General features: G+C 66.9%; 109 protein-coding genes (2 of these 109 only partly in view). 68 read left to right on the top strand and 41 right to left on the bottom strand.

Features of this window, described 5'->3' with window-relative positions:
• Positions 1-10 carry the 3' end of a DMT family transporter gene (locus U5775_RS15760; RefSeq protein WP_322059039.1) on the top strand. 890 nt of this gene lie to the left of the window's left edge, so only the last 10 of its 900 coding nucleotides appear in the window; the start codon falls outside the window, past its left edge; the stop codon is at positions 8-10.
• A gap of 148 nt (positions 11-158) precedes the next feature.
• A complete protein-coding gene (locus U5775_RS15755; protein ID WP_322059038.1) occupies positions 159-1,460 on the top strand; it encodes a DUF445 domain-containing protein in 1,302 nt (433 codons plus the stop codon).
• 280 nt (positions 1,461-1,740) lie between these two features.
• On the opposite strand, the gene U5775_RS15750 is transcribed toward U5775_RS15755, so the two are convergent.
• The 6 genes from U5775_RS15750 to U5775_RS15725 all read right to left on the bottom strand — a co-directional run bounded on the left by U5775_RS15750 (position 1,741) and on the right by U5775_RS15725 (position 5,947).
• Positions 1,741-2,688, bottom strand: coding sequence for an MBL fold metallo-hydrolase (locus U5775_RS15750; RefSeq protein ID WP_322059037.1), 948 nt, complete (start codon positions 2,686-2,688; stop codon positions 1,741-1,743).
• Positions 2,685-3,152, bottom strand: a complete 468-nt coding sequence (locus tag U5775_RS15745; RefSeq protein ID WP_322059036.1) for a MaoC family dehydratase — start codon at positions 3,150-3,152, stop codon at positions 2,685-2,687. The genes U5775_RS15750 and U5775_RS15745 overlap by 4 nt, the downstream gene beginning before the upstream one ends.
• Positions 3,149-3,421 carry a DUF1289 domain-containing protein gene (locus U5775_RS15740; RefSeq protein WP_322059035.1) on the bottom strand — a complete coding sequence of 91 codons (273 nt, stop codon included), beginning with the start codon at positions 3,419-3,421 and terminating at the stop codon, positions 3,149-3,151. Before U5775_RS15740 ends, U5775_RS15745 begins: the two co-directional genes overlap by 4 nt.
• A complete protein-coding gene (locus U5775_RS15735) occupies positions 3,418-3,939 on the bottom strand; it encodes a YbaK/EbsC family protein (protein WP_322059034.1) in 522 nt (173 codons plus the stop codon). Before U5775_RS15735 ends, U5775_RS15740 begins: the two co-directional genes overlap by 4 nt.
• A gap of 63 nt (positions 3,940-4,002) precedes the next feature.
• Positions 4,003-4,929 (bottom strand): hydroxymethylglutaryl-CoA lyase, encoded by a 927-nt coding sequence (locus tag U5775_RS15730; RefSeq protein ID WP_322059033.1) that lies wholly within the window; start codon positions 4,927-4,929, stop codon positions 4,003-4,005.
• Between the two features lie 67 nt (positions 4,930-4,996).
• Positions 4,997-5,947, bottom strand: a complete 951-nt coding sequence (locus U5775_RS15725; protein ID WP_322059032.1) for a glyoxylate/hydroxypyruvate reductase A — start codon at positions 5,945-5,947, stop codon at positions 4,997-4,999.
• Between the two features lie 221 nt (positions 5,948-6,168).
• Here U5775_RS15725 and U5775_RS15720 point away from each other — a divergent pair, with 221 nt between their 5' ends.
• Positions 6,169-6,819 carry an alpha/beta hydrolase gene (locus tag U5775_RS15720; RefSeq protein WP_322059031.1) on the top strand — a complete coding sequence of 217 codons (651 nt, stop codon included), beginning with the start codon at positions 6,169-6,171 and terminating at the stop codon, positions 6,817-6,819.
• Between the two features lie 80 nt (positions 6,820-6,899).
• Here U5775_RS15720 and U5775_RS15715 read toward each other — a convergent pair whose 3' ends face one another.
• Positions 6,900-8,174, bottom strand: a complete 1,275-nt coding sequence (locus U5775_RS15715; protein WP_322059030.1) for an acetate/propionate family kinase — start codon at positions 8,172-8,174, stop codon at positions 6,900-6,902.
• Positions 8,171-9,112 carry a bifunctional enoyl-CoA hydratase/phosphate acetyltransferase gene (locus U5775_RS15710; protein WP_322059029.1) on the bottom strand — a complete coding sequence of 314 codons (942 nt, stop codon included), beginning with the start codon at positions 9,110-9,112 and terminating at the stop codon, positions 8,171-8,173. Before U5775_RS15710 ends, U5775_RS15715 begins: the two co-directional genes overlap by 4 nt.
• An 811-nt stretch (positions 9,113-9,923) precedes the next feature.
• Here U5775_RS15710 and U5775_RS15705 point away from each other — a divergent pair.
• Positions 9,924-12,557 (top strand): DUF3141 domain-containing protein, encoded by a 2,634-nt coding sequence (locus U5775_RS15705; protein ID WP_415913589.1) that lies wholly within the window; start codon positions 9,924-9,926, stop codon positions 12,555-12,557.
• A gap of 57 nt (positions 12,558-12,614) precedes the next feature.
• Positions 12,615-13,394 carry an enoyl-ACP reductase FabI gene (gene fabI, locus U5775_RS15700; protein ID WP_322059027.1) on the top strand — a complete coding sequence of 260 codons (780 nt, stop codon included), beginning with the start codon at positions 12,615-12,617 and terminating at the stop codon, positions 13,392-13,394.
• Positions 13,395-13,430: 36 nt separating this feature from the next.
• Here fabI and U5775_RS15695 read toward each other — a convergent pair whose 3' ends face one another.
• Positions 13,431-13,712: a hypothetical protein gene (locus U5775_RS15695; RefSeq protein WP_322059026.1), complete on the bottom strand. Its 282-nt coding sequence runs from the start codon at positions 13,710-13,712 to the stop codon at positions 13,431-13,433.
• 397 nt (positions 13,713-14,109) lie between these two features.
• Between U5775_RS15695 and U5775_RS15690 the strand changes: the two genes are divergently transcribed.
• The 4 genes from U5775_RS15690 (at position 14,110) to U5775_RS15675 (ending at position 17,155) form a co-directional block, all read left to right on the top strand.
• On the top strand, positions 14,110-15,234 hold the full coding sequence (locus U5775_RS15690; protein ID WP_322059025.1) for a hypothetical protein: 1,125 nt from the start codon (positions 14,110-14,112) through the stop codon (positions 15,232-15,234).
• A gap of 33 nt (positions 15,235-15,267) precedes the next feature.
• Positions 15,268-16,407 (top strand): hypothetical protein, encoded by a 1,140-nt coding sequence (locus tag U5775_RS15685; protein ID WP_322059024.1) that lies wholly within the window; start codon positions 15,268-15,270, stop codon positions 16,405-16,407.
• Between the two features lie 122 nt (positions 16,408-16,529).
• Positions 16,530-16,763 carry a type II toxin-antitoxin system prevent-host-death family antitoxin gene (locus U5775_RS15680; RefSeq protein WP_322059083.1) on the top strand — a complete coding sequence of 78 codons (234 nt, stop codon included), beginning with the start codon at positions 16,530-16,532 and terminating at the stop codon, positions 16,761-16,763.
• Positions 16,760-17,155, top strand: coding sequence for a type II toxin-antitoxin system VapC family toxin (locus tag U5775_RS15675; protein ID WP_322059023.1), 396 nt, complete (start codon positions 16,760-16,762; stop codon positions 17,153-17,155). Before U5775_RS15680 ends, U5775_RS15675 begins: the two co-directional genes overlap by 4 nt.
• Before the next feature lie 80 nt (positions 17,156-17,235).
• Here U5775_RS15675 and U5775_RS15670 read toward each other — a convergent pair whose 3' ends face one another.
• The 5 genes from U5775_RS15670 to argS all read right to left on the bottom strand — a co-directional run bounded on the left by U5775_RS15670 (position 17,236) and on the right by argS (position 23,436).
• The gene (locus U5775_RS15670; protein WP_322059022.1) at positions 17,236-18,843 is read right to left on the bottom strand and encodes an ABC transporter substrate-binding protein; all 1,608 of its coding nucleotides are present in this window, start codon (positions 18,841-18,843) and stop codon (positions 17,236-17,238) included.
• 234 nt (positions 18,844-19,077) lie between these two features.
• On the bottom strand, positions 19,078-19,863 hold the full coding sequence (locus U5775_RS15665) for an SDR family oxidoreductase (protein ID WP_322059021.1): 786 nt from the start codon (positions 19,861-19,863) through the stop codon (positions 19,078-19,080).
• A gap of 14 nt (positions 19,864-19,877) precedes the next feature.
• Complete coding sequence (locus U5775_RS15660; protein WP_322059020.1) at positions 19,878-20,516, bottom strand: thiol:disulfide interchange protein DsbA/DsbL; 639 nt, start codon at positions 20,514-20,516, stop codon at positions 19,878-19,880.
• 182 nt (positions 20,517-20,698) lie between these two features.
• Positions 20,699-21,553 (bottom strand): SPOR domain-containing protein, encoded by an 855-nt coding sequence (locus U5775_RS15655; protein ID WP_322059019.1) that lies wholly within the window; start codon positions 21,551-21,553, stop codon positions 20,699-20,701.
• A gap of 98 nt (positions 21,554-21,651) precedes the next feature.
• Complete coding sequence (argS, locus tag U5775_RS15650; RefSeq protein WP_322059018.1) at positions 21,652-23,436, bottom strand: arginine--tRNA ligase; 1,785 nt, start codon at positions 23,434-23,436, stop codon at positions 21,652-21,654.
• Between the two features lie 446 nt (positions 23,437-23,882).
• Between argS and U5775_RS15645 the strand changes: the two genes are divergently transcribed.
• Complete coding sequence (locus tag U5775_RS15645) at positions 23,883-24,209, top strand: DUF1840 domain-containing protein (RefSeq protein WP_322059017.1); 327 nt, start codon at positions 23,883-23,885, stop codon at positions 24,207-24,209.
• 179 nt (positions 24,210-24,388) lie between these two features.
• Here U5775_RS15645 and U5775_RS15640 read toward each other — a convergent pair whose 3' ends face one another.
• The 9 genes from U5775_RS15640 to U5775_RS15600 form a co-directional block, all read right to left on the bottom strand.
• Positions 24,389-24,616: an acid-shock protein gene (locus U5775_RS15640; RefSeq protein WP_322059016.1), complete on the bottom strand. Its 228-nt coding sequence runs from the start codon at positions 24,614-24,616 to the stop codon at positions 24,389-24,391.
• Positions 24,617-24,885: 269 nt separating this feature from the next.
• Positions 24,886-27,603 carry a methionine synthase gene (gene metH, locus U5775_RS15635; RefSeq protein ID WP_322059015.1) on the bottom strand — a complete coding sequence of 906 codons (2,718 nt, stop codon included), beginning with the start codon at positions 27,601-27,603 and terminating at the stop codon, positions 24,886-24,888.
• 16 nt (positions 27,604-27,619) lie between these two features.
• On the bottom strand, positions 27,620-27,985 hold the full coding sequence (locus U5775_RS15630) for a DUF4276 family protein (protein WP_322059014.1): 366 nt from the start codon (positions 27,983-27,985) through the stop codon (positions 27,620-27,622).
• Complete coding sequence (locus U5775_RS15625) at positions 27,985-29,109, bottom strand: AAA family ATPase (protein WP_322059013.1); 1,125 nt, start codon at positions 29,107-29,109, stop codon at positions 27,985-27,987. Before U5775_RS15625 ends, U5775_RS15630 begins: the two co-directional genes overlap by 1 nt.
• Before the next feature lie 129 nt (positions 29,110-29,238).
• Positions 29,239-30,321, bottom strand: a complete 1,083-nt coding sequence (locus U5775_RS15620) for a homocysteine S-methyltransferase family protein (protein ID WP_322059012.1) — start codon at positions 30,319-30,321, stop codon at positions 29,239-29,241.
• A gap of 337 nt (positions 30,322-30,658) precedes the next feature.
• Positions 30,659-30,916 carry a DUF3567 domain-containing protein gene (locus U5775_RS15615; protein WP_238467230.1) on the bottom strand — a complete coding sequence of 86 codons (258 nt, stop codon included), beginning with the start codon at positions 30,914-30,916 and terminating at the stop codon, positions 30,659-30,661.
• Between the two features lie 163 nt (positions 30,917-31,079).
• Positions 31,080-31,916 (bottom strand): alpha/beta fold hydrolase, encoded by an 837-nt coding sequence (locus U5775_RS15610; protein WP_322059011.1) that lies wholly within the window; start codon positions 31,914-31,916, stop codon positions 31,080-31,082.
• Positions 31,917-32,307: 391 nt separating this feature from the next.
• A complete protein-coding gene (locus tag U5775_RS15605; protein WP_322059010.1) occupies positions 32,308-33,840 on the bottom strand; it encodes a DUF3108 domain-containing protein in 1,533 nt (510 codons plus the stop codon).
• A gap of 97 nt (positions 33,841-33,937) precedes the next feature.
• A complete protein-coding gene (locus U5775_RS15600; protein WP_415913584.1) occupies positions 33,938-34,864 on the bottom strand; it encodes an IclR family transcriptional regulator in 927 nt (308 codons plus the stop codon).
• A 150-nt stretch (positions 34,865-35,014) separates the two neighbouring features.
• Between U5775_RS15600 and U5775_RS15595 the strand changes: the two genes are divergently transcribed.
• The 7 genes from U5775_RS15595 (at position 35,015) to rfaE2 (ending at position 42,783) form a co-directional block, all read left to right on the top strand.
• A complete protein-coding gene (locus tag U5775_RS15595) occupies positions 35,015-36,007 on the top strand; it encodes a fumarylacetoacetate hydrolase family protein (RefSeq protein ID WP_322059008.1) in 993 nt (330 codons plus the stop codon).
• Between the two features lie 347 nt (positions 36,008-36,354).
• Entirely contained in the window at positions 36,355-37,497 is a 1,143-nt protein-coding gene (locus U5775_RS15590; protein WP_322059082.1) for an ABC transporter substrate-binding protein, read from the top strand.
• A gap of 57 nt (positions 37,498-37,554) precedes the next feature.
• Positions 37,555-38,379, top strand: coding sequence for an enoyl-CoA hydratase/isomerase family protein (locus tag U5775_RS15585; RefSeq protein ID WP_322059007.1), 825 nt, complete (start codon positions 37,555-37,557; stop codon positions 38,377-38,379).
• 253 nt (positions 38,380-38,632) lie between these two features.
• Positions 38,633-39,370 carry a PhaM family polyhydroxyalkanoate granule multifunctional regulatory protein gene (locus U5775_RS15580; protein ID WP_322059006.1) on the top strand — a complete coding sequence of 246 codons (738 nt, stop codon included), beginning with the start codon at positions 38,633-38,635 and terminating at the stop codon, positions 39,368-39,370.
• 124 nt (positions 39,371-39,494) lie between these two features.
• The gene (locus U5775_RS15575) at positions 39,495-40,712 is read left to right on the top strand and encodes a patatin-like phospholipase family protein (RefSeq protein WP_322059005.1); all 1,218 of its coding nucleotides are present in this window, start codon (positions 39,495-39,497) and stop codon (positions 40,710-40,712) included.
• A gap of 499 nt (positions 40,713-41,211) precedes the next feature.
• Positions 41,212-42,072: a ferritin-like domain-containing protein gene (locus U5775_RS15570; RefSeq protein WP_322059081.1), complete on the top strand. Its 861-nt coding sequence runs from the start codon at positions 41,212-41,214 to the stop codon at positions 42,070-42,072.
• Between the two features lie 225 nt (positions 42,073-42,297).
• A complete protein-coding gene (rfaE2, locus tag U5775_RS15565; protein WP_322059004.1) occupies positions 42,298-42,783 on the top strand; it encodes a D-glycero-beta-D-manno-heptose 1-phosphate adenylyltransferase in 486 nt (161 codons plus the stop codon).
• 70 nt (positions 42,784-42,853) lie between these two features.
• Here rfaE2 and U5775_RS15560 read toward each other — a convergent pair whose 3' ends face one another.
• The 3 genes from U5775_RS15560 to U5775_RS15550 form a co-directional block, all read right to left on the bottom strand.
• Positions 42,854-43,093, bottom strand: coding sequence for a hypothetical protein (locus tag U5775_RS15560; protein ID WP_322059003.1), 240 nt, complete (start codon positions 43,091-43,093; stop codon positions 42,854-42,856).
• Positions 43,094-43,169: 76 nt separating this feature from the next.
• The gene (locus U5775_RS15555) at positions 43,170-44,150 is read right to left on the bottom strand and encodes a type III pantothenate kinase (protein WP_322059002.1); all 981 of its coding nucleotides are present in this window, start codon (positions 44,148-44,150) and stop codon (positions 43,170-43,172) included.
• A complete protein-coding gene (locus U5775_RS15550; RefSeq protein WP_322059001.1) occupies positions 44,147-45,058 on the bottom strand; it encodes a biotin--[acetyl-CoA-carboxylase] ligase in 912 nt (303 codons plus the stop codon). The genes U5775_RS15555 and U5775_RS15550 overlap by 4 nt, the downstream gene beginning before the upstream one ends.
• A 393-nt stretch (positions 45,059-45,451) precedes the next feature.
• Between U5775_RS15550 and U5775_RS15545 the strand changes: the two genes are divergently transcribed.
• The 7 genes from U5775_RS15545 to U5775_RS15515 all read left to right on the top strand — a co-directional run bounded on the left by U5775_RS15545 (position 45,452) and on the right by U5775_RS15515 (position 52,137).
• Positions 45,452-46,573, top strand: coding sequence for an MlaE family ABC transporter permease (locus U5775_RS15545; protein WP_415913588.1), 1,122 nt, complete (start codon positions 45,452-45,454; stop codon positions 46,571-46,573).
• Between the two features lie 77 nt (positions 46,574-46,650).
• Positions 46,651-47,532: an ABC transporter ATP-binding protein gene (locus U5775_RS15540; RefSeq protein WP_415913587.1), complete on the top strand. Its 882-nt coding sequence runs from the start codon at positions 46,651-46,653 to the stop codon at positions 47,530-47,532.
• Positions 47,533-47,707: 175 nt separating this feature from the next.
• Positions 47,708-48,673 carry an MlaD family protein gene (locus tag U5775_RS15535; RefSeq protein ID WP_322058999.1) on the top strand — a complete coding sequence of 322 codons (966 nt, stop codon included), beginning with the start codon at positions 47,708-47,710 and terminating at the stop codon, positions 48,671-48,673.
• 160 nt (positions 48,674-48,833) lie between these two features.
• The gene (locus U5775_RS15530; RefSeq protein WP_322058998.1) at positions 48,834-49,466 is read left to right on the top strand and encodes an ABC-type transport auxiliary lipoprotein family protein; all 633 of its coding nucleotides are present in this window, start codon (positions 48,834-48,836) and stop codon (positions 49,464-49,466) included.
• A gap of 49 nt (positions 49,467-49,515) precedes the next feature.
• Entirely contained in the window at positions 49,516-50,856 is a 1,341-nt protein-coding gene (locus tag U5775_RS15525) for a VanZ family protein (protein WP_322058997.1), read from the top strand.
• Between the two features lie 239 nt (positions 50,857-51,095).
• A complete protein-coding gene (locus tag U5775_RS15520; protein ID WP_322058996.1) occupies positions 51,096-51,422 on the top strand; it encodes a (2Fe-2S) ferredoxin domain-containing protein in 327 nt (108 codons plus the stop codon).
• Between the two features lie 82 nt (positions 51,423-51,504).
• The gene (locus U5775_RS15515) at positions 51,505-52,137 is read left to right on the top strand and encodes an alpha/beta hydrolase (RefSeq protein ID WP_322058995.1); all 633 of its coding nucleotides are present in this window, start codon (positions 51,505-51,507) and stop codon (positions 52,135-52,137) included.
• 214 nt (positions 52,138-52,351) lie between these two features.
• On the opposite strand, the gene U5775_RS15510 is transcribed toward U5775_RS15515, so the two are convergent.
• Positions 52,352-52,501, bottom strand: a complete 150-nt coding sequence (locus tag U5775_RS15510; RefSeq protein WP_322058994.1) for a hypothetical protein — start codon at positions 52,499-52,501, stop codon at positions 52,352-52,354.
• A gap of 29 nt (positions 52,502-52,530) precedes the next feature.
• Between U5775_RS15510 and U5775_RS15505 the strand changes: the two genes are divergently transcribed.
• From U5775_RS15505 to U5775_RS15495, 3 genes are read left to right on the top strand one after another with little or no spacing between them, the layout of a single operon-like run.
• Positions 52,531-53,745 (top strand): D-alanyl-D-alanine carboxypeptidase family protein, encoded by a 1,215-nt coding sequence (locus U5775_RS15505; RefSeq protein ID WP_322058993.1) that lies wholly within the window; start codon positions 52,531-52,533, stop codon positions 53,743-53,745.
• Positions 53,746-54,738, top strand: coding sequence for a D-amino acid aminotransferase (locus U5775_RS15500; protein WP_322058992.1), 993 nt, complete (start codon positions 53,746-53,748; stop codon positions 54,736-54,738).
• Between the two features lie 24 nt (positions 54,739-54,762).
• Positions 54,763-55,062: a DUF493 family protein gene (locus U5775_RS15495; protein ID WP_322058991.1), complete on the top strand. Its 300-nt coding sequence runs from the start codon at positions 54,763-54,765 to the stop codon at positions 55,060-55,062.
• A 74-nt stretch (positions 55,063-55,136) separates the two neighbouring features.
• On the opposite strand, the gene U5775_RS15490 is transcribed toward U5775_RS15495, so the two are convergent.
• Entirely contained in the window at positions 55,137-56,114 is a 978-nt protein-coding gene (locus U5775_RS15490) for a transcriptional regulator GcvA (protein WP_322058990.1), read from the bottom strand.
• A gap of 99 nt (positions 56,115-56,213) precedes the next feature.
• Between U5775_RS15490 and U5775_RS15485 the strand changes: the two genes are divergently transcribed.
• The 9 genes from U5775_RS15485 to U5775_RS15445 all read left to right on the top strand — a co-directional run bounded on the left by U5775_RS15485 (position 56,214) and on the right by U5775_RS15445 (position 66,805).
• Positions 56,214-56,540 (top strand): DUF2917 domain-containing protein, encoded by a 327-nt coding sequence (locus U5775_RS15485; RefSeq protein WP_322058989.1) that lies wholly within the window; start codon positions 56,214-56,216, stop codon positions 56,538-56,540.
• A gap of 56 nt (positions 56,541-56,596) precedes the next feature.
• Positions 56,597-57,481, top strand: a complete 885-nt coding sequence (gene lipB / locus U5775_RS15480; protein ID WP_322058988.1) for a lipoyl(octanoyl) transferase LipB — start codon at positions 56,597-56,599, stop codon at positions 57,479-57,481.
• Between the two features lie 14 nt (positions 57,482-57,495).
• The gene (gene lipA, locus U5775_RS15475) at positions 57,496-58,509 is read left to right on the top strand and encodes a lipoyl synthase (protein ID WP_322058987.1); all 1,014 of its coding nucleotides are present in this window, start codon (positions 57,496-57,498) and stop codon (positions 58,507-58,509) included.
• A gap of 197 nt (positions 58,510-58,706) precedes the next feature.
• Positions 58,707-59,804 (top strand): taurine ABC transporter substrate-binding protein, encoded by a 1,098-nt coding sequence (gene tauA / locus U5775_RS15470; RefSeq protein ID WP_415913583.1) that lies wholly within the window; start codon positions 58,707-58,709, stop codon positions 59,802-59,804.
• Between the two features lie 32 nt (positions 59,805-59,836).
• Positions 59,837-60,637 carry an ABC transporter ATP-binding protein gene (locus tag U5775_RS15465; RefSeq protein WP_322058986.1) on the top strand — a complete coding sequence of 267 codons (801 nt, stop codon included), beginning with the start codon at positions 59,837-59,839 and terminating at the stop codon, positions 60,635-60,637.
• A 70-nt stretch (positions 60,638-60,707) separates the two neighbouring features.
• Positions 60,708-61,655, top strand: coding sequence for an ABC transporter permease subunit (locus tag U5775_RS15460; protein WP_415913582.1), 948 nt, complete (start codon positions 60,708-60,710; stop codon positions 61,653-61,655).
• Positions 61,656-62,022: 367 nt separating this feature from the next.
• Complete coding sequence (locus U5775_RS15455) at positions 62,023-63,309, top strand: dicarboxylate/amino acid:cation symporter (RefSeq protein ID WP_322059077.1); 1,287 nt, start codon at positions 62,023-62,025, stop codon at positions 63,307-63,309.
• A gap of 95 nt (positions 63,310-63,404) precedes the next feature.
• Complete coding sequence (locus tag U5775_RS15450) at positions 63,405-65,423, top strand: sensor histidine kinase (RefSeq protein WP_415913586.1); 2,019 nt, start codon at positions 63,405-63,407, stop codon at positions 65,421-65,423.
• A gap of 20 nt (positions 65,424-65,443) precedes the next feature.
• Positions 65,444-66,805, top strand: a complete 1,362-nt coding sequence (locus U5775_RS15445; protein ID WP_322058985.1) for a sigma-54 dependent transcriptional regulator — start codon at positions 65,444-65,446, stop codon at positions 66,803-66,805.
• Positions 66,806-66,913: 108 nt separating this feature from the next.
• On the opposite strand, the gene U5775_RS15440 is transcribed toward U5775_RS15445, so the two are convergent.
• Positions 66,914-67,444, bottom strand: coding sequence for a TlpA disulfide reductase family protein (locus tag U5775_RS15440; protein ID WP_322058984.1), 531 nt, complete (start codon positions 67,442-67,444; stop codon positions 66,914-66,916).
• A gap of 159 nt (positions 67,445-67,603) precedes the next feature.
• Between U5775_RS15440 and U5775_RS15435 the strand changes: the two genes are divergently transcribed.
• The gene (locus U5775_RS15435; RefSeq protein ID WP_322058983.1) at positions 67,604-68,206 is read left to right on the top strand and encodes a hypothetical protein; all 603 of its coding nucleotides are present in this window, start codon (positions 67,604-67,606) and stop codon (positions 68,204-68,206) included.
• A 438-nt stretch (positions 68,207-68,644) separates the two neighbouring features.
• Here U5775_RS15435 and U5775_RS15430 read toward each other — a convergent pair whose 3' ends face one another.
• Together U5775_RS15430 and U5775_RS15425 are read right to left on the bottom strand one after the other, a co-directional pair.
• Positions 68,645-70,273 carry a YifB family Mg chelatase-like AAA ATPase gene (locus U5775_RS15430; RefSeq protein ID WP_322058982.1) on the bottom strand — a complete coding sequence of 543 codons (1,629 nt, stop codon included), beginning with the start codon at positions 70,271-70,273 and terminating at the stop codon, positions 68,645-68,647.
• A 179-nt stretch (positions 70,274-70,452) separates the two neighbouring features.
• The gene (locus tag U5775_RS15425) at positions 70,453-70,710 is read right to left on the bottom strand and encodes an accessory factor UbiK family protein (protein WP_028217123.1); all 258 of its coding nucleotides are present in this window, start codon (positions 70,708-70,710) and stop codon (positions 70,453-70,455) included.
• Between the two features lie 594 nt (positions 70,711-71,304).
• Between U5775_RS15425 and U5775_RS15420 the strand changes: the two genes are divergently transcribed.
• The 7 genes from U5775_RS15420 (at position 71,305) to ptsP (U5775_RS15390) (ending at position 79,516) form a co-directional block, all read left to right on the top strand.
• A complete protein-coding gene (locus U5775_RS15420; protein WP_074285567.1) occupies positions 71,305-71,643 on the top strand; it encodes a P-II family nitrogen regulator in 339 nt (112 codons plus the stop codon).
• Between the two features lie 62 nt (positions 71,644-71,705).
• Positions 71,706-73,226, top strand: coding sequence for an ammonium transporter (locus tag U5775_RS15415; protein ID WP_322058981.1), 1,521 nt, complete (start codon positions 71,706-71,708; stop codon positions 73,224-73,226).
• Positions 73,227-73,614: 388 nt separating this feature from the next.
• Positions 73,615-74,904 carry a glutamate--cysteine ligase gene (gene gshA, locus U5775_RS15410; protein WP_322058980.1) on the top strand — a complete coding sequence of 430 codons (1,290 nt, stop codon included), beginning with the start codon at positions 73,615-73,617 and terminating at the stop codon, positions 74,902-74,904.
• 142 nt (positions 74,905-75,046) lie between these two features.
• Complete coding sequence (gshB, locus tag U5775_RS15405; protein ID WP_322058979.1) at positions 75,047-76,000, top strand: glutathione synthase; 954 nt, start codon at positions 75,047-75,049, stop codon at positions 75,998-76,000.
• 369 nt (positions 76,001-76,369) lie between these two features.
• Positions 76,370-76,912, top strand: coding sequence for a PTS sugar transporter subunit IIB (locus tag U5775_RS15400; RefSeq protein WP_322058978.1), 543 nt, complete (start codon positions 76,370-76,372; stop codon positions 76,910-76,912).
• 216 nt (positions 76,913-77,128) lie between these two features.
• Positions 77,129-77,398: an HPr family phosphocarrier protein gene (locus U5775_RS15395; protein WP_028227727.1), complete on the top strand. Its 270-nt coding sequence runs from the start codon at positions 77,129-77,131 to the stop codon at positions 77,396-77,398.
• Positions 77,399-77,776: 378 nt separating this feature from the next.
• Entirely contained in the window at positions 77,777-79,516 is a 1,740-nt protein-coding gene (gene ptsP, locus U5775_RS15390) for a phosphoenolpyruvate--protein phosphotransferase (RefSeq protein WP_322058977.1), read from the top strand.
• Positions 79,517-79,630: 114 nt separating this feature from the next.
• Here the strand turns inward: ptsP (U5775_RS15390) and U5775_RS15385 are convergent, their stop codons facing one another.
• The 3 genes from U5775_RS15385 to gpmA all read right to left on the bottom strand — a co-directional run bounded on the left by U5775_RS15385 (position 79,631) and on the right by gpmA (position 83,242).
• The gene (locus U5775_RS15385) at positions 79,631-80,386 is read right to left on the bottom strand and encodes a molybdopterin-synthase adenylyltransferase MoeB (RefSeq protein WP_322058976.1); all 756 of its coding nucleotides are present in this window, start codon (positions 80,384-80,386) and stop codon (positions 79,631-79,633) included.
• Positions 80,387-80,521: 135 nt separating this feature from the next.
• The gene (locus tag U5775_RS15380; protein WP_322058975.1) at positions 80,522-82,117 is read right to left on the bottom strand and encodes a S41 family peptidase; all 1,596 of its coding nucleotides are present in this window, start codon (positions 82,115-82,117) and stop codon (positions 80,522-80,524) included.
• Positions 82,118-82,492: 375 nt separating this feature from the next.
• Positions 82,493-83,242: a 2,3-diphosphoglycerate-dependent phosphoglycerate mutase gene (gene gpmA / locus U5775_RS15375; protein ID WP_322058974.1), complete on the bottom strand. Its 750-nt coding sequence runs from the start codon at positions 83,240-83,242 to the stop codon at positions 82,493-82,495.
• A gap of 238 nt (positions 83,243-83,480) precedes the next feature.
• On the opposite strand from gpmA, the gene U5775_RS15370 reads away from it, so the two are divergent.
• The 5 genes from U5775_RS15370 to U5775_RS15350 all read left to right on the top strand — a co-directional run bounded on the left by U5775_RS15370 (position 83,481) and on the right by U5775_RS15350 (position 86,502).
• Positions 83,481-83,903 (top strand): rhodanese-like domain-containing protein, encoded by a 423-nt coding sequence (locus U5775_RS15370; protein WP_322058973.1) that lies wholly within the window; start codon positions 83,481-83,483, stop codon positions 83,901-83,903.
• Complete coding sequence (gene grxC, locus U5775_RS15365) at positions 83,900-84,163, top strand: glutaredoxin 3 (RefSeq protein ID WP_322058972.1); 264 nt, start codon at positions 83,900-83,902, stop codon at positions 84,161-84,163. The genes U5775_RS15370 and grxC overlap by 4 nt, the downstream gene beginning before the upstream one ends.
• A 221-nt stretch (positions 84,164-84,384) precedes the next feature.
• The gene (gene secB, locus U5775_RS15360) at positions 84,385-84,852 is read left to right on the top strand and encodes a protein-export chaperone SecB (protein WP_322058971.1); all 468 of its coding nucleotides are present in this window, start codon (positions 84,385-84,387) and stop codon (positions 84,850-84,852) included.
• A 39-nt stretch (positions 84,853-84,891) separates the two neighbouring features.
• Entirely contained in the window at positions 84,892-85,890 is a 999-nt protein-coding gene (locus U5775_RS15355; protein WP_322058970.1) for an NAD(P)H-dependent glycerol-3-phosphate dehydrogenase, read from the top strand.
• 78 nt (positions 85,891-85,968) lie between these two features.
• Positions 85,969-86,502 (top strand): O-acetyl-ADP-ribose deacetylase, encoded by a 534-nt coding sequence (locus tag U5775_RS15350; protein ID WP_322058969.1) that lies wholly within the window; start codon positions 85,969-85,971, stop codon positions 86,500-86,502.
• Between the two features lie 46 nt (positions 86,503-86,548).
• Here the strand turns inward: U5775_RS15350 and trmL are convergent, their stop codons facing one another.
• Together trmL and U5775_RS15340 are read right to left on the bottom strand one after the other, a co-directional pair.
• Positions 86,549-87,019, bottom strand: coding sequence for a tRNA (uridine(34)/cytosine(34)/5-carboxymethylaminomethyluridine(34)-2'-O)-methyltransferase TrmL (trmL, locus tag U5775_RS15345; protein WP_322058968.1), 471 nt, complete (start codon positions 87,017-87,019; stop codon positions 86,549-86,551).
• A 46-nt stretch (positions 87,020-87,065) separates the two neighbouring features.
• Positions 87,066-87,896 carry a ComF family protein gene (locus U5775_RS15340; RefSeq protein WP_322058967.1) on the bottom strand — a complete coding sequence of 277 codons (831 nt, stop codon included), beginning with the start codon at positions 87,894-87,896 and terminating at the stop codon, positions 87,066-87,068.
• 192 nt (positions 87,897-88,088) lie between these two features.
• On the opposite strand from U5775_RS15340, the gene U5775_RS15335 reads away from it, so the two are divergent.
• The 8 genes from U5775_RS15335 to U5775_RS15300 all read left to right on the top strand — a co-directional run bounded on the left by U5775_RS15335 (position 88,089) and on the right by U5775_RS15300 (position 95,546).
• On the top strand, positions 88,089-89,117 hold the full coding sequence (locus U5775_RS15335; protein ID WP_322058966.1) for a methyltransferase domain-containing protein: 1,029 nt from the start codon (positions 88,089-88,091) through the stop codon (positions 89,115-89,117).
• A gap of 266 nt (positions 89,118-89,383) precedes the next feature.
• Positions 89,384-89,860, top strand: coding sequence for a DUF2244 domain-containing protein (locus tag U5775_RS15330; RefSeq protein WP_322058965.1), 477 nt, complete (start codon positions 89,384-89,386; stop codon positions 89,858-89,860).
• A gap of 104 nt (positions 89,861-89,964) precedes the next feature.
• Positions 89,965-91,620 (top strand): cytochrome c oxidase subunit II, encoded by a 1,656-nt coding sequence (gene coxB, locus U5775_RS15325; protein ID WP_322058964.1) that lies wholly within the window; start codon positions 89,965-89,967, stop codon positions 91,618-91,620.
• Between the two features lie 133 nt (positions 91,621-91,753).
• The gene (ctaD, locus tag U5775_RS15320; RefSeq protein ID WP_322058963.1) at positions 91,754-93,364 is read left to right on the top strand and encodes a cytochrome c oxidase subunit I; all 1,611 of its coding nucleotides are present in this window, start codon (positions 91,754-91,756) and stop codon (positions 93,362-93,364) included.
• 142 nt (positions 93,365-93,506) lie between these two features.
• Positions 93,507-93,653: a cytochrome oxidase small assembly protein gene (locus tag U5775_RS15315; RefSeq protein ID WP_322059076.1), complete on the top strand. Its 147-nt coding sequence runs from the start codon at positions 93,507-93,509 to the stop codon at positions 93,651-93,653.
• A 62-nt stretch (positions 93,654-93,715) separates the two neighbouring features.
• Positions 93,716-94,297 (top strand): cytochrome c oxidase assembly protein, encoded by a 582-nt coding sequence (locus U5775_RS15310; RefSeq protein WP_322058962.1) that lies wholly within the window; start codon positions 93,716-93,718, stop codon positions 94,295-94,297.
• Between the two features lie 49 nt (positions 94,298-94,346).
• Positions 94,347-94,580: a DUF2970 domain-containing protein gene (locus tag U5775_RS15305; RefSeq protein ID WP_415913585.1), complete on the top strand. Its 234-nt coding sequence runs from the start codon at positions 94,347-94,349 to the stop codon at positions 94,578-94,580.
• A gap of 108 nt (positions 94,581-94,688) precedes the next feature.
• On the top strand, positions 94,689-95,546 hold the full coding sequence (locus U5775_RS15300; RefSeq protein WP_322058960.1) for a cytochrome c oxidase subunit 3: 858 nt from the start codon (positions 94,689-94,691) through the stop codon (positions 95,544-95,546).
• A 191-nt stretch (positions 95,547-95,737) separates the two neighbouring features.
• On the opposite strand, the gene U5775_RS15295 is transcribed toward U5775_RS15300, so the two are convergent.
• Complete coding sequence (locus tag U5775_RS15295) at positions 95,738-95,947, bottom strand: twin transmembrane helix small protein (RefSeq protein ID WP_028220007.1); 210 nt, start codon at positions 95,945-95,947, stop codon at positions 95,738-95,740.
• A 105-nt stretch (positions 95,948-96,052) separates the two neighbouring features.
• Between U5775_RS15295 and U5775_RS15290 the strand changes: the two genes are divergently transcribed.
• The 6 genes from U5775_RS15290 (at position 96,053) to U5775_RS15265 (ending at position 101,347) form a co-directional block, all read left to right on the top strand.
• Positions 96,053-96,811: an SURF1 family protein gene (locus U5775_RS15290; protein WP_322058959.1), complete on the top strand. Its 759-nt coding sequence runs from the start codon at positions 96,053-96,055 to the stop codon at positions 96,809-96,811.
• 171 nt (positions 96,812-96,982) lie between these two features.
• Entirely contained in the window at positions 96,983-97,618 is a 636-nt protein-coding gene (locus U5775_RS15285; protein WP_322059075.1) for a cytochrome C oxidase subunit I, read from the top strand.
• 38 nt (positions 97,619-97,656) lie between these two features.
• On the top strand, positions 97,657-98,766 hold the full coding sequence (locus U5775_RS15280; RefSeq protein WP_322058958.1) for a COX15/CtaA family protein: 1,110 nt from the start codon (positions 97,657-97,659) through the stop codon (positions 98,764-98,766).
• A 9-nt stretch (positions 98,767-98,775) separates the two neighbouring features.
• The gene (cyoE, locus tag U5775_RS15275) at positions 98,776-99,681 is read left to right on the top strand and encodes a heme o synthase (protein WP_322058957.1); all 906 of its coding nucleotides are present in this window, start codon (positions 98,776-98,778) and stop codon (positions 99,679-99,681) included.
• Positions 99,682-99,685: 4 nt separating this feature from the next.
• Positions 99,686-100,333, top strand: coding sequence for an SCO family protein (locus tag U5775_RS15270; protein WP_322058956.1), 648 nt, complete (start codon positions 99,686-99,688; stop codon positions 100,331-100,333).
• 201 nt (positions 100,334-100,534) lie between these two features.
• Positions 100,535-101,347, top strand: a complete 813-nt coding sequence (locus U5775_RS15265) for a MetQ/NlpA family ABC transporter substrate-binding protein (protein ID WP_322058955.1) — start codon at positions 100,535-100,537, stop codon at positions 101,345-101,347.
• An 85-nt stretch (positions 101,348-101,432) separates the two neighbouring features.
• Here U5775_RS15265 and U5775_RS15260 read toward each other — a convergent pair whose 3' ends face one another.
• Positions 101,433-101,870: a MarR family winged helix-turn-helix transcriptional regulator gene (locus U5775_RS15260; protein WP_322058954.1), complete on the bottom strand. Its 438-nt coding sequence runs from the start codon at positions 101,868-101,870 to the stop codon at positions 101,433-101,435.
• A gap of 407 nt (positions 101,871-102,277) precedes the next feature.
• On the opposite strand from U5775_RS15260, the gene U5775_RS15255 reads away from it, so the two are divergent.
• The 5 genes from U5775_RS15255 (at position 102,278) to nagE (ending at position 109,834) form a co-directional block, all read left to right on the top strand.
• On the top strand, positions 102,278-103,012 hold the full coding sequence (locus tag U5775_RS15255; RefSeq protein WP_322058953.1) for a GntR family transcriptional regulator: 735 nt from the start codon (positions 102,278-102,280) through the stop codon (positions 103,010-103,012).
• Between the two features lie 118 nt (positions 103,013-103,130).
• Positions 103,131-104,234, top strand: a complete 1,104-nt coding sequence (gene nagA, locus U5775_RS15250; RefSeq protein WP_322058952.1) for an N-acetylglucosamine-6-phosphate deacetylase — start codon at positions 103,131-103,133, stop codon at positions 104,232-104,234.
• Complete coding sequence (locus U5775_RS15245; RefSeq protein ID WP_322059074.1) at positions 104,227-105,234, top strand: SIS domain-containing protein; 1,008 nt, start codon at positions 104,227-104,229, stop codon at positions 105,232-105,234. The genes nagA and U5775_RS15245 overlap by 8 nt, the downstream gene beginning before the upstream one ends.
• A 12-nt stretch (positions 105,235-105,246) precedes the next feature.
• The gene (gene ptsP, locus U5775_RS15240; RefSeq protein ID WP_322058951.1) at positions 105,247-107,892 is read left to right on the top strand and encodes a phosphoenolpyruvate--protein phosphotransferase; all 2,646 of its coding nucleotides are present in this window, start codon (positions 105,247-105,249) and stop codon (positions 107,890-107,892) included.
• Positions 107,893-108,067: 175 nt separating this feature from the next.
• A complete protein-coding gene (nagE, locus tag U5775_RS15235; RefSeq protein ID WP_322058950.1) occupies positions 108,068-109,834 on the top strand; it encodes an N-acetylglucosamine-specific PTS transporter subunit IIBC in 1,767 nt (588 codons plus the stop codon).
• 95 nt (positions 109,835-109,929) lie between these two features.
• Here nagE and cydX read toward each other — a convergent pair whose 3' ends face one another.
• From cydX to U5775_RS15220, 3 genes are all read right to left on the bottom strand, one after another.
• Positions 109,930-110,043, bottom strand: coding sequence for a cytochrome bd-I oxidase subunit CydX (gene cydX, locus U5775_RS15230; RefSeq protein WP_322058949.1), 114 nt, complete (start codon positions 110,041-110,043; stop codon positions 109,930-109,932).
• Between the two features lie 72 nt (positions 110,044-110,115).
• The gene (cydB, locus tag U5775_RS15225) at positions 110,116-111,252 is read right to left on the bottom strand and encodes a cytochrome d ubiquinol oxidase subunit II (protein WP_322058948.1); all 1,137 of its coding nucleotides are present in this window, start codon (positions 111,250-111,252) and stop codon (positions 110,116-110,118) included.
• Between the two features lie 55 nt (positions 111,253-111,307).
• Positions 111,308-111,544, bottom strand: partial view of a cytochrome ubiquinol oxidase subunit I gene (locus tag U5775_RS15220; RefSeq protein ID WP_322058947.1) — the 3' end only. 1,350 nt of this gene lie beyond the right edge of the window; the window shows 237 of its 1,587 coding nt (coding positions 1,351-1,587); its start codon lies beyond the right edge, outside the window; its stop codon occupies positions 111,308-111,310.

Here is a 111,544-nt window from a genome sequence, read left to right as displayed (position 1 = left end):
GTCGGCCTGAACGGCGGCCGCTGCGTTCGCCGCGTCAGGGGATCGCCCACTTGAACGGCGGCAAGGCGGTGGTGTAGCGACACCGCACCCTCCGCGCGCTGGCCGCATAATGTCGCGGTTCCCCGACCACGACGGTGCACCGCGATGCACGAGCGCGCATGACCACGCCAGAAGCCAGCCACGACGAAGCCGAACTTAAGCGCGCCAAGCGCCGCGCGCTCCTCTTGCTGGTGGCGGCGGCGCTCGTGTTCGTCGTCACGGCGCTTTCGCCGCCGGGCGTCGTGATCGACGGCATCAAGGCGGTGAGCGAGGCGGCCATGGTGGGCGCGCTCGCCGACTGGTTCGCCGTGGTCGCGCTGTTCCGGCGCGTGCCGATTCCGTTCATCGCGGCGCGCACGGGCGTGATTCCGCGCAACAAGGACCGCATCGCCGACGAGCTCGCCGTGTTCGTGCACGAGAAGTTTCTCAACGTCGATGCGCTCGTCGGGCTGATCCGCCGCCACGATCCGGTCGAGCGGCTCTCGTCGTGGCTCACGGCGCCGCACAACGCGCCGCGCCTCGGCGACTACGCGGTGCGGCTGATGTCGGGTCTGCTCGGCCTCACCGATGACGCGCGCATCCGCGCCTTCATCCGCGACGGCCTCTATGCCGCGCTCGACAAGGTCGATCTCTCTAAGTCGGCGGGCGCGATTCTCGACACGCTCACGAAAGACGGCCGCCACCAGGAACTGCTCGACCAGATGCTCGACCAGCTCGGCCAGTTGCTCGCCGACGAGAGCACGCGCGCGTTCGTGTCGGCGCGCATCGTCGACGGCCTGAAGGGCGAGTTTCCGTGGACCGAGAAAGTGCTGCCCACGACCTGGATTGGCGAGAGCGGCGCGCGCGTGCTGGAAAGTTCGGTGAACCGTTTGCTGCTGCAGGTGAGCGAGGACCGCGAGCACGAGCTGCGCAAGAAGTTCGACGAGGTGGTGCAAAAGCTCGTGGTGCAGCTCAAGAGCGATCCCGCGTTCCTGCGCAAGGGCGAGGAGCTCAAGGCGAGCCTGCGCGAAGGCAGCGCGCTCAACGACTACACCCACGCGCTATGGGACAGCCTGCGCGCGTGGCTGCGCGACGATCTCGAACGCCCCGATTCGACGCTGCATGCGAAGGTGGCGGCGACCGGCCGCTGGCTCGGCGAGTCGCTGGCCGCCGATGCGGATCTGCGCGCGTCGCTCAACGACCATCTCGAGGACGCCGCGCGCGCGATGGCGCCCGATTTCGCGCGCTACCTCACGCATCACATCCGCGATACGGTGCGCAACTGGGACACGCGCGAGACCGCGCGCCTCATCGAGCTGAAGATCGGCAAGGACCTGCAGGAAATTCGCGTGAACGGCACGGTGATCGGCGGCACGATCGGGCTCGGGCTCTATCTGTGCTCGCATCTGTTCGAATGGTTGCGTCTGCAACTCGGCGGCTGATTCGGCGAGGATGACACATTCGTGAACGTGCGCCATTTGTCATCGTTTGTCATCGATTCGGATCGCGAATCAATTGCTCGCATGGGCGCGTAAACGTGCGGGATTCGCCGCCGGGACGCTGTTGTCAGTTTGTAGGGAAATCACCGATGCGACGCGAATTCGCGCGCGAGTATGATCGCGACAGTTTGATCACGTCAGAGCAAGGTACTCACGCTCGTCCCGGAAAAGGACGAGCGTTTTTTTTGGCGTGCCGCTTGTGCCTTGCTAGACGGCGCGCGGATCACGCCATGCCGGCGGGCGCTTCGATCCCGTTCCCGCCCATCACGAGCGCGCCGCTTTTCGCGAGTTCGCCGGCCAGTTCGCGCATCAGCGCGGGCCATGCGCTCTCGGGCGCGAGCTGCCGCGCCGCCGCGCGCATCGCCGTCGCCTCGACGAGCATCGCGTCCAGCGCCGCGAACGTCATCGTGCGCACTTCGAGCAGCTTGAACACGATCAGCACCTTGAGCGCGTTTTTCGCGTTGCGCGCCGGATCGGCGCTGAGCCAGGCGAGGCGCGCATAAGCGCGTTCGAGCGCGGCCCCGACGTTCGCGAACGGCGCGCCGTGGCCCGGAATCACCACGGCCACGTCGAGCTGCGCGATGGCGTCCAGCACCGCGCGCTGCTCCGCAAAGCCGCTTTCGCCTTCGAGCTCGGGGAAGATCACGCCGAAGCCGTGCTCCCAGAGCGCGTCGGCGCTGATCAGCACGCGCGGTTCGGCGGCATAGAGCATCAGCGAATCGGGGTCGTGACCCGGCGCGCCGATTACGTCCCACTCGAAGCCGCCGAGCGCGAGACGTGCGCCGGGCGCGAGCGTGCCCGTAAAGGCGAAGCCCTCGCAACTCTGCCCGGTGGCGAGAAACGAGAGCCGCGCTTCGTCCCAGGCGCCCACGGCGCTCGCGCTGGCGGCGGGAATGAGCGTCTCGCAAGTCCATTGCGCCTGGAGGCGTGCATTGCCGCCGCAATGGTCCGAATGCAGATGCGTATTGACGATGGTGTCGAGCGCGCGCCCCGCGAGCGCGTGCTCGACGAGCGAGACGGTTTGCGCGGCATGCGTGGCGTAGCCCGTATCGACGAGCGCGGCGCGCGCCTCGTCGACGAGCAGCACGTTGTTCGACGAGAGCCAGCCGCGCTCGAACACGCGGATCGACGCGGGCAATGTCACGGGCGCATTGGCCGCATCGCCGCTCATTGCGCGGATTCTCCGCCGGCTTGCGCCTGCGGCGCCTTCGGCATCACGAGGATGGTCGAGTGTCCCACCACGAGCGTCTCGCCATGCTGGTTGACGGCCGTGCCTTCGAGCTTCACGAGGTCGCCGTTCAGGCTCGCTTTCCAGTGCGCGTCCACGACGCGCCATTCGAAGGTGAGCACGTCGTTCGCGTGCGCCGCGCGCTTGAGCTTCATGTCGAATTCGAGCCCGAGCGGTTGCGCGTACTGCGAAAAATGCGTGGCGAGCAGCGCCATGAAATACGCGGTGGGCTGCGTGCCCGAGGCGATCAGGCCACCGAAGCGGCTCTGCGCGGCATAGGCGTCGTCGTGGTGCAGCGGGTTCAGGTCGTTCACGAGCGTCGCGAACGACTTCACCGTTGCGGGCGAGAGCGCGAGCGTCGAGCGGCACGTCTCGCCGATCGTCACGACACGGGCGGGCGAGGTCATCGTGCGTCTCCTTCGTTGAGCGAATCGACGCGCGTGGTCATCCACTGCGCGTGGCGCGTCTCGATCGCGTCCCAGACGGCGCGCTTCGCGGCGTCGTCGAGCGTGGACCACGCCGCGATCTCGTCGATCGTGCGCAGGCATCCTTCGCACAGGCCGCTCGCTTCGTGCATGCGGCACACGTTGATGCAGGGCGAGGGTGTTTCCACGGGCGCGCTGGTTGCGCCCGGGTCCGCGCCCGCGCTTCGGTCCGGCGTGGGGCTCGCGCTCATGCGTCGCGCAGCGCGACGTCGACCACGGGCGCGCCGGTGAGCTCCGCGAGTTCCTGCGGCGAAAGATTGAACACCGCATGCGGATGGCCCGCCGCGGCCCAGAGGCTGTCGAGCGCGAACAGGTCGGCGTCGATCAGCGTGACGGGTCGTGTGGCATGGCCGATCGGGCACACGCCGCCGATCGCATAGCCCGTCATTTCGCGCACGAACTTCGCGTCGGCGCGGCCGACTTCGCCCACGTGCGCCTCGACTTTCTTTTCGTCGACGCGATTGGCGCCGCTCGCGATCACGAGCACGGGCGCATCGTCCTTGCGGCGGCGAAACAGGATCGACTTGGCGATCTGCGCGACTTCGCAGCCGAGCCCGGCCGCCGCTTCCGCCGAGGTCTTGCCGGTCTCGGGCAGCAGCACGACGGGCTTGGCGTGGCCGCGCTCGCGCAACAGGAGCGCGACGCGGCGCGCGGATTCGGGCAGCGCTTCGAGGCCGTCCTTTTCGGAGTTGATGAGCGTTTCCGTCATGTCGTTCTTTCCTTCGTACTGCGCTTCAATGCCAGATGAAATGCCAGATGCAATGCGCGAGCGTCACGCGCACGCGGCCGCGTTCTGCTTCTTCGCGAGCAGCGCCTTGCCGGCGCGCGAGACGTTGGGCCGGCCGATCGCCTTCGAAATGAAGTCGCCGGCTTCGACGACCTGATCGAGGTCGACGCCCGTGTGAATCCCGAGGCCGTTCATCAGATACAGCACGTCTTCGGTCGCGACGTTGCCGGTCGCGCCTTTCGCATACGGGCAACCGCCGAGCCCCGCCACCGACGCGTGGAAGATCGCGATGCCTTCTTCGAGCGCCGCGTAGATATTGGCGAGCGCCTGGCCGTAGGTGTCGTGGAAGTGGCCCGAGAGACGCTCGCGCGGAAACACCTTGGTGACCGCTTCGAACACTTCGTGCACGCGCTTCGCGGTGCCCACGCCGATGGTGTCGGCGATATCGATCTCGTCGCAGCCGAGCGCCGCAAAGCGCTGCACCACGTCGACCACGGACGCCAGCGGCACCTCGCCCTGATATGGGCAGCCGAACGCGCACGAGACGCTGCCGCGAATGCGCACGCCGGCGGCTTTCGCCGCTTCGGCCACGGGCGCGAAGCGGTCGATGCTCTCGGCAATCGAGCAGTTGATGTTCTTCTGCGAGAACGCCTCGCTCGCGGCGCCGAAGATCACGATTTCATCGGCATGCGCGGCGAGCGCGCCTTCGAAGCCGCGCAGGTTAGGCGTGAGCACCGAGTAGAGCGCGCCGTCGCGGCGCGCGATGCCGGCCATGACCTCGGCGCCGTCGGCCATCTGCGGGACCCATTTCGGCGAGACGAACGAGGCCGCTTCGATGTTTGGAAAGCCCGCCTTCGAGAGCCGGTCGATCAGCTCGATCTTCACGGCCGTGGGCACGAATTCTTTTTCGTTCTGCAGACCGTCGCGCGGTCCGACTTCGACGATTTTTACTGCGCTGGGCAATGTCGCCATGTCTGTCTCCTGCCTGAATCCTTGCGTGTTCCATGCCGCGCGGGCCGGGGCCCGCGCGCTTCGATGTTCAATATCCGCGTGCCGTATGCACGATGCCGCTCACCGTCTCGCCGCGCGCGAGCGCCTCGATCTTGTCCGCGACCTGCGAGATCGCTTCGTCGCGCAGCGTGAGCGCCGAGCTATGCGGCGTGATCGTGATGCGCGGCTCGCGCCAGAACGGGTGATCGCCCGCGAGCGGCTCGTGGCGGAACACATCGAGCGTGGCGGCCGCGAGCGTGCCGTTCGCGAGCGCATCGACGAGGTCTTCTTCGACGAGATGCGCGCCGCGCGCGACGTTCACGAGATACGCGCCGCGCGGCAGCTTGCCGAAGGTGCGCGCGTCGAGCACGTTCCCGGTGTCGGGCGTGGCGGGCAGCAGGTTCACGAGCACTTTCACGTCGCTCAGGAAAGCGTCGAACTGCGGGCCGCGCAATTCGCCCGAGAAGGTCTCGATGCCGTCGAGGGTTTTCGCGCTGCGCGAGAAGCCGCGCACCGGCACGCCGAGCGACGCCACCGCGCGCGCGACCCGCGCGCCGAGCACGCCGAGGCCGAGCACGCCCACCGTGAAGGTCTCGAGCGGATGCGGCGCGAGCACATGCCATTCGCGGCGCGCCTGCTGCAGCGCGTATTCGTCGAAGCGGCGCAGATAGCGCAGCACCGCGTGCTGCACGTATTCGGCCATCTGCGGCGCCATGCCCGAGTCTTCGAGGCGCACGAGCAGCGCATCCGCAGGCAAGGTGCCCGGATGATCGCGTTCGAGCGCGAGGATCGCATCGACGCCCGCGCCCAGGTTGAACACCGCGCGCAGGCCACGGCGCGCGGCGAACAGCTCGCGCGGCGGATGCCAAACGACGGCGTAATCGGCGGGGGCCGTATCGCCGGGCTGCCATTCGCGCAGCTCCGCGCCGGGCAGGGCGCGCGCGAGACCCTGGAGCCAGGCGGAGGCGTCGGCTTGCGGGAGCCAGAACAGAATTTTCATCGTGGTTCTTTTCCCTGCGGAAGTGAAATGAGCGAGATGAGTCGCCACATTCTACTTTTTCATGCCCGAGGCCGCCGGGCTTTCTCCGCGCGGCCCGCGCCGCGGCGGTGCAGCGCAGCAGATCGGGAGGGGGCGAAAAAGCTAAGCAAAAAAAATTGGTTCGATGCGCGGGGGCTGCGGATCACAATCCATTCACGACCCGTCGAAGCGAGGAAAAAATCATGCTTTCGTGCACCGGTTCTTCGTGCGCTTCCCGCTGGCCGCCCAGACTCGTGACCGTGCCTGGACTGCACGGCAGTGAAGGCGCGCATTGGCAGAGCTGGCTCGAGCGCCAGTTCGCGCGCTCGCTGCGCGTGGAGCAGGACGACTGGGACGCCCCCGATCTGGCGCTCTGGAGCCATGCGCTCACGCGGCTGCTCGCGCGCGAACGCGGGCCGTTCCTGCTCGCCGCGCACAGCTTCGGCTGCCTCGTGGCGGCGCATGCGCTCCAGCACGGGCTCGTTGCCGCCGACGTGGCGGGCGTGCTGCTCGTCGCGCCCGCGAGCCCCGAAAAATTCCGCTTCGCGGGCGGCTTCGAGGCGCGGCGGCTGCCCGTGCCCTCGATCCTCGTCGGCAGCGAGACCGATCCGTGGATGCCGCTAGAGGGTGCGCAGCGGCTCGCGCAGCAACTGGGCAGCGCGTTCGTGAATCTCGGCGACGCGGGGCACGTCAACACGGCGGCGGGCTTCGGTCCGTGGCCGCGCGCGAAGTATTTCGTCGATACGCTCGTGCATTGCGAAGCGCCAAGGCGTTTGCGTGACGACGCGCAGGCGGTGGACGAAGCCGGGAACGGCGTGCCGTTCAGCGTGAGCGAGCGGTTGAAGTTCGCCTGAAGCGCATCGGCGGTTCAACTGCGGTTCGCCTCCGATTCGCTTCAAGCGCGCTGGGTGCTTGCGCAGCCGGCGCCACCACCTCAATGCGCCAACGTCTCGCGCAGCAGCCGCGCCGTATGCAGCGCGATCATCCCTTCTTCGTCGGTGCGGATCGCGAAGACCGGCACGCGGCTCTCTCGCGCGCTCACGCGCTCCTTGCCGGCGTCGTTGGCCGCCGTATCGAGCGCGATGCCAAAGAGCGGCGCAAGCCGCTCGCAGACCTGTGCGCGAATCGGCGCGGCATGCTCGCCGATCCCGCCTGTGAGCACCAGCGCATCGAGCCCGCCCAGCACGACGGCGAGCTTGCCCACCTCCTGCGCGATGCGGTACGTGTAGAAGTCGATGGCGAGCTTCGCCCGTTCGCTCTCGCTCGCGAGCAGTTCGCGCATGTCGCTGCTCACGCCCGAGAGGCCCTTGAGGCCCGACTCGTGATAGAGCAGCTTCTCGATCTCGTCGTGGCCCATGCCCTGCGCCATCATCCAGAGCACCGCGCCCGCGTCGAGCGCGCCGCAGCGCGTGCCCATGGGCAGGCCGTCGAGCGCGGTGAGGCCCATCGTCGTTTCCACGCTCTTGCCGTCTTTCATCGCGCACAGGCTCGCGCCGTTGCCCAGATGCGCGACCACCACGCGGCCGCGCGCGACGTCGGGCGCGGCCGTATGCAGGTGACGCGCGATGTACTCGTACGAGAGGCCGTGAAAGCCGTAACGGCGGATGCCGTCGTCGTAGTAGTGGTACGGCAGCGCGAAGAGCTGCGCCATGATGCCGTTGTCCGCGTGAAAGGCCGTGTCGAAGCAGGCCACCTGGGGCAGCTCGGGCGCGGCCGTGCGCACGGCGCGGATCGCCGCGAGATTGTGCGGCTGATGCAGCGGCGCGAGCGGCGTGAGCGCATCGAGCGCTTCGATCACCTTGTCGTCGATGAGCACGGCCTCCTTGAAGTGCGCGCCGCCGTGCACCACGCGATGGCCGATCGCGGCGGGCGGCGTGTCGCGCAGGCCCACCGCGAGCACGAGGCGCAGCAGGCGAAACGCGGCGTCGTGGTCGGCGACCTGCGCGACCGGAAACTTCTCGTCGACGATGAGCCGGCCGTCGGCCATGTGCGCTTCCACGCGCGGCGCCACGCCGATGCCTTCGATCTGGCCGCCCGCGCCATGTATTGCACGTAACCTCGCGCCCGCGCCGCCTTCCACGTGAGGATCGTCGATCACGCGATACACCGAGCACTTGATGCTCGACGAGCCCGCATTCACGACGAGCACGATGTGGCCTTCGCCCGGAGCGTGAGCGGGCGCGGCGGGGAGAGTCGGCGTCGCGGTCACAGGGCCTCCGTGGTCACGCGCGCGCGCCGCGCATGGGCGAGCAGCACGGCGATCGCGCAACTGCCGATGCGCGCGCGCACCGAGTCGGCGCGGCTCGTGAGGATGATCGGCACGCGCGCGCCGAGCACGATGCCGGCGGCTTCCGCGCCGGCGAGAAAGGTGAGCTGTTTGGCGAGCATGTTGCCCGCTTCGAGGTCGGGCACCAGCAGGATGTCGGGGTCGCCCGCGACCTGCGAGACGATGCCCTTGATGCGCGCGGCCTCGGCGCTGATCGCGTTGTCGAAGGCGAGCGGGCCGTCGAGCAGGCCGCCCGTGATCTGGCCGCGATCGGCCATCTTGCAGAGCGCGGCGGCGTCGAGCGTCGAGGGCATCTTCTCGGAGACCGTCTCGACCGCCGCGAGGATCGCGACCTTCGGCGTGGCGATGCCGAGCGCATGCACGAGATCGATGGCGTTGCGCACGATGTCGGCTTTGTCGGCGAGCTTGGGGAAGATGTTGACGGCGGCGTCGGTGATGAAGAGCGGCTTGTGATACGTGGGCACGTCCATCGCGAACACGTGCGAGAGGCGGCGCTCCGTGCGCAGGCCGCTCGCGCCGAGAGCCACTTCGTGCAGCAGCTCGTCGCTATGGAGGCTGCCCTTCATGAGCAGCTCGGCTTCGCCCTCGCGCACGGCGCGCACGGCGAGCTCGGCGGCGGCGTGGCTATGCGGCGCGTCCACGATCTTGAAGTTGTCGAGCGGGAGCCCGGCTTCCTCGGCCACCGAGCGGATCTTCGCCTCGGGGCCGACCAGGATCGGCGCGATGAGGCCGAGCCTGGCGGCATCGAGCGCGCCCGTGAGCGACGAGATGTCGCATGGGTGCGCGACCGCGGTGGGTACGGGCGGCAGGCCCGCGCAGCGGGCGAGCAGGGCGGAATACTTGTCGGGCTTTGCAGTCATGATGTCGGTTTTCCATCCATGCAAGGCAAGCTGAACCACGGTTGCGCGGGTACATCTCTATGTCCCATGCTGCGGCGCGCAAAGCGCTAACAGTGTAGTCCAGCCTGGTGGGCGCCGACAGCAAAGTGCGCAGCCGTTGCGGGCTGCCCGCGCGCCGTATTCAGCAGGCATCGCCGGCATGACAGCCGGGGACGGAGCGTTTGCGTTTTCTGTCACGCCGACTTCACGCCGCCGCGCGATCATGGCGCGATCAGGCGATCCGGCCCGCCTTGACATTGCGCCCAGCGCTGCCTAGATTGAGATACTGCAGTGCAGCATGGCTGCCGCGCGCGTTCGCCCGTCCGTTGCTTGTGGTGCGCGAGCGGCGCCTCGTGTCGCGCTTGTATCTGCTTGTGCCCGCTTGTGTCTATTTCATGCTGTTGGCCGCCGTTGCTGCCTTGTTCGGGCGGCGGCCGCCGCAGCCGCGCGTCCCGTGCGCCGTTCCTGCGATGCGCGCCATGCATCGCGCGTGCGCCATCCGCGCTGGCCGCGCGGCCTCGCTTTGCGCGCGGCCGCGCGCGCCCCGTTAAAGGAGATCCGTCTCGTGGCAGTATCCGCCTTCTCGCCCGCGCTCTCGTCCGATTCCTCGTCGACTTCGGCTACCACGCCGGCCAGCGCTCCGTACTGGCCCCTCTGGCCGTTTCAGGCTTTGGAGGCTTTTCAGCCTTTCCAGCCTTTCGAGGCTTTTAAGCCGTTCCCGCAGCCGTTTCAGCCCCTCTCCGGCGCCTTCGCCGAATCGGCCGTGACGCGCGAGTCCTCGGCGACGGCGTCCATGCCCGCGCTTCCCGCGCTGCCCAAGGCGGCGCCCGCCGCGATCCAGCCGCTGTTCGAATATCTGTTCGACGCCTGGCAGCGCAGCGTGCTGTTCCTCGACGTGCTGCGCGAGCGCGGCAACCAGACCTACATGCACGAGAAGGCCGGCATGCCGCCGGTGCTCACGTTCGACTACGAAGTGATCGCCGATGGGCGCGAGCTCAAGGACCCGTGCAACTACGCGCTCCTGCGCATCAAGCCCGAGGCGGGCGTGCAGACCGACGCGCGCATGCGCCCGTTCGTCGTGATCGATCCGCGCGCGGGACACGGCCCCGGCATCGCCGGCTTCAAGATGGACAGCGAGGTGGGCATCGCGCTGCGCAAGGGCCACCCGTGCTACTTCGTGACCTTCTTCCCGGTGCCGACCGAAACGCAGACGATCCAGTCGGTCGGCGAGGCGGAAGCCGTGTTCCTGCAGAAGGTGCGCGAGCTGCACCCCGACGCGGACGGCCTGCCGTTCGTGATCGGCAACTGCCAGGGCGGCTGGGCCGCGGCGCTGCTCGCGGCGTCGGCGCCCTCGCTGGTCGGGCCGCTCATGCTCGCGGGCTCGCCGCTCTCGTACTGGGCCGGCGTGCGCGGCAAGAATCCCATGCGCTACTCGGGCGGCATGCTGGGCGGCTCGTGGATGTCGTCGCTCGCGGCCGATCTCGGCGACGGCCACTTCGACGGCGCGCATCTCGTCACGAATTTCGAAAACCTCAACCCGTCCAACACGTTCTGGGGCAAGCTCTACAACCTCTATGCGAAGGTCGATACGGAGCGCGAGCGCTTTCTCGAGTTCGAGCGCTGGTGGGGCGGCCACTTCCAGCTCAACCGCGCCGAGATCGACTGGATCGTGCAGAACCTGTTCGTCGGCAATCACCTCACGCGCAACGAGGTCTACGCGAAGCACGCGCGCGCGCCCGTGGACCTGCGCAACATCCGCACGCCGATCATCGTGCTCGCCTCGTGGGGCGACAACATCACGCCGCCGCAGCAGGCGCTCAACTGGATTCCCGATCTCTACGCGAGCGTGGACGAGATCGTCGCGAACGAGCAGGTGATCGTCTATTGCCTGCACGACAAGGTGGGGCACCTGGGCATCTTTGTTTCGGCGAGCGTGGCGAATAAGGAGCACACCGAACTATTTTCGGCGCTCGATATGATCGACGTGCTGCCGCCGGGCCTCTACGAAGCGAAGATCACCGACTCCACGCCCGAAGCCGGGCGTCTCGAAGCGCTCGAAGGGCGCTACGAGATCCGCTTCGAGCGCCGCACCATCGACGACATTCTCGCGCTCGACGACGGCCGCGACGACGAGCAGCCGTTCGAAGTGGTGCGCCGCTTCGCGGAGAACAATCAGCGGCTCTACGACCTCTATGTCTCGCCGTTCGTGCGCGCGTCGAGCAACGCGCTTTCGGCGCATCTGCTGCGCGAGGCGCATCCTTCGCGCGTGGAGCGCAGCGTGTTCAGCGACGCGAATCCGGCGCTCGGCGTGCTGCCCGCCGTGGCGCACGCGGTGCGTGCGCATCGCGTGCCGGCCGCGCCCGACAATCCGTTCACGCTGATCGAGAGGCAGGTCTCGGCGAGCATCGAGGGCGCGTGGGACGCATACCGCGACGCGCGCGATGCGTGGGTCGAGCGTTCTTTCTACAGCGTCTACACGGCGCCCTGGGTGCAGGCGTGGGTGGGCGTCGCGCCCAATACGCCGCTCGACCCGATCGCGCCGCCGCTCACGGCGCTGCGCAAGGAACTCGCGCAGCAACGCCTGCGCGCCGCGCGCGAGCACCTCTACAAGGGCACGCTCGTCGACGCGTTCATGCGCATCATGGCTTATCTCGCCGACGAGATGCACGTGGTGCAATATCGCCCGTTCCAGCGCATGCGCGAGCTCGCGCGCGAGTACATGGGCGATCGCCAGCCGAGCATCGCCGAGCTCAAGGAGTCGGCGCGCCGCCAGGGCGCGATCGTGCAGCTCGACGCGCGCGCGGCCATCGAGGCGCTGCCGGGCCTGGTGCCCGACGCGCGCACGCGCCGCTTGCTGCTTTCGGTGGTGTATCAGGTCGCGACGGCCTATGCGCCGCTCGAAGGCGAGCGGGCGGAGCGCTTCGCCGAGGTCCAGCGCGTGCTGGGCGTCGAGCCGGGCAGCGAGAAGGCGCCGTTGCCGCCGCCGCCGGGCGGGGGCAGCGCGGGTGAGGCGGGTGGCTCGGGCAATGCGGGCGGTCGGGCGGAAACGGGCTCGGCTGCGGGTTCGGCCAGCGCAGCGGGCGAAGCGTCGGGCAGCGCGCGGAGCGCCGCTGCGGCAAGCGAAGCGCAGGCGCCGGCGCAGGCCTTGCCGGTGCAGGCCGCCGCGAAGACGACGAAGCCTTCCGCCAAGGCGGCGGCTGCCGAAGCCGCGCCGGCCGTGAAGCCGAGGCGTGCGGCCCGACCGCCCGCGAAGGCAAAGGCGGACGCCACCGCAACGGCGCATGTCGCCGACGCTCCGGAAGCGAAGGCAGCGGCGAAGACGCCTCCCGCCCGGCGTGCCCGCGCCGCCGCGAGCGCGTCTTCCGCGACGCGCAGCGCCCGTCCGGCAGCGGCGCGCCGCCGTGCGTCGCCCGCCGCAGGCAAGTAAGGCGGGCAAATAATGCGCGACCCCGAATCGAACCACGACACCGCATCGAGGCAATCCATGCAGACCCCTCCGGACCGGCCGCTCGCCGGCATGCGCGCCCTCGTGACGGGCGTGGCCAACGCCGAATCGATTGCCTGGGGTTGCGCGCGCGCATTCTCCGAGCTTGGCGCCGAGCTCGCGCTCACCTACCTCAACGACAAGGCCAAGCCCTTTGTCGAGCCGCTCGCGAACGAGCTCGGTGCGACGCTGCTGCTGCCCCTCAACGTCGAGGACGACGCGCAGCTCGACGCCGTCTTCGCTGCCGTGCGCGAGCGATGGGGCTCGCTCGACATCGCGCTGCATTCCATCGCCTATGCGCCGAAGGCCGATCTGCAGGGCGGCCTGCTCGAATCGTCGGCGCAGGGCTTCGCCTATGCGATGGACGTCTCGTGCCACTCGTTCATCCGCATGGCCAAGCGCGCCGCGCCGCTCATGCCGCGCGGCGGCACGCTGTTCGCGATGAGCTACGACGGCGCGAACCGCGTCGTGCCGAACTACAACCTGATGGGACCGGTGAAGGCGGCGCTCGAAGCGTCGTGCCGCTATCTCGCCTATGAACTCGGGCCGCTCGGCATCCGCGTGCATGCGATCTCGCCGGGACCGCTCAAGACGCGCGCCGCGTCGGGTCTGCCCGATTTCGACCGCATGCTTTCCGAAGCGGTCGAGCGCGCGCCGCTAGGCGAGCTCGTCGACATCATGGACGTCGGCTACGCGACGGCCTATCTCGCGACGCGCTACGCGCGCCGCCTGACCGGCAACACGGTCTATATCGACGGCGGCGCGCACATCATGGCCTGAGCGGGCGGCGGCCCGCCCGGCCGTTCCCCCGCGCGCTCACCAGCGGCGATAGCCGTAATCGCCACCGTGATCGCCCCAGCGGCGGTCGCGGCCCCAATGATGATCGTGCCAGCGGCGCTCTTCCCAACGGCGCTCGCCCCAGCCGCGGTCGTCGTGCCAGCCGACATAGGCCGGCGCCGCATAAACCGGCGCGGGAGCGGCGTAGACCGGCGCCGGTACGCCAACGGCGAGTCCCACGGAGACGCCGGCCATCGCGGTCTGCGAGACGGCGAGAATCGTTGCACCCGCACCCAGTGCGGCAATGAGTTTCGCGTTCATTCGAGTCTCCTTGGCTCGTTGAATGGACGCCTCCAATCTAGTTCGGGCCGCGTCGCCGCGAATTACGAAACTGCAACAATCGTCTCGGTATCGCGAGTCGGCGCGGCTGCGCTGCAGGGTCGAAGGCCATTGCCTGCCAGCGAAAGGCCCTTGAAAACAAGGGCAAAACGCGGATTCATATCACGTCGTGAAAAAATCGATACGTCGGGAGCGGACGCAACATGTTGCGTATTTCCGGCAGCCGTAACGTGGGCTTGATGGGGACACCAAGGTCCGTCCTGTAAGTATCGGTAATACAAAATTGCAGATTCTGTAACCTGTGTAACGAGTTAGCGCCGTAGACTCGCGCTTTACCGTGTCGCGAAGCTCGGGCTTCGCTACCTTGCAAGGTTCAGCGATGGCTTCCGAAGGCAACGCCATCCGCCCGTCATGTGCAGTCGTCGAGGCGGAACACGATGCGCATGCATCGAAATGGCCGGTTCGGCGTGCCGGCAATACGTTTTTCAAGCTGCTCTACCGCTACACGCATTCGCGCGCATGGCGGCACAACGAGCGCCTCGCGCATGGCGTGGGCCTCGAGCGCGACGAAGCGGGGCGGCTCACCGGCATGTCGATACGCGGACATCGTCTCGCGTGCGTGAACGCCCAGATGCCGCTGATGCCCGACTTGCACGATGCCGGGCACGAATGCCACCTGATCGCCACCGGCCCCTCCGTGAATCTCGTCGACTATCGCGCGCTGCATATGCGGCGCGTGCTCGGCGTGAACGGCGCCATTGCGCTCACCGAGCGCCAGGGCGTGCGCTTCGATTACTACTGCATCGTCGACACGGGCTTCGTGCGCAGCCGGCCCGATCTCGTCGAGCGCGTGATTCGCGAGCCGCTCACGCTGTTCGCCACGCCGCTCGTGCTCTGGCACATCGCCGAGCGCATCGGGCTCGAGCGTCTGCGCTGCCGCGTGTTTCTCATCGACGACATGCTGTTTCCCGCCGGCCGCCGCGCACCGCGCACGCGCGACTTGCGCGCGACCTACGACGCGCGCACGCTGGCGGTGTTCGACGCGCCCCAGCCGCTCGGCTTCAGCCTCGACTTGCGGCGCGGCGTCTTCGACGGCCGCACGGTCGCCTATACGGGCCTGCAGGTGCTCGCCGCGCTCGGCTTCCGGCGCCTTTATCTGCACGGCCTCGATCTCACCGACACGAAGCGCACGCCGCGCTTCTACGAGCAGGCGGCGTCGCACATGCAGCCGAGCTATCTCGACGAGAATTTCCACGACTTCATCGAGCCGTCGTTTCGCCATGCCTCGGCGCTGCTGGCTAGCCGCGGCGTGGACGTGCGCAATCTCTCGATGGCAAGCGCGCTTGGCGAAGACATCTTTGCGAAGATGCCGTGGCAGACGCTCGTGCGAGCGGCGGCGTGCGTGGGGGAGTCGGTGCCTGCATCGGGGCTCGCATCCACGGCGGGATTCGCGGCTGGTTCTATACCAGCCGCGATGACAACTTCAACGCCCGCGCTCGTCTAAGCGTCGCGCAAACGTTCCCGTCGTCACGTCATCATGCGCGTCGTCCACATCTCGAACACACCGGTGGCGGGCAGCCCCGGCAACATCGTCGCGGCGCTGAACCGGCACACCGACATCGAGGCGCGCCACGTCGTGTTCGACGCATCGGCCTATGGCGCGCGCACGTTCGCGGTCGATATCGACTGGCGCACGCAGCGCGACGAAGCGCTGGCCGCCATCGATGCCGCCGACGTCATTCACCTGCATCAGCACTTCTCGTTCGACGAGACCTTCGGCGCCGATCTGCCGCGCCGCTTCGGCGCGCGCAAGCTCATCCGGCAATACCACTCCGCGCCCGCGCTCTGGGCGAAGGGGGACCCGGGCCTGCTCACGCGCATCGTTACCGATCCGCTGCCGCAGCTCGTGATCGCGCAGGGGCCCGAGCGCTACTATCCGCTCGCGCGCGTGGTGCCGAACCTCGTGCCGATCCACGACGCGCGCTATCTGCCCGCGCCCGAGGCCGACGACGGTCCGCCCATCGTCGTCTATGCGCCGAGCGGCAGCCGAAGCGCCTGGAAGACGCGCTGGGAGACCAAGGGCGCGCCGCAGACGCTCGCGCTGCTGCGCCGTCTCGAACGGCGCGGCCTGTGCCGCGTGCAGACGATCACGAACACGCCGCACGATGCGTGCTTGCGGCTGAAGCAGCGCGCGGCGCTGGCCGTCGACGAATGCGTGACGGGCAACTATCACCTGAGCGGACTCGAATCGCTGGCGCAGGGCAAGCCCACCATCGGGCACCTCGACGCGCGCGTGCAGGCGCAACTGCGCGCCATGACGGGCGCGGTGGAGCTGCCCTGGGTGGACGTGCGGCTAGAGGAAGCGGAGCCCGTGCTGCGCGCGCTGCTCGCGGACAAGCGTCTACGTGACGAGATCGGGCTGGCCTCGCGCCGCTGGATGGAGACGCACTACGACGAACGGACGCTCGTCGAGCACTACCGGCGCGCGTATTTCGATCTGTTCGAGGCGCCGGAGACCTTCGGTGTGCCGCGCTTTCGCACGCATGCGCAGGCGTGGCAGGCCGTGGCGCTGCACGATCACGCGTGGCGTGCGCGCCGGCGCGTGGGCATGCCGTGGTGGCTGCATGCCGCCGATGCGCTCAAGCGCTTCGTGAAGGGCACGCCTCTGTTGCCGTGAGATGTGAAAAAGCCGCGGACGTGCGCCGGCGGATGGATCTGCCGCAGCATCGGAAAGCACTTGGTTTGACAGCCATCCCGCTCTATAGTAATGACTATGGTCATATGACTATGGGAGGTGAAATGGAAGGCATCCAGGTTTCGAAGTCCGAATTCAAGGCTAAGGCGCTTGAGTATTTCCGCCAGGTAGAGGCATCGGGCGAAAGCGTGATCGTGACGGATCACGGCAAGCCTGCATTGGAGGTTCGGCCATACCAGGAGAATGTGCGCAGTCCTCTCGACGTGCTGCGCGGCTCGGTGGTTCGCTACAGCAATCCCACCGAGCCTGTCGACGTCGAATGGGAGGCCGCTCGATGATCGTCCTCGACACGCACGCTCTCATCTGGTGGGCAAACGGCGACGACGAACTGAGCAAAAAAGCAAGAAAAGCGATCGAGCAGGAGCTGGACGGCGGACAAATTGTGGTGTCCGCCATTTCGGCCTGGGAGATTGCGATGCTGGTGGAGCGCGAAAGGCTGGTGCTTTCCATGGACGTGGAAAGCTGGCTTGCCACCGTATCGGCAATCGAGGCCGTGCGCTTTTTGCCCGTCGATGTCGAGATCGGCATGAAGTCGGTCGCGCTGCCGGGCACGTTCCACAAAGACCCAGCCGACCGGATGATCGTGGCGACGGCACGCAAGCTCGCCGTTCCTCTGGTGACGCGTGACGAGAAAATTCGCGCCTATAAACACGTCAAGACGATCTGGTGACAGCTCGGCAAAATGCGGCCCGCGCGGGAAACGGTTTCCGCGCGGCCGCCCGATTACCGCACCAAACCTACCTCGCCAAACTACTGCACCGAAACACTGCCGAAGTTTTGCCGCCCGAACGGGCTCACCTGATAGCCGCTCACGTTCGTGCGCGTGATGGCCGTGGCCGTGGGATAGCCGATCGGAATCCACAGCGCCTCTTCGTGGATGATCTTCTGCGCGGCCTCGTAGTCCTTCGCGCGCCTGGCTTGATCGGCGGTTTCCTTGCCGTCGGCGATCAGCTTGTCGAGCTGCGGATCGCAAAAGCGCGCGAAGTTGATGCCCGACTTCACCGCGTTGCAGCTAAAGAGCGGCGAGAGGTAATTGTCGGGGTCGCCATTGTCGCCGGCCCAGCCCATGAACAGCGTGTCGTGCTGGCCCTGCTTCGCTTCCTTGATGAGCTCGCCCCATTCGATCACCTTGATGTCGGCCTTCACGCCGATCTTCGCGAAGTCGGCCTGCAGCAGCTCCGCGCCCACGCGCGGGTTCGGATTCAGGACGCTGCCGTTCGGGCGCACCCAGATCGTCGTCGCGAAGCCGTTGGGGAAGCCCGCCTCGGCGAGCAGTTGCTTCGCCTTCGCGATGTCGTGCGGATACGGCTGGATCGATTTGTCGTAGCCCCAGGTGATGGGCGGCCACGGATTGGTCGCGGGCGTCGCGGTGTTGTCGAACACGGTCTTGAGCCAGGTCGTGCGGTCGAACGCCATGTTCAGCGCCTGGCGCACCTTCTGGTTATCGAGCGGCTTCTTCTGCGTGTTGAGCGCGATGAAGGCCGTCATGAACGCGGGCGTCTGCACGATCTTGAGCGCCTTGTCCGTCTTCGCGTCGGCCACGTCCTGGGGCTTGGGCGAGAGCGCGATCTGGCATTCGCCGGCCTTCACCTTTTGCGCGCGCACCGTGGCGTCGGGCGTGATCGCGTAGATCAGGCGGTCCACCTTGGGCTTGGGCCCCCAGTACGTGGGATTGACGTCGTAGCGGATCACGGCGTCCTTCGTGTAGCTCTTGAGCACGAACGGGCCGGTGCCCACGGGCTTCGCGTTCAGGTCGATCTGTTTGCCGGCCTTGAGCAACTGGTCAGCGTACTCGGCCGAGTAGATCGACGCGAAGCCCATCGTGAGGATCGGCAGGAAGGTGGCGTTCGGCTCGTTGAGCTCGAACTTCACCGTGTTCGCGTCGACCTTCGTGATCGACTTGATGAGCTTGGGCAGCCCCATCGACTGCGCGTGCGGGAAGCCGCTCGCGCCCGCCACCTTGTGCCACGGATTGTTGTCGTCGAGCATGCGCTCGAAGGTGAAGACGACGTCGTCGGCATTGAGCGGCCGCGTGGGCTTGAACCATTCGGTGGTCTGGAACTGCACGTTCGGACGCAGATGGAACGTGTAGGTCAGGCCGTCGGCGCTCACGTCCCACGACTGCGCGAGCGCGGGCACGACTTTCTTCTGCGCTTCGTCGTAGGCGACGAGCGGGTTGAAGATCACGTCGGCGGATGCGTTGGTGGTCACGAGCGAGTTGAACTGCACGACGTCGAAGCCGTCCGGGCTCGATTCCGTGCACACCGTGAGCGGTTTCGCGAGCGCGGGCAGGGCCGCGCAGGCGAGCGCCGCGCCAAGCGCAGCGGCGAGCACGGGAGCGGGCGAGAGGAAGCGCATGGGGTCTCCGTTTGGCCTGGTTGGGACTTATAGCCGGCCAAGCTTATCGAAGGGACATTGTGCAGACAACAACATAATCGGCATACCCATATGAGGGTGCGATCGGGGGCCCGCAGCGGTGGGGGCCCCCGAAGGTGCGAGAGGGGGCAGGCAGGGGCGCGCGGGCGGTGCGCCGGGGCGGATCAATGCGGGCGGATCAAGCGCGGACGATCAACGACGCTCGACCGCGGCGTATCAATGCTGGGCGGTGCGCGGCTTGCGCGGCGCGCGCTCGAACGCGCGATCGTAGAGCCAGCGAGGCAGCGCTCCGAGCAGCGCCGCGACCACGCGCATCGGCCACGGAAACACCGCGAAGGCCGTGCCGCGCGCGATGGCGTCGGCGGACTTGGCGGCGAAGCGGCTGGCGTCCATGAGGAACGGCATGCGATACGGGTTCTTCGCCGTCATGGGCGTGCGGATGTAGCCGGGCGCGATCGTCACGACGCTCACCTTGAACGGCCGCATCTCCACGCGCAACGACTCCAGGTACGCGAACGCCGCCGCCTTCGAGGCACTATAGGCGCCCGAGCCGGGCAGCCCGCGCACGCCGGCCACGCTCGCGATGCCCACGAGCGTGCCGCGCCGCGCCTGCGCCATCGCCTCGGCGAACGGCTCGAAGGTGGCGACCATGCCGAAGTAGTTGGTGTCCATCACGTCGCGGAACGTGGCGAGGTCGCCGTGGCCCGTGAGCGCGCCGCGGCTCACGCCGGCGTTGGCGATCACCACGTCGGGCAGGCCGTGCCCGGCGATGAAGGCGTGCGCGGCGGCCGCGAGCGCATCGGCGTCGCGCACGTCGGCGCAGTAGAGGGAGACGGAGGACTGCGGATGGGATTGGCGCAGGCTCTCGACGAGGGCCTCGAGCGCGTCGGCGCGGCGCGCGACGAGTCCGAGGATGGCGCCGCGCCGCGCGTATTCGGCGGCGAGCGCCGCGCCGATGCCGCTCGACGCGCCGGTGATGAAGACCTTCAGAGGCGGTGTCATACCGGCGCGCGGGCTCACATCTTCTTGGCGCGGATCTGCGAGACGATGAAGTCCATCACCTGGAGCGTGCCCGGCAGGCTGTTGGTCGCGGCCGGACCCGTCTCGTACTTGCCCTGGATGGCGATGGTCGGCACGCCGTCGATCTTGTACGCGTCGATCATGGCCTTGTCGCGCTGCAGGTCGCTCTGCGTCGAGAACGAGTTGTACGCGTCCATGTACTTCTTCGGATCGACGCCCTGCGTCGAGAGGAACTTGACCTGGGCTTCCGGCGTGAGCAGATAGTCCTTGTTCACGTGAATCTCATGGAACACGGCCGGCGTGAGCTTGTTCGCGAGGCCGAGCGCCTCGAGCGCGTAGTACATCTTCGAATGCGGGATGAAGTCGTCGCGGAACGCCACCGGCACGCGCTTGAACACGACGTCCGGGCCTTGCTTCTTGATCCAGTCTTCGAGGTACGGGTCGAACTCGTTGCAGTGCGGGCAGCCGTACCACATGAACTCGATGACCTCGATCTTGCCCGCGGGCACGTCGAGCGGCTGGACCGCCTTGAGGACCGTGTAGTCCTTGCCGGCGACCGGCGCGGCGGGTGAGGCTTGGGCCGCGCCGGCCAGCATCGAGAGCGAGACCACAAGCGTTCCGAGAAGTCGTTTCATAGCGTGTTATTCCAATGTACGGGGCCGGCGGCGTCCGGCCTGGGCAATGAGCGGCGAGCACGTCAGGGGCGCGCTCGCGCGTGGTGCGGTTACATCCTGATGTTGCGTTCCGATGTTGCGTTCTGGCCTTGCGGACTCGCGCTGCGAGCCGGACCTGGCCCGCGGCGCGGTGAGAGCGGCGCTTACTGCTTCGTGAAGCGGATGACGGCGGTGTCGATACCGGCGTCAGACAGACGCTGGCGGGTCGAGTTCATGTCGTCGAATTTCGAGAACGGCCCGATGCGCACGCGGTAATACGTGATCCCGCCTGCGTCGCGCTGCGTCACCTTCGACTCGAAGCCCTGGAACGCGAGACGCGCGCGCTGCTGCTCGGCGTCGGCCGAGGTTTTGTACGCGCCCACCTGCAGGAAGTAGCCCGTGTTGGCTTCGGCGGCCGAGGGCGCGCCGGGCTGCGCGGGCTTGAGGCTGCTCGCGCTAGGCGCGGGGATGGCGTTGGGCGCCTTCTGCGGCTGGTTGTTGGCGAGCTGCTGCGCGGGGGCGCTCGGCGCCTGCGGCTTCGGCGCTGCGGCCGTGGCGCTGTTGCCGGTCGAGGGCCGGGGCGCGACCGCGACGCCGTTATTGGCGCTGGCGTTGTTGCCGGTCGCGTTATTGGCGGCATTGCCCGTGCCGTTGTCGGTGGAGCCCGCCGGCGGCACTTCTACGATCTGCGGCTCTTCCAGCATGCCCGAGGACTGCGACTGGTTCGTGGTCTGGCCCGGCGCCGTGTTCGGCGGCGTGCTTTGCGCGGCCTGCGGCGGCACCGGCTGGCCCGGCGTCTTGCCCTGCAGCACGCGGTTCGGATCGTATTGCTCGCTCTGGCTGGCGTCGGAGGCCGCGGGTGGCGCGACCTTCGAGACGAACGGCGTGGGCGAGCGCGTGATGTAGAGCGCCACGACCACCGCGATCGCGAGACCGACAATCAGGCCCAGCACGACACCGAGAAAGGTACCCCCGGACTGTTTCGATTGTTGCTTTGTAGTGCGGCGCGGTTTTGCCATCGTCTGAATCACCTGCAAACAAGAGAATCCTGGAACGGCGCGTTCCGCACGCGGACGCGCCCCAAACATGTCGCTTCGCGAATCGTGCTACCTGCGCGTCACATGCGCTCCGGCGCCGAGACGCCGATCACCGCGAGGCCGTTCGCGAGCACCTGGCGCGTGGCCGCGAGGAGCGCCACGCGCGCGTCGCGCACGGCCGCATCGTCGACGAGAACGCGTTCGGCATTGTAGAACGAGTGAAACTCAGCCGCGAGTTCGCGCAGGTAGAACGCCACGGCGTGCGGCGCGAGTTCGGTGGCCGCATGCGTGAGCATGTCGGGGAACTCGGCCAGCTTCGCGATCAGCGCGAGCGCGCGCTCGCTATCGAGCGGCTTGAGATCGACCTTGGGCAGCGCGGCCAGCTTGCCGCCGTGCTTGCCCTGCCAGTCGCCGAGAATCGACGAGATGCGCGCGTGCGCGTACTGCACGTAATAGACGGGGTTTTCGTCGTTTTCCTTCAGCGCGAGGTCGATGTCGAACACGAACTCGGTGTCGGCCTTGCGCGAGATGAGGAAAAAGCGCACGGCGTCGCGGCCGCGGCGGATGGTCGCTTCGTCGAGCAGATCGGGCGCGACTTCGCTGCCCGGATTCGCGCCGCCCGACCATTCGATCAGGTCGCGCACGGTTACGTAGCTGCCCGCGCGCTTGGAGATCTTCACTTCCTGGCCGTCGCGCATCACCGTGACCATCTTGTGCAGCACGTAGTCGGGGTAGCCCTTCGGAATGCCCACGCCGAGCGCCTGCAGGCCCGCGCGCACGCGCGCGATGGTGCCGTGGTGGTCCGAGCCCTGGATGTTGATGACCTTGGTGAAGCCGCGCTCCCACTTGGTCACGTGATAGGCGACGTCGGGCAGGAAGTACGTGTAGGTGCCGTCGGACTTGCGCATCACGCGGTCCTTGTCGTCGCCGTAGTCGGTGGTCTTGAGCCACAGCGCGCCGTCCTGCTCGTAGGTCTGGCCCGAGGCGATGAGCGCCTCGACGGTCTTCTCGACGCGGCCTTCCGTGTACAGCGACGATTCGAGGTAGTAGCGGTCGAACTTCACGCCGAACGCCTGGAGGTCGAGATCCTGCTCGTGGCGCAGATAGGCCACGGCGAAGCGGCGGATCGCTTCGAGGTCCTCGGGGTCCTGCGCGCCCTTCACGGGCTCGCCGTCCTTCGCGCCCACCGTTTCGCCCGCGAGATAGTCGCGTGCGATGTCGGCGATGTATTCGCCGTTATAGGCCGCTTCGGGCCAGCCGGCGTCGCCGGGCTTCAGGCCCCGCGCGCGCGCCTGGGTGGAGATCGCGAGGTTGCCGATCTGCACGCCCGCGTCGTTGTAGTAGAACTCGCGGTGCACGTCGTAGCCCTGCGAGGCGAGCACGTTCGAGATGGCGTCGCCGAGCGCGGCCTGGCGGCCGTGGCCGACGTGCAGCGGGCCCGTGGGGTTGGCCGAGACGAACTCCACGAGCACATGCTTGCCGGCGTCGCGCTTCGACTGGCCGAACGCGGCGCCTTCGGCGAACACGGCGTTCAGCACGGCGCGCTTCGCGTCGGCGGTGAGGCGCAGGTTGATGAAGCCGGGGCCGGCCACTTCGGCATCGGCGATCAGGCCGGCCGCCGCGGGCAGCGTCTTCACGGCATCGACGATCTGCTGGGCCAGCGCGCGCGGATTGGTGCGCAGCGGCTTGGCGAGCTGCATCGCCACGTTGCAGGCGACGTCGCCGTGCGCGGCGACCTTCGGGCGCTCGAGCGCGATGGCGGGAATGACGAATGCAGCCTCGGTGGCGCCTTCGGTGGCTTTGGCCACCTGGGCGACGGCGTCGGCGAGCAAGGTCTCCAGGGTGAGTTTCTGTGCGGGCAGCATGCTTGTTGCAGGTCCTGTGCGGGTAATGGGGTGCGGGGCTGGCCGCCGCGATGGCATGGCTGGCGTGGCCGCCGTCGTGCTTGCGCCTTTCTCGTGATCGCGCCTTTCACCGGGGGGACAGGCGGGGCAACCAGGCCGGCCGTAGCGGCGCGCAAGGCGGGCGCCGGGACGTCGGCATCGCATTTTGCGCCGCTTTTCGCTCACTTCGGCGCGCGGCCGCGCCCTGCGGGTAATTCCGTCCAGACGGATTTTAGCAGGTGCTAATATGTGAAATGAGAAGCCCGGCAGGGGGACGCCGCATTGCGGCGCCCGACGCCTTGCCGGGTTGGGCTTCTCCAGCCGCGCCTTGCCGCTCGCGCCCCGTCATTTGCAGCCCATGCTGCAACGGCGCGCAGCGGGTTCGGAGAATCAAGGCGGACCTCAAAAAAACAGAAAGGGAAACAGACATGCTGGTTACATTCAAATGTCATGCGTCGCCCGACGTGACGATGCTGGAAAACCTGGCTCAGTACCTCCTCGGCATCATCGGCAAACGGCTCGGTCCGCGCGGCGTCATTACCCATGACGAGCTCGAGACGGCCATCGGCAAGCTCGAAGCGGCCATCGCCACCGACAAGAAAGAACGCGCCGAGCACGAAGGTCATTTCCACGAAGGCGAGGAAGGCCACGAGCATCACGAACTGCCTCCGGGCCTCGCGCAACGCGCATTTCCGTTCCTCGACATGCTGCGCGCGGCGAAGAAGGAAGACAACGACGTCCTCTGGGGTGTTTGAGCGGTAGTGGAGCAGGGCTGTGCGCGTTGTCGCGCGGCCTCTGCGCGGCAGGCGTGCCTTGGCGCAAGGCGCCTTGGCCTCGGATCCCGAAAGCAAAGAGCCCGTACAGCGAACTGTACGGGCTCTTTGCTTTGGTGCTTACGTTTCTACGCGGCTTGCGGCGCGCGTCGGCGCGCAGCTTACTGGCTCGCGGCGGCCGGCTCGGCCGTCGAGGAAGCCGATGCGGCGCCCTTCTTTACCTTCTTTTTCTTCGGCTTTTTCACGTGTTTCTGCGTGGGGGCCGAATACGACGTTGCGGCGCTCGCTTCCTGATGGACGACGGCTGGCTGGGACGCCGGCTGGGCAAACGACGGCTGTGCGAGCGCCGCGACGCCGAAGGCGGTCAACATCAACATCAGCTTCTTCATACGATATCTCCGGGCAACGGTGTTATTAAGGACTTGCTGATGAACGAGCCGGCGCGGCGCCGGATGATGCATGCCGCGTTGGGCTTTGGGTGCTGCGCGGCCATCTTACAAAGCCGAAAAAAAGCCGAGAATTCGCGTGCGCGAAATATTCAGGCTATCGGTTTCCGTATGTCGGGCCACGCCGATGATGGTTGCCGCGGGCCGTTGCAAGCCGCCTTCCGCGTTAAAGGGGGGCAACCGGGGCGCACCGAAACGCCCCGCCGGCGTCTTTAGAGCAGCGGCGCGAGCGCGCGCCGCGCGTCCTGGTCGGACAGCGCCATGCGGCGTGCGAAGTCGGCGAGCTGGTCCTGGCCGATCTTGCCCAGCGTGAAGTAGGTGCTGTCCGGATGCGCGAGATAGAAACCCGAAACGCTCGCCGCCGGCAGCATCGCGAGCGATTCCGTCACGCTCATGCCCACCTCGTTCGCCTGCAGGAACTCGAACATGTCGCGCTTCACGAGGTGGTCCGGGCAGGCCGGATAGCCCGGCGCCGGGCGAATGCCCACGTACTTCTCGGCGATCAGCGCGTCGTTGTCGAGCGTCTCGTTGGCCGCGTAGCCCCACAGGTCGCGGCGCACGCGCGCGTGCATGGCCTCGGCGAACGCTTCCGCGAAGCGGTCCGCGAGCGCCTTGAGCATGATCGCGCTGTAGTCGTCGAGATCCTTCTGGAACTGCGCTTCCTTCACGTCGACGCCGATACCGGCCGTGACCGCGAACATGCCGATATAGTCGGCCACGCCCGACTCCTTCGGCGCGATGAAGTCAGCGAGCGAGCGGTTCGGGCGCATCACGCCGTCGACCACGGGACGCACCGACTGCTGGCGCAGATTGCGCCACGTGAGCGCGACTTCGGTGCGCGACTCGTCGGTGTAGATCTCGATGTCGTCGTCGTTGACGGTGTTCGCGGGCAGCAGCGCGATCACGCCGTTGGCCTGGAGCCAGCGCCCCTGAATCAGGCGCGAAAGCATCGACTTCGCGTCGGAGAACACGCGGCGCGCCGACTCGCCCACGATCTCGTCGTTGAGAATCTGCGGATACGGACCCGCGAGGTCCCAGGTCTGGAAGAACGGGCCCCAGTCGATGTAATTCGCGAGCTCGTTGAGATCGAAGTTCTTGAACACGCGGCGACCGAGGAACTTCGGCTTCACGGGCTGGAAGTTCGCCCAGTCGATCTTCGTCTTGTTCGCGCGCGCTTCTTCGAGCGTGACCATCGGCTGCGCCTTCTTGTTGGCGTGCTGGTCGCGGATGCGGTCGTAGTCGCTCTTCAGTTCGTCGAGGTACTTCGTCGCGCCTTCGTCCGAAAGCAGGCTCGATGCGACCGAAACCGAACGCGACGCGTCCGGCACGTACACCACCGGCCCTTCGTAATGCGGCGCGATCTTCACGGCCGTATGCACGCGCGACGTGGTCGCGCCGCCGATCAGGAGCGGAATCTTCTTCACGCGGAAATAGTCGTCGCGCTGCATTTCGCTCGCCACGTAGGCCATTTCCTCTAGCGAGGGCGTAATGAGCCCCGAGAGGCCGACGATATCCGCGCCCTCGACCTTCGCCTTCGCGAGAATCTCGTTGCACGGGACCATCACGCCCATGTTGACCACTTCGAAGTTATTGCACTGGAGCACCACCGAGACGATGTTCTTGCCGATGTCGTGCACGTCGCCCTTCACCGTCGCGATGACGATCTTGCCCTTCGCGCGCACGTCGCCGCCCGCTTCGGCGAGCCGGCGCTTTTCTTCCTCGATGAACGGAATCAGGTGCGCCACGGCTTGCTTCATCACGCGCGCCGACTTCACGACCTGCGGCAGGAACATCTTGCCCTGGCCGAACAGGTCGCCGACGATGTTCATGCCGTCCATGAGCGGGCCTTCGATCACGTTGATCGGGCGGCCGCCGCCGCCCATGATCTTCTGGCGCGCTTCTTCGGTGTCCTCGACAATGAAATTCGTGATGCCATGCACGAGCGCGTGCGCGAGACGCTTCTCGACTTCCTGATTGCGCCACTCGAGGTTCTCTTCCTTCTTCGCGGCGCCGGTCTTGAACTTGTCGGCGATTTCGAGCAGACGGTCGGTCGCGTCGGGGCGGCGGTTGAGCACCACGTCTTCCACGCGATCGCGCAGCTCGGCGTCGAGGTCGGCGTAGACGCCAAGCTGGCCCGCGTTCACGATGCCCATGTCCATGCCCGCCTGAATGGCGTAGTAGAGGAACACCGTGTGAATCGCTTCGCGCACCGGGTCGTTGCCGCGGAACGAGAACGAGACGTTCGAGACGCCGCCGCTGATCTTCGCGTAGGGCAGATTCTTCTTGATCCAGCGCGTGGCCTCGATGAAGTCCACCGCGTAGTTGTTGTGCTCCTCGATGCCGGTCGCCACCGCGAAGATGTTCGGATCGAAGATGATGTCTTCGGGCGCGAAACCCACTTCGTTTACGAGGATGTCGTACGAGCGCTTGCAGATCTGGGTCTTGCGCGCGAACGTGTCGGCCTGGCCCTGCTCGTCGAAGGCCATCACGACGCTCGCCGCGCCGTAGCGGCGAATGAGCTTCGCGTGATGGACGAACTGCTCCTTGCCTTCCTTGAGCGAGATCGAGTTGACGATGGCCTTGCCCTGCACGCACTGCAGGCCCGCTTCAATCACGTCCCACTTCGACGAGTCGATCATGATCGGCACGCGCGCGATGTCGGGCTCGGAGGCGATCAGGTTCATGAAGCGCACCATCGCCGCCTTCGAGTCGAGCATCGCTTCGTCCATGTTGACGTCGATGACCTGCGCGCCGTTCTCGACCTGCTGGCGCGCGACCGCGAGCGCCTCGTCGAACTGGCCGTTGAGGATCATGCGCGCGAAGGCTTTCGAGCCGGTCACGTTGGTGCGCTCGCCGACGTTGATGAAGAGCGTTCCTTCGTTCACGTTGAAGGGCTCGAGGCCGGAGAGTCGCAGGGTATGGTCAGTCATGGTCGTTGAGGTGCGATCAAAGGGGTTGCAGGGCCGTCAGCTTGCGGATCCAGGCGCCAAAATGCGGGCAGGCGGCGCGCAGGGTGGCAAGGCCGATTCGTTTGGCGATGACGGGGCCGTGCCTTGTTTTCTGGTACGTCGGCGTGAGCAGGTTCGTCAGCCGCTTCGACGGCGCGGTGAACGGCGAGTCGTTGATATGCTCGGGCGTTTCGAAGTCGGCCCGAATGCGTTCGAGCTCATGTTCGAAGTCGATCCACTGAGGCGTGACTTCCCCGAATCTGCGCACGTCCGAGAATAGTAGTGCTTCAAACTCGGGAGCCAGTACCTCGCGAACGAAGACCTCCTCGGTCTGCCCCTCGCCCAGAATGACCAGATCGACCATTATGCGGGCCTCCCGCCGAGCACGTTCATTTCCCACAGTTCGCCGGGCGAGTAGTCGTTGAGCCACGTGTGGAGTTCTGCTTCGCTCAGGCGCCGGAAGGTCGATGCGTTGTCCTTTCGATCGACGACGATCACGTCTTCCGGCTCGAGGCAACTGAGCAACGGGGCCGATTGCGTTGCGACGATCAACTGCGTTTGCTCCGCAGCGAGCTTGAACAGGTCGGCGAGCACGTTGATCGCGAACGGATGCAGGCCGAGTTCCGGCTCGTCGAGCAGGACGACGGGCGGCATCAGTTCGGCGGGCTGTTGCAGGAGCGTGGCAAGACAGATGAACCGCAGCGTGCCGTCCGAGAGCACGTGAGCCTTGAACGGCGTGTCCGGGTCGCCTTTCTCGGTCCATTCGAGTTCGACGGTCGCGGGGTTGCCCTCGCGATAGACGAAGTCGTCGAAGAAGGGCGCAACAAGCCGGATGGAATCCACGATGGCGCGGTAGTAGCCATTGTGGTGTTCGCGCAGCATGCGCAGAAACGGTGCGAGATTGGACGCGTCGCTTTTCAGGCGCAGATTGTCATTCGTCGCGTGGACCTGCTTGACGAGCGCCGATTCGCTCGTGTCGTGGAAGTGGTAGACGCGCAGGCGATCGATCGGCGGAAGCATGGCGAGAAGACGTTCTTGCGTGCCGGGGTCGATGCCCCTTCCGGCCTCGCGCCATGTATCGAACATTTTTCCTGCATCGGGTATCCATGACTCCGAGGCGCCGCGATGGCCCGGGCCCGGGTCTACACCGAGGCCCACGAGCTCTGTATCGAATATGAGGCGATTGTCCGCCGTGGGTTCGAGCTCGAAGAAGTACGGGCCGGCATGCTGGCCGAAGCTCAACAGCCCTTCGATTCGCGACGTGCGCTTGCGCCCGTAATGCAGCAGCGCATCGGGGCCGCCTTGCTTCTGCACGTAGGCCTGAAGCCGCTGGCCATAGATCTCCGCCAGCATCCGGAAAAAGCCGATGAAGTTCGACTTTCCCGAGCCGTTCGCGCCGATCAGCACGTTCAGATCACGCAACTCGAACTCGCGCAAGTCGCGTATGGATTTGTATCCGGCGATCGTGAGTTTCGAGATGGCAATCATGTCTGGATTTCCGTCAACGGCGCGCAGCAAGGTCATTCTCCGCCAGCAATCATTACGCGCCTATTGTGTGCCTCGGGCGAAACCGGCGTCACCTGGCCGGACGGCCAGCGTCGCTGCCTGGCCTCGGCATCATGCAGCGTCGCGATACTGCCCGGGCCAGCGGCGCGGCTTGATTTCGGCGAGCGCCTTCGCGATCGCGGCGATATGCTCGGGCGTCGTGCCGCAGCAGCCGCCCGCGACGTTCACGAGGCCGGCCGAGGCGAATTCCTTGAGGAGCGCCGAGGTATCCGCCGGCGTTTCGTCGAAGCCGGTGTCGCTCATCGGGTTCGGCAGCCCCGCGTTCGGATAGCACGACACCCAGGTGTCGCACAGCTTCGCGAGCTCGGCGATGTACGGGCGCATGAGCGCCGCGCCTAGCGCGCAGTTCAGGCCGAACGTGAGCGGCTTCGCATGGCGCAGCGAATTCCAGAATGCCTCGACGGTCTGCCCCGAGAGAATGCGGCCCGAGGCGTCGGTGACGGTGCCCGAGATCATGATGGGCAGGTTCTCGCCCGAATCTTCGAACAACTGATCGAGTGCGAACAGCGCGGCCTTGGCGTTGAGCGTGTCGAAGATCGTCTCGACGAGGAACAGGTCGCAGCCGCCGTCCATGAGCGCCTTCGCCTGCTCGTAGTACGCGGCGCGCAGCTCTTCGAAGGTGACGTTGCGCGCGCCCGGATCGTTGACGTCGGGCGAGATGCTCGCGGTCTTCGGCGTCGGTCCGATGGCGCCCGCGACGAAGCGCGGCTTGTCCGGCGTCGAGTATTTGTCGCACGCGGCGCGCGCGAGCTTCGCCGATTCGAGGTTCATCTCGACGGCGAGCTCGCCCATGCCGTAGTCGTCCTGCGCCACCGTGGTCGCGCCGAACGTGTTGGTCTCGATGATGTCCGCGCCCGCGGCGAGATACTGCTCGTGGATCTCGCTGATGATCTGCGGCTGCGTGATCGAGAGCAGCTCGTTGTTGCCCTTGATGTCTCGCGGATAGTCCTTGAAGCGCTCGCCGCGGTAGGCGGCTTCATCGAGCTTGTAGCGCTGGATCATCGTGCCCATCGCGCCGTCGAGGATCAGGATGCGCGAAGCGAGCAGGGCGGGCAGCGCGGCGCCGCGCGTGTACGGGGTGGCCCCCGGGGCGGCCCCGATGGGGCGCGAAGCGTGTTCGGCAGGCTGGTTCATGGATGGCGGGCGGGCAAAAGCGCCGGTTGGACTGGGAAACCCATCATTGTAACGGCAGCCGGAGCGCTTCGCTGGCGCGCCGCTGGACCGTGCGATGGCCGTACAGCGGCAGCGCAACGCCAGCAATCGCGGCTGCGGACAGCCCCAAAAAAGAAAACCCCGCGCGGCTTGCGGCCGGACGGGGTTCCCTGAGTGGGGTGTTGCCTGTGTAGCGGTGAGGGCGCTGGGTGTTGTCTATGTATTACCTGAGCGTGTGCGCCGTCTGCTTGACTGCTCGCTGACCGCCGGCGTGAGCACTTCAATTGCAGTGTGTGCCGGACAGCATCAGTCGCGCGCGTCAATGAAGCACTACGGGTTGTTGCATGAGGCTGTCGAACTGTCCGAGGAATTCGTCCACCTCGTCCAGCGACTGCTCTTCGTCCATCAGCTTCTGCACGTCTTCGCGAAAACGTGCCGCCATCGCGCCGTCGATGAAGATTTCACGCCGCGCATTTTTATCGACGATCTCGTAGCCTCCCGAGCACATGGCGACGTGGCCATCCTGCGGGGGAAACTCGACGACGCAATAGTTGGGACTGTTGTAGATCATTTGCATGGCGACACTCCTTTTTCCTGTGCTCCCTCACTGCTTGTACCGATACATGGAGCGTTCGTTCTGGAATTCAAGGGGTGGGTCCCACATCACCTCTTTATCCGAATGCCTTCCCTATTAACGCTTTTCTCCTTCTTTTAAGGGTGCAACAAACCGGGTGCAACATTTAGACATACTGCCCAAGAAACGTTTCAAGCAGGGCTGCGAAACTGTGAGATTCTTCTACCGGGGCCAGATGCGCGGCATCGAGCAATTCATAGCGCGCGCCCGGTATCGCTTGCGCCAGTGCTTCCGTCAACGCAGGCGGCGTGCCGGTGTCATGGCGTCCGGCCACGGCGAGCGTGGGTACGCGCAACTGCGCGAGTCGTTCGTGAACGTCGAAATCGCGCAGCGCTTCGCATGCGCGTGCATAACCTTCTGCAGGCGTCCGTAATAAAACGTCACATATTTGTGCGGCCGTATCGCGATGTGTTAGACGAAAGCCGGCGGTCAGCCAGCGCGCGATCGTCGTATCGGCGAGCGCCGCGAGACCTTCGCTGCGAACCAGCGCGGCACGTTCGTTCCATGCCGCGCGTGCCTCGGGCGGCGTGCGGCTCGCGGTATCGCAGAGCGTGAGCGTACGTGCGCGTGAGTTCGTGCCCGTTGTTGGGTCTGTCGTGTCGGAGGTTGCATCGGGCATTGCATGGTCGAGCGCGAACTGCTGCGCGATCATGCCGCCCATCGACATGCCAACGAGATGGGTCGTTTCGATGCCTTGCGCGTCGAGCAGCGCGGCGAGATCGGCGGCGAGTTCGCGAAAGCCGAACGCGGCGCGCGAGACGGCGCTCGCTCCATGGCCGCGCACGTCGTAGCGCAGCACGCTATAGCGATGCCGGAAATGTCCCGCGAGGGTGTCCCACACGGTGAGGTCGCCGCCGAGCTGATGAATGAAGGTCAGCACGGGACCGCCGCTGCGGTCTTCGAAGACGTAGCGCGTATCGATGCCGTTGACAGTCGCTTGCATGCGTTCCTCCTTGACCTTCGGCTCGGGAGTTCAGGCGATTGCGAGTTCCTGCGTGAACGTCACTACCGTAGCGCAAATGGCGCGCCCGAAGGCTGCGCTGATGCGAGGGCGGCCACGTTCATGGCGCTATCCGTGTTGCATCGCGTGTTGCATCGTCATGTGCTGCCTGGCCGCCTGGGCGCGGTTGTCGTGTGTGGGGCGCGCGGGCGGATGCGTTCGAAGCTTTTCGTCAGTGGATTCGTAGGTTCGTGTTGGTCGACCTCGCGTGCATTCGATGCGGGGCGCTTCGATGATTTTCAGTATGCGCTATTTCACGCAAACGTGTGGACAGAACGGCCGGCATCGTCGCCCCGTGAGCGACTTTGTTGCGCGCTTGTGTGGGGCAGGCCGCTCAGGGGTGCATTGGCGCGTCGGCGGGAGGTGCTGGCGATGCGTCGGGCGTCGACGGTTGCGATGGCATTTGAGGTGCCGGTTGCGGTTCCGTTTGTGGCGCTGATGGCGGCGCCGACTGTGTCGCCGGCGGCGACGTGGGCGAAGGCGCCTCGGACGGTGACGGCGCCGGCGTCGTGGCGCCGTTCGCATCGGCCGGCGTCGCGTTCGTGGTGGCCGGTGCCGCTCCTTGCGGCGAGGGCGAGGACGTCGCGGCGCCCATCGGCGCCCCCTGCGTCGCTGCGCTCGCAGCATGATTCGTCGCATCGTTTGCCGCGCCGTTCGCGACACCGCTTTCCGCACCGCTCGCGCCCGGCGCGGCATCGCTCATATCGTTCGATGCCGTCGGCACGCTAAGCGCGCCGCGCCACAATAATTCGACCTGGGTGCCGTTCGGTTCGGTCTGCACGAGCCGCACCGGGAGCCAGCCGAGCGAGGGCGCGAGCCACACGTCGATGCGGCGCTTGTCGCCTTCGCGGCGCGGCAGCCGCATGAAGTGGCGCGCCGTCACGAAGCCGTGGTCCGTGCTCACCATTTCGTCGCCGATGGTGGTGATGGGCCAGGTCTCGCCGCTGTCGTTGTCGGCGACATAGAACTCGCGCGTAACGCCGGGCTTGTAGGCGTCGGGGTCGCCGCGCACGAGACTCGCGAGCTGCATCACCATGCTGAAGCGGTCCTGCGCGCCGTCGGGCAGCGCGAGCGAATTCGGCGTGCGCGTGAAAACGATCTGCTTCTCATTGCGGTTGAAGATCGTGAAGTCCGCGGGACGGCGGCCGCGCTGTTCGATGTACTGGTCCGGCGCGAGGCCGAACGCATCCACGTGGCCGCGGCTCGTCCAGCTGAATGTGCCGACGAAGGGCAGCGGTATCGACACCACCATCTCGTAGCGCTTGCCGTCACTCTTCCAGTGGATCGTGCCCGGCTGATTGCGCGCGCCGTTGAAGAACGTGTCGTACTGGAGCTCGCCCGAAGGCGGCACCGAGAATTTCACGCCATGCGAGGCCTGCTGGGCCTGCGCGGACGGATTGCTGCCGTTGCCTGGCGCGGCAGCCGCGCCGCTTGTTCCGGTCGCGCCGCTCGCGGTGGCTGCCGATGCGCTCTGCGGGGCCGCAGCCGATGCGGCCTGCGGTGCTTCAGGCGCGGCGGGCGCCTTCGGATGCGGCGCGGGCGGCGCGACGGCCTGCAGCGTGTGAGGCGCGCTCGGCGCGCGCTTCGGCCTCGCGGATGCCGCGGGCTTCGGCTTTGCCGGCGCGGGCGCGGCGGGCCGCGCCTGCTGCTCGATGCGCTCGGGCTTGAGCAGGGCCACCTGCACGGGCACGCGCACTGGCGCGAGCGGCGGCGGCGCGCCGTGATGGCGTTCGAACCATTCCGCCGCGAGCCAGTGCAGCGCGGTCACGGCGACGAACACGGCCACCCAGCGCCACGCGCGTGTGCGGCGGCGCGGCGGTGCGGGGCGGGCGCGATCGGCTTGACGGTCGGCGGCGGAAGTGGACATCGGGCTCAAAAAGGACTCAGGGCGCCAGCGCGTGGGATGCAGCTACTGTGACACGAGACGCGCATGGGCTGTAGAAAGCCTCGACCGTTGCAACCGGTCAGCGTTCAACGGGGCTGTACCCCAATTCATACGAAAGCTTCTGCGCACAGGCGCGCAGCGCGCAATCGACGGCGCCGTTCCAGGCGATATCGAACGCGCCTTCATGGCCGAGCGCGATGAGCCCGAGCGCGAGATCGCCCGTCGAGTCGAAGACCGGCGTGCAGAACGCGTGGATGGTCGGCAGCAACATGCCTTCCACGCGTGCCGCGCCATGCTCGCGGACCTCGGCGAGCGCGCGCTCGAGCTCCTCGGTCGAGCGCGGCGTCGCGCCCGATGAATAGTGCTGCGCGCTGCCGAGCTCGCGCTCGATCATCGGCCCGGTCTTGCTGCGCGGCAGGTAAGCGGCGAACAGCAGGCCCGTGGCGGAGCTGAGCATCGGCATGACGTCGCCGAGCTTGAGCGCGGCCTTGGCCGGATGGCTCGACTCCATCCAGTGGACGACGGTCGGCCCCTGGTTGCCCCATACGGCGATGCCCACGGTGATGTCGAGTGCGTCGCGCAACTCGGCGAGCGCGATGCGCGCGAGCTTCACGCCGTCCACGCGCGCGAGGCGCGCGAGCCCGAGCTGGAGCGCGAAGCCGCCCAGTTCGTAGCGGCCCGAGAGCGCATCCTGCGCGACCATGCCGAGGCGCATGAAGCTCACGAGGTAGCGGTGCGCCTTCGCCGGGCTCATGCCCGCGCGCTGGGCGAGATCGCGCAGCATCATCGCGCGCGGCTCGTTCGTCAGCACTTCGAGCAGCCGGAAGCCCACTTCGATCGACTGGATGCCCGAGCGCAGTTTCTCTTCGCCGGAGTCGGCGGAATCGGCGGCATCGTGGGATTCGTGGGCGTCGTCGAGGTCGGCGGGGTCCTCGGTGTCGCGGGCGGCGGACGTGGCCACGGTGGCCTGAGTAGCGGCAGGGCGGGCGGGTCGGGATGGCGGCATGAAGTCGTGCAGGTCCTGGCGTTCGAAAGTCGGCGTTCGGGGTTCGGCGTTCCTGGTTCGGTGGTCGGCGCCCGGCGCGTCGTCTCCTTGGGCCGCGCCGATTCACCATCGTAGAATACATTTCCTCTATCGTCATCCACGCCCCACTCCATGAAACTCGCCACGCTGAAGGACGGCACCCGCGACGGTCAGCTGATCGTCGTTTCCCGCGACCTGCGCAGCGCCGCCATTGCCGACGCCATCGCGCCCACGCTGCAGCGCGTGCTCGACGACTGGCGCTTCTACGCGCCGCAACTGCTCGATCTCTACGACACGCTCAACCATGGCCGCGCGCGCAACGCCTTCAGCTTCGACGCCAGCGCGTGCATGGCGCCGCTGCCGCGCGCCTACCAGTGGGCGGACGGCTCGTCCTATGTGAATCACGTCGAGCTCGTGCGGCGCGCGCGCGGCGCCGAGATGCCGCCCGAGTTCTGGACCGATCCGCTCATGTACCAGGGCGGCAGCGATGACTTCATCGGCCCGACCGACGACATCGTGTGCGCATCGGAGGCCTGGGGCATCGACTTCGAGGCCGAAGTCGCCGTGATCACCAGCGACGTGCCGATGGGCGCGAGCGCCGAGGACGCGCTCAAGGCGGTGCGGCTCGTCGCGCTCGTGAACGATGTCTCGCTGCGCAACCTCATTCCCGCCGAGCTCGCGAAGGGCTTCGGCTTCTTCCAGAGCAAGCCGGCCACCTCGTTCGCGCCCGTCGTCGTGACGCCCGACGAGCTCGGCGAGCACTGGCGCGAGGGGCGCGTGCATCTGCCGATGCTCGTGTACTGGAACGGCAAGAAAGTCGGCCAGCCCGATGCGGGCACCGACATGGTGTTCCACTTCGGCCAGTTGATCGCGCATGCCGCGAAGACGCGCAATCTGCGCGCGGGCGCGATCGTCGGGTCGGGCACGGTCTCGAACAAGGACGCGAAGCGCGGCTACTGCTGCATCGCCGAGAAGCGCTGCCTCGAGACGATCGAGCACGGCGAGGCCCGCACCGGGTTCATGAAGTTCGGCGACAGCGTGAAGATCGAGATGCTCGACGAAGCGGGCCACTCGATCTTCGGCGCGATCGATCAGGCCGTGGCGCCGGGCCCGAACGCTCAGTGACGCACGCGGTGATGAGCACGCTGGCGCAGCCGCGCGCGGCGCTGTCGTTCACTGCCATGTTCACGCTCACGCGGCCCTGACGACGCGAGGTCGCGAGTCTCCCGCTCTCAAGTATCCGAAAGGGTTTCGCCGGATGCCGCCCACGCTGCGTGCGGCTACACTGGCGAACGCGCGTGCGTGCCTCCCCGGGCGGCCTGTCTCGCGCAAGCGGCCCGCGCGTCATGCGCATTCATGAGGCACGGGCCGCATTCGAAGCCGTACGCAGAATACGCTCGACATACCAATCGACAGGAGACACCGTGAAGTCCTTCCGCCCACGCCGCTTTGCTTCCTCGCTCACCTCCCGGCTGGCCGCTCCGTGCGCGGCATTCGCCGGCCTTCTGGCGCCCACCTTCGCGCTCGCGCAGATCAAGATCGGCCTCGTGCTTTCGCTCACGGGCCCGGCCGCATCGCTCGGCATTCCGGCGCGCGACACCGCGGCCATGCTGCCCACGCAGATCGCCGGTCAGCAGGTCCAGTACATCGTGCTCGACGACGCCTCCGACACCACCCAGGCCGTGCAGGACACGAGAAAGCTGATCGACGAGCAGCACGTGGACGCCATCATCGGCTCGTCGATCACGCCGAACACGCTCGCGATGCTCGACGTGATCGCGCAGGGCGAGACGCCTACGATCTCGCTGGCGTCGTCGGCGAAAATCATCGAGCCCGTGGACGACAAGCGCCACTGGATGTTCAAGACGCCGCAGACCGACGCGATGATGGCGAGCGCGATCGCCGAGCACGCGGCCGCGCACAACGTGAAGACCATCGCCTATATCGGCCAGGCCGACGCGCTCGGCGAAGCCTTCTACGCCGAAGTCGCGAAGGCCGCGCAGGCGCGCGGCATCAAGATCGTCGCGAGCGAGCGCTTCAATCGCACCGATCCCAGCGTGACGGGCCAGGCGCTGAAGATCGTCGCCGCGAAGCCCGACGCCGTGGTGGTGGGCGCGGCCGGCACGCCCGCCGCGCTGCCGCCCAAGGCGCTCAAGGAGCGCGGCTACAAGGGCCTCATCTATCACAACCACGGCGTGGGCAACCGCGACTTCCTGCGCGTGTGCGGCGCCGACTGCAACGGCACCTTCCTGCCCGCGAGCCCCGTGCTCGTGGCCTCGCAACTGCCCGAGGGGGAGCCTGAGCGGCGCCTCGCGCTCGACTATATTTCGCGCTACGAAGCACGTTACGGCGCCGGGTCCGTGTCGGCGTTCGGCGCCTATACGTGGGACGCGGGCCTCCTGCTTGGCAGCGCGATTCCGGTTGCGCTCAAGTCGGCGGCGCCGGGCACCCCGGCGTTTCGTCACGCACTGCGCGACGCCATCGAGTCGACGCGCGAGCTGCACACCACCAACGGCATCGTCAACATGAGCGCCACCGACCACCTGGGACTCGACGCGCGTGCGCGCGTGATGGTCGAGATCCAGGACGGTAAATGGGTCTACCAGCCGCATTGATGCTGTGCCGATGTTTTGTCCAATGATCTGCAATCCGAAGCAATTGAGGAGCCGCCCATGAACGATCCGTTTTACGCCCACTATCAAGCCCTGCGCGTGCGGCGGCACGAGCACGGCATCGTCGAGATCGTGATGAGCGGCGAGGGCGCCAACAAGAGCAGCCTCGCCACCGCCGACGCGAACATGCACCGCGAGCTCGCCGAGATCTGGCGCGACGTGGACCGCGATCCCGACGCGCGCGTGGCCGTGATCCGCGGCGAGGGCAAGGGCTTTTCGGCGGGCGGCGACCTCGCGCTCGTCGAGGACATGGCCACGCACTTCGACGTGCGCGCGCGCGTCTGGCGCGAGGCGCGCGACCTCGTCTACAACGTGATCAACTGCGGCAAGCCCATCGTTTCGGCGATGCACGGTCCGGCGGTGGGCGCGGGGCTCGTGGCGGGCCTGCTCGCCGACATTTCCATCGCGGCGAAGTCGGCGCGCATCATCGACGGGCACACGCGCCTCGGCGTCGCGGCGGGCGATCACGCGGCGATCGTCTGGCCGCTCCTGTGCGGCATGGCGAAGGCGAAGTATTACCTGCTGCTGTGCGAGCCCGTGAGCGGCGAGGAGGCCGAGCGCATCGGCCTCGTCTCGCTCGCCGTGGACGAGAACGACCTGCTGCCCAAGGCGTTCGAAGTCGCGAAGCGTCTCGCGAACGGCTCGCAGACCGCGCTGCGCTGGACCAAGTACGCGCTCAACAACTGGCTGCGTCAGGCGGGGCCGAATTTCGATACGTCGCTGGCGCTCGAATTCATGGGCTTTGCCGGACCCGACGTGCACGAGGGCGTGAAGTCGCTGCGCGAGCGGCGCGCGCCGGAATTTCCGGGCGGCGATCCGTTCTGATGGGAGCGGGGCGGCGCGTGCTGCACGCGCGCCTGTGACCGCATGCGCGTGCCACCGTCTGTGATCGCCGGTGATCGCTCATGACCAACCTGCGCGGTATGATCGAAGCGTAATCATCTGCGCTTGCGCGCGGCCTGCGGCGGGACACGGCATGTCGCGGCGAGCCGCAAGCCACTCATCCTGGGCCCGCCCAAACCGGCTATCTATCCTGGCCGACCGGCGTGGCCGGCCAACCTTGCGAGGGAGAATCCGCATGACCGAATCAGCAGGCTCCGTGCCGCCGTTCCCGGGCTTTCCCGGCTTTCCGCCCGCCGAGATGCTCGACCGCATGTGGGGGATGATGCGCCTCACGCCCTTCGGCAGCGCATTCCCCGGCAGCGAGCCCGGTGCGGCGCAGGGACTCGGACCGTCGCTTTCGATGATGTCCGACATGATGACGCCGCTCACCAACATCGAGGAGCTCGATAAACGCATCACCGATCTGCGCGCCGTCGAGCAGTGGCTCAAGCTCAATCTGAGCATGCTGCAGTCGGCGATCCAGGCGCTCGAAGTGCAGCGCGCGACGCTTTCCACGCTGCGCGCGTTCGGCGCGTTCGCGCAGTCGCAGATGAGTCCGTCGAGTGCGCAGAGCGCACCGGAACCCGAGCCGAACCGCGCGCGCGCGCAGGCCGCCGAATCCGCGGGCGCGGCGGAAGCAGCCGGCGCCGATGCGGCAGGCGCGCCGCCGCCCGGCTTCGATGCCTCGGCGTGGTGGAATCTGCTGCAGTCGCAATTCAACCAGCTCGCGCAGTTCGCGATGGCCCAGCCCGCGGCGGCGGCCGAGGCGGCGCAGGCCGCCGCCGAAGCGGCCGTGCCGCGCGCGAAGCCGGCGGCCAAACGGAGTAGTGGCGGAAGCGGCGGCGGAAGTAGCGGCAGCGGTGGAAGCAGCGGCGGCGGCACGGGCAAGACGGCTGCGCGCGGCGCGAAGCGCCCGCCGGCGCAGCCCGAATAGGGTTGCGCTACCCGGCGCAACGAGTAGCGGTTAAAGGCGGCTAAGAGCTGTCAAAGGCGGTCGAAGTCAGGCCGCCGGAGGCAATCCGTCCCGCGGGACGAAGCAAACGGGGAGCGTCGGCATCATGCGGCTCGCGCTCGTGATGATGGGTGGCGGCGCACGCGCGGCCTACCAGGCCGGCGCGCTGCGCGCGCTCGCGGAACTCGCCGGGCAGGCCGAGCCGGCGCGGCGGGCGATGCCGTTCACGGTGATCTGCGGCACCTCGGCTGGCGCGATCAACGCCACCTCCATCGCCAGTCATGCCGATCACTTCCTGCACGGCGCACAGCGCCTCGTCGACATCTGGGCCAACCTGAGCGCCGGTCAGGTCTATCGGACCGACTTGCCCGGCGTCGCGGCGGCGGGCGCGCGCTGGCTCGCCGCGCTCGCGTTCGGCTGGGCCACCTTCGGTCTCGCGGCGCGGCGCACGCCGCGCACCTTGTTCGACAACGCGCCGCTGGCCCATTTTCTCGGCAGCACGCTCAATTTCCACCGCATCGAGCAGATGCTCGACGAGCGCCTGCTGCACGCGCTCGCGGTGACGGCGCTCAGCTATTCGTCGGGGCGGCATCTCACGTTCTATCAGGCGAGCGAGCCGATCAGCGCGTGGCGCCGCGCGCAGCGCACGGCGCGCATGGTCGAGCTCACGCCCGCGCATCTGCTCGCTTCGGCGGCGATTCCCTATGTGTTTCCCGCCGTGCGTCTCGCGCTCGACGGTCATCACGAATATTTCGGCGACGGCTCGATCCGGCAGATTGCGCCGCTCTCGCCGGCCATCCACTTCGGCGCGGAGCGCATCGTCGTGATCGGCGCCAGTGCGAGCGCGCCCGAGGTGCCGGCCGCGCGCCCCGACATCGACGTCTATCCGACGCTCGCGCAGATCGGTCAGCAGGTGCTCGCGAGCGTGTTTCTCGATGCGCTGGGCGCCGACATCGAGCGCATCGAGCACGTGAACCGCATGGTGCTGCACCTGCCGCACACGGTCGAGCCGGAAAGCGGCTGGCGTCACATCGACGTGCTCGCGATCGGGCCGAGCGAGCGCATCGAGCTGATCGCGGCACGCCACCTGCGGGAGTTGCCGCTCCCGGTGCGCACGCTGCTGGGCGCGGTGGGCGGCAATCGCGCGTCGGGCGCCGCGTTTGCGAGCTACCTGCTGTTCGAGAGCGCTTTTACCCAGGAGCTGATCGAGCTCGGTTACCGCGATACGCTCGCCCAGCGCGAAATTCTTTTGAGATGGCTCAAACAACCGTCGGACTTGCCCGATGACGTGGTGCAGGAGCACCCCGAGGCGCGCCGGAACTGAAAGATCGGCGTGCTATCATCGTGTAAGGTTTTTCTGATCTTTGTCAGTCGCGCGGCGGCTTCAAGTGTTTGAATGAGGCGGAGTGGCAGGCGAGGTGAAAATGCGACAATCTGTCGCAGCTCGATATGCCGATCGTCGGCATATTGTTAGCGGTTTGTCGGCTGCTCGCTGCAAGGGCCTTCGGGACCTTCGCGCCTCGCGTGAACGGGGCGGTGGGGCGGTCAGACGACGCGGGGCATCCCGCGAATTTTCCGGCAGCCGGATTCAAGGCACAGTAAGCACCCAGAATCCATCAGGCGCCCCCCAATACGGCATTGCAGATTGCCGCTCGGCAGGAAGTAATCTGTTTAGCGGGGGTGTAATTGCGTCCGGGCGGCCGGTTACCGCGTAAAATTAAATGTTTTCGCCTGTGCGCCGCGTAAAAACGTGAAAGCGACGCGCGCCGCGGGCAGCAGATACAAGTCGTCATGCGCAGAACAGGGGCGGGACTATGAACACGATGCTTTATCCGGAACTTTACAAATCGCTCGAATCGGTCCGATGGGATATGGAAAAGGATATCCCCTGGGACAAGTTCGACGCGTCGCTCCTCACCGACGAGCAGGCCGCGACCATCAAGATGAACGCGATCACCGAGTGGTCCGCGCTGCCGGCCACGGAGATGTTCCTGCGCGACAACCACCACGACAGCGACTTCTCCGCGTTCATGAGCGTGTGGTTCTTCGAGGAGCAGAAGCACTCGCTCGTGCTGATGGAGTACCTGCGCCGCTTCAAGCCCGAGCTCGTGCCCACCGAAGAAGAGCTGCACGCCGTGCGCTTCACGTTCGATCCGGCGCCGCCGCTCGAGACGCTGATGCTGCACTTCTGCGGCGAGATCCGCCTGAACCACTGGTATCGCCGCGCGGCCGAATGGCACACGGAGCCCGTCATCAAGGCGATCTACGAAACCATCTCGCGCGATGAGGCCCGCCACGGCGGCGCCTATCTGCGCTACATGAAGAAGGCGCTCAACAATTGCGGTGACGTCGCGCGCGCGGCGTTCGCGAAGATCGGCGTGCTGATGGCGTCGGCGCGCCGCACCGAAAAACCGCTGCACCCGACCAACCTGCACGTGAACCAGGCGTTGTTCCCGCGCGACACCGTGCAGTCGCGCCTGCCCGACCCGGAATGGCTCGAGCGCTGGCTTGACGAGCAAATCCGCTTCGACGACGGCTGGGAAAAGAAGGTGGTCGAGCGTATCCTGCACAACCTGTCGATCCTGTTCGAGCGCACGTTCAGCACGGCGCAGGAGCTCAACCGCTACCGCAAGGAAGTGGTGCAGCGCCTGCAGCGCGAACAGGGTACGCAGCAGCCGGCCTGACAGCCTGCCCCCGCTGGATATCGTTCATCGCGCGCCCGTCGCGGCGCGGTACGGCGAACCCGACGGCCCGGAGCGCTCACGCGTGACGGGCTGTTTTTTCGTCGGCGGTCCGGTCCGTTTCGTTTTCAATCGCGCGGCGCTCCGGGCGGCGTTCTTCGGACGTCGTCTTTGGGATGGCGCGCTTTAACCGGCGCCGTCAGCCGCGATCCATTCGAGCCCCATTCCATGCCCGCTTCCTTCGAACGCAAGATCACGACCCGCGAAGCCCTCGCGCAACGGCGCGCCTCGCTCACCGGCCCGGTGGTGTTCACCAACGGCGTCTTCGACATCCTGCATCGCGGCCACGTCACCTATCTCGCCGATGCGAAGGCGCTGGGCGCGACGCTGATCGTCGGCGTGAACAGCGACGCTTCGGTGAAGATGCTCGGCAAGGGCGACGATCGTCCGATCAATAACGAGAACGATCGCATGGCGCTGCTGGCGGCGCTGGAGAGCGTGGACTGGGTGGTGCGTTTCGAGGAGCGCACGCCGATCGAGCTGATCGAGGCCGTGCGTCCCGACATTCTCGTGAAGGGCGGCGACTACGACATGGATGCGCTGCCCGAGTCGGCGCTCGTGCGCAGCTGGGGCGGCCGCGCGCTCGCGATCGCCTTCGAGCACGACCGCTCGACCACGAAGCTGCTGCAGAAGGTGCGCGCGCAGCAGGGGTAAGCGCGCTTGCCGGCGAGGTACGCGGCGATCGATCGTCTGCTCACGCGCCGCGCCGGGGTTACTGCCGGAATCATTGCGTAAGCGCCGATGCCTGAATGGCCGGATCGGCCACCGGACCGCCTACGACCGGCACATCGACGGATTCCGATGGCTTGATCGGCCGCACCGTCAGTCCTTCGGGATGGATCTGCCGGTTCAGTTGCTTGTGGCTGCCCGTGCCCGTGAGGGGCGCGGGGCCGAACAGGCCGCGGATCGCCCCAAAGGCGAGCAGGTTGGCGAGAATCAGGATGGCGATCAGCCAGCGCAGCATCGTGTAAGACTCCGTCGATATCGTTCGTGAAGATGGCCGCCGCACCGGGCGGCAACGCACGCGCGCCCGCGCGCGCTCAGGATTGCGCCGCGATCAGCGCGAGGCCCGCGAGCACCAGGGCATCGTGGCGAGTATGCGGCACCTTCAGCGCCGCCGTCACTTCGGCGGCCGCGCCGCCGCTCACCACCAGCCGCACCGGCATTTTCCACGCGTCTTGCAAATCGGCCCACGCGCGCTCGATGAGCCCCGCCTGGGCGAGCGCGCAACCCGCCGAGATCGAGCACTTCGTGTCGGTTGCAAAGAGCGGGCCTGATTCCGATGACCGCGCCTCGGCCGATCCGGAAGCCGATCCCGCCGCTGTTCCGGCTGTCGTTCCCCCAGCCATTCCCGCCATTGATCCCGCGCCCGTCCCCGCGTTCCGCGCGCCCTGCGCCGCGCCGATCAAGCCGCGCGCGTTATGCGCGTCGAGCAGCGGCAACTGCGCCGTGTGCTCGCCGAGCGAGCGCATCATGAGCGTCCAGCCCGGCGCGATCAGGCCGCCCACGAAGGTGCCATCGGCGCGCAGCGCCTCCAGCGTCGTCGCGGTGCCGAAGGTGGCGATGAGAACCGGCTCGTCGGGAAACGCCGCGCGCGCGCCGATCATGCCGGCCCAGCGGTCGCTGCCGAGCGCGTCGGGTGTCGTATAGCCGTTCGTCACGCCGCATTGCTCGCGCATCGCGCGGATCACCGTGCGCGAGAGGCCCGGCCAGTGGGCGTCGAGCGCGGCGTCGATGCGCTGCGCCACGCCCGCGCCCGCGACGTTCGAGATCCAGGCGCTGCCGGGCACGGGCAGCGCCGACCAGTCGGCGAAGTCGCGCGCGGCGGGCACAGCAGGCGCGCCGGCACGCTCGGCGGCGCCTGGCGCCGCATTGCCCGGGGCTTCGTCGTGGCTCGACGCGCCGCCATGCAGGCGCACGCCGTCCGCGCTCACGAGCGCCCACTTGATCCGGCTATTGCCGGCGTCGATCAGCAGAAACGGGGGCGGGCAAGCGTGCTGCGCGCTGCTCGTGCCGCTCATGCGCCGTTGCCCGCGAGCCGCAGCGAGATATCGCCGGTCGTGACGGCCTCGCGGCCGCGCGCGGTATCGACGAGCAACTGGCCGCTCTCGTCCACGCCCACGGCCACGCCGCGCAACAGTTCGGCGCCTTGCTCGTACAGCGCGACCTCGCGGCCCGCATAGGCGTGGCACGCGTTCCAGCGTGCCTGGAACGGCGCAAAGCCCGCCGCGCCGAAGCGCTGCAGCGCGCTTTCGAGCGCGTTGAGCTCGGCGGCGAGGACGTCGGTGAGATTCGCGGCGGGCCACACGCGCGAGAGCGCGGTGGGCGCGGCGCCAGGCACGGGCGCGGCCTGCTGCGACGCCGGGTCGGCATTGAGCGCCGCGACCTTCGCGGTGAGCGCTTCGGGATGGCGCACGTTCGTGCCGATGCCGATCACCACGGCCGAGGCGTCCGGCGTGCTCCACGCTGTCTCGACGAGGATCCCCACCAGCTTGTCGCCTTCGAGCAGGATGTCGTTGGGCCACTTGAGCGCGATCTGGCCGGGCGCGGCCACGGGCAGGGTGCGCAGGCCGTCCACGAGCGCCGAGCCGATCGCGAGGCTCAGGCCGCCGAGTCCTTCGAGCGGACGCGGCAGCACGCAGGCGAGGGAGAACAGCAGCGCGTCGCCGGGCTGGGCGATCCAGCTACGCCCGCGCCGGCCACGGCCCGCCGTCTGCAGATAAGCGACGCGCACGATCGGACGCGCGAGGGCGTCGGCGCGATGCGGCAGCGCCTTGAGGCGCGCCATCAAGTCGGCGTTGGTCGAGCCGGTTTCCTCGACGATCTCGATCGGCCAGTCGTGCGCGGCCGGCCCGAACAGCGTGACTGCGCGGTCGCGGTCGATGCGCCAGTCGTCGGCGCCTGGGGTATCTGGGGTAGGGGTATTCATGTCTCGTATTGTAGTGGCTGCCGTAGTGGACGCCAGCCGCACCGACGGACGCCCATGCCTGCTTTTTTCGACGCGCTCACTGCAGCCGCGCCGGTGCGAAAGTCGTCCGGAATTTGCCCATTATTTAGGCAATTCACAGGCCACCCACAGGCGACCCACAGCTTATCCACGGAATCATCCACAGCTTCGCCTTGGCGACCCCTCCCCAGAGTCCGGGCAATCCACAGCGCGCCCACAGGCTGCCAACAGGTCATACACAGAATTGTCCACAGCGCGCCGAAGCGCGCGGCTTCGGCGAAGAAGTCGGTGCGCGTCCGGACCGCCGAAACGGGGCGCGTTCGTTACAATGATTGATCATTCGTCCCGCCCGAGCGCCCCGCCTTGAGTCAAGAGATGCCGCCCGGCCTCGAAATCGCGGCCGGCACCCATGGAAAGATCGTGCGCCTGTCCGGTCAATGGACCGCGCTGGCGCTCGCGCGCGACCGCGACAACGGCGGCGCGGCGCGGCGCCTGCGCGCGCTCGTGGGCGAGCGCATCGGCCAGTGGGACCTCTCGCGCGTCGAGCGCATGGACCACGTGGGCGGCCAGGCGCTCTGGCGCGTCTGGGGCCACAAGCTGCCCGCCGATCTGGTCGCGCTCTCCGACACGCAGCGCGACATCTTCGAGCGCATCGCGCTGCTCGATTCGGCGCGCGAGCCGGTCGAGCGCGTGGTGCGCACCGGCCCTGTCACGCGGCTCGGCCTCGCGATTTTTTCGTTCGGGGATCATCTGTACGGCGGGATTGCCATGCTCGGCCGCGTGGTGCTCGATCTGCTGCTCATCCTGCGCAAGCCGAAGGTCACGCCCTGGATCGAGATCTCCGCGAACATCTATAACGCCGGGACGCGCGCGCTGCCGATCACGGCGCTCGTCGCGTTTCTGATCGGCATCGTGCTCTCGTATTTGTCGGCGCAGCAGTTGCGGCTGTTCGGCGCGAACCAGTTCATCGTGAACATTCTCGGTCTCGCGGTGATCCGCGAGCTCGGGCCGGTGCTCTCGGCCATTCTGGTCGCGGGGCGCTCGGGCTCGGCCATCACCGCGCAGATCGGCGTGATGCGCGTGACCGAGGAGCTCGACGCCATGCGCGTAATGGGCATCTCGCACGGCTTGCGCCTGATCCTGCCGCGCGTGATCGCGCTGGGAATCGCCATGCCGCTGCTCGTGATGTGGACCGACATCATCGCGCTGCTCGGCGGCGCGCTCGCGGCCAAGGCCGTGCTCGGCATCGACGTCTCGTACTTCGTCCGCTCGCTGCCGAGCGTGGTGCCGGTCGCGAACCTGTGGATCGGGCTCGGCAAGGGCGTGGCATTCGGCATGCTGGTGGCGATCGTCGGCTGCCATTTCGGCTTTCGCATCAAGGCGAACTCGCAGAGCCTCGGCGAAGGCACGACCACCTCGGTCGTGACCTCCATCACCATCGTGATTCTGGCCGACGCCGTGTTTGCCATCCTGTTCCAGAACGTGGGGCTGTCATGAGTACGATGGGTACGACAGGCACAACGGGCACGACCGGCGCGCTGGCCCGGCCCGGCGCGATGACCACGACCGGCACCTTGACCACGCCGCTCAAGGAGGTGGCCGAGGACTTGCCGCTGCCCGCCATCGGCGAGCCCATCATCGAGGTGCGCAATCTCACCAAGCGCTATGGGCGCAACATCGTCCATCAGCATTTGAACCTCGACATCCGGCGCGGCGAGATCGTCACGATCGTGGGCGGCTCGGGGGCGGGCAAGACCACGCTCGTGCGCCAGATACTGGGCCTCGAGCGGCCCACTTCGGGCACCATCAAGCTGTTCGGCGAAGACATCGCGACGATCGATCCCGAGCGCGCGCGCCTCATGCGCACGCGCACGGGCATGCTGTTCCAGCATGGCGCGCTGTTCTCGTCGCTCTCGGTGTTCGACAACATCGCGCAGCCGGTGCGCGAGCTCGGCAAGGTGCCGGCGGACCTGCTGCGCGACGTCGTGATGCTCAAGCTCGAAATGGTCGGCCTGCCGTGCAAGCACGCTTCGAAGATGCCGGCCGCGCTCTCGGGCGGCATGGTCAAGCGCGTGGGCCTCGCGCGCGCGATCGTGCTGGAGCCGGAGCTGCTGTTTCTCGACGAGCCGACGGCCGGGCTCGACCCGCGCTCGTCGGACGAAGTGGTGGAGCTCATCAGCACGCTGCACCGCGCGCTCGGCCTCACCGTCGTGCTGATCACGCACGACCTCGACGCCATGGTCGCGCTCTCCACGCGTGTGGCCGTGCTCGCCGAGCGCAAGGTGCTGGTGGCTGCTCCCGTGGAGGAAGCCGCGTGCGTGGACGATCCGTTCATCCGCGAATATTTTCTTGGCATGCGCGGCCGGCGCGCGCTGCAGGCGCTGCCGCCCGAGCGGCGCGCGAAGCTGCCGCCGGCGGCGCTCGCGCCGGCTTCGGTGGGTGCGAAGCTGTGTTGAAGCGCGCCACGCGAGGCTGCAATCGCGCGCGTGAGCGGCGCGCCGGTGCGCTTTGGGGTGCGCTGCTGGGTGTGCTTCCAGTCGCGCATCGAGTCGCGCTTCTGACTGCGTTTCCGGTCGCGCACCTGAGCGAGTATCTGGCCGCGTTCGTGATCGCCAACGAGGGAATCTGACGATGGAAAACAAACCGCATGCGTTCTGGGCGGGCGCCTTTACGCTCGGTCTGCTGGCCGTGATCGCCTTTGCGGTCGTCTTCTTCAGCGCCGACCACACCGTGCGCGTGCCGTACGACCTCATTTCGCGCAGCAACGTGACGGGGCTCTATCCCGACGCCGCCGTGCGCTATCGCGGGCTCGACGTCGGCAAGGTGCAGTCCATCAAGTTCGATCCGAGCCATCCGGGGCAGATCCGCATCCGCGTGCTGGTCGACCAGAAGGCGCCGATGACGCGCTCCACCTTCGGCACGCTCGCGCTCCAGGGCGTGACGGGCATTGCGTTCGTGCAGCTCGACGACAATGGGCTCGATCTTTCGCCGCTGCCTTCGTCGGAGAAGCACGTGGCCGAGATCCCGCTGCGCCCGGGCCTGCTCGACCAGCTCCAGCGGCGCGGCGACGCGCTCCTGCGCAAGCTCGACAACATCGCCGGCGACGTCGACCAGCTGCTGAGCGAAGAGAATCGCAAGCAGATCATGGCGACCGTCACGAGCCTGCAGCAGGCCGCGAGCAGCGTGAACGCGCTCGCCGTGCAACTGCAGCCGACCACGCAGCGCCTGCCGGGCGCGGTCGCCGACCTGCGAAAGACGCTGCAATCGACCAATCGGCTGATCACGAGCATGAACCGCCCGGACGGCCCGTTCCAGGTCAATCTGAACAAGGCCGGCACCGCCGCGGCCCAGGCGGGAGAGGCGCTGAGCTCGATCGATGCGTCGATCCAGGAGCTCTCGGCGCGCGTGGGCTACGACACGCTGCCGCGCGTGAACTCGCTGACCGACGACGTGCGCTCGGCGATGCGCTCCGTGGACCGCGCGGCGGGCACCTTCACCACGAGTCCGAACAGCCTGCTGTTCGGCGGCGCGCCGCTGCCCGCGCCGGGGCCGGGCGAGCCGGGCTTTGTCTGGCCCGCAGGCGGGGGCGGGAAATAGGGGACGCGCGGCGCGAACCGGAGCGCCGCGGCGCTGTCGGAATACGTTCGACGTAGCCGGACCTGGAGCGCCTTGGGGCATCGAGCGTCGCAGAACTCGCACCCGCGGCACCAACCGGATCAACCGCACCAACCGGAAGCAACCTCAGGAAGGAACCGTAATGTCACGCCAAGCCACTTCGTCACGCTCGCTCCTGAGGCTCTGCTGCGCCGCGCTCGCGGCGCTCGCCATCGGCACGCTGGCGGCGTGCGCCGGCCGCTCCGCCGCGCTCTCCGATATCCGCTACGACCTCGGGCCGCAGCAGGAGGCGGCCCCCGCATCGGCGTTGCTGCCGCCGCTCAAGGTGCTCGAAGTGAGCGCGCCCGTGACGCTCGATAACGACGGCATCCTTTATCGCCTCAACGGCGACTCGCAGCGCTCGGGGCGCTACGCGGACAGCCGCTGGACGATGTCGCCCGCGCGCCTGCTCACGCAGCGCCTGCGCACCGCGCTCGCCTCGCGCGCCACCGTGCTCTCGGGCGCCGACGCCGTGCGGGCGCCCATGCTGAAGGTCGAGCTCACCGAGTTCGAGCAGGTCTTCGACACGTCGACGCAAAGCACCGGCGTGGTCGCCGCGCGCGCGACCCTGATGCAGGGCGGCAAGGTGATCGCGCAGCGCGCCTTCGTGGCGCGCGCGCCCGCGAGCACGCCTGACGCCGCGGGCGGCGTAGCGGCGCTGCGCGCGGCGAGCGACGACTTCGCAGGCCAGATTGGCGCGTGGGTGGGCGCGCAGGCGTTCGCCGGCACGCCTTGAGAAACGCGGCATCCGGCCCGCCGGGTGCATCAGAGGTGGGATTGGCGGTATGAGCGGTACAGGTGCAGGAGATTCGGACCGTACGGGTGATACCGGCGATTCGGGCGATTCGGGCGATTCGGGCGACACGCAGCGCAGCGGCGAGAGCAGCGCCGCCCGCGCGCCGGGCCCGCAGGCGCCTCGCGATCCGGCGGGCGGCGCCGCGCCCCTCACGCCCCCCGCAACCGAAACGCTGCCGCGCCAGGCCTCCACGCTCTCGCGCCAGGCGTTTGCGCTCTACACCGCGCTGATCGTCTACGCCTCCTGGTATCCGTTTTCGGGATGGCGCTCGCTCGGGCTCGGCCCCTTCGACTATCTCGGCGATCCCTTCCCGAAATACTGGACCGTCTTCGACGTCGTCACCAACGTGCTCGGCTATATGCCGTTCGGCGCGCTTGCCGTGCTCGCGGCGTGGCCGCGCTGCCGCGGCTGGCTGGCGATCGCGCTCGCGACGCTGGGCGGCACGCTGCTTTCGGGCGTGATGGAGGCGGTGCAGACGTATCTGCCCACGCGCGTCGCCTCGAATCTCGATCTCGCCACCAACGTGCTCGGCGCGCTGCTGGGCGCGGCGATCGCGGCGCCGGCCACCGGCGCGCTGCTCGAGCGCGGCTTCCTGCGGCGGCTGCGTTTTCGCTGGTTCGAGCGCGACGCCGGCGCGCTGATGGTGCTCGCCGCGCTCTGGCCGTTCGCGACGATGTTTCCCGTGCCGCGTCTGTTCGGCATGGGCGACTGGCCGCGCGCGCTCTGGGAGCGCTTCGACGCGTCGATGCAAGGCGCCGTGCTCGCCTGGGCGCCCGCGGCCTGGCACCTGAGCGTGTGGTCCGGCGCACTGGCGGGGCGTCTGCCCGAGACCGACTGGGAGGCGCTCATTACCACGCTCAACCTGTTCGCGGCCGCGGCGTTCGCCTCGCTGCCGATGCGCGCCCGCGCGCCGCGTGCGCGGCTCATCGTGCTGCTGATCGTGACGACGCTCGTCGTGAAAGCCGGCGCGACCTTCCTGCAATCGCAAAGCGGCCTCCTGTTCGACTGGGCGACGCCCGGCGCGCTCGCGGGCCTCGCGTGGGGGACGCTCGCGGCCTTTCTCGCGCTGCGCCTGCCGCGCACGGCGCGCGCGGCCGCCGCGACGGTCGCGCTGGCCGTCTCGCTCGTGCTCGTGAACGTGCTGCCGGTGAGCCCCTATTTCGATGTCCTGCTCGCCGACTGGCGGCAGGGCCGCTATCTGCACTTCAACGGGCTGGCGCGCTGGCTCGCGTGGATCTGGCCTTGGGCCGCGCTCGGCTGGACGGCGTTCTCGCTCGAGCGCGCGTGGCTTGCGCGACGCGCGCGCAACCGGATGCGATCGGCCCGCTGAGGCAAGTTCGCGGACGACCCGGCGCGCGTTGGTGTGAGGCTCGCGCTGGAGCGCGGTGGACGCCAGTAACGCGCGAAGCGTTCACGCCTTGCTCGCTATAATCGACCGCATTGCACAGGCCGCATCATCTCAACCGCAACGCATCGACCGCATTGCCTCAACCGCGCCGCGCAAACGCCGCCATATGGCGCCATCTAGCGCTGCGCGCCGCGCCCGACACTTCACCGGTAACCCCCGCCATGACCGATTCGTTCTACCAACACCACGTCTTTTTCTGCCTGAACCAGCGCGACCCCGGCGCCGATCGTCCGAGCTGCGCGAGCTGCAACGCGCAGGCAATGCAGGAATACGCGAAAAAGCGCGTGAAGGAGCTGGGCCTCGCGGGCCCGGGCAAGGTGCGCATCAACAAGGCTGGCTGCCTCGACCGCTGCGAGGAAGGGCCCACCGTCGTCGTGTATCCCGAGGGCACCTGGTACACCTATGTCGACGAGAGCGACATCGAGGAGATCGTCGTCTCGCATCTGCAGAACGGCCAGGTGGTCGAGCGCCTGAAGATCGACCGCTGAATCGACCGCCAAAAAAGCCACGCAACGACGACGCAACGACCACAAGAAACGACCACAGGAAACGACCCCAAGAGCCGCCACGATGAACGCACAAACCGAGAAATTCCACATCGACGGTCCCGTCGGCCAGATCGAATGCGCACTCGACAGACCCGACGCTGACACGCCGGTGCGCGGCATTGCGCTGGTCGCGCACCCGCATCCGCTGTTTGGCGGCACGATGGACAACAAGGTCGCGCAGACGCTCGCGCGCACGCTCGTGCAGCTCGGCTACGTGACCTACCGTTCGAACTTTCGCGGCGTCGGCACGACCTCGGGCACGCACGACAACGGCATCGGCGAGCAGGACGATCTGCTCGAACTGATTCGCTACATGCGCGCGCAGCCGGGCCAGGCCGACACGCCGCTCGTGCTCGCGGGCTTCTCGTTCGGCACCTTCGTGCTCTCGCATGTCGCGAAGCGCTACATGGAAGCCGGTGGCGCGATCGAGCGCATGGTGTTCGTCGGCACCGCGGCCAGCCGCTGGGAAGTCGCACCGGTGCGCGAAGACACGCTCGTGATTCACGGCGAGCTCGACGACACCGTGCCGATTCTCTCCGTGTACGAATGGGCGCGGCCGCAGGAATTGCCCGTCGTCGTGATTCCGGGGGCGGAACACTTCCTGCATCGCAAGCTGCATATCCTCAAGCGCATCATCGTCGACGCCTGGCGCTAAGCGATGCACGCGGATGGCGCGCGCGTGCATCAGCGCCGTCCGCGTTGCGCGTTGTAAGCCGTGCGTCGGACGATCGCGGGTTGGCCGGAAGGAAGATGCAATCGCAATGCAGCCGCAAGACGAAAACTAGCCAAAAACACGCCTCATTCGGACGGCATACGTGAAAAATGCGCGACAGGTCCGCGCAAACGTGTGACCAGTTCGAAAAACGCCATCACGTGGCGCGTATAATGGGCGATCTTTTTTTGCGCACCGCCGCGCCCGCTGTGTGTTCTGGCGTGTGAGCGAGGCGCTGCAGTTCGGCCCCGATTTCGGCCTCGACTTCGGCCCGCGACACGTGCGCCGCATGGCGCACGACGTTCATCCCGACCCCAATTCGTTCGACCTGAACCTATGCGTTTTCTCTCCTCCGGCCAGCAATCCTCCTTCGTTTCTTCCTCCATCGTCCGCACCGTCACGCTCGGCGCTCTGCTTCCCGCCACGCTGCTCGCAAGCGCGAGCGCGTTCGCGCAGGTGCCGCCGCCCGTCGTCAATGCGCGCTCGTGGGTGCTCGTCGACGCCACGGCGAACCAGGTGCTCGCCTCGGGCAACGCCGACGAGCGCGTCGAGCCCGCTTCGCTCACCAAGCTGATGACGGCCTACCTCGTGTTCGAGGCGCTGCAGTCGAAGAAGATCTCGATGGACCAGATCGTCACGCCGAGCGACGCCGTGCGCCGCGTGAAGACCGACGAGTCGCGCATGTTCATCGAGGCGAACAAGCCTGTCTCGGTGCACGATCTCGTCTACGGCATGATCATCCAGTCGGGCAACGACGCGGCCATCGCGCTCGCGGAGCTCGTGGGCGGCAGCGAGGCGAACTTCGTCAACATGATGAACGCCGAGGCGCAAAAGCTCGGCATGACGCATACGCATTTCGCCGACGTGAACGGCATGCCCGACCCGAATCACTACACGACGGCCGGCGACCTCGCCAAGGTCTCGACGCACCTGATCCGCGACTATCCCGAGTACTACAGCATCTTCTCGGAGAAGGAGTTCACGTATAACAAGATCAAGCAGCCGAACCGCAACCGCCTGCTGTGGATCGACCCGACCGTTGACGGCCTGAAGACCGGCCACACCCAGGCGGCCGGCTACTGCCTGATCGCCTCGGCCAGGCGTCCGCTCGCGGGCGGCGGCAACCGCCGTCTCGTTTCGGTGGTGATGGGCGAGCAGAAAGAGCGCGATCGCACCCAGGACAGCCTGAAGTTGCTGAGCTACGGCTATAGTGCCTACGACACCACGCGCATCTACGCGGCCAACCAGGCCGTGGCCACGCCGCGCGTCTACAAGGGTGCGCTGGACGCCGTGAAGGTGGGCGTGAAGAAGGATCAGTACGTCACGCTGCCCAAGGGCGCCGCCGACAAGGCCAAGCCGCAGATCGAGCTCACCAGCCCGCTGATCGCGCCGCTCGCGGACGGCCAGCAGGTCGGCACGGCGAAGTTCGTCGGCGCGGACGGCAAGGTGCTCGCGCAATTCCCGCTCGTCGCGCTCGAACCGGTGCCGCAGGCCGGCATCGCGGGCCGCGTGTGGGATTCGCTCATGCTCATGTTCAACAAGAAGAAGTAAATGCACGCCCCGACTTCGAATCCGCAATCGATGGACGCCGCGGAACCCCTCGTCTGGCTCAACGGCGAGCTCACGCCGCTTTCCGAAGCGCGCGTGCCGGTGCTCGACCGCGGCTTCATCTTCGGCGACGGCATCTACGAAGTGGTGCCGGCCTATGCGCTCGAAGTCGAGGGCGCCGATCCGGGCGCCGGCAAGCTGCGCGTGCCGTTTCGCATCGCGCAGCATCTCGCGCGGCTCGCGCGTTCGCTGGAGAAGGTCGGCATTGCGAATCCGCTCGACGAGGCCGGCTGGCGCGCGCTGATCGCGCGCGTGATCGAGGCGAACGAGGCGGCGGGCGCGCTCGCGCGCGATGTGCACGCGAACGTCTATGTGCAGGTGACGCGCGGCGTGGCGAAGCGCGGCCACGCGTTCCCGGCGGGCGTGGCGCCCACCGTGCTCGTGATGGTCAATCCGCTCGTGCTGCCCGGCGCTTCGCAGCGTGCGAGCGGCGTGGCCTGCGTCACGGCCGAAGACCGCCGCTGGCTCCATTGCGACATCAAGTCGACCTCGCTGCTCGGCAATGTGCTGATGGCGCAGAACGCGGCCGAGCACGGCGTGTTCGAGACCATCCAGTTGCGCGATGGTTGGGTGACCGAAGCATCGTCGTCGAACGTGTGGATCGTGAAGGACGGCGCGCTCTATGCGCCGCCGCGCAGCAACAAGATTCTGGAAGGCATCCGCTACGGACTGCTCGAGGAACTGGCGCAGGAATGCGGGATTCGCTTCGAGGCGCGCGAGATCGACGAAGCCGGATTGCGCGCCGCCGACGAGTTGCTTGTGACGTCGGCGACCAAGGAAATCCTGCCGGTCGTGGAGCTCGACGGGCAGCGCGTGGGCAGCGGCCAGCCGGGCCCGGTCTTTGTGGCGCTCTACGAGGCTTATCAGCGTGCGAAAGCGCGCGAGGCGCGCGTGGTGCTCGCGGCGCGCGATCATCAGGTCGCGGCCTGCAAGTAAGGCCCGGCTACAGGAAGTGGAAATATGACTGCATCTGAACTCAATGGCGGCGCTCAGCCGGGCGCAAAAGAATCCCTGATCGAATTCCCCTGCGATTTCCCCATCAAGGTGATGGGCAAGACGCATCCGGAGTTTCAGGACACCATCGTCGCGGTGCTGCGCGAATTCGACGGCGGCTTTGATGTCGCGACCATCGAATCGCGTCCGTCCAGCGGCGGCAACTACACGGGCCTCACGGTGACCGTGCGCGCGACGAGCCAGGTGCATCTCGACGATATCTATCGTGCGCTCACCGGGCATCCGATGGTGAAGATCGTGCTGTAACGCTCGCTGGCGGGTGTTGTCGCAAGGGCTGCTTTCGGGCGGCCCTTGTTGCGTTTACGCCTTGATGCGCGCCATCAAAGCGCGTCGTCTTCGCGCACGCGCAGCGCCGCGGCGGCGGCCGTCATGAGCGGGCCCGCCTCGCAGGCGTCTTCATAGAGCTTGCGAAAGCGCGCGACCTCGTCGAACACCCAGTCGCGGAACGCCCGCACGCGCTCGGTCTCCATGCGCTGCGGCGTGCAGATGAAGTAGTAGCGCCACGGGCTCGGTCCGTCGACGTCCTTGAAGAGCCGCACGAGCTTGCCGCGCGTGATCTCGTGCATGGCGAGCGAGCGCCGCACGAGCGCGATGCCCTGGCCGTCCATGGCGGCTTGCAGCAGATTCGACGAATCCTGGTAGAGCACGCCGCGCTTCGGTTCGGGCACGTCGTGCATGCCGGCGGCGTCGAACCACGGGCGCCAGAGTTCGTCGTCGGAGCGCAGCAGCGGCAGCTTCGTCAGCTCCTGCGGGTCGTCGGGCAGCGCGCCGCCGTTGAAGTCGGGCGAACAGGCGGGAAAGAAGATCTCGTCGAGCAGGAGCTCGGCGTGCAGGCCCGGATAGTGGCCATAGCCGAAGCGCACGGCCACGTCGACGTCGTCGCGCGCGAAGTCGACGAGCGAATTGGTCGACTGCAGCTCGACGTCCCATTGCGGATGGGCTTCGATGAAGCGGCCGATGCGCGGCGTGACCCAGCGTGCCGCGAACGACGAGAGCATCGAGATCACGAGGCGCCGGTCGCGATCGCCCGCGCGGATTTCCTGGGTCGCGAGCGCAAGTTGCGCGAGAGCGTCGCGCACCTGGGACGCGTAGCGGCGGCCCGTATCGGTAAGGCGCACGCGCTTGCCGTCGCGGGCGAACAGCGCGATGCCGAGCTCGCCTTCGAGCGCGCGAATCTGGTGACTGACCGCGCCGTGCGTGACGAACAGCTCGTCGGCGGCGCGCGAGAAGCTTTCGTGGCGGGCGGCGGCCTCGAACGCCTTGAGAGCGTTGAGCGCCGGAAGCTGGCGCAGATCCATCGTAATTTTTCTCACATAGCCGTGAAAATTGATCGTTTTGCCCGATCCCTTGCTGCGCCTACGATTGTAGCCATGGATGCAGCACCTTCGGAGGCGAAAATGAGAGAAATTTCTTCGGATATCACGTTTGAAGTGGCGGCGGACCAGGTGGCTTCGGTGCGGGTGGCGCGCAGCACGCGGCTGACCGTGCGCTGCGGCGCGGTATGGGTCACGCGCAGCGACGATATCGGCGACTACTGGCTCGAACCGGGCCACACGCTGCGGCTGCGGCGCGGCGAGCGCCTGTGGATCGGCGCGGAGCAGGGCGGCGCCGCGTGGGTGCAGTTCGCGACGCCCGCGCACGTGAGCGAGCGCGTAATCGACTGGGCCGCACGCCTCGCGGCGCGCTGGGGCGTCCACGCGGGCGACGGGTGGCGTACAGTTTGATCGGACCCAGCGGGGGCCCGGCGCGCTTGTCCTGAATTAGGTAAACTTCGGGGATCATGTGCGCCACCCCGGTTTCATCCCCCTTGATTTCACCCGACCCCGCTTCTGACCCCGCTTCTGACCGCATTTCGCCGGGCGAGCGCTTCGCGCCGCCCCTCCTGCGCTGGCGCGGCAACGAGGCCTACGAGGCGAGCTTCGACGCCATGCGCGAATTCACCGCGCAGCGCGACGAGCAGACGCCTGACGAAATCTGGCTCGTCGAACATCCTCCAGTCTTCACGCTCGGCCAGGCCGGCAAGCCCGAGCACCTGCTCATTGCCAACAGCGGCATTCCGCTCGTGCAAATCGACCGCGGCGGCCAGATCACGTATCACGGGCCGGGCCAGGTCGTGGCGTATCTGCTGCTCGACCTCCGGCGCCGCAAGCTGATGGTGCGCGAGCTCGTCACGCTCATCGAGCAGGCCGTGATCGAAACGCTGGCGGCGTATAATCTCGCGGGCGAGCGCAAGGCCGGCGCGCCGGGAATTTACGTGCCAGAAGGCGCATCGGGACCCAGCGCGGCCCACGTGGGCGCCAAGGTCGCGGCGCTCGGCCTGAAGATCAGCCACGGCTGCAGCTATCACGGCGTGAGCCTGAACGTGTCGATGGACCTGAGCCCGTTCCTCGCGATCAATCCGTGCGGCTACGCCGGCCTCGAAACCGTCGATATGGCCACGCTGGGCGCAGCAGCGTCCTGGCACGACGTGGCCGCCACGCTGGCGGCACGGCTCGATGCGAATCTCGCCGCGCACCGGGATTCGACCCTTGCAGCAACGCTTTCGGTGGCCGAAGCGGCTGCCACAGACCCTTCAGCCGAAGCGGCTGAAAAGGAAACAGCCGCATCGGCGGCAGCAAGCGGGCAACCGCATCAACCGCAGGCCGGCGTTACACCGGCGGCCTGACTGGATCGAAACGAATGACTGACGTAACCGCGAACCCCGCTGCTATTCCTGGCACAAGCGCTGCAGGCACTCCCGCCGACGCCGTTCCCTACGATGCCACCGCGAAACAGAAGGCGCAGGCCAAGACCTCGCGCATTCCGATCAAGGTCATCCCCATCGAGAAGCTCAAGAAGCCCGAGTGGATCCGCGTAAAGGCGGCCACCGGCAACTCGCGCTTCTACGAGATCAAGAACATTCTGCGCGAGCACAACCTGCACACGGTGTGCGAGGAAGCGAGCTGCCCGAACATCGGCGAATGCTTCGGCAAGGGCACCGCGACCTTCATGATCATGGGCGACAAGTGCACGCGCCGTTGCCCGTTTTGCGACGTCGGCCACGGCCGTCCCGATCCGCTCGACCCGAACGAGCCCGCGAACCTCGCGCGCACGATCGGCGCGCTCAAGCTCAAGTACGTCGTGATCACGAGCGTGGACCGCGACGACCTGCGTGACGGCGGCGCCGGCCATTTCGTCGAATGTATCCGCCAGGTGCGCGAGCAGTCGCCGCAAACGCGCATCGAGATCCTCACGCCCGACTTCCGTGGCCGTCTCGATCGCGCGATCTCGATTCTCAACGCCGCGCCGCCCGACGTGATGAACCACAACCTCGAAACGGTGCCGCGCCTCTACAAGGAAGCGCGCCCCGGTTCCGATTACGCGCACTCGCTCAAGCTCCTGAAGGACTTCAAGGCGCTGCATCCCGATGTCGCGACCAAGTCGGGCCTGATGGTCGGCCTTGGCGAAACGCCTGAAGAGATTCTTCAGGTCATGCGCGACCTGCGCGAGCATGACGTCGACATGCTCACGATCGGCCAGTACCTCCAGCCTTCCGAACATCACCTGCCGGTGCGCGAGTACGTGCATCCCGACACGTTCAAGATGTACGAGGAAGAGGCGTACAAGATGGGCTTCACGCATGCGGCCGTTGGCGCGATGGTGCGTTCGAGCTATCACGCCGATGTGCAGGCGCATGGGGCAGGGGTGGTCTGATAGCCGCCGCTGTGTCGCGCAGTAAAGGAGCCCGCTGAAAAGCGGGCTTTTTTTCGCCCGCCGCATCCACTCCCACACGAAAAGCAATGCCCCAGCAACGTCATTAGCTATCGCGGATAAATTAGAACCACTTACGGCCAGACTCCCTATAGTCGGAACCTTCTTTCACTCGAACGTCGTTCCGCCGGAGTCTCCCGATGAGCCATCGCGTCCATTCCTCGCCGCGTCTTGCACGCCTGCATGCTCTAGAGCGCGTGAGCGCCGCGCGCCGTTCCCGCGCGCTTGCCGTTTCGCTGGCCGCGGCTTCGGCCATGCTGGCCGCCGCGTTTGCCGCGCCGCGCGCGCATGCCGAAACGCACGAGGTCGTGATCGCGTATCAGGACATGGTGGTGCCCTGGCGCTACGCGCAGGCCACCGGGGCGATCGAGCAGGCGACGGGCTACAAGGTCACCTATCGCAAGCTCGCGAGCGGCGCCGACGTGATCCGCGCGCTCGCCTCGGGCTCCGTGCAGCTCGGCGAAGCGGGCTCGAGCCCCATCGCGGCGGGCCTCTCGCAGGGCGTGAACCTCTCGCTGTTCTGGATCCTCGACAACATCAACGACGCCGAAGCGCTCGTCGCGCGCGACGGCTCGGGCGTGACGAGCGTCGCGGGCCTCAAGGGCAAGACCATCGGCGTGCCGTATGTGTCGACGTCGCATTTCCACACGCTCGTCGCGTTGCAGAACGCGGGCGTGGACCCCGCCTCGGTGAAGATCGTCAATCTGCGTCCGCCCGAAGTGGCGGCGGCGTGGCAGCGCGGCGACATCGACGCGACTTATATCTGGGACCCCGTGCTCGCGCAGGTGAAGAAGAACGGCAAGGTGCTGATCACGTCGGGCCAGGTGGCGAGAGCCACGGGCAAGGCGACCTTCGACGGCTTCGTGGCCGACCGGCGCTTTGCGAAAGATAACGAAGCATTCCTCGCGAAGTTCGTGCAGGTGCTGGCCGCCGCCGATGCCGACTACAGCGCGCACCGGGCCGCCTGGAACGCGGCGTCGCCGCAGGTGCAGGCGGTGGCGAAGGAGTCGGGCGCGAACCCGCAGGACGTGCCGGCGAGCCTCGCGCTCTATGCGTTCCCGACACCGGCCGAGCAGGCTTCGAAGACGTGGCTCGGCGGCGGCGCGCAATCGGGCGCGGCGCAATCGCTGCTCGCGACCGCGGCCTTCCTCAAGACGCAGGGCACGATCCAGACCGTGCTGCCCGATTACTCGGTCGGCGTCGATCCGCAGTTCGTCCAGCGCGCCGCCGCGCACTGACACGTCGATCGGCCACGCGAAGGAGGGCACCGATGAGCACGCTGGAAATCCGCGATCTGAGCGTCGTCTACGAGGGCGCGCGCCGCGGCGATGCGCCGAACGTGGCGCTCGCCGACGTCAATCTCGACGTGGCGAGCGGCGAGTTCGTGGTCGCACTCGGCGCCTCGGGCTGCGGCAAGACCACGCTGTTGAACTGCATCGCGGGCTTCGTCGAGCCCGCGCAGGGTGAGGTGCGCGTGAACGGCGTGCCGGTCGCCGGGCCGGGTGCGGAGCGCGGCGTCGTGTTCCAGAAGCATGCGCTGCTGCCGTGGCTCGACGTGCTCGAGAACGTCGCGCTCGGTCTGCGGTTTCGGCGCGTGCCGAAGGCCGAACGCGAGCGCATCGCGCGCGAGCAGCTCGCGCTCGTCGGGCTCGAGGACCATGCGCGCTCGCGCGTCTATGCGCTCTCGGGCGGCATGCAGCAGCGCGTGGGGATTGCGCGCGCGCTCGCGAGCGATCCCCAGGTACTCCTGATGGACGAACCGATGGGCGCGCTCGACGCCATGACGCGCGAGTCGGTGCAGACGCTCGTGCTCGACGTCTGGGCGCGCACGCAGAAGACGGTGTTTTTCATCACGCATAGCGTCGAGGAGGCGCTCTTTCTCGCGACGCGCGTAGTGGTGATGACGCCGGGGCCGGGCCGCATCGAGCACGAGTACGAGGTGCCGTTCGCGCGGCGCTATCTGCGTACGCGCGATGCGCGCGCGGTGAAGTCGTCGGCCGATTTCATCGAATGGCGCGAGCGGCTCGTGCGGCTGCTGCATGCCGATGCGGGCGAGTCGGCGTTGCGGTGAGCCTCGCGTCATGCGCCATGTGTGCGCGTGCAACGAACTTGCCGAATTGATCGAACAGAAGGGGAAAATCATGAGCGTGCCGCAGGAGTCGCTGGGGGACGTCGCGTTGTCGGCGCGCGGAGTGGCGGCGTTCGATGCCGGCGTGGCCGTCGTTCAGACCGGGGCCGGGGTTGGGGGCGGCCCCGGCGCTTCGGATCGTGCGCGGCCCGCCCCGCCGGCCCGGCGCGCGAGCATCCGCCGCATGCCCGGCGAAGGGCCGACCGCGGGCTTAAGCGCCGCCTCGGTCGCCGCGCTCGCGCTGCTATGGTGGCTGGCCACGCATCTGCACTGGCTCCCGCCGCTTTTTCTGCCCACGCCCGAGGCGGTCTGGCAGGCTTTCGTCGATGCGTGGCACGGCCGCATCCAGGGCGGCCTGCCGCTCTCCGAGCACCTGTTCTGGAGCACCCTGCGTGTATTCGGCGCGTTCGCGCTCGCGGCGGTGACGGCGATCCCCGTCGGCATCCTGATGGGCGTCTCGCGCGTCGCGCGCGGTTTGCTCGATCCGCCGCTGGAGTTCTACCGGCCGCTGCCGCCGCTCGCCTATCTGCCGCTCGTGGTGATCTGGTTCGGCATCGACGAGACGGCCAAGATCATCGTGATCTGGCTCGCGTGCTTCGCGCCCATCGCCATGGCCGCGCGCGCCGGCGCGAAGAGCGCCAGCGTCGAGCAGTTGCGCGCGGCGGCCTCGCTCGGCGGCAGCTTCGCGCAGATCGTGCGCTTTGTCGTGCTGCCCGCCGCGCTGCCCGAGATCCTCACGGGCCTGCGCATCGCCATCGGCTTTGGCTGGACCACGCTCGTCGCCGCGGAGATGGTGGCCGCCACGGCGGGCCTCGGCCAGATGGTGCTCAACGCGTCGAGCTTCCTGCGCACCGACGTCGTGGTGATGGGCATCGTGCTGATCGGCCTGATCGCCTGGGGCTTCGATCTCGGCATGCGCGCGCTCGAGCGGCGCCTCGTGCCCTGGAAGGGGCGCGGCTGAGGCCGACGGCCTTGCGCGCCCTCGGTCCGAGGGTGCGCCGCCTTGTTGTTCCTCCGCCTTTTCTGCGCTATTGCCCATCTTCCCCATTCCAGAAACCCGGACAGCACCCGGACGCATTTCTGGAAATCCAGATTCCCAGTACGTTTTCGGGACAAAAAAGCCTTGTAAATCAAGGCTGATGGCGCTCCGCGCCGCTGGCATCAACCTTGCAAATTAGACCGCGCGGCGACCCCAGCCGCGACAAAAACATCAAGGAGACAGCCGATGTCCGATCCCTATTTCCGGTTTCGCTGATCCCCCCATTTCGACCCGTCGCGGCCCGATACAGCTTTGTCCGGCCATCGGCTTAACCTATTTGTGGGATTCAATCGTGAAGAAACCTCTGCACAAAGTCCTTTACGTCCAGGTGATCGTGGCGATCGTCATCGGCGTGATTCTCGGCCACTACTGGCCGGCCATCGGCATCGACATGAAGCCGCTTGGAGACGCCTTCATCAAGCTCATCAAGATGGTGATCGGGCCGATCATCTTCTGTACCGTCGTGACCGGCATCGCCGGCATGGAGGACATGAAGAAGGTGGGCCGCGTGGGCGGCAAGGCGCTGCTCTACTTCGAGATCGTCTCGACCTTCGCGCTGCTGCTCGGCCTGATTGCCACGCACGTGCTCAAGCCAGGCGCGGGCTTCAACGTCGACGTCCACACGCTCGACGCCAAGGCCGTGGCGAGCTACGCGGAGAAGGCGCACGGCCAGAGCACGGTCGATTTCCTGATGCACATCATTCCGGACACGATGTTCTCGGCGTTCGCGCAAGGCGAGATTCTCCAGATCCTGCTCATCGCACTGCTGTTCGGCGCAGTGCTCGCGCAACTGGGCGAGCGCGGCCGCGTGGTGACCGAGTTCATCGACAGCGTCTCGGGCGTGCTGTTCGGCGTCGTCAAGATCGTCACGAAGCTGGCACCGATCGGCGCGTTCGGCGCGATGGCGTTCACCATCGGCAAATACGGCGTGGGTTCGCTCGTGCCGATGCTCAAGCTGATCGGCACGTTCTATCTGACCTCGATCGTGTTCGTGCTGGTGGTGCTGGGCGCGATTGCGCGCTTCACGGGCTTCTCGATCATCCGCTTCGTTTCCTACATCAAGGAGGAGCTGCTGATCGTGCTGGGCACGAGCTCGTCGGAGTCGGCGCTGCCGCAGCTCATGCAGAAGCTCGAGCGCCTTGGCTGCTCGCGTTCGGTGGTGGGCCTCGTGGTGCCGACCGGCTATTCGTTCAACCTCGACGGCACCAACATCTACATGACGATGGCGGTGCTCTTCATCGCCCAGGCAACCAACACCGACCTCACCTGGACCCAGCAGCTCACGCTGCTCGCGGTGACCATGCTGACCTCGAAGGGCGCGAGCGGCGTGACCGGCGCGGGCTTCATCACGCTCGCGGCGACGCTCGCCGTGGTGCCCACGATTCCGCTGTCGGGCATGGTGCTGATCCTCGGCATCGACCGCTTCATGAGCGAGTGCCGTGCGCTCACCAATATCGTCGGCAACGGCGTGGCGACGGTCGTGGTTTCGGCGTGGGAGAAGGAGCTCGACCGCAACAAGCTGCGCGCCGCGCTTTCGGGACAGGCCGAGGAAGTGAAGGAAGGCGCGGGCGTCTGAGTTCGTGCGGCGGGGGCGGGGATCCGGGGCAGCGGGGGCGGCGCGGGCCGCCTCCCGCTTCCCCCAGCGCCTTGCGTTTCTCACCTTCGGCCGCCCTGCGCCGTAAGCGTGTGCCACAATTCCAGCCATCCCCGCACGATCATCTGGAAGCCGCATTCGTGACGCGCCGCCTCATCCTGTTGTTCGCGCTCGCCGTCGGGCTCGCGGCGGTGTGCACGCTCGCGTGGTCGCTCGCCTGGCAGACCGGCATCGACGCGCTGCGCCGCAACGCCGCCGTGCGCAACGACCGTACGACCGCCGCGCTCAAGAGCACGCTCGAGCGCTACGAGTCGCTGCCATATCTGGTGGGCGCGCATCCGCTCGTGCAGGACGTGCTCGCCGACCCCAAACCCGACTGGGTCGCGCAGGCCAACCGCTATCTCGAGGGCGTGAACCGCCACGCGCGCGCCACCACGACCTACATCATCCGCGCCGACGGCCTGTGCATCGCCGCGAGCAACTGGCGCGGCCCGGACAGCTTCGTGGGCGTGGAGTACCGCTTCCGGCCGTACTTCATCGAGGCCGCGAAGGGCGGCGTGGGGCGCTTCTTCGGCATCGGCACGATCTCGCACGATCCGGGCTATTACATTTCGCAGCCGGTGCGGCGCAACGGCAAGATCGTCGGCGTGGCCGTGGTCAAGCTCAATCTCGAATGGTTTCCGGGCTCGGACACCTCCGAGCCGCTGCTCGTGACCGACGATCACGGCGTGATCTTTCTTTCCTCGGTGCCCGCGTGGAAGTACCGCACGGTGCGCCCGCTGCCCGCGGACGTGGTGGCGTCCATCGACGAGACGCGCCAGTACGCGCGCCAGGACATCGCGCCGCTGCCCGCGAGCGTCGAGCGCGTGCTGGAGGGCGGCGCCGATATCGTGCGCATCGGCAGCGGCCTGCGCGCGCCGCGCTATCTGGAAACGCGCCGCGCGCTCGGCGAGCCCGACTGGCATCTCGTGACGATGTCGCCCGTCGATCCGGTGCTGGACGCGACGCGCAACGCGACGATCATGACCGGCTTCGGCTACGTCTCGCTGTGTCTGCTGGCGTTCTACTGGCGCATGCGCCGCGCGCGCGTGCGCGAGGTGCTCAAGAGCCGCGCGATGCTGCAAAAGGCCTATGCGATGCTCAACGACCGCGTAGCCGAGCGCACCGCCGATCTCTCGCAGGCCAACGAGCGTTTGCAGCGCGAAGTGGCCGAGCGCACGCGCACCGAAGCCGAGCTGCGCGCGACCCAGGACGAGCTGATCCAGGCGAGCAAGCTGGCGGCGCTCGGGCAGATGGCGGCGGGCATCACGCACGAGCTGAACCAGCCGCTCGCGGCGCTGCGCAGCTTTTCCGACAACACCCGAGTGTTTCTGGAGCGCGGCCAGTACGACGCGGCCCACGAGAATCTGGAGGCGATCGGCTCGCTCACCGAGCGCATGGGCAAGATCGTCAATCAGCTCAAGCTCTTCGTGGGGCGCGCCAAGCCGAAGAACCAGCGCTCGCCGGTGGCGCGCGCGTTGCGCAATGCGCTCGCGCTGCTCGGCAAGCGCCTCGAAGGCGTGCGCGTGGCGCTCACCGTCACCGATGGCGATGCCGCGAGCGCACCGCTCGATCCGCACGGCGAGTATCCCGAACTGGTCGCGCAATGCGACGACCTGCGGCTCGAGCAGGTGCTCATCAACCTGATCGGCAATGCGCTCGACGCGGCGGCGGTGACGGGCGCGCCGCGCATCGCGATCGACGTGCGCGCGCAGCCCGCGACGATCGAGATCGCCGTCTGCGACAACGGTCCCGGCATTCCCGCCGACGTCATGCCGCGCCTGTTCGAGCCGTTCTTCACGACGAAGGAGATGGGGCAGGGCCTGGGCCTGGGGCTCGCGATTTCCTCGTCGATCGCGCGCGATTGCGGCGGCACGCTCGCGGCGCACAACGCGGCCGATGGCGGCGCGTGCTTCGTGCTGACGCTGCGCCGCACGCGCGTGAACGCGGCGCTCGCAGCGACAAACGAAAGCGCGACGCCGCTTGCCGATGGAAACGCAGCGGCAAATCCGTCGACGGGCAATCCGGCAACGCCCGCGAGCGGCCCACGCCAATGAAATAAGGAAGGCTAACGAACATGGTCAACTCGATGCCCGGCCCGGTGCTCTACGTGGAGGACGACGAACTGGTGCGGCGCGCCGGCGTGCAGAGCCTGCAGCTCGCGGGCTTCGACGCGACCGGCTTCGCGAACGCCGAGGCCGCGCTGCCGCGCGTAGACACCGAATTCGCCGGCGTCGTGGTCAGCGACATCCGGCTGCCCGGCATGAGCGGGCTCGACCTGCTCGCGCAGTGCCACGAGCGCGCGCCCGACGTGCCCGTGATCCTCGTCACGGGCCACGGCGATATCTCGATGGCCGTGCAGGCGATGCGCGACGGCGCCTACGATTTCATCGAAAAGCCGTTCGCCTCCGAGCGCCTGATCGAGACGGTGCGGCGCGCGCTGGAGCGGCGCACGCTGATGCTCGAAAACCTCGCGCTGCGCCGGGAGCTGGCCGGGCAGAACACGCTCGCGCCGCGCATCATCGGCAAGAGCCCGGCGATCGAGCAGGTGCGGCGGCTCATTGCGAACGTCGCGCCCACGGACGCCTCCGTGCTCATCAACGGCGACACCGGCGCGGGCAAGGAACTGATCGCGCGCAGCCTGCACGAGCTCTCGCCGCGCCGCGACAAGCCGTTCGTGGCCGTGAACTGCGGCGCGCTGCCCGAGCCGATGTTCGAATCGGAGATGTTCGGTTACGAGCCCGGCGCGTTCACGGGCGCGGCCAAGCGGCGTATCGGCAAGCTCGAGCACGCCGCGGGCGGCACGCTCTTCCTCGACGAGATCGAAAGCATGCCGCTCGCGCTCCAGGTGAAGCTCCTGCGCGTGCTCCAGGACGGCGTGCTGGAGCGTCTCGGCTCGAACCAGCCCGTGCGCGTCGATCTGCGCGTGGTAGCGGCGGCCAAGGGCGACATGATGGAGCACGTGGCCGCAGGCACCTTCCGGCGTGACCTGCTGTACCGGCTCAACGTGGTGACGATCGCGCTGCCGCCGCTCGCCGAGCGCCGCGAGGACATCGTGCCGCTCTTCGAGCATTTCCTGCTGGACGCGGCCGTGCGCTATCAGCGCCCCGCGCCGCTCTTGACCGAGCGCGACCGCATGCGCCTCGCGCAGCGCGACTGGCCGGGCAACGTGCGCGAGCTGCGCAACGCGGCGGACCGCTATGTGCTTGGCATTCCCGACGATGTCGCGCCGCAGGCCGCCAGCGGCGCCGACGACGCGCTGCCGCTCAAGGAGCGCGTGGAGCAATACGAGCGCGCGCTGATCGCCGATGCGCTGCAGCAGACGCACGGCGCGGTCGCCCAGGCCGCTGAGCGGCTGCAGATGGCGAAGGCCACGCTCTACGAGAAGATGCGCCGTTATGGGCTGGTGGCGCGCGGGGAAAGTGAAACGCGCGGCTGAGGGCGCTTGCGATGAGGCGGTGCATCAGCGCAAACGAAAACGGCAGCGGAGGGCTCCGCTGCCGTTTTCGCTCAGGATTCAGGATGCCGGGCGTTTCGCCCGGGGGCGTCAGGTCGCCAGCGCCTTTTGCAGCAGCGCGTCGAGCTCCGCGAACTTCGGTTCGCCCACATAGCGCTTGAGGATCTTGCCGTTGCGGTCGACCACGAATGTGGTGGGCGTGAGCTGGACGTTGCCGAACTGCTTCGCCGCCGAGCCGTCGTCCATCGCCACCTTGAACGGCAACTGGCGTGTTTGGGCGTAATTGACGACGTACATGGGCGCGTCGTAATTCATCGCCACGGCGACGAATTCGAGACCTTCGCCCTTGAAGCGGTTATAGGTCTGGACCATCTGCGGCATTTCCTGCATGCAGGTGGCGCAGCTCGTCGCCCAGAAGTTGATGAGGTAGACCTTGCCCTTGAGATCGGCGGTCGAGACCTTCTGGCCGGAGAGCAGCGTGAAGGTGGCGTCGGGCACGCGCTGCTGGCTGCCGAAGAACGCGAAGTAGCCGGCGATCGCCAGCGCAGCGACAACGACCAGCGCGCCGATATTGCGGATCGCGCTGGAGCGTGCCTTCGGGGGAGTCGGGGATGCGGACATGGATGAAGCCTCGGGCGCCTCTTGGCGCGGAAATGAGCCGGACTATTGTAGCGCCGAATTTCCCGGCATAGCGGTTGCGGCGGCACGGGTGGGCATAAGCCAGGGATAATGTCCGCGCAGCCCTTTCCTCACACTTTTTAGCCGCCGCGCTCGCGTCTCATGGTCCTTAACGTTCTCTCTCGCGCCCGTCTTTCGCCGATTCTGCCGTCGCCCTTGCGCACGCGCCTCGCGCGCGCGGCGAGCGCGGCACTGCTGGCCGGCGTGCTCGCGCCGCTCATCGCCTGCTCGCCGACCTACGACTGGCGCACGATCTCGAACGACGCGAGCGGCTATAGCGTCGATCTGCCGGCCAAGCCAGGCTCCGACGAGCGCCGTATCGACGTGGACGGCACGCCGATGCGCATGCGGGTCCAGACCGCCGAGGTGAACGGCGCGGTGTTCGTGATCGGCACGCTCGATTTGCCCGATGCGCTGCCGGCCACGCAGCAAAAGGCGCTGGCGTTCCTGCGCGCGGGGCTCGCGCGCAACGTGGGCGCGGCGCCCGAGGCCCATTCGGTGGCCGTGCCGGTCGCGGCGGGCGGCTCGGTCGAGGGCGTGGACATGCAGCTCACCGGCAAGGCGGGCGCGAAGGACGAGCAGCGCACGATTCATGCGCGACTCGTCGCCAAGGGGGCGCACGCCTATCAGCTGGCGATTGTGGGGCGCGATCAACCGGCGCCCGAGCAGGTCGATCAGTTCTTCCAATCATTCAAGCTCGATTGACCGCTTCTTAGGATTACGGAGCGACAGGCGATTGCGCGCGAATGTGAATGTGTTCTCCTGGGTTTACCAGCTAATTCCCGGATTTCATTGAGGGTTTACGGGTTACCCACAGCTCCTGTGGGTAACTTTGTGGAAAAAGCGGGCTCATCGCCCGCAAATGGCCGCGCTGTGGGCTTTTTGTTAGTTTGGCCCGCTTCGTGGTCAAACGTTAAATCCATAAAAATCAATGACTTGCGTTTTTGGTCGAAGCAGAATGCGAATCGGCCAGAAAGTTGCCCCCAACACGATGAAATGTGTATAAGTCAAGTCTTGACTTCCTTTTTTTGATCTATCCGAAGGCGGAAATCCGGCTTCCGGCGCTGGCCGTGTGCAATTCGTGGACGCGGCCGCCTCATCGGCATCGCCATGCGATCGATCCGCATCGCTATTGCGCACTGCTTACTGATCGCTGAACGCGCGCCGATACTGCACCGCTTCCGCGACGTGTGTCGCTTCCGGCATAGCTGCGCCCGCGAGGTCGGCGATCGTGCGCGCCACCTTGAGTGCGCGGTAGTACGCGCGCGCCGACCAGCCGAAGCGCTCGCCGGCTTCGTGGAGCAGGGCTTCGCCCGCGGCGTCGGGACGGCAGACCGCGTCGGTCTCGCGTCCGCTCAGCTCGCGGTTGGTTTTGCCCTGGCGATCAAGCTGGCGCTCGCGCGCCGCCGCCACGCGCGCGGCGACGCTGGCGCTAGGCTCGCCGGGCGCGCTCGCGCGCGACGCGAGCTCGGCGGGCGGCAGCGCGGGAATCTCGATCTGGATGTCGATGCGGTCGAGCAGCGGCCCCGAAAGCTTGCGGCGATAGCGCGCCGCGGCCTCGGGCGTGCAGCGGCAGCGCCCGGAGGGATCGCCGCGCCAGCCGCACGGGCACGGATTCATGGCGGCGACGAGCTGGCACGCGGCGGGAAAATCGGTCTGCCAGGCCGCGCGCGAAATGGTGATGGAGCCGGCTTCGAGCGGCTCGCGCAAGGTCTCCAGCACGTGACGGTCGAACTCGGGCAGCTCGTCGAGAAATAGGACCCCTGAATGTGCGAGCGTGATCTCGCCTGGCTGGGGCGGATTGCGTCCGCCGATCAGCGCCGCCGCACTGGACGTATGATGCGGCGCGCGAAACGGACGCCGGCGCCACTGCTGGGGCGAGAAACCCACGGCGCTCGCGGAAAGCAGCGCGGCGCTGGCGAGCGCCTCGGCGTCGGTCATCGGCGGCAGCAAGCTCGGCAGGCGCGCGGCGAGCATCGATTTGCCGGCGCCTGGCGGCCCGATCATCAACAGATGATGGCCGCCGGCCGCGGCGACTTCGAGTGCGCGGCGTGCGCCGCGCTGGCCGATCACATCGGCCATGTCGGGCTGCGGCGTGGCCGACGCCGCGCCGAGTGTGTCGGCGCAGACGGGCGCCAGGCGCGCGTCCTCCTCGCCCGCGAGGTGGGCGCAGAGCGTACGCAGGTCGGGGACGGCGTAGACCGCGACGCCGGGCACGAGCGCGGCTTCGGCGGCATTGTCGGCGGGCAGGTAGAGCTCGGGCGTGCACGAGCAGGAAGCCGTCGCGCTGGCCTGAGTGTGTGCTGGCGCAGAGCCATACGCTTCAGATGGCGGCGGCGATGACTGCGAACATGGCTGCGAAACGCCGCCATGCGCGCGCGCCGTCCCGCACGCCATCGCGAACGCGCCGCGCATGGGGCGCACCGCGCCCGAAAGCGAGAGCTCGCCCGCGAACTCGCGCGCAGACGTGAGTGCCGCCGCGGGAATCTGCCCGCTCGCCGCAAGGATGCCGAGTGCGATAGGCAAGTCGAAGCGGCCCGACTCCTTCGGCAAGTCGGCGGGCGCGAGATTCACGGTGATGCGGCGTACGGGAAAGTCGAAGCCGCAGTTCGAGAGCGCGGCGCGCACGCGCTCGCGGCTCTCGCGCACTTCGAGATCGGGCAGGCCGACGATAGAGAACGACGGCAGCCCGTTGGCGAGATGGACCTCGACGGTCACATCGGGCGCGCGGCCAGCAGCCGGCGCGCGGCTCTTCACCACGGCAAGCGACATGGAGGTCTCCGGAAGGGGGCACACGAACGGCGAGCGGCGGCTGCATCGAGCCCACACCCTTCATGCGCCAGGCGGCTGAGGCGCGTGCCCCTTTACGGCTCCATTGCGGAACGGTTACGGCACGCTTGCCCCGGGGCCTGCCATCAGCGCGAGCCGGCCCCGGCTATACGTTGAATTATTCAGGACGACTGGCCAGTGACAGGTAGCTTCTGTTCGAGCTCGGCCACGCGGCGCTCGAGTTCTTCGAGGCGCTGACGCGTGCGCACGAGCACCTGCGTCTGCGCGTCGAATTCCTCGCGCGTGACGAGTTCGAGCTTCGAAAAGCCTTGCGAGAGCATGGCGCGCACGTTGCGCTCGACGTCGCGCGCCGGCGAGTTCTTCAGGAGTTCGCTCACCTTCGATTGCAGGTCGTTGAATACATCGTTCGGTTGTTTCATTCGGTTCCCCTCACTACATAAATTCGCTGCACAAAAAATGTGCAGTTTCCGTTTCGACTGTGCCTCGTCCTGGATCGTGACCGATCCTGGTGCGAGATGGATATTGCCCGTGAGCGCAACTGGTGCACGGGGCGCCCACTGCCACCGCCGCCACCCGCTACCGCCCGTGCCGCCCCACGACGCGCTCGCGGCTTGCCGCATTGCCCTTGCGGCGGGCTTGGGACGCCTGAGTGCCGGGCTGCCTGCCTGAAAACACTCTAGCAACGATCGACAGGCGCCGCCACCGCGCAGCGCCAGCGCTGGCCGTCCGGCCAGGACCTTGCTCGCGCTCGCTCAAGCCCGCGCGGCGCGGGTCGGCGCGCGTGGACCGGCATTGTCCACGGCTTGCGCGGATCGTGCATCGAGGCTCGTCAGAAAAGAGGCCGGAGCAAATTGGCACGGGTGTTGCTAATACTGCGGCGCACACCAATCAGTGCAGCCTGACCACGGCTGGCTCGCGGTGCGCCGGCGGGGAGAGACCCGCGCCGCCGGCGCCCGTCGCAAGACTGGATACGGGAATCCAAGCAATTACAGAGCAACCGCAGCGAGGACTACATGAAACTGATCACAGCCATCATCAAGCCGTTCAAGCTCGACGAGGCGCGCGAAGCCTTGTCGGCCATCGGCGTCTCGGGGATCACGGTTACCGAAGTGAAGGGCTTCGGCCGTCAGAAAGGCCACACCGAGCTATACCGGGGCGCCGAATATGTCGTCGACTTCCTGCCCAAGGTCAAGATCGAAGCGGCCGTCTCGGACGACATTGTCGAGCAGGCCATCGAGGCGCTCGAGCGCGCCGCCCGCACTGGCAAGATCGGCGACGGCAAGATTTTCGTTACCCCCATCGAACAAGTCATTCGCATCCGCACCGGCGAGACCGGCGCGGATGCCCTGTGACCGCCTGACGACGTCCAAACGACGTCCTTCGTGACAGACGAGAGAGACAAGAGGAAACCGAGATGCGCAAACTTTTGATGTCCCTGCTGATGGCCGGCTCGCTGCTGACCGGCGGCATCGGCGCCGCGCTGGCCGACGATGCGTCCGCGCCGGCTGCCGCTTCGGCGCCCGCCGCGTCCGCGGCCGCACCTGACGCAACGGCCGCCGCGGCGGCCTCCGCCCCCGCGGCGGACACGGCATCGGCCCCTGCCGCCGCGGCCGCTTCCGCACCCGAAGCGACCGCGGCCGCCAGCGCGCCGGCCGACGCCTCGGCCGCAGCCGCCGCGCCCGCCGCCCCGACCGCGCCGTTCTCGGTCGATTCGTCGAAGATCAACTCGGGCGACACCGCGTGGATGCTCACCTCCACCGCGCTCGTCCTGTTCATGACGATTCCGGGCCTCGCGCTGTTCTACGGCGGCATGGTGCGCAAGAAGAACGTGCTCGCGACGCTCATGCAGAGCTTCGCGATCACCTGCGTCGTCACGGTGATCTGGACGGTGGTGGGCTACAGCCTCGCGTTCACGCCGGGTAACGGGTTCATCGGCGGCTTCTCGCGCGTCTTCCTCGAAGGCATGAACTACATCAAGGGCGACAAGGCGACGACGCTCACCGTGAGCCACCTCGCGCCGACCATCCCCGAGACCGTGTACTTCGTCTATCAGATGACGTTTGCGATCATCACGCCGGCGCTCATCACCGGCGCGTTCGCCGACCGCATGAAGTTCTCGGCGATGCTCGTGTTCATGACGCTGTGGTCGATCATCGTCTACTCGCCGATCGCGCACATGGTCTGGGAACCGACCGGCTGGCTCGCCAGCGCCGGCATCCTCGACTTCGCGGGCGGCACGGTGGTGCACATCAACGCCGGCATCGCGGGCCTCGTGTGCTGCATCGTGCTCGGCAAGCGCGTGGGCTATGGCCGCGAAGTCATGGCGCCGCACAACCTCGTGCTCACGCTGATCGGCGCGGCCATGCTGTGGGTGGGCTGGTTCGGCTTCAACGCGGGCTCGGCCGTCGCGGCTGACGGCCGTGCCGGCTTCGCGATGCTCACGACGCAGATCGCCACCGCCTGCGCGGCGCTCGGCTGGATGTTCGCGGAGTGGATCGCCAAGGGCAAGCCTTCGGTGCTCGGCATTGCCTCGGGCGCCGTGGCGGGGCTCGTGGCGGTGACGCCGGCATCGGGCTTCGTCGGCGTGATGGGCGCGATCGTGATCGGCGTGGTGGCGGGCGTAGTCTGCTTCTGGTCGGCCACCTGGCTCAAGCACAAGTTCAACTACGACGACTCGCTCGACGCGTTCGGCGTGCACGGCGTGGGCGGCATCATCGGCGCCATCCTGACCGGCGTGTTCGCGGTGAAGGACATCGGCGGCGCGGACGGCAGCGTCATCCTGCAGGCCAAGGGCGTGCTCACGACCCTCATCTACAGCGGCGTGGTGAGCTTCGTTCTGCTCAAGGTGATCGACATGGTGATGGGCCTGCGCGTCTCCGAGGAAGAAGAGCGCGAAGGTCTCGACGTGGTGCTGCACGGCGAGCGCGTGGAATAAGCGTGATGCTCTCCATCGTCCGCTTCACAGGTTTGGAGGAGGTTTGAGGCAGCAAGCAGCAGGCAGTAAGCAGTAACCGGAGTACAGCGACTTGGGCCCGTCTTCATGGCGGGCCCTTTCTTTTTCCAGGCACAGGCGCATGGCTTGCGGGAATAAGCCCGATTGCGCCAGCGTTAGCTTAGTGTCCCTGCTTTTCGTGTGTCTCCATTGCGCCGGACCCTGCGCGCGGTCCAGAATGGCTATTCGATGGCGCTGGACGCGGGCGCGGCGGGTGTCGATAACCCTATGGCCAGTAAGGGAAAAGCCGTCTTGTAACCGTCGCAATCGTCCCCAGATAAGCTCCCGGTTTCCCTACCTTCAATCAGCTTTTGTCCGCGAGTATTACCTTATGGTCCCGCATCTGGTCACGGCGTTGAACGGTCCGCTTCTCGAGCTCGAGCAGCGGATCCTCGACGCGACGCCGTCCATCGAGCGCTGGTTCCGCCTCGAATGGCAGGAGCACACGCCGCCGTTCTATTGTTCGGTCGACCTGCGCAACGCCGGCTTCAAGCTCGCGCCCGTCGACACCAATCTCTTTCCCGGCGCCTTCAACTGCCTGCCGCAGGAAGTGCTGCCGCTCGCCGTGCAGGCCGCCATGGCGGCCATCGAAAAGATCTGCCCGGACGCCAAGAACCTGCTCGTGATTCCCGAGATGCACACGCGCAACGCGTTCTATCTGGAGAACGTCGCGCGCCTCGCCACGATCATGCGCCAGGCGGGCCTGAACGTGCGCTTCGGCACGCTCGACGAAACCATCGCCGGGCCGGTCACGATCTCGCTCGCGGACGGCCAGAAGATCGTGCTCGAGCCGCTCGAGCGCTCGCAGCGGCGCCTCGGGCTGAAGAACTTCGATCCGTGCTCGATCCTGCTGAACAACGATCTCTCGGGCGGCATCCCGCCGGTGCTCGAGAACCTGCACGAGCAATACCTGCTGCCGCCGCTGCACGCGGGCTGGGCGGTGCGCCGCAAGTCCACGCACTTCTCCTGCTACGACGACGTGGCGAAGAAGTTCGCGAAGATGGTGGGCGTCGATCCGTGGATGATCAATCCGTACTTCGCGCACGTGGAAGGCGTCGATTTCGAGGCGCGCACGGGCGAGGAGAAGCTGGCGGCATCGATTGACGCGGTGCTCAAGAAGGTTGCGAAGAAGTATCGCGAGTACGGCATCACCGAAAAGCCCTACGTGGTCATCAAGTCCGACGCCGGCACGGATGGCCGTGGCGTGATGACGGTGCACGACGCCTCCGAGGTCGCCGCGCTCACGAAGCGCGAACGTGCGAAGATGTCGGCCACGAAGGACGGGCTGGAGGTGCGCGACGTGATCGTGCAGGAGGGCGTCTATACCTTCGAGCATATCGGCGACGAGGTGGCCGAGCCGGTCGTCTACATGATCGACCGCTACGTGGTGGGCGGCTTCTACCGCGCGCACGGCAGCCGCGAGCGCGACCAGAACCTGAACGCGCCGGGCATGCACTACGTGCCGCTCGGTTTCGAGCACACGGCGCTGCCCGACACGCGCGCGAAGCCGGGCGCGGCGCCGCCCAACCGCTTCTACATGTACGGTGTGGTGGCGCGTCTGGGGCTGCTCGCGGCGTCGGTGGAGCTGGAGAAGACCGACCCCGAGGCGATCCAGGTGTAAGCCCCGCGCGCACCGCTTTTCGGACAATTCAACCGCAGCGCCCGCCCCGAGCGGGCGTTGCCGTCATAACGCCAGGCACAAAGCAGGCACGAACGAAGCACGCACGAAGCCTGGCATAAAGCAGGGACAAGGCAGGGACGATATGGACATTCTCTTCATCGCCGATCCGCTCGAGCGGTTCAAGATCTACAAGGACTCGACCTACGCGATGATGGCCGAGGCCGCGCGGCGCGGCCACACGCTGTTCGCCTGCGAGCCGCAGCATCTGGCCTGGGTGAACGGCCGGGTCGAGGCCGACGTGCGGCGCTTCGAGATCGTCGGCGACACGGCGGACCTGCATCGCGAGACCTGGTTCAGGGCCGCGCCCGATACGCGCGAGCTCACGGGCTTCGACGCGGTCATCATGCGCAAGGATCCGCCGTTCGACATGGAGTACGTGACCTCCACGTGGCTGCTCGAACTCGCCGAGCGCGCGGGCGCGAAGATCTTCAACAAGCCGCAGTCGATTCGCGATCATTCGGAGAAGCTCGCCATCGGCGAATTTCCGCAGTTCGTCGCGCCCACGCTCGTCACGCGCAGCGCGGCGCGCCTGCGCAAGTTTCACGAGGAGCACCAGGACGTGATCCTCAAGCCGCTCGACGGCATGGGCGGCATGGGCGTGTTCCGCGTGAAGGCGGACGGCATGAACCTCGGCTCGATCATCGAGATGCTGAGCCACGACGGCGCGCGCAGCGTGATGGCGCAGAAGTTCATCCCCGAGATCAAGGACGGCGACAAGCGCATCCTGCTGATCGGCGGCGAGCCGGTGCCGTATTCGCTCGCGCGCATTCCGCAGGGCAGCGAGGTGCGCGGCAACCTCGCGGCGGGCGGCCTCGGCGTCGCACAGCCGCTCACGGCGCGCGATCTGGAGATTGCGAAGGCGCTTGGGGCCCCGCTCGCGGCACGCGGCCTGCTGCTCGTGGGGCTCGATGCGATCGGCGACTGGCTCACCGAGGTCAACGTCACGAGCCCGACGTGCTTTCGCGAGATCATGGAGCAGACTGGCTTCGACGTGGCGGCGATGTTCGTCGACGCGCTGGAGCGCGCGGCGGCTTGAATCCCGGCTTTGCGCCGGCATCTTGGAAATGTCGGCGCCCGGTATTCGCAGCGAGAGTCCGAAGCGCTGACCGCCTGCCGGCGCCCGTGTAGCAGGGGCGCCGCGAACAGGGTATTTCGGGACGCAAGACCGCAAGCAAAACGGGTTGGCGTGCGCGAAAATGACCCTGCTACAATGCCGCGAGCCCGCGTTCCGGGCTGGCTGTCCGTCGTGCCAGAAAGTGCGCCGGAGCGGCCGCGCGGCGCATGTTCCGACCCTGTGGCCCACGGCTGACCGCAGGCTCGGCGCTGCCGGACGCGATCGATGGGATCGGCCCCGGCCGGGACAGTCCCAGCATCAACCGAAGCCGTTATTTGCAGTCAGACCGAGATGGCAGGAATTCTGATCATCGCCCATGCACCGCTCGCCACCGCGCTTCGCGAGTGCATCGCTCATATCTATGGCGGCTGTCCGGCGCGCATCGGCGCGCTCGACGTGCTGCCCGACAGCGACCCCGTCGAGGTGGTCGCGCGGGCGAGCGCCGAAATCGAGCGCCTGCGCGAGGACAACGGCGCGCTCGTGCTCACCGACATGTTCGGCGCCACGCCTTCGAATATCGCCGCCCGGCTCGCGACCGTGCCGCAGGTGCGCGTGCTGGCGGGCGTCAATCTGCCGATGCTCGTGCGCGCCGTCTGCTATCGCACGACACCGCTCGACATGTTGGTGGAAAAGGCGCTAGCGGGCGCGAGCAAGGGCATTCAGGCGATTGGGCCGAGCATGCCGGCATCCGCGCAGGAATGCGGCTGCGCGCCCACGCCGTGCGCCGAAGCGGCCTCCGATGCAGTGGCCAAGGCGGCAACAGGCGCGGCGGATAGCGCAAAGACCGCGAGCTGCCTGCCGGCGGGCGCGCTCAAGCCCGCTGGCGCGGCCTGAGCGGGCGCCCAGACCACGCAAACCGGAGGCGCGCCCCCATTGCGCAGCCCGCGGATGCGCGCAGCGCCCTCGCACTGCAAGAAGCACCACCGACGAAAGCACCACCGACGCCTCTCGCCGCACCCGCGCGAATGGACACGCAGCGCGCGCGTCCCGCGCGAGCGACGCACAATCACCGAGCCTTACATCAACACACTGCGCCTGGATCGACGAACTATGCTGCAACAAGAAACGACCATCGTGAACAAACTCGGCCTGCATGCGCGCGCGTCGGCGAAGCTGACGCAGCTGGCGGGCAACTATCAGTCGGAAATCTGGATGAGCCGCAATGGCCGCCGGATCAACGCCAAGAGCATCATGGGCGTGATGATGCTGGCTGCCGGCATCGGCAGCACGGTCGTGATCGAAACCGAAGGCCCGGACGAGGCCGATGCCATGAGCGCGCTGCTCAAGCTCATCGCCGACAAGTTCGGCGAAGGCCAGTGAACGTCGCCAAACTTGTCGCGGCGCGCCGTGCCGCTCCGGCGCTTGCCGCCGGCCTGACGGTTGCGGGCGGTTGCTGAGCAACTGAGGGCAACTGAAGACAACCGCGGGCAGCTTTGGGCCGCTGTGGGCCGCCGCGGCATCGACTGCCGCACCCGATCTCCACGACGCCGCGCTCGCCCGCGGCGTTTTCGTTGCTGGATACCGCGCGACGCCTGCGCAGCCGTAAGCCGCGGTGCAGCCGCCCGAAAGCTCGCAATCCCTTATGGCAAGGGACATTCGGCGACATCGGGGCGCTGCGGAATTTATAATGAAACCCGGGGTCTGAGAGAGCGCATTGCAGCGGTTTGCCGCGGCATCACATAACCAGAGGAGGTGCGCGTGCCGTTCACGCTGCATGGAATTCCCGTATCACGCGGTATTGCCATCGGGCGAGCGTATCTGATCGCCCCGGCTGCGCTCGACGTCGACCATTACCTGATCGAGCCGCCGCAGATCGAAGGCGAAATCGAACGTTTTCGCGCCGCGCTCGCGCTCGTCGAGCAGGAGCTCGATGCGCTGCGCGCCGACCTCGCCGCCGACGCGCCCACCGAAATGGGCGCCTTCATCGGCGTGCACCTCATGATCCTGCAAGACGTCATGCTTGTTCAGGAGACCATCGACCTCATCCGCACGCGGCGCTTCAACGTGGAATGGGCGCTCACCGAGCAGCTCGAACGCCTCACGCGTCACTTCGACGAAGTCGAGGACGAATACCTGCGCGAGCGCAAGGCCGACATCGAGCAGGTGGTCGAGCGCGTCCTGAAGGCGCTCGCGGGCGCGTCGCCCGCTACGCTGCATGGCGGTTGCGACGAGATGATCGTGGTCGCGCACGACATCGCGCCCGCCGACATGCTCCAGTTCAAGGGGCAGACGTTCCAGGGCTTCGTCACCGATCTGGGCGGACGCACCTCGCACACGGCGATCGTCGCGCGCAGCCTCGGCATTCCGGCCGCCGTGGGCGTGCAGCAGGCGAGCGCGCTGATTCGCCAGGACGACCTCATCATCGTCGATGGCGACCACGGCGTCGTGATCGTCGACCCCGCGCCCATCGTGCTCGAGGAGTACACCTACCGGCAAAGCGAGATGGCGCTCGAGCGGCGCAAGCTCCAGCGCCTGAAGTTCTCGCCCACGCAGACGCTGTGCGGCGCGAAGATCCAGCTCTACGCGAACATCGAATTGCCCGAGGACGCCCAGGCGGCGCTCGACGCCGGGGCGACGGGCGTGGGCCTGTTCCGCACCGAGTTCCTGTTCATGAACCACAAGGATCAGCTGCCGGAGGAGGAGGAGCAGTTTCTCGCCTATCGCCGCGCGGCCGAGCTGATGAACGGGCTGCCCGTGACGATCCGCACGATCGACGTGGGCGCGGACAAGCCGCTCGATTCGATGGGCGGCGGCGACGGCTACGAGACCGCCGCGAATCCGGCGCTCGGCCTGCGCGCGATCCGCTGGAGCCTGTCCGAGCCGCAGATGTTCCTCACGCAGTTGCGTGCGATCCTGCGCGCGTCGGCGTTCGGCATGGTCAAGATCCTGATTCCGATGCTCGCGCACGCGCAGCAGATCGACCAGACGCTCGACCTGATCCGCGAGGCCAAGCGCCAGCTCGACGACGCGGGGCTCGCCTACGATCCGAACGTGCAAGTGGGCGCGATGATCGAGATTCCGGCGGCGGCGCTCGCGCTGCCGATGTTCCTGCGCCGGCTCGACTTCCTCTCGATCGGCACCAACGACCTGATCCAGTACACGCTCGCGATCGATCGCGCCGACAACGCCGTGGCCGATCTCTACGATCCGCTGCATCCGGCCGTGCTGCAGCTCATCGCGCACACGCTGCGCGAGGCGAAGCGCGCCGGCGTGCCGGTTTCGGTGTGCGGGGAGATGGCGGGCGACCCGCAGCTCACGCGCTTGCTGCTCGGCATGGGGCTCACCGAGTTCTCGATGCATCCGAGCCAGTTGCTCGTGGTGAAGCAGGAGATCCTGCGCTCACAACTGAAGGCGCTGGAGAAGCCGGTGGCCGACGTGCTGGCCACCTATGAGCCCGAGGAGCTTCAGGCCGCGCTTGGGCGGCTCGCGCTCGCGTAACGCCTGGTCTATGGCGCTGGCAGCGCCTGAAGCTCAGCGCCCGACAAGAAAAAGCCCCGCTGCGGTTCCGTCCGCAGCGGGGCTTTTTGCCATCTGGCGCCGGCAACGCGTGCTTCAGCCGTGCCGCTCGCCGCAGACCGGGCAATCGGGCTGGCGCGCCACACGCATCGTGTTCCATTCCATGCGCAGGGAGTCGAGCATCATCAGCCGGCCGACGAGCGTCGTGCCGATACCGCCGATTACACGCAGCGCCTCGGCGGCCTGCATCGCGCCGATGATGCCCACCGTGGGCGCGAACACGCCCATCGTCGAGCACGCGACTTCCTCGAACGGTTGATCCTCGGGGAACACGCAGGCGTAGCAGGGCGAGGCCGCATCGCGAAAATCGAACGTGCTGATCTGCCCGTCGAAGCGCAGCGCCGCGCCCGAGACGAGCGGCACGCCATGCTTCACGCACGCGCGGTTGATGGCGTGACGCGTAGCGAAGTTGTCGGTGCAGTCGAGCACGACGCTCGCGCCCGGCACGTGCGCATCGAGCCAGGCATCGTCGATGCGCGCCTGCACCGCGTTCACCTTGACCTCGGGATTCAGGCGCGCGATCGCCTCGCGGCCCGACTCGACCTTCGCATGGCCCACCGACGCCGTCTCGTGCATGATCTGCCGCTGCAGATTGGTGAGGTCGACGGTGTCGTTGTCGACGAGCGTGAGCGTGCCCACGCCCGAGGCCGCGAGATACATGGCCGCGGGCGAGCCGAGGCCGCCCGCGCCGATCTGAAGCGCATGCGCGTCGAGAAAGCGCTGCTGCGCCTCGATGCCGATCTCGTCGACGAGGATATGGCGGGAATAGCGGAGGAGTTGGTCGTCGTTCATCGCGGTGCGCACGGGGCTTGGGCGCTGCGATGGGCTTGAGAGCCGGGACGCGCGCCGTGAGTACAGAGACCTTATTGTACTGGCGCCAGGAGGTTAATCCTCGCGGCCCGCGTTGCGCGGGCCGCGAGTCGGGGGTTACTTCGCGGGCGCCGGCGCGGAGGCCGGAGCCGGTGCGGAGCCCGCCGCGGGTGCCGAAGCACCGGGCACTACCGAAGCCGACGGCTTCACGGCGATCGGCGCCGAAGCCGAGGTGGGCGGCTTCTCTTGTGCGAGACGGCGCTCCATCGGCGACTTCGATTCGATCACGGGCTTGCCCTCGAGCTTGTTCAGCGCTTGCTGGAGCATGAAGTCGTCAGGCGTGCCGAACTCGACGGGCTTGCGCTCGCGGTCCTTCTGGCGTTGCTCCGGCGTCTTCTTGTCGTTCTGCTCCTCGAGCTGGCGCAGCATGTCCATGCGCTCCTGCTCGCGCACTTCCTGCTCCTTCTTCTCGTTCGGATCCTGCGTGTTCGCGAGGTGGTTCTGGTAGTCGACCTCGCGCGTCACGAGTGCGTCGTCCGGATCGCCGTCGGCGTATTGATCGACCGCGATGTCAGGACGGATGCCCTTGTTCTGGATCGAGCGGCCGCTCGGCGTGTAGTAGTACGCCGTGGTCAGACGCAGCGCCGTGTCGGCCGTCATCGGACGCACGGTCTGCACCGAACCCTTGCCGAAGGTCGTCTTGCCGACGATGAGCGCACGCTTCTGGTCCTGCAGCGCGCCGGCCACGATTTCCGACGCCGACGCCGAGTAGGCGTTGGTCAGCACGACCATCGGCACGGTCTTGAACTCGGCCGCTTCGCCCTTGAGCGGATCGCCGTCGAACGAAGGCAGACGGTAGTTTTCGTAGGTGTCGCGGTAGACCTGCTTGGAGTCCGGGATCTGGCCGTTCGTGGACACCACGACCGAGTCTGGCGGCAGGAACGCGCCCGCCACGCCCACGGCGCTTTGCAGCAGGCCGCCGCCGTTGTTGCGCAGATCGAGGATGAAGCCCTTGAGGTTCGGCTCCTGGCGCGCGATGTCCTGCAGCTTCGCGGCGAGGTCGGGGACCGTGCGCTCCTGGAAGCTCGTGATGCGCACGTAGGCGTAGCCCGGCTGCAGGATCTTCGACTTCACGCTCTGCACCTTGATGATGGCGCGCGTGATGGTGAGCGGGAAGGTGCGGTCGTCGGTCTTGCGGAAGATCGTGAGCGTGACCTTCGTGCCGGGGTCGCCGCGCATCTGCTTGACGGCCTGGTCGAGCGTCATGCCGCGCACGGGCTTGTCGTTGATGCGCGTGATGAGGTCGCCCGGGCGGATGCCGGCGCGGTACGCGGGCGTGTCTTCAATCGGCGAGATGACCTTGATCAGGCCGTCTTCCGACGAAATTTCGATGCCGAGGCCCGCGAAGCGACCCTTGGTCTGCTCCTGAAGCTCCTGATAGTCGGTCTTGTCGAGATACGACGAGTGCGGGTCGAGGCTCGACACCATGCCCTTGATGGCGGCGGTGAGGAGCTTCTTGTCGTCGACCGGGGTGACGTACTCATGCTTGATTTGACCGAACACTTCGGCGAAGAGCCGCAGCTGATCGAGCGGCAACGGCTCGATCACGGTTTGCTGGGTTTGCTGCGCCGAGGCGGAAATCTGCAGGGTGGCAAATACGCCGGTCGCGAGGCCAGCGGCGATCAGGCCGATGTTTTTGAGGTTCTTTCGCATAGAGGTTGTTGCGTGCGGTCGAAAGGCGCGTGGCAGCGTCTAATGGAAAAGCGACGGACAAGTATAACTGCACACTTGGCCGCTCTGTGTATAAGCGCGATCGATCCCGAAGGCGGCGGCGCCCACGAGGGCGATTCGGGGAGCAGTGCGGGGACGAACGTTGCGGGTTCGACAGTCGGGATGCGCAGGGGTTCGCACATTGCGTGCCGCAAAGCCTTGCTGGGCGCGGGGCTGGCGGGAAGCTGACGGTGCGCTGGCCGCGAGTTGGCGAATTTGTCAGAGAAGGTGGAAAGGCAAAGAAAACGCCGGCCCGGTGCGGATGCACGGGCCGGCGCTCTCGATGCAGGCTTGATGCAAAAACGGGCGGAAAAGCGCTTAGCCCGCCTTCTTGCCCTGATTCGCGACGGCGGCCTGGGCCTTCGCGATGGCGTCGGCGTCGCCCAGATAGTAGTGCTTGATGGGCTTGAGGTTTTCGTCCAGCTCATAGACGAGCGGCACGCCGTTCGGGATGTTCAGGCCGACGATGTCCGAGTCGGAAATGCCGTCGAGATACTTCACGAGCGCGCGGATCGAGTTGCCGTGCGCGGCGATCACGATCTTCTTGCCCGCCTTGATGGCCGGCGCAATCGATTCGTTCCAGAGCGGCAGCACGCGCGCGACCGTGTCCTTCAGGCACTCGGTGAGCGGCAGCTCTTCGCGCGGCACCTTCGCGTAGCGCGGGTCGTCGTAGGCCGTGCGCGAGTCGGTGGGCTCGAGCGCGGGCGGCGGCGTGTCGTAGCTGCGGCGCCAGACCAGCACCTGCTCGTCGCCATACTTCGCGGCCGTTTCAGCCTTGTTCAGGCCCGAGAGCGCACCGTAGTGACGCTCGTTCAGGCGCCACGAGTGGACCACCGGAAGGTACATCTGGTCCATCTGGTCCTGCACGTGCCAGAGCGTGCGGATCGCGCGCTTGAGCACCGACGTGTAGGCGATGTCGAACGAGTAGCCGGACGCCTTGAGCAACTGGCCGGCCTGCTGGGCCTCGCGGTTGCCCTGCTCGGTCAGATCGACGTCCACCCAGCCGGTGAAGCGGTTTTCCTTGTTCCACGTCGATTCGCCGTGGCGGATGAGTACGAGTTTGAACATGAAGATGACGGTCGGTAGTGAAGGAAGCGGTAATCGGGGACGGGGTCCGTCTGGGGGACTTCCGGCGGGCGCGCGCCAATGCGGCTGCCTCGCGACGACGGTCCGGCCCCGTAGGTCGCACTCACGGCTGCATGCCCGGGCTGGGGGGCGGCAACCTTGCGACAAACGGTTATTTTATAATGAGCGGATTGCCTGAATCCGTTTTCCCCCGATTTCTCTTTTTCCCGGCGGATCATCCGTGACGTTCTTTACCAATTACATCAACCTTGTACTCATCGCGATCGTCCTCATCTCCGGAGGGTTGCTCCTGTGGCCGACGCTCAAGCGCGGCGGCCGAAGCGGCGTTTCCGCCGCCGAGGCGACGCAGCTCATCAACCGCCGCAACGCGGTGGTGATCGATCTGCGTTCCGCGGACGATTTTGCGAAGGGCCACCTGCCCGCCGCCCGCCATCTGGAATTCGGCGAGCTGGCCAAGGTCGGCCAGTTCGTGAAGAACAAGAGCAACCCGGTGTTGCTGGTCTGCCAGACGGGCCAGCAGTCGCACAAGGCCCAGCGCCTCGTGAAGGATGCCGGTTTTGCCGAGGTCCACGTGCTGGACGGCGGCGTGAACGCCTGGCAACAGGCCGGCATGCCGGTCGTCAAACAAGGAGTTTCGAAGTGAGCAAAGTGGTCATGTACAGCACCCAGGTGTGCCCGTATTGCCAGATGGCCGAACGTCTTTTAAAGTCGCGCGGCGTCGATCATATCGAGAAGGTGCTGATCGACCGGGACCCGGCGCGTCGCGAAGAAATGATGACGCGCACCGGCCGCCGGACCGTGCCGCAGGTTTTCATCGGCGAGACGCACGTGGGCGGCTACGATGATCTCTCCGCGCTCGACCGCGCCGGCGGCTTGACGCCGCTGCTCGAAGCCGCGGCCTGAAGCGGGCCCGGCCCGAGGCCGGGCTGGTCGAGGTTGTAGATTTGTCGTTCCAGGCGGCGCGTTGCTGCGCCGTGGTTTCTCGCCCGCGCGAGCCATCAGGGTTCGCGCGGGCGCGTTGTCGTCTGTTGCTGCTCATTGCGGCTGCACCGCGCTGCCTCGATATTGCGAGACGACGCGATACTGTGTGGTTGCAACTCAATTTAATCAGGAAGCCAAACACCATGTCTGACGAGAACAACCAGCCGTTCTTCAACATCCAGCGCATCTATCTCAAGGATCTGTCGCTCGAACAGCCGAACTCGCCGGCCATCTTCCTCGAGCAGGACATGCCTTCGGTGGAAGTGGAAGTCGACGTGAAGGCCGAGCGTCTCGCGGAATCGGTGTTCGAGATTCTCGTGACCGGCACGGTCACCGCCAAGGTCAAGGAAAAGATCGCGTTCCTGATCGAAGCCAAGCAGGCCGGCATTTTCGACATCCGCAACATCCCGGCGGAACAGGTCGATCCGCTCGTCGGCATCGCGTGCCCGACCATCCTGTTCCCGTACCTGCGCTCGAACATCGCCGACGCCATCACGCGCGCAGGCTTCCCGCCGATCCACCTGGCCGAGATCAACTTCCAGGCGCTCTACGAGCAACGTCTGCAGCAAATCGCGCAGCAGCAGGAAGGCGCGAGCAACGCCACGCATTGATTGAGCGCTGAAACCAAACCACCGGTGCGGAGTATCGGAATGAAAGTCGCCGTTCTCGGCGCCGGAGCGTGGGGCACCGCGCTGGCAGGGCATCTGGCCCAGGCGCATGACACGGTGTTGTGGGCGCGCGATGGCGCGCTCGTCAACGCAATGCGTCAGACGCACGAAAACGCCCGCTATCTAGCGGGCGTCTCGCTGCCGAAAAAACTTCACTACGAAACGGATCTGGCCGCCGCGCTCGACCATGCGTCGGGCGAGGCGGATCTCGTCGTGCTCGGCACGCCGGTGGCGGGCCTGCGCGACATGCTGTGCACGATGCGCGGCATGAACCGCGTGCCCGCGCACTTCGTGTGGCTCTGCAAGGGCTTCGAAGCCGACTCGCAACTCATGCCGCATCAGGTCGTGGCGGCCGAGCTGCCCGCGCACAAGAGCAACGGCGTGCTCTCGGGGCCGAGCTTCGCGCGCGAGGTGGGCGAGGGCCTGCCTGTCGCGCTCACGATTGCGAGCGCCTCGGCCGCTTGCCGAGAGCGCACGCTCGCGGCCTTCCATCATCGCGCGATGCGCATCTACACCGGCGACGACGTCGTGGGCGTGGAAGTGGGCGGCGCGGTCAAGAACGTGCTCGCGATCGCGACCGGCATCTCCGATGGACTCGGCCTCGGCCTGAATGCGCGCGCCGCGCTCATCACGCGCGGTCTCGCGGAGATGACGCGCCTCGGCGTGACACTCGGCGGGCGCGCGGAAACCTTCACGGGCCTCACGGGCCTCGGCGACCTCATCCTCACCGCCACGGGCGATCTCTCGCGCAACCGCACCGTGGGCAAGCAGCTTGCGAGCGGGCGCACGCTCGACGACATCCTCGGCGCACTCGGCCATGTGGCCGAAGGCGTGCGCTGCGCGCGCGCCGTGCTCGCCATCGCGCGCGCGCACCATATCGACATGCCGATCACCCAGGCGGTATGCGCCGTGCTATTCGACGGCGTGGCCGCGCGCGACGCCGTGAGCGCCCTGCTCAGGCGCGACGCGAAGGCGGAGTAGGGCGGCGGGCTTGCCGGTCTTCCGGCGCACAATGCCGGCGCTCGCGCCGCCTGCCTGGAAGCGAAAGCGAGGACCGTCATGCTCATCATCGGAAACTGCCGCACCGAAGCGCAAGTCGTCGACATCACGACGCTGCACGTCGATGCCATCGTGAATGCCGCGAACACGTCGCTGCTCGGCGGCGGTGGCGTGGACGGCGCGATCCATCGCGCCGCCGGCCCGGATCTGCTGCGCGAATGCGAGACGCTGAACGGCTGCCCGACCGGCGACGCGAAGATCACCGCCGGCTACCGGCTTCCCGCGAAACACGTGATTCATACCGTCGGGCCCGTCTGGAACGGCGGCGCGCGCGACGAGGCGTTCTTGCTCGCGTCGTGCTACCGGCGCTCGCTCGAATGCGCGCGCGAGGCGGGAGTGAAGAGCGTCGCGTTTCCGGCGATCAGTTGCGGCGTGTATCGTTTTCCGCCCGACGAGGCCGTGAAGATTGCGGTGCAAACCGTGGTCGACGCGTTGGGCGCTTACGCGTCGCTCGAGCGCGTCGTGTTCGCCTGTTTCGACGATGCGATGCTCTCGCGCTACGAGCGCGAGTTGGGCGCGCGCGCTGGCGGCTGACGCAACTGGTACGTTGGCGCGCGCATGCGCGCCTCACACGTCTCCTTCACTCGCCCCCTTCGAAGCCGGCCTGTCGCCACGCCTCGAACACCACCACGGCCACCGTGTTGGACAGATTCAGGCTGCGGTTGCCAGGCCGCATCGGCAGGCGCACGCGCTCGCTGGGCGCGAAGCGATCGAGCACCGCGTCGGGCAGTCCGCGTGTCTCCGCGCCGAACACGAACCAGTCGCCCGGCAAGAACGCGTGATCGTGAAAGCGTCCTGAGCCGCGCGTCGTGAACGCGAACATGCGCGACGGATCGGGCGTCTCGGCGGCGATGAACGCATCCCAGTCGCGATGCACGTGCATCTGCGCGTATTCGTGATAGTCGAGGCCCGCACGGCGCATTTTTGCGTCGTCGAGCGGGAATCCGAGCGGCTCGATCAGATGCAGCCGCGCCCCCGTGTTCGCGCAGAGGCGAATCACGTTGCCGGTGTTCGGCGGAATTTCCGGTTCGACGAGAACGACGTTGAACATGACGATGAAAGTCCTGAAAAAGCGGTAAAAGCGAAAAGGGCGATGCTCAGTCTTTGGGCGTGCGCAGCGCGACGAAATTCGTCACGCGCCGCGCGCCTGCTGCCTTGAGCGTCTGCGCGAGCGCGTCGAGCGTCGCGCCCGAGGTCATCACGTCGTCGACCACGCCGACATGCAGGCCGCACAGACCCTCGCTCGCGCAGAGCGCGAACGCGCGGCCCACGTTGCGGCGGCGTGTCTCGCGGTCGAGCTTCGATTGCGCCGCCGTATGCAGCGTGCGGCGCACGAGCGTGGCGTCGGCGCGCGTGCCGAGCGCGCGGGCGAGCGGCCTCGCGATCTCCCACGCTTGGTTGTAGCCGCGCTCGATCAGACGCTCGCGCGAGAGCGGCACCGGCACGATGAGCGCTGGCGCATCGGCGCTATCGATAACGTCGGTGGCCGCTTGCGCGAGACGCCGCGCGAATTCCTCGCCGAGCGCGAGCCGCGCGCGAAACTTCAGGCCCAATGCGAGCGCATCGAGCGGTGCGCGATAGTCCGCGAGCGCGAGCGTGGCGTCGAACGCGGGCGGCGCTTTCACGCAAGCGTCACATCGGTAGCGATCGTGTGCACGCGCATGCCGCATCGCGCGGCGCATGCCCGAGAGCGGCAGCGCGCAAACGGAGCAGCGCAGGCGCGCTTCGTTCCAGTACGCCGCATCGCAATCCGCACACAGCACGGCGCGCGCGCCTTGGTGCAGAGGGTCGTGCACGCGGCCGCGCACATAGCGAGTTTGACGCGACAAATTGCCGCATAATGGGCACAGACTGGGCAGCATGAACTGCGCGAGCCGCGGCCAATGTGCTCGCACGCCCTGATGAACGCGCGCCACGGCGTGCCGCATTGCCTGCAGTCTTGCCGGAGGCTTTTCAGCCACGCAGGCGCATGGCGAGCCGGGCGACTGGCTCGATGCCGAAGTGGGCGAGGGGGTGGGCTGCTGCGGCATCGAAGGACGGCCCGAACAGGGTTCGGGGCTCGCGACTGAAAGGATGGGAGTGAGCGAGTATACTTCGCAGACTTCGCCAATACGACCGACATGTCTCCGTCTCACTCAAGACCCGGCCGTCCGGCCTACGATACGCGCTATCTGCGCCGGATTTTCGACCGCCGCGCGACGACGTTCGACGAGGTCGCATTCCTGCCGCGAGAAATTTCCGGGCGCATGCGCGAGCGCCTTGAGTACATCAAGGTGAGTCCGGCGAGCGTGCTCGACATGGGCTGCGGACCCGGCGACGACCTCCCGAATCTGCGCGAGCGCTTTCCCGAAGCACCCGTGTTCGGTACCGATCTCTCTTTCGCCATGCTCGAGCGCGCCCGTGCGCACGACGCCGGCGACACGAGCTGGCGGCGTTTTCTTCCCGCATCGATTGGCCGTGCGCTCGGCGCACGCGGCCCGCGTTTCGCGCAGGCCGACTTCGCCGAATTGCCGTTTGCACACGGCGCGTTCGAGCTGCTCTGGTCCAATCTCGCCTTGCATTGGCATCCGCGTCCCGACCTCGTGTTCGGCGAGTGGCAGCGTGTGCTCAAGGTCAACGGCCTGCTCATGTTCAGCACGCTCGGCCCCGACACGCTCAAGGAACTGCGCGGCGCCTTTGCCGAAGTCGAAGCGGCGCATGGCCTGCCCACGCGGCCTCACATCATCGATTTCGTCGACATGCACGATCTCGGCGACATGCTCGTCGAGAACGGCTTCGAGATTCCGGTGATGGACCAGGAGACGCTCACCGTCACCTACAAGACACCGGAGAAGCTGCTCGCCGACGTGCGCCGCTGGGGCGCCTATCCGTTCAACCGCGCGTTCGACCGCGCCTCCGACCGCGACTTCCTGCACGGATCCGATGAAGGCGATCAGGCCGACGGCCTCGCATCGCGGCGCCTGCATCGCGCGCTCTCGGCGGCGCTCGAGGCGCGCCGTTTGAAGGACGGACCCAACGCCGGTACGATCCCGCTCACCTTCGAAATCATCTATGGTCATGCATGGAAGGCCATCCCGCGCACGACCGCGGAAGGCCACGGCATCGTGCGCATCGAAGATATCGGGCGCGGTCCGGCAAGGAATCGCTAACGTGGTAAGGGGGCTTTCGTTATGCCTGAAATTAGCGCCTGAAAAGCCCTCGAAAAATCATGGAAAAATCGCGCAAAGCCACGCCAGTATTGGGTTTGCGGAAGATTGCAGCTTGCTTGTGAGTGCTTGGGATCGCGCCTATAATGCGTCGGTTGCTGCAGCGATTGCCGTCCCCAAATCTGACGCAGCAAGTCCAGATCTCCCGCAGTTGTGTAAGGCGTAAAGCGGCGATAGTCTGACGATGTTGTGGTGGGGGGAAGCGAGCGATGCAGACGTCCGATCTGCTGGCGAGTCCGGAGCCGGTCCTCAAGGACTGGCTCATGAAGCGCAACTGTTCGGTTTCGCCCAGGCAATTCGTGCTGTTCTATGTGTCGCTGGCGCTGGTATCCATCGCGATCGCCGTTCTGTTGTTGATCCACGGCGCCTGGCTGGTATTGCCGTTCACTGGCATCGATCTGTTGGTAGTGGGTGGCGCCTTTGCCATTTATGCGCGCCATGCTGTCGATTACGAACGTATCAGGCTTTATCCGAACCGGCTGGTGATCGAGCAGATGAGCGCTGAGTCGCTCACGCAGTTCGAATTCAATCCCCGCTGGGTCCGGGTCGAACCGGGCGCGACCCCACGCGACCCGGTGCGTCTCGTGGTCCGCGGCCAGGCGGTCGCTGTCGGGTTGCATTTGCCGCAATATCGGCGTGCGCAGTTCGCGCGGGAACTACGCACGTGGCTCGCGCGCGCCGGTTGAGTACGGGCGCGCGGCAGGGTGTGGTTCGGAGTGCGAGCCGTCATTCGGCGCGTACCCAGGGCGTGACCTGGTTGCAGAACCTTCCTGCGGGGTCGAGGGTTTGAATGGAAATTATGGGTAAGGAAGCTATGAAAACAATCAAGCGAGCCCTACAGGGCGTGCTGGCGTGCAGCGGACTCCTCGTCGCCGGCGCGGCACTCGCAGTCGGAGACAGTCCGGGCGGCCCAGCGGTCAATGAGATCAATCTCCAGCCGCCCGTCACGCGCATCGCAGAAGAGCTTTACAACCTCCATACGATGATGCTGATTCTATGCACGCTGATTTTTGTCGGCGTGTTCGGCGTCATGTTCTATTCGATCTTTGCGCATCGCAAATCGAAGGGGCATCAGGCCTCGCATTTCCATGAAAGCACGACCGTCGAAATTATCTGGACGATCGTGCCGTTCATCATCGTCGTGCTGATGGCGCTGCCGGCCACCAAGGCCGTGGTCGCGATGAAGGACACCACCAACGCCGACCTCACCGTCAAGGTCACCGGCTATCAGTGGAAATGGGGCTACGACTACGTGAAGGGGCCGGGCGAGGGCATCAGCTTCCTCTCGACGCTCACGACGCCGCGCGCGGAAGTGAACGGCCAGGCGCCGATCACCGACACCTATCTGCAGGAAGTCGATAACCCGCTCGTCGTGCCGGTCAACAAGAAGATCCGCATCATCACCACCGCCAACGACGTCGTGCACTCGTGGTACGTGCCCGCGTTCGGCGTGAAGCAGGATGCGATTCCGGGCTTCGTGCGCGACACGTGGTTCAAGGCCGACAAGGTGGGCACTTATCGCGGCTTCTGTACCGAGCTGTGCGGCAAGGAGCACGCGTTCATGCCGGTCGTGGTCGAGGTGCTCTCCGACGACGACTATGCGAAGTGGGTGGACACGCAAAAGGCCAAGATGGCCTCCGCGAACGACGACCCGAACAAGACCTACACGCTGGCTGAGCTCAAGGAGCGCGGCGAGAAGGTTTACACCTCGAACTGCGCGGTGTGCCACCAGCCCAACGGCAAGGGTGCGGGCGCGTTCCCGGCGCTCGACGGCAGCAAGATCGCCAATGGCCCGATTGCCGAGCACGTGAGCATCGTGCTGCACGGCAAGGGTGCGATGCCGTCGTGGGCGCCGACGCTCAACGACGTCGAGATCGCCTCGGTCATCACGTTCGAGCGCAACGCGTGGGGCAACCATACCGGCGACGTGCTGCAGCCGCGCCAGGTCACCGATGCGCGCAACGGCAAGATGCCCGAAGGCGGCGACCATACGGCGGGCGCGGGCGCCGCGCCGGCAAGCGGCGCCGATCAGGCGGCCGCGGCCAGCGACACGGGCGCGGCAGCGAGCGACACGACCGCGGCGAGCGGCGCAGGACAGGCTTCGGGCTCGGCGCAAGGCGCCGCAGCGGCGGCGCTGCCGGCCAGCATCTATTTCGAGGTGGGCAAGAGCACGCTGCCCGCCGACGCGAAGGACGCGATCCAGGCGGCCGCCGATTATGCGAAGGCGCATCCGGACGCGAAGTTCGCACTCTCGGGCTACACCGACGCGAGCGGCAAGGCCGACGCCAATGCGGAACTCGCCAGGCATCGTGCGCAGGCTGTGCGCGACGCGCTGAAGGCGGCCGGCATCGCCGAGGATCACATCATCCTGAAGAAGCCGGAGACGGTCACCGGCGGCGCCGATGCGAAGGAAGCACGGCGCGTGGAGATCAGTCCGGCAGCCTGAACAGGTTGATCGGAACCGTTGCGCGCGAACGCAGGCAAAAGGCGCGTGCAACGGGCAGGCAAGAAAAAACAGGCGGTCGAGCAGACCAACGCTGCAGTAAGAGACGCAAAGCAATTCGCTTCAGGAGAGAGTCATGTCTAGCATCGGACACGATGTAGCGGGCCACGGTCACGTCCACGGCGACCACGCCCATGCGACGCCGCACGGCTGGCGCCGCTGGTTGATGGCCACCAACCACAAGGACATCGGAACGCTGTATCTGATTTTTTCGTTCGTGATGTTCCTGTCGGGCGGGGTGATGGCGCTGGCCATCCGTGCCGAGCTGTTCGAGCCCGGGCTGCAGATCATGCGCCCTGAGTTCTTCAATCAGCTCACCACGATGCACGGCCTGATCATGGTGTTCGGCGCGATCATGCCGGCCTTCGTGGGCTTCGCGAACTGGATGGTGCCGCTGCAGATCGGCGCATCGGACATGGCCTTCGCGCGCATGAACAACTTCAGCTTCTGGCTGCTGCCGGCCGCCGCCGTGCTGCTCGTGACGTCGTTCTTCACGCCGGGCGGCGCCACCGCCGCGGGCTGGACGCTCTACGCGCCGCTCTCCACGCAGATGGGCCCCGGCATGGACTTCGCGATCTTCGCGCTGCACATCATGGGCGCGTCGTCGATCATGGGTGGCATCAATATCGTCGTGACGATTCTGAACATGCGCGCGCCGGGCATGACGCTCATGAAGATGCCGATGTTCGCGTGGACCTGGCTCATCACCGCCTATCTGCTGATTGCCGTGATGCCGGTTCTGGCAGGCGCGATCACGATGCTGCTGTTCGACCGTCACTTCGGCACGAGCTTCTTCAATGCGGCAGGCGGCGGCGACCCGGTCATGTACCAGCACATCTTCTGGTTCTTCGGCCACCCCGAGGTCTACATCATGATCTTGCCGGCGTTCGGGATCGTTTCGCAGGTGATTCCGGCGTTCTCGCGCAAGCCGCTGTTCGGCTATAGCTCGATGGTGTACGCCACGGCGTCGATCGCGATTCTCTCGTTCATGGTCTGGGCGCACCACATGTTCGCGACCGGCATGCCGGTCACGGGCCAGCTGTTCTTCATGTACGCGACCATGCTGATCGCCGTGCCCACGGGCGTGAAGGTGTTCAACTGGGTGGCCACGATGTGGCGCGGCTCGCTCTCGTTCGAAACGCCGATGCTGTGGGCAGTGGGCTTCCTGATCGTGTTCACGTTCGGCGGTCTCTCGGGCCTGATGCTCGCGATGGCGCCGCTCGACATCCAGTACCACGGGACCTACTTCGTCGTCGCGCACTTCCATTACGTGCTGGTGGCGGGGTCGCTATTCGCCTTGTTCTCAGGGTGGTACTACTGGTCTCCAAAATGGACCGGCTGGATGTACAACGAGACGCGCGGCAAGATCCACTTCTGGTGCTCGCTGATCTTCTTCAACCTCGCGTTCCTGCCGATGCACTTTGTCGGTCTCGCCGGGATGCCGCGTCGCTACGCCGACTATCCGGCCCAGTTCACGGACTGGAACCAGGTGATCACGATTGGCGCATTCGGCTTCGGCCTCTCGCAGGTGTACTTCCTGTTCTTCGTGGCGCTGCCCGCATACCGTGGCGGCGGCGAACTGGAAAAGGCCAGCGACAAGCCGTGGGATGGCGCGACCGGCCTCGAGTGGACCGTGCCGAGCCCGGCGCCGTTCCACACCTTCGAAAATCCGCCGACGGTCGAATAAGTCATCGGACGAGGGCGTCCAGCCAGGCGGCTGGACGCCGACAAAAGCCGCGGCAGCACATTTTGCCCGGCACGGTGTTGGACGTAACGCGAAGGCGATCACGAGCATGAGCATGCAACCCGCGGCAACTGGCAACGCAAGCATGACCCGGAATCCACAAAAAAGACGTACGCCCGACGAGATTCGCGCGGGCAACCTGCGGCTCGGCCTCGTTCTGCTGGCCGTCGTCGCCGTCTTTTTTCTGGGTGCCGTTCTGAAGCAGGTGTTTTTCGGCGGCCTGGCTAATTGAGGCTATTGGCGGTGTGGCGCTTCGCAGCGGCGTGAGCGCGGGTGTTCGTACGAGGAAGTTCGATGTCTACGCAGCACACTGGCAGCGATCGCGCGTTCAACCGCTCGATGCTCATCAAGCTCGTCGTGGTGGCGCTCCTGATGTTCGGTTTCGGTTTTGCGCTCATCCCGATGTATCGCGCGATCTGCCAGGTCACCGGCATCAACAATCTTGTGCAGCGCGACGCCACCGAGCGCGAGGCGCGTAACACGCAAGTGGACATGACGCGCACGATCTCGGTGGAGTTCGACGCGAACGCGCGCGGGCTGCTCGGCTTCAAGCCTGAGCAAACGAGCCTCGACGTGCATCCCGGCGAAGTCATGACCGTGATGTACGACATTTCGAACAACGAAGGACGCACGATCGACGCGCAGGCGATCCCGAGCTACGCGCCGAAGCAGGCCACGGAGTACTTCCGCAAGATCGAGTGCTTCTGCTTCACGCAGCAGACCTTGAAGGCGAACGAGACGAAGCGCATGCCGGTGGTGTTCGTGATCGATCCGAAACTGCCGAAGGACGTGAAGACGATCACGCTGTCGTACACGTTCTTCGAGCTGAACAAGCCGGCGGTACCGCAGGCGCCGAAGCAGTCGGCCGGCGCATGAGACGAATGAGGCGTGACGCAGTGAGACGACGCGCATGAACGGAAACGGCATGAAGGGCGAGGGCGGCGGTAGCGGCGCGGCGAAGCCGAAGAAGAGCGGCTTGCTGCAACTGGCGAAAGCGGTGGCGTGGTCGTTCCTCGGCATCCGCAAGCGTGCCGATCTCGAATCGGACGCCGCGCAGCTGCATCCTTTGGCGCTGATCGCGGCGGGGATCATCGGAGCGGCGCTGTTCATCGTCGTGCTGCTGCTGATCGTGCACGCGGTGGTGGGCCAGCACGCATAGCGCGGCATCGAAGCGGCATGCGCCCCGGAAAACGAATATCGAATAACGAAGACAGAAGCCGGCAGCAGCCGGCACTGTCCGGAGCAACTGGAAATTGGAGAATCAGGCATGAGCGGCCAAAACGATAGCCCGTACTACTTCATTCCGCATCCGTCGCGGCATCCGATCAGCGCGGCCGTTGGCCTCCTGATCATGCTCTCGTCGCTCGCCTCGTGGATCAACGGCGAATCGTGGGGGCCGATCGGCGTGGCCATCGGCCTGCTGTGGGTGCTCTTCACGCTCTGGCACTGGTTCGGCGACGCGATCTCCGAATCGGAAGGCGGCATGTACGGCAAGCGCGTCGACGCGTCGTATCGCTGGAGCATGAGCTGGTTCATCTTCTCCGAAGTGATGTTCTTCGGCGCATTCTTCGGCGCGCTGTTCTATGCGCGCGAGATCGCGCTGCATCAGCTAGGCAGCCTCGACTACAAGCTGATCTGGCCGGACTTCGCGGCGGTGTGGCCGAACAACGGCCCGGCGGCGCTCGTCTCGCATTTCCGCTCGATGACGCCCTGGCCCGTGCCGACCATCAACACGGCGCTCCTGCTCTCCTCGGGCGCGACGCTCACGGTCGCTCACCATGCACTGCGCGACGATCATCGGAAAAAGGCCATCGCGTGGCTCGCGGGGACGATCGTGCTGGGCCTGTGCTTCCTGTGCCTGCAGGCCTTCGAGTACATCCACGCGTATAACGAACTCAATCTCACGCTCGCTTCGGGCATCTACGGTTCGACGTTCTTCCTGCTCACGGGCTTCCACGGCTTTCACGTGTTCCTTGGCGGCACGATGCTGACCGTAGTGCTGGTGCGGCTGATTCGCGGCCACTTCACGGCGGAGCACCACTTCGCATTCGAAGGTGCCGCATGGTACTGGCACTTCGTGGACGTGGTCTGGCTCGGCCTCTACGTCGTCGTGTACTGGCTGTAACGCGCTCGATGCGGGCATCCGCGCGGCACGCGCGTGCCGCAGCGCAGCGGGCGTAAAAAAGCCAAGGCGCCGCTCCGACCTCGTCGGCGCGGCGCCTTGGCTTTTGCTGAACTCGATGATGCGGGGTCCGAAGCGCTCGGCTGACCGGGCGGCGCAGCGCAGCTCAGAATGGCCGAACGCTAACGCCGCGCTTAGCGGCCGTATGGAATCCCGGTGGACTGGATCCAGCCCATCCAGTGCGCAAAGAGGATGAAGAGGAACAGCGAGATGGACAGCCCGACGCGTGTCGCGAGCGACCAGACCATCCGCTTGGTGCGGCCCCGGTCGTGCATCATGAAGTAAAGCGCCGAGATCATACTCGTGATGATCAGCGCAAATGCAATGGGGACAAGTATGTGCATGAAGTTCACGGAAGTTGGCATGCCTGAAAACGCCTGTCTCATTATCGCACCGTGCCCCCGGGTGCGGGCTTCGGTCACCCGAATGCGCCGCATCGGATGTGCCCGATGAAGATCCGTCTCGTTCCCGCCCTGCTCATCGTGATCGTGATGGCCGTGACCATCCGGCTTGGCTTCTGGCAGCGCGACCGCGCCCATCAGAAGGAGGCGCTGCAGGCGCAGATCACGCGCTACGAGAACGCGAGCCCGCAGACCGTGGGCGCCGCATCGATCGCGCTGAAGGACATCGAGTTCCATCGCGTGCGGGCGAAAGGCACGTTCATGCCCGAGCGCACCGTGTATCTCGACAATCGTCCCTATAACGACCAGCCAGGCTTTTACGTGGTGATGCCGCTTAAACTGGAAGGCGGTGGCTACGTGCTCGTGAACCGCGGCTGGTTGCCGCGCAACATCGAGGACCGCGAGCGGATCGCGCCCTATCTGACGCCCGCGGGCCCGGTCGAGGTGGAGGGCATTGCGCGCGCCGATGCCTCGCGCGCCTTCGAATTGGGCGCGGGTGGCTCTGCAGCGCATCAGAAGATACGGCAGAATCTCGGCGTCGCTTCCTACGCGGCGGAAACCGGACTGCCGCTGCAGCCCTTCGTGATCCAGCAAACGGGCTTCGTGCCGGCCTTCAAGGACGGCCTCGTGCGCGACTGGCCCGTGCCGGTCGCGGACGTCGAGCGCAACTACGGCTACATGCTCCAGTGGTGGGGCATGGCGGCCGCGGCGCTCGGATTCGGTCTTTACGCGGCCCGGCGGGCTGCGACAAAAGAGCGCGGGAAAGGGCAGGGTCAGGGGCCGCTGCACAGCACGAAGGACGCCTGACGATCGCCTGATTTTTTGGTCGACTGGTTGGCCAAAGCCATCGGACGGCGCATCGGGCGCAAGGATACGCTGCGACATAGCAGCGCATGGATAACTGGAAGCGACAGAAACGAGGTTCAAGCAGTGTCGACGCATTCTCCCGATTCATCGCAGGTTTCGCGCAGCGCATCGCTGCAGAAGGGCGCTTCGCCTAAGGGCGCTCCGCAGAAGGGCGCTCCCCAACAAGGCTCGTGGCATCGCGGCCGCTGGATGCTGCTGCTGATCGCGCTGGTGTGCGGCGCGCCCATCGCGATCTCGTATTTCACGTACTACGTGATCAAGCCGAAGGGCGGCACGACGAGCTACGGCACGCTGATCGAGCCGCAGCGCACGATTCCGTCCGCGCTGATGGTGACCGGCGACGACGGCCGCGAAGTGCCGCTCGCCTCGCTCAAGGGCCGCTGGTTGATGATCTCCGTGGACGGCAGCGCGTGCGGCGAGCCCTGTGTGCAGAAGCTCTATTTCATGCGCCAGGTGCGCGCGACGCAGGGCCAGGAGCGCGAGCGCATCGTCAACGTCTGGCTGCGCACCGACGATGCCACCGTGCCCGCCGTCGTGAAGAGCGCCTATCCGGACACGCGCATGCTGCGCGCCGATCCAGCCTCGGTGGCCGCGTGGCTGCCCGCCACCGACAAGACGAAGGACACCGACCACATCTACATGGTCGACCCGAACGGCAACCTGATGATGCGGTTCCCCACGCAGCCCGATCCGTCCAGGATCAAACAAGACGTGACCAAACTGCTCAAGTGGTCGCGTATCGGTTAAGGTGCGCAGCGCGAGTCTGACAGAGAAGAGTAAGAGAGATGTTTATCCTGGAGCTGGGCCTGATTGGCCTGTGCATCGCGTTGCTGCCGCTGTCGTGGGTCTGGGTGAAGGCCGACGACGACAAATTCCGCAAGCTCGTGTGGCTCACGACCTTCATGACGCTCGACCTCGTGATGTTCGGCGGCTTCACGCGCCTCACCGATTCGGGGCTCGGCTGCCCGGACTGGCCGGGCTGCTACGGCACGTCGTCGCCGTTTATCGCGCACGTGCAGATCGCGGCCGCGCACCTCGCGATGCCGAGCGGCCCCGTGAGCATGACGAAGGCGTGGATCGAGATGATTCACCGCTATTTCGCGATGGCCATCGGCGTCCTGATCATTGCGCAGACCGCGATCGCCTGGCGCGCGCGCATCAAGCGCATGCCGCTGCACGTCTCGCCGTGGTGGCCCACGGCGCTGCTCGGCCTGATCGTCGTGCAGGGCGTGTTCGGCGCATGGACCGTGACGATGAAGCTGCAACCGATCATCGTCACCACGCACCTGCTGCTCGGCCTCACGCTGCTCGGCTCGCTCGCGTGGCTCGCCGCTCGCATGACGCCGCTGCCCGCTTATGAGCCCGACGCCGCGCGCTGGCGCGTGGCCGCGCTCGCGGCGCTCGTGCTGCTCGTCGTGCAGATTGCGCTGGGCGGCTGGGTGAGCACGAACTACGCGGTGCTCGCCTGCACCGACTTTCCGACCTGCAACGGCGCGTGGATCCCGCCGATGGACTTCCATCACGGCTTCCACCTCTGGCGCGCGCTCGGCATGGACGGCAACGGCGACGTGATCACCCAGGACGCGCTTGTCGCGATCCACTGGACGCATCGCACGTTCGCGTTCGTGGTGATCGCTTATCTGGTATGGTTCGCCCTCAAGTTGCGGCGTTACGCTTCGCTGCGACGCACCGCAAACTGGGTCCTGATCGTGATCGCGATCCAGTTTTTGACCGGACTATCCAACATCGTGCTGCAGTGGCCGCTGCCCGTGGCAGTGGCGCACAACGGTGGCGCGGCGATCCTGCTGCTTCTGGTCGTCGTGCTAAACTTTCGAATTGCTTGTAGCCGCCCCGGCCGCGCCGTCCTTCCTGCGCGCGACACCGCTGCGGTGTGACCCCGCCCTATGGAAAGCACAACCCTCTCCCAGACGCCAGGCAGCCGGATTTCCCAATATCTCGCGCTCACGAAGCCCCGCGTCACCCAGCTGGCCGTGTTCTGCGCGGTCATCGGCATGTTCCTCGCCGTGCCGGGCATGGTGCCCTGGAAGCAGCTCGTCGGCGGCACCGTCGGCATCTGGCTGACGGCCGGCGCCGCGTTCGCGATCAACTGTCTCGTCGAGCAGAAGGTGGATGCGCGCATGCGTCGCACCGCCTGGCGTCCTTCGGCGCGCGGCGAGATCACCAGCGTGCAGATCCTGCTGTTCTCGGCAGTGATCGGCGGCCTCGGCATGTGGGTGCTGTACACGTTCGCCAATCCGCTCACCATGTGGCTCACGGTCGCGACCTTCATCGGCTACGCGATCATCTACACGCTGCTGCTCAAGCCGGCCACGCCGCAGAACATCGTGATCGGCGGCGCCTCGGGTGCGATGCCGCCGGCGCTCGGCTGGGCGGCCGTCACGGGCCACGTGCCGGCCGACGCCTGGATTCTCGTGCTCATCATCTTCGTCTGGACGCCGCCGCACTTCTGGTCGCTTGCGCTCTATCGCCGCAAGGACTACGAAAACGCGGGCCTGCCGATGCTGCCCAATACGCATGGCGAAAAGTACACGCGCCTGCACATCCTGCTTTACACCGTGATCCTGTTCGCGGTTACGCTGATGCCCTATATCTCGGGCATGAGCGGCCTGCTGTATCTGGTCACGGCGGTCCTGCTCGGCGCGGTGTTCCTCGCCTACGCGTGGAAGATCTACCTCGAGTATTCGGACGCGCTCGCACGCAAGACTTTCCGCTATTCGATCGTTTACCTCTCGGTGCTGTTTGCCGCGCTGCTCGTCGATCACTACGTGCACGCACTCATCGGGATGTAACGGTATGGCCAGTTCTACCTTCGCGCCGTTCGCGCGCGCCGCTCGTGTCACGCTCATTGCGCTTGCAGCGGCAGGCGCGCTCGGCGGCACGCTGATGCTCGAAGGCTGCGGCCAGCAGCCGCCGTCGTTCTCGAACCTCGACATCACCGGCAATACGCAGTTCGGCAAGGACTTCTCGCTGCCGGACACGAGCGGCAAGATGCGCTCGCTCGCCGACTTCAAGGGCAAGGTGGTCGTGCTGTTCTTCGGCTACACGCATTGCCCGGACGTCTGCCCGACCACCATGGCCGAGCTTTCGCAGGCGCTCCAGCAACTGGGTCCCGACGCCGCGAAGCGCGTGCAGGTGATCTTCGTGAGCGTCGACCCCGAGCGCGACAGTGCCGCAATCCTGAGCCAGTACGTGAGCGCCTTCAATCCGACCTTCATCGCGCTGCGCCCCGCTAACGATGTGCAGCTCAAGCAGGTCACGAAGGACTTCCGCGTCTACTACGCGAAGGTGCCGGGCACGACGCCCGACAACTACACGATGGATCACACCGCCGCGAGCTATGTGTTCGACACCACGGGCAAGCTGCGCCTGTTCGCGCGCGACGGGCAGGGCGTCACGCCCTGGCTGCACGATCTGAAGATCCTGCTCGCTTCGAACGACTGACCCAGCGCGCTCGGCCGCCGGCGAGCCCACAGGCCGACACGGCCTCACTGGCCCACGCTGGTATACCCGTATGCGATTTCTATATTTCGTGTGACCGGCGCGATATGAGACCATTTCTGTCTGCCCGGACGGTGGCACACAATGCCGCCGCAACCGGAACAAGACCGTAATAAACACGCAACAAGCGGAAACATCATCTCCATGCAGCGCAGAAATCTGATTAAAGCTCTCCTCGCCGGCGTTGCCGCCACCACGCTCGCAGCCAGCTTCGGCGCCCACGCCGACGACAAGGTCATCAAGGTCGGTACCGTTTCCGGTCCGGACGCCCAGGTCTGGGCCGTGGTCCAGAAGGTCGCCAGGCGCGAAGGCCTGAACGTCAAGGTCATCGAATTCAACGACTACGTGCAGCCGAACGCGGCGCTCGACTCGGGCGATCTCGACGCCAACAGCTTCCAGACGGGGCCGTACCTCGACAGCCAGGTCAAGCAGCGCGGCTACAAGCTCGTGAACGCGGGCCTCACCTACATTTCGCCGATCGGCGTCTACTCGAAGAAGCTCAAGTCGCTGAACGACCTGCCGCAAGGCGCGAAGGTCGCGGTGCCGAACGATCCTTCGAACGAGAACCGCGCGCTGCTGCTCCTGCAGAACAAGGGCGTAATCAAGCTGCGCGCGGGCGCGGGCACCAACGGCAATAACGCGACGCCGCTCGACGTCGCCGAAAATCCGAAGAAGGTGAAGCTCGTCGAACTGGACGCCGCGCAGCTGCCGCGCGCGCTCGGCGACGTGGACGCCGCCGTGATCAACACGAACTACGCACTGGCAGCGGGCCTGCAGCCGACCAAGGACGCGATCGCGCTGGAAGACGTCCACAGCCCGTACGCGAACCTGATCGCCGTGCGCGCCCAGGACAAGGACAAGCCGTGGGTGAAGAAGCTCGTGGCGGCTTATCAGTCGGAAGACGTGCGCCAGTTCATCAAGAGCGAGTTCAAGGGCTCGATGATCCCGTCGTTCTAAAGCGACGCGCGGCGCGCAAGCCGCCCGCTGTCGATCCGGCCAACGAAAAGCCGCTTTCTGGAAGCGGCTTTTTTGCGCCCATTTTTTATCCGAGCAGCCTTTGCACGAGCTCCATCGCGTCGATCAACTGCTCCTGCTCGGCGACCGAAAGCGTTCCGAGCAGACCCATCACGCTGCCGACAGCCGCCGCGGCAAGCGCAGCGCAGGCGGCGCGTCCCGCATCGGTCAGGCTCAGGAGGGTCTGGCGCGCGTCGGCTTCGGAAGTGCGCCGCGAAATCAGTTGCTGGCGCTCGAACCCCGCGAGAATCCGGCTCAGATAGCCGGAATCGAGCATCAGGTCGCGTGCGAGCGCCGACGCGGTGTCCGTGCGGCCGCTCTCCAGCTCGCGCAGGATGCGAATCTCGGTCAGTGAAAAAGACGTGGGCGGAAGCTCGCTGTGTCGGGCACCCAGAAATTTCCGATAGAAGCGATTGAACTGCAGGACGGCTTCGGCGCGCCGTTTTATGTCGGAATCGGTCGACAACTCAATACCCCGTCGTCACTTGTTGATGTTGGTCAGGTGTCACTATATGGGATGTCAGAGCGCCGCGAAACGGGCCGGTGGTCCTCATCTGGTATCGCACTGGTCCCTCTGCTTTGCTCATTTAGACGTTCACTGGTCTCTCAAAAAGAGCCCAAAGGCCATTCTCCAGGGAAAATACCGATGCCAGGCAAGCTGCCTGAAGCGCCTTTTGTCATCATATAACTCATTGATTTTTATGAATTATGTGCCGCCAGACGAGTGACCGCCGCACATGTTGACTGGTATTATTGTGGTTATATAATGGGCTCGCATTTGCACCGGACCAGGTACCACGACGGCAACGTTGAAAGTGCCAGATCGCTTGTCCGGGCGCCCCCACGATCTGTCCAACCGCTGGCCGGAGTTCCATGGAAACCCGTTGGTCTGCCCTGATGCCCGATGCGCGCAACGTCACGCCACTCTATCTGCAGCTCGCGCGTAACCTTGCGACGGCCATTCACTGCGGCGTGTGGTCCGCGGGCGAGGCGCTGCCTTCGGAGCGAACGCTCTCGGACGCCATCGGCGTTTCGCGCATCACGGCGCGCAAGGCCATCGAGCTGCTGGTCGAGCAGGGGCTGATCCGGCGCGCACGCGGCGCGGGCAGCTTCATCACGCCGCGCGTCGAAGATCCGCTCTCGCGCCTCACCGGCTTCACGAAAAAGATGGAGCAGCGCGGCTTCACGCCCGATTCGGTGTGGCTCGAGCGCGAGGTGCGTCCCGCGCTGCGCGAAGAGATCGTGCAGCTCGGGCTCTCGCCGGGCGCCTCGGTCGCGAGCCTGCGGCGCCTGCGCCGCGCGGACGGCATCGTGATGGCCGTCGAGCATTCGGCGCTGCCCGTGTCCATCGTGTCGGACCCGCACGCGATCGACGGCTCGCTCTATGCGTATCTGGAAGAGCGCGGTGCGCCGGTCGTGCGAGCGCTTCAGCACTTTCGCGCGGTCAACGCGACCGGCGAGATCGCGACGCTGATGGGCGTGGAGCCGCGCGCGGCGCTGCTCGTGATCACGCGCGTGGGTTTTTCGCGCGACCAGCACGCCATCGAGCTCACCGATACCTATTGCCGCGACGGCTATTACGACTTCGTCGCGGAGCTCAGGCAATGAGCACAGTAATGCAGACAAATCGCGGGAACGGAAAGCCGCACCAAGAATCTCTCATGCACGTCATCGTCACGACTCATCGCGCACCTCATCTTGGCGTGCGCAAAATCGGAAAAATCTCATGCTGAGCGGAAACATTCTCACCCCAGAGGGCTGGATCAACGGCACGCTGACGTTCGAAAACGGACGTATCACGTCGATCGAGGGCGAGGCCGCCGATCCCGCGAAGAACGACGCGCCGTACCTGCTGCCCGGCTTCATCGACCTGCACGTGCATGGCGGCGGCGGCGCCGACGTCATGGAGGCGGGCGACGCCATCGAAACCATCGCGCGCACCCATGCGCGCTACGGCACGACGAGCCTGCTCGCCACCACCATGACCGCGCCGCGCGAGGAGCTGATGAGCGTGGTCTCGGGTCTCGGCGACGTGGCGCGGCGGCGCACGCCGGGCGGCGCGCGCGTGCTGGGCGTGCACCTGGAAGGGCCGTACATCAATCCGGGCAAGCTGGGCGCGCAGCCCGACGCGGCGGTGTCCGCCGTGCTCGACGAAGTGCTCAAGTATCTGTCGATCGCGCCGATCCGCGTGGTGACCGTGGCGCCGGAAATCGCGGGCCACATCGAGATCATCGGCGAGATGGCGGCGCGCGGCGTGCGCGTGCAGCTCGGCCACTCGCTCGCGACCTACGACGACGCCGTGGCTGCGCTCAAGCACGGCGCGCGCGGCTTCACGCACCTCTTCAATGCGATGTCGCCGCTCCATCACCGCAATCCGGGTCTCGTCGGCGCGGCGCTCGCGCACGCCGAATACGCCGAGATCATCCCCGACCTGCTGCACGTGCATCCGGGTGCGATTCGCGCGGCGCTGCGCGCCATTCCGCGTCTCTATGTCGTGACCGACAGCACCTCGGCCACTGGCATGCCCGACGGCGAATACCGCCTCGGCAGCCAGCACGTGACCAAATGCCTCGGCGGCGTGCGCCTTGCCGATGGCACGCTCGCGGGCAGCACCCTCACCATGGACCAGGCCTTGCGCAATCTCGTGTCGCTCGGCCTGCCGATCGCAGATGTTTCGGCGCGCCTGTCGCGCTATGCGGCCGACTATCTCGGCATCGAAGACCGTGGCCGCCTCGCGCGCGGCGCATGGGCCGACGTCAATGTGTTCGACCGCGAACTGACGCTTACCGCGACCTACGTCGAAGGAGAATCGATTGTCGAATATGCTTAAAGAAGCGCTGGCCTCGGCCGGCGTCGTCGCCGCGCAGCTCGCGGACACCTCGCGCGTCGAGGCGCTCGCCCGCGCGCTCGAGGCCGAGCCGCGCCACGTCGCGCTCACGGTTGCGCGCGGCAGCTCGGACCACGCGGCGAGCTATTTCGCCTCGCTCACCATGAGCCGCATCGGCGTGCCGGTCGCCTCGATTCCCATGTCGATCGCGACGCTGCAACAGGCGCCTTTACGCGTGAAGGGCCAGTTTGCCCTTGCTTTCTCCCAATCAGGCAGGAGTCCTGACCTTGTCGCCACGATGCGCGCGCTGCATGACGCGGGCGCGCTCACGGCCGCCATGGTCAACGTGGGCGGCTCGCCGCTCGCCGAGGCCGCGGGCAACGAACTGCCGCTGCTCGCGGGCCCCGAGCTCAGCGTCGCGGCCACCAAGAGCTATATCGCGATGCTCGCGATGTCGGCGCAGCTCGTGGCGTTCTGGCAACGCGACGCAGCGTTCCTCGACGCCGTGCGCGCACTGCCGGCGGCGCTCGATCGCGCGGGCGCGCTCGACTGGTCGAAGGCCGTGGACGAACTGCGCGACGTCTCGCAGATGATCGTGATCGGCCGCGGCCCGGGTCTTGCCATCGCACAGGAAGCGGCGCTCAAGCTCAAGGAGACCTCGGGCATCCAGGCCGAGGCGTTCTCGAGCGCCGAAGTGCGCCACGGCCCGATGGAGCTGATCGACCGCGACTATCCGCTGCTCGTGTTCGCGCCGCGCGGGCCGGAGCAGGCCGGTCTCGTGGAGCTCGCGCGCGACATGCAAAAGCGCGGTGCGCGCGTGCTGCTCGCGGCGCCCGCCGACGTGCCCGAAGCCACGCTGCCGCTCGTCACGACGGCCGACCCGGCGCTCGACCCGATCGCCGCCATTCTTTCGTTCTACGTGATGGCGGCGAGCCTTGCCGCCGCGCGCGGCCGCAACCCGGACGAGCCGCGCTACCTGAACAAAGTCACCGAAACCCACTAGATTGGAACGCTGATGGAACGCATCCAGGAGTCTCGCCTGATGAAGCCGGAAAATTCCGCCGAGGGTTGTATCGAACTGGTCGCACCGCTGACCGGCCCAGTCGTGCCGCTCGCTGCGGTGCCCGATCCGGTGTTTTCGGAAGGCCTGTTCGGCGACGGCATCGGCGTCGATCCGCTCGTCGGCCGGCTCGTCTCGCCGTGCGACGGCACGGTCATGCACCTCGCGCGCACCGGCCACGCCGTCACGCTGCAGACCGCCGAAGGCGCGCAGGTGCTCGTGCATATCGGCATCGACACGGTCGAGCTGAACGGCAAGGGCTTCGCGCCGAAGGTCGAGCAGGGCGCGCAGGTGCGCCGTGGCGATCTGCTGATCGAATTCGATCTCGACGTGGTGGCGTGCAATGCGCCGAGCCTCGTCTCCGTGATCGCGGTCGCGAACTCCGATGCGTTCGAAGTGGTCGCGCGCGCGGACTATAAAGATCATGTCGTGGCCGGCGAGACGCCGCTGCTCGTGCTGCGTGCGCGTGATGGCGCAGCGGGCGTGCCCGGCGTCGCGGACGTGGTCACGAACGAAGTGCGCCGCAGCGTGACGCTCACGCATGCGGGCGGCCTCCATGCGCGGCCGGCCGCGCGTGCGCGCGAAGCGGCGCGCGGGATCGATGCGCGCGTGGAAGTGCGCTATGGCGAGCGCAAGGCCACCATCGAAAGCGTAGTGGGCCTGCTCGGCCTCGGCGCAGGTGAGGGCGCGACCATCGAACTGGTCGGCATGGGCCGCGAGGCGCAGAAGGCCGTGGACGCCGTCGCCGGAGAGCTCCTGCGCGAAGCGCCGGGCGAAGGCGGCGAGGCGCCCGCGCGGCAACTGTCGCCGGCGCCCGCGGCTGCCGCCGTGGCCAGCGCGGCAGGCGCGGCCGTTGCCGCGCAGCGGGCCGCCCAGGGCACGCCGGGCACGCTGATCGGCGTGTGCGCGGCGCCTGGCGTGGCCGTCGGCAAGCTGGTGCGCTGGGACGACGCGGAACTCGAGCCGTCCGAGCTCGCGAGCGGCCCCTCGGCGGCGGAAAGCCGCCTGCTCGACAAGGCTGTCGCCTCGGTCGACGGCGAACTCGACGCCTCCGTGCGCGCGGCCTCGCAGCGCGGTGCGATCGGCGAAGCGGGCATCTTCCAGATGCATCGCGTGCTGCTCGAAGACCCGACCCTCATCGACGCCGCCCGCGACCTCATCAGCCTCGGCAAGAGCGCGGGCTTCGCATGGCGCGAAGCGATCCGCGCCCAGATCGCGGTGCTCGGCAAGGTGGACGACCCGCTGCTCGCGGAGCGCGCCGCCGATCTGCGCGACCTGGAAAAGCGCGTGCTGCGCGCGCTCGCGAACGCGTGCGGCGCTGGTGGTACGGCGGCCGCGGCGCAGCGCGAGCTGCCCGAAGAAGCCGTGCTCGCCGCCGACGAATTCACGCCCTCCGACCTCGCCTCGCTCGACCGCAAGCGCGTTACCGCGCTCGTGATGGCGCGCGGCGGCGCGACCTCGCACGCCGCGATCATCGCGCGCCAGGCGGGCATTCCGGCGCTCGTCGCGCTCGGCGACGCGCTGCACAAGATCGAAGAAGGCGCGACGGTGGTGGTGGACGCGAGCGCGGGCAGCCTTGCCTTCGCGCCGAGCACGCAGGACGTCGAGCGCGCCCGCGCCGAAAAGCAGCGCCTCGCGGGCGTGCGCGAAGCGAACCGGCGCACCTCGCACGAGGCCGCGGCCACGCGCGACGGCCACGCGGTCGAAGTCGCGGCGAATATCGCGACGCTCGACGACGCGCGCACCGCTGTCGAAAACGGCGCGGATTCCGTGGGCCTTTTGCGCACCGAGCTCATGTTCATCCATCGCCAGGCGGCGCCCACGGTGGACGAGCATCGCGAGGGCTACCAGGCAATCGCCGAGGCGCTGGGTGGACGCACGGCGATCATCCGCACGCTCGACGTGGGCGCGGACAAGGAAGTCGACTATCTGACGCTGCCGCCCGAGCCGAACCCCGCGCTGGGCCTGCGCGGCATCCGTCTCGCGCAGGTGCGCCCCGACTTGCTCGACGACCAGTTGCGCGGGCTGCTCGCGGTCGAGCCGATGGGCGCCGTGCGCATCCTGCTGCCGATGGTCACCGACGTGGGCGAGCTTGTGCGCCTGCGCGAGCGCATCGACACGTTTGCACGCGAAGCGGGCCGCACGGGCCGCATCGAGGTGGGCGTGATGATCGAGGTGCCCTCGGCGGCGCTGCTGGCCGACCAGCTCGCGCGCCACGCCGACTTCCTCTCGATCGGCACCAACGATCTCACGCAGTACACGCTCGCGATGGACCGCTGCCAGCCCGATCTGGCGGCGCAGGCCGACGGCCTGCATCCGGCCGTGCTGCGTCTCGTCTCCGTGGCGGTGGAGGGCGCAAGCAAGCATGGCAAGTGGGTGGGCGTCTGCGGCGCGCTGGCGGGCGATCCGCTCGCGGTGCCGCTGCTCATCGGCCTTGGCGTGACCGAGCTTTCGGTCGATCCGGTTTCCGTGCCGACGATCAAGGCGCGCGTGCGCAAGCTCGATTACAGCCAGTGCCGCGAGCGCGCGTTCGAGATCCTCGCGCTGGAATCGGCGCAGGCGGTGCGCGCGGCGAGCCGCGCACACTGGCCGCTCGATTGATCTCTGTCTGGATCCGCTGAGTGGCCGGCTGGCTGGCCACTCAGCTCACCAGGTAGTTGTTGGTACAGCAATCGTTCGATTTCCTTAATAAAACCCGCCGGCGGGCGCAGCGATCGCGCGCCGGCTTCTCTCACCTCACTTACGTCACGCAAGAGACAGGGACTGGAGGCAGTTCATGGATGGCAATCCGTTTCTCAAGATTCAGAGCCTCGGCCGCGCGCTGATGCTCCCGATCGCAGTGCTGCCGGTGGCCGGCATTCTGCTGCGCTTCGGGCAGGCCGACATGCTCAACATCAAGATCATCGCCGACGCAGGCGGCGCGATCTTCGACAATCTGCCGCTCTTGTTCGCGATCGGCATCGCGGTGGGCTTCGCGAAGGACAATAACGGCGTGGCGGCGCTCGCGGGCGCGCTCGGCTATCTGGTCGAGACCGCCGTGATGAAGGACATCAACGACAAGCTCAACATGGGCGTGCTCTCGGGCGTCGTGGCCGGTGTCGTGGCGGGCATGCTGTACAACCGCTTCAAGGACATCAAGCTGCCCGAGTTCCTGGCCTTCTTCGGCGGCAAGCGCTTCGTGCCGATCGTGACCGGGCTCGCATGCCTCGTGCTCGGCATCGTGTTCGGCTATGCATGGGGACCGGTGCAGAGCGCGATCGACACGGCGGGCCACTGGCTCACCACGGCGGGCGCGATCGGCACCTTCGTCTATGGATTGCTGAACCGGCTGCTGCTCGTGACCGGCCTCCATCACATCCTGAACTCGCTCGTGTGGTTCGTGTTCGGCTCGTTCACGCCGGCCGCCGGCGGCGCGGCCGTGACCGGCGACCTGCACCGCTTCTTCGCGGGCGACCCCACCGCGGGCGGCTTCATGGCCGGCTTCTTCCCGGTGATGATGTTCGGCCTGCCGGCCGCGTGTCTCGCGATGCTGCACGAGGCGCCCAAGGAGCGCCGCGCGATGGTGGGCGGCCTGCTGCTCTCGATGGCGCTCACCTCGTTCCTCACGGGCGTGACCGAGCCGATCGAGTTCACCTTCATGTTCCTCGCACCGGTGCTCTACGGCATCCACGCCGTGCTCACGGGCCTGTCGCTCGCGATCTGCTCGCTGCTCGGCATCAAGCTCGGCTTCACGTTCTCGGCGGGCGCGATCGACTACGTGCTGAACTACGGTCTCTCGACGCACGGCTGGGAAGCGATCCCGCTCGGCATCGCTTACGCGGTGGTCTACTACGTGCTGTTCCGCTTCTTCATCCGCCGCTTCAATCTGCCGACGCCGGGCCGCGAAGCCTCGGCCGGCGACACGGCCATCGCCTCGTCGATGTCGGGTGTGGACGTGGCGGCCGGCGGTGTGGCAGCGGCCACGTCGCTCTCGCGTGCGGCGCGCTATATCGATGCGCTCGGCGGCGCGGCCAACCTGAAGGTGGTCGATGCCTGCACGACGCGCCTGCGTCTCACGGTGGCCGATCCGGCGCACGTGTCGGAGCCGGCGCTCAAGGCGATTGGCGCGCGCGGCGTGCTCAAGCGCGGCGGCGAAAGCGTGCAGGTCATCATCGGGCCGGAAGCGGACATGATCGCCGACGAGATCCGTCGCGAGATCGCCAGCGGCCGTCCGGCGGCGGCTTCGGCGGCCTCGGCGGTGGCGAAGGCGGCGCCTGTCGCGCCAGCGGCTGCGCCGTCATCGGCCAGTGCGAGCGATCAAGCCGGTCCGCTCGACCCGAATCCGTCGCGCTGGCTCGCGGTGCTGGGCGGCGTGGCGAACATCGTCTCGCTCGATGCGGTCGCGCTCACGCGTTTGCGCGTGATCGTGCGCGACCCGGCGGCAGTCGACCGCACGCAGCTTGGCACGCTCGATGTGGCCTGGGTGTCGGCGGATACGCTGCATATCGTCGTGGGCGACGCGGCGCAGCGCTATGCGCGGGAGCTTGCGTTGGAGGCGGCGTGAGCGGCTTCATCAGCGGTCTCTCGTTGTAAGGAAAAACCGGCGCGTGCGCCGGTTTTTTCATGGCTGGACCCTTCCCACGCCGCTCGCTCGCAGCCTCACTGCCCGCTATCGTCGCTGTCCATCTTGTGCTGCTGGTCGAGCCACATCACGTTGATGATCCCAAAGCCGAGCGCCACGCCAATGCCCAGTATCCAGGTGAAGTACCACATGGTTTCCACTCCTGTGTAAATTGCGTTGCGGCCTCACGCACCAGGCCGCGCGAATCGCCTGGCACCACGCGATCAGTACAACGAATTGCGCTTGTCCTCGACGGCCTCTACGGTCACCTTGCCGCGCATGATCCGATACGCCCACGTGGTGTAGGCGAGCACGATCGGCAGGAAGATGATCACGGCCACGAGCATGATTTCGAGCGTGGTCTTGCTGGAGGTGGCGTCCCACACCGTGAGGCTCGAACGCGGGTCCAGCGAGGACGGCATGATGAACGGAAACATCGAGAAGCCCGCCGTGAGAATCACGCCGATGATCAGCAGCGAGGTGCCGAAAAAGGCCGTCTTCTCGAGCCGAGAACCCGCGAGCACGAACGCGACCACGCCGCCGAGAATGCCGAGAACCGGCGCAATCGCCATCCACGGATAGAGCCCGTAGTTGCTGATCCACAGGCCCGTGCCCGGCTCGACGCTCTTGAGCAGCGGATTGGCGACGCTGTCGTACGGAGCCGGCGTCGTGATCGTGTAGCCGCCGATCAGCGTGGCCACGAGTGCGCCCGCCAGGACGAAGCACACGACCGCGAGTAACGATGCGATGCGCAGCGCTTTCGACGCCCGCGCGGCCACCACGCCCTCGCTCTTGAGCTTCACGAACGCGGCGCCGTGCGCGGTGAGCATGGTGAGGCTCACGAGCCCGCACAGGAGCGCGAACGGATTGAGCAATTCAAAGAAGCCGCCGTGATACGTCACGCGCAGGTCCGTGTCATAGCTGAACGGCACGCCTTCGAGCAGGTTGCCGAACGCCACGCCGAACACGAGCGCCGGCACGAAGCCGCCGACGAACAGCGCCCAGTCCCAGGCGCTGCGCCACTTCGGGTTGTCGCGCTTGCCGCGGTAGTCGAAGCCCACGGGCCGGAAGAACAACGCGAAGAGCACGAGCAGCATCGCGAAGTAGAAGCCCGAGAACGACGCCGCATAGACGAGCGGCCAGGCGGCGAACATGGCGCCGCCCGCGGTGATGAGCCAGACCTGATTGCCTTCCCAGGTCGCGCCGACCGTATTGATGACGATGCGGCGCTCCGCATCGGTCTTGCCGATGAAGGGCAGCAGCACGGCGGCGCCCATGTCGAAGCCGTCGGTGAGCGAGAAGCCGATCAAGAGCACGCCGATCAGCACCCACCAGATCACTTTGAGCGTTGCGTAGTCCATGGTGTGGTTCCTGTGTGTTTCCTGTGCGTTGCTTTCGACACGTTGCGGGCGCGCATCACGAGACGCGGTTGCCGCTCGCCACGGCCGCGCCCTGCTCGTGGAAGTAGCGCCCCGTATGCAGCGCCGAGGGGCCGAGGCGCGCGTACTTGAACATCAGCGTGATCTCGATGATGAAGAGCGCCGTGTAGAACACCACGAAGCCCGCGAGGCTCAGCCACACGTCGCCGGGCGCGAGGCTCGACGCCGAGAGGTGCGTGGGCAGCACCTCGGCGATGGTCCACGGCTGGCGGCC

It is taken from the genome of Paraburkholderia sp. J63, from assembly GCF_905220245.1.
GTDB lineage: Bacteria > Pseudomonadota > Gammaproteobacteria > Burkholderiales > Burkholderiaceae > Paraburkholderia.
This window is presented reverse-complemented; position numbering and strand designations above follow the sequence as displayed.

What these genes read in the sequence shown, in the direction of transcription:
- U5775_RS15755 (WP_322059038.1), top strand. Translation starts at nt 159, where the DNA reads ATGACCACGCCAGAAGCCAGCCACGACGAAGCCGAACTTAAGCGCGCC.
- U5775_RS15750 (WP_322059037.1), bottom strand. Translation starts at nt 2,688, where the DNA reads ATGAGCGGCGATGCGGCCAATGCGCCCGTGACATTGCCCGCGTCGATC.
- U5775_RS15745 (WP_322059036.1), bottom strand. Translation starts at nt 3,152, where the DNA reads ATGACCTCGCCCGCCCGTGTCGTGACGATCGGCGAGACGTGCCGCTCG.
- U5775_RS15740 (WP_322059035.1), bottom strand. Translation starts at nt 3,421, where the DNA reads ATGAGCGCGAGCCCCACGCCGGACCGAAGCGCGGGCGCGGACCCGGGC.
- U5775_RS15735 (WP_322059034.1), bottom strand. Translation starts at nt 3,939, where the DNA reads ATGACGGAAACGCTCATCAACTCCGAAAAGGACGGCCTCGAAGCGCTG.
- U5775_RS15730 (WP_322059033.1), bottom strand. Translation starts at nt 4,929, where the DNA reads ATGGCGACATTGCCCAGCGCAGTAAAAATCGTCGAAGTCGGACCGCGC.
- U5775_RS15725 (WP_322059032.1), bottom strand. Translation starts at nt 5,947, where the DNA reads ATGAAAATTCTGTTCTGGCTCCCGCAAGCCGACGCCTCCGCCTGGCTC.
- U5775_RS15720 (WP_322059031.1), top strand. Translation starts at nt 6,169, where the DNA reads ATGCTTTCGTGCACCGGTTCTTCGTGCGCTTCCCGCTGGCCGCCCAGA.
- U5775_RS15710 (WP_322059029.1), bottom strand. Translation starts at nt 9,112, where the DNA reads ATGACTGCAAAGCCCGACAAGTATTCCGCCCTGCTCGCCCGCTGCGCG.
- U5775_RS15705 (WP_415913589.1), top strand. Translation starts at nt 9,924, where the DNA reads ATGCCCGCGCTTCCCGCGCTGCCCAAGGCGGCGCCCGCCGCGATCCAG.
- fabI (WP_322059027.1), top strand. Translation starts at nt 12,615, where the DNA reads ATGCAGACCCCTCCGGACCGGCCGCTCGCCGGCATGCGCGCCCTCGTG.
- U5775_RS15695 (WP_322059026.1), bottom strand. Translation starts at nt 13,712, where the DNA reads ATGAACGCGAAACTCATTGCCGCACTGGGTGCGGGTGCAACGATTCTC.
- U5775_RS15690 (WP_322059025.1), top strand. Translation starts at nt 14,110, where the DNA reads ATGGCTTCCGAAGGCAACGCCATCCGCCCGTCATGTGCAGTCGTCGAG.
- U5775_RS15685 (WP_322059024.1), top strand. Translation starts at nt 15,268, where the DNA reads ATGCGCGTCGTCCACATCTCGAACACACCGGTGGCGGGCAGCCCCGGC.
- U5775_RS15680 (WP_322059083.1), top strand. Translation starts at nt 16,530, where the DNA reads ATGGAAGGCATCCAGGTTTCGAAGTCCGAATTCAAGGCTAAGGCGCTT.
- U5775_RS15675 (WP_322059023.1), top strand. Translation starts at nt 16,760, where the DNA reads ATGATCGTCCTCGACACGCACGCTCTCATCTGGTGGGCAAACGGCGAC.
- U5775_RS15670 (WP_322059022.1), bottom strand. Translation starts at nt 18,843, where the DNA reads ATGCGCTTCCTCTCGCCCGCTCCCGTGCTCGCCGCTGCGCTTGGCGCG.
- U5775_RS15665 (WP_322059021.1), bottom strand. Translation starts at nt 19,863, where the DNA reads ATGACACCGCCTCTGAAGGTCTTCATCACCGGCGCGTCGAGCGGCATC.
- U5775_RS15660 (WP_322059020.1), bottom strand. Translation starts at nt 20,516, where the DNA reads ATGAAACGACTTCTCGGAACGCTTGTGGTCTCGCTCTCGATGCTGGCC.
- U5775_RS15655 (WP_322059019.1), bottom strand. Translation starts at nt 21,553, where the DNA reads ATGGCAAAACCGCGCCGCACTACAAAGCAACAATCGAAACAGTCCGGG.
- argS (WP_322059018.1), bottom strand. Translation starts at nt 23,436, where the DNA reads ATGCTGCCCGCACAGAAACTCACCCTGGAGACCTTGCTCGCCGACGCC.
- U5775_RS15645 (WP_322059017.1), top strand. Translation starts at nt 23,883, where the DNA reads ATGCTGGTTACATTCAAATGTCATGCGTCGCCCGACGTGACGATGCTG.
- U5775_RS15640 (WP_322059016.1), bottom strand. Translation starts at nt 24,616, where the DNA reads ATGAAGAAGCTGATGTTGATGTTGACCGCCTTCGGCGTCGCGGCGCTC.
- metH (WP_322059015.1), bottom strand. Translation starts at nt 27,603, where the DNA reads ATGACTGACCATACCCTGCGACTCTCCGGCCTCGAGCCCTTCAACGTG.
- U5775_RS15630 (WP_322059014.1), bottom strand. Translation starts at nt 27,985, where the DNA reads ATGGTCGATCTGGTCATTCTGGGCGAGGGGCAGACCGAGGAGGTCTTC.
- U5775_RS15625 (WP_322059013.1), bottom strand. Translation starts at nt 29,109, where the DNA reads ATGATTGCCATCTCGAAACTCACGATCGCCGGATACAAATCCATACGC.
- U5775_RS15620 (WP_322059012.1), bottom strand. Translation starts at nt 30,321, where the DNA reads ATGAACCAGCCTGCCGAACACGCTTCGCGCCCCATCGGGGCCGCCCCG.
- U5775_RS15615 (WP_238467230.1), bottom strand. Translation starts at nt 30,916, where the DNA reads ATGCAAATGATCTACAACAGTCCCAACTATTGCGTCGTCGAGTTTCCC.
- U5775_RS15610 (WP_322059011.1), bottom strand. Translation starts at nt 31,916, where the DNA reads ATGCAAGCGACTGTCAACGGCATCGATACGCGCTACGTCTTCGAAGAC.
- U5775_RS15605 (WP_322059010.1), bottom strand. Translation starts at nt 33,840, where the DNA reads ATGTCCACTTCCGCCGCCGACCGTCAAGCCGATCGCGCCCGCCCCGCA.
- U5775_RS15600 (WP_415913584.1), bottom strand. Translation starts at nt 34,864, where the DNA reads ATGCCGCCATCCCGACCCGCCCGCCCTGCCGCTACTCAGGCCACCGTG.
- U5775_RS15595 (WP_322059008.1), top strand. Translation starts at nt 35,015, where the DNA reads ATGAAACTCGCCACGCTGAAGGACGGCACCCGCGACGGTCAGCTGATC.
- U5775_RS15585 (WP_322059007.1), top strand. Translation starts at nt 37,555, where the DNA reads ATGAACGATCCGTTTTACGCCCACTATCAAGCCCTGCGCGTGCGGCGG.
- U5775_RS15580 (WP_322059006.1), top strand. Translation starts at nt 38,633, where the DNA reads ATGACCGAATCAGCAGGCTCCGTGCCGCCGTTCCCGGGCTTTCCCGGC.
- U5775_RS15575 (WP_322059005.1), top strand. Translation starts at nt 39,495, where the DNA reads ATGCGGCTCGCGCTCGTGATGATGGGTGGCGGCGCACGCGCGGCCTAC.
- U5775_RS15570 (WP_322059081.1), top strand. Translation starts at nt 41,212, where the DNA reads ATGCTTTATCCGGAACTTTACAAATCGCTCGAATCGGTCCGATGGGAT.
- rfaE2 (WP_322059004.1), top strand. Translation starts at nt 42,298, where the DNA reads ATGCCCGCTTCCTTCGAACGCAAGATCACGACCCGCGAAGCCCTCGCG.
- U5775_RS15560 (WP_322059003.1), bottom strand. Translation starts at nt 43,093, where the DNA reads ATGCTGCGCTGGCTGATCGCCATCCTGATTCTCGCCAACCTGCTCGCC.
- U5775_RS15555 (WP_322059002.1), bottom strand. Translation starts at nt 44,150, where the DNA reads ATGAGCGGCACGAGCAGCGCGCAGCACGCTTGCCCGCCCCCGTTTCTG.
- U5775_RS15550 (WP_322059001.1), bottom strand. Translation starts at nt 45,058, where the DNA reads ATGAATACCCCTACCCCAGATACCCCAGGCGCCGACGACTGGCGCATC.
- U5775_RS15545 (WP_415913588.1), top strand. Translation starts at nt 45,452, where the DNA reads ATGCCGCCCGGCCTCGAAATCGCGGCCGGCACCCATGGAAAGATCGTG.
- U5775_RS15535 (WP_322058999.1), top strand. Translation starts at nt 47,708, where the DNA reads ATGGAAAACAAACCGCATGCGTTCTGGGCGGGCGCCTTTACGCTCGGT.
- U5775_RS15530 (WP_322058998.1), top strand. Translation starts at nt 48,834, where the DNA reads ATGTCACGCCAAGCCACTTCGTCACGCTCGCTCCTGAGGCTCTGCTGC.
- U5775_RS15525 (WP_322058997.1), top strand. Translation starts at nt 49,516, where the DNA reads ATGAGCGGTACAGGTGCAGGAGATTCGGACCGTACGGGTGATACCGGC.
- U5775_RS15520 (WP_322058996.1), top strand. Translation starts at nt 51,096, where the DNA reads ATGACCGATTCGTTCTACCAACACCACGTCTTTTTCTGCCTGAACCAG.
- U5775_RS15515 (WP_322058995.1), top strand. Translation starts at nt 51,505, where the DNA reads ATGAACGCACAAACCGAGAAATTCCACATCGACGGTCCCGTCGGCCAG.
- U5775_RS15510 (WP_322058994.1), bottom strand. Translation starts at nt 52,501, where the DNA reads ATGAACGTCGTGCGCCATGCGGCGCACGTGTCGCGGGCCGAAGTCGAG.
- U5775_RS15505 (WP_322058993.1), top strand. Translation starts at nt 52,531, where the DNA reads ATGCGTTTTCTCTCCTCCGGCCAGCAATCCTCCTTCGTTTCTTCCTCC.
- U5775_RS15500 (WP_322058992.1), top strand. Translation starts at nt 53,746, where the DNA reads ATGCACGCCCCGACTTCGAATCCGCAATCGATGGACGCCGCGGAACCC.
- U5775_RS15495 (WP_322058991.1), top strand. Translation starts at nt 54,763, where the DNA reads ATGACTGCATCTGAACTCAATGGCGGCGCTCAGCCGGGCGCAAAAGAA.
- U5775_RS15490 (WP_322058990.1), bottom strand. Translation starts at nt 56,114, where the DNA reads ATGGATCTGCGCCAGCTTCCGGCGCTCAACGCTCTCAAGGCGTTCGAG.
- U5775_RS15485 (WP_322058989.1), top strand. Translation starts at nt 56,214, where the DNA reads ATGAGAGAAATTTCTTCGGATATCACGTTTGAAGTGGCGGCGGACCAG.
- lipB (WP_322058988.1), top strand. Translation starts at nt 56,597, where the DNA reads ATGTGCGCCACCCCGGTTTCATCCCCCTTGATTTCACCCGACCCCGCT.
- lipA (WP_322058987.1), top strand. Translation starts at nt 57,496, where the DNA reads ATGACTGACGTAACCGCGAACCCCGCTGCTATTCCTGGCACAAGCGCT.
- tauA (WP_415913583.1), top strand. Translation starts at nt 58,707, where the DNA reads ATGAGCCATCGCGTCCATTCCTCGCCGCGTCTTGCACGCCTGCATGCT.
- U5775_RS15465 (WP_322058986.1), top strand. Translation starts at nt 59,837, where the DNA reads ATGAGCACGCTGGAAATCCGCGATCTGAGCGTCGTCTACGAGGGCGCG.
- U5775_RS15460 (WP_415913582.1), top strand. Translation starts at nt 60,708, where the DNA reads ATGAGCGTGCCGCAGGAGTCGCTGGGGGACGTCGCGTTGTCGGCGCGC.
- U5775_RS15445 (WP_322058985.1), top strand. Translation starts at nt 65,444, where the DNA reads ATGGTCAACTCGATGCCCGGCCCGGTGCTCTACGTGGAGGACGACGAA.
- U5775_RS15440 (WP_322058984.1), bottom strand. Translation starts at nt 67,444, where the DNA reads ATGTCCGCATCCCCGACTCCCCCGAAGGCACGCTCCAGCGCGATCCGC.
- U5775_RS15435 (WP_322058983.1), top strand. Translation starts at nt 67,604, where the DNA reads ATGGTCCTTAACGTTCTCTCTCGCGCCCGTCTTTCGCCGATTCTGCCG.
- U5775_RS15430 (WP_322058982.1), bottom strand. Translation starts at nt 70,273, where the DNA reads ATGTCGCTTGCCGTGGTGAAGAGCCGCGCGCCGGCTGCTGGCCGCGCG.
- U5775_RS15425 (WP_028217123.1), bottom strand. Translation starts at nt 70,710, where the DNA reads ATGAAACAACCGAACGATGTATTCAACGACCTGCAATCGAAGGTGAGC.
- U5775_RS15420 (WP_074285567.1), top strand. Translation starts at nt 71,305, where the DNA reads ATGAAACTGATCACAGCCATCATCAAGCCGTTCAAGCTCGACGAGGCG.
- U5775_RS15415 (WP_322058981.1), top strand. Translation starts at nt 71,706, where the DNA reads ATGCGCAAACTTTTGATGTCCCTGCTGATGGCCGGCTCGCTGCTGACC.
- gshA (WP_322058980.1), top strand. Translation starts at nt 73,615, where the DNA reads ATGGTCCCGCATCTGGTCACGGCGTTGAACGGTCCGCTTCTCGAGCTC.
- gshB (WP_322058979.1), top strand. Translation starts at nt 75,047, where the DNA reads ATGGACATTCTCTTCATCGCCGATCCGCTCGAGCGGTTCAAGATCTAC.
- U5775_RS15400 (WP_322058978.1), top strand. Translation starts at nt 76,370, where the DNA reads ATGGCAGGAATTCTGATCATCGCCCATGCACCGCTCGCCACCGCGCTT.
- U5775_RS15395 (WP_028227727.1), top strand. Translation starts at nt 77,129, where the DNA reads ATGCTGCAACAAGAAACGACCATCGTGAACAAACTCGGCCTGCATGCG.
- U5775_RS15385 (WP_322058976.1), bottom strand. Translation starts at nt 80,386, where the DNA reads ATGAACGACGACCAACTCCTCCGCTATTCCCGCCATATCCTCGTCGAC.
- U5775_RS15380 (WP_322058975.1), bottom strand. Translation starts at nt 82,117, where the DNA reads ATGCGAAAGAACCTCAAAAACATCGGCCTGATCGCCGCTGGCCTCGCG.
- gpmA (WP_322058974.1), bottom strand. Translation starts at nt 83,242, where the DNA reads ATGTTCAAACTCGTACTCATCCGCCACGGCGAATCGACGTGGAACAAG.
- secB (WP_322058971.1), top strand. Translation starts at nt 84,385, where the DNA reads ATGTCTGACGAGAACAACCAGCCGTTCTTCAACATCCAGCGCATCTAT.
- U5775_RS15355 (WP_322058970.1), top strand. Translation starts at nt 84,892, where the DNA reads ATGAAAGTCGCCGTTCTCGGCGCCGGAGCGTGGGGCACCGCGCTGGCA.
- U5775_RS15350 (WP_322058969.1), top strand. Translation starts at nt 85,969, where the DNA reads ATGCTCATCATCGGAAACTGCCGCACCGAAGCGCAAGTCGTCGACATC.
- trmL (WP_322058968.1), bottom strand. Translation starts at nt 87,019, where the DNA reads ATGTTCAACGTCGTTCTCGTCGAACCGGAAATTCCGCCGAACACCGGC.
- U5775_RS15340 (WP_322058967.1), bottom strand. Translation starts at nt 87,896, where the DNA reads ATGCGGCACGCCGTGGCGCGCGTTCATCAGGGCGTGCGAGCACATTGG.
- U5775_RS15335 (WP_322058966.1), top strand. Translation starts at nt 88,089, where the DNA reads ATGTCTCCGTCTCACTCAAGACCCGGCCGTCCGGCCTACGATACGCGC.
- U5775_RS15330 (WP_322058965.1), top strand. Translation starts at nt 89,384, where the DNA reads ATGCAGACGTCCGATCTGCTGGCGAGTCCGGAGCCGGTCCTCAAGGAC.
- coxB (WP_322058964.1), top strand. Translation starts at nt 89,965, where the DNA reads ATGGAAATTATGGGTAAGGAAGCTATGAAAACAATCAAGCGAGCCCTA.
- ctaD (WP_322058963.1), top strand. Translation starts at nt 91,754, where the DNA reads ATGTCTAGCATCGGACACGATGTAGCGGGCCACGGTCACGTCCACGGC.
- U5775_RS15315 (WP_322059076.1), top strand. Translation starts at nt 93,507, where the DNA reads ATGACCCGGAATCCACAAAAAAGACGTACGCCCGACGAGATTCGCGCG.
- U5775_RS15310 (WP_322058962.1), top strand. Translation starts at nt 93,716, where the DNA reads ATGTCTACGCAGCACACTGGCAGCGATCGCGCGTTCAACCGCTCGATG.
- U5775_RS15305 (WP_415913585.1), top strand. Translation starts at nt 94,347, where the DNA reads ATGAAGGGCGAGGGCGGCGGTAGCGGCGCGGCGAAGCCGAAGAAGAGC.
- U5775_RS15300 (WP_322058960.1), top strand. Translation starts at nt 94,689, where the DNA reads ATGAGCGGCCAAAACGATAGCCCGTACTACTTCATTCCGCATCCGTCG.
- U5775_RS15295 (WP_028220007.1), bottom strand. Translation starts at nt 95,947, where the DNA reads ATGCACATACTTGTCCCCATTGCATTTGCGCTGATCATCACGAGTATG.
- U5775_RS15290 (WP_322058959.1), top strand. Translation starts at nt 96,053, where the DNA reads ATGAAGATCCGTCTCGTTCCCGCCCTGCTCATCGTGATCGTGATGGCC.
- U5775_RS15280 (WP_322058958.1), top strand. Translation starts at nt 97,657, where the DNA reads ATGTTTATCCTGGAGCTGGGCCTGATTGGCCTGTGCATCGCGTTGCTG.
- cyoE (WP_322058957.1), top strand. Translation starts at nt 98,776, where the DNA reads ATGGAAAGCACAACCCTCTCCCAGACGCCAGGCAGCCGGATTTCCCAA.
- U5775_RS15270 (WP_322058956.1), top strand. Translation starts at nt 99,686, where the DNA reads ATGGCCAGTTCTACCTTCGCGCCGTTCGCGCGCGCCGCTCGTGTCACG.
- U5775_RS15265 (WP_322058955.1), top strand. Translation starts at nt 100,535, where the DNA reads ATGCAGCGCAGAAATCTGATTAAAGCTCTCCTCGCCGGCGTTGCCGCC.
- U5775_RS15255 (WP_322058953.1), top strand. Translation starts at nt 102,278, where the DNA reads ATGGAAACCCGTTGGTCTGCCCTGATGCCCGATGCGCGCAACGTCACG.
- nagA (WP_322058952.1), top strand. Translation starts at nt 103,131, where the DNA reads ATGCTGAGCGGAAACATTCTCACCCCAGAGGGCTGGATCAACGGCACG.
- U5775_RS15245 (WP_322059074.1), top strand. Translation starts at nt 104,227, where the DNA reads ATGCTTAAAGAAGCGCTGGCCTCGGCCGGCGTCGTCGCCGCGCAGCTC.
- ptsP (WP_322058951.1), top strand. Translation starts at nt 105,247, where the DNA reads ATGGAACGCATCCAGGAGTCTCGCCTGATGAAGCCGGAAAATTCCGCC.
- nagE (WP_322058950.1), top strand. Translation starts at nt 108,068, where the DNA reads ATGGATGGCAATCCGTTTCTCAAGATTCAGAGCCTCGGCCGCGCGCTG.
- cydX (WP_322058949.1), bottom strand. Translation starts at nt 110,043, where the DNA reads ATGTGGTACTTCACCTGGATACTGGGCATTGGCGTGGCGCTCGGCTTT.
- cydB (WP_322058948.1), bottom strand. Translation starts at nt 111,252, where the DNA reads ATGGACTACGCAACGCTCAAAGTGATCTGGTGGGTGCTGATCGGCGTG.